Source organism: Candidatus Acididesulfobacter guangdongensis, from assembly GCA_004195045.1.
Taxonomy (GTDB): domain Bacteria; phylum SZUA-79; class SZUA-79; order Acidulodesulfobacterales; family Acidulodesulfobacteraceae; genus Acididesulfobacter; species Acididesulfobacter guangdongensis.
Window position 1 is genome coordinate 1 of record SGBC01000004.1, and the last position, 115343, is coordinate 115343.

At 32.4% G+C, this 115343-nt stretch carries 93 protein-coding genes, 5 tRNA genes, 2 rRNA genes and 2 pseudogenes (1 of these 102 running past the window's edge); 72 read left to right on the forward strand and 30 right to left on the reverse strand.

Going from position 1 to position 115343, the window contains the following annotated elements; all coding sequences use genetic code 11:
* The 3 genes and pseudogenes from EVJ46_08575 (at position 1) to EVJ46_08585 (ending at position 986) form a co-directional block, all read left to right on the forward strand.
* Positions 1-142 (forward strand): annotated as a pseudogene (locus tag EVJ46_08575) (flagellar motor protein MotB).
* A 3-nt stretch (positions 143-145) separates the two neighbouring features.
* Positions 146-250: pseudogene (locus EVJ46_08580) on the forward strand (peptidoglycan endopeptidase).
* 454 nt (positions 251-704) lie between these two features.
* The gene (locus EVJ46_08585; GenBank protein ID RZD15582.1) at positions 705-986 is read left to right on the forward strand and encodes a hypothetical protein; all 282 of its coding nucleotides are present in this window, start codon (positions 705-707) and stop codon (positions 984-986) included.
* 9 nt (positions 987-995) lie between these two features.
* On the opposite strand, the gene EVJ46_08590 is transcribed toward EVJ46_08585, so the two are convergent.
* The 5 genes from EVJ46_08590 to EVJ46_08610 all read right to left on the reverse strand — a co-directional run bounded on the left by EVJ46_08590 (position 996) and on the right by EVJ46_08610 (position 5021).
* Entirely contained in the window at positions 996-2003 is a 1008-nt protein-coding gene (locus tag EVJ46_08590) for a site-specific integrase (protein ID RZD15583.1), read from the reverse strand.
* 477 nt (positions 2004-2480) lie between these two features.
* Positions 2481-2768: a hypothetical protein gene (locus EVJ46_08595; protein ID RZD15584.1), complete on the reverse strand. Its 288-nt coding sequence runs from the start codon at positions 2766-2768 to the stop codon at positions 2481-2483.
* Between the two features lie 93 nt (positions 2769-2861).
* Positions 2862-3521, reverse strand: coding sequence for a hypothetical protein (locus tag EVJ46_08600; protein RZD15585.1), 660 nt, complete (start codon positions 3519-3521; stop codon positions 2862-2864).
* Positions 3522-3779: 258 nt separating this feature from the next.
* Positions 3780-4823 (reverse strand): site-specific integrase, encoded by a 1044-nt coding sequence (locus EVJ46_08605; GenBank protein RZD15586.1) that lies wholly within the window; start codon positions 4821-4823, stop codon positions 3780-3782.
* Positions 4824-4944: 121 nt separating this feature from the next.
* Positions 4945-5021 (reverse strand) — tRNA-Met (locus EVJ46_08610).
* Positions 5022-5380: 359 nt separating this feature from the next.
* Between EVJ46_08610 and EVJ46_08615 the strand changes: the two genes are divergently transcribed.
* The 5 genes from EVJ46_08615 to namA all read left to right on the forward strand — a co-directional run bounded on the left by EVJ46_08615 (position 5381) and on the right by namA (position 11354).
* A complete protein-coding gene (locus EVJ46_08615) occupies positions 5381-6664 on the forward strand; it encodes a peptidoglycan endopeptidase (GenBank protein RZD15587.1) in 1284 nt (427 codons plus the stop codon).
* Between the two features lie 64 nt (positions 6665-6728).
* The gene (gene lgt / locus EVJ46_08620; protein ID RZD15588.1) at positions 6729-7598 is read left to right on the forward strand and encodes a prolipoprotein diacylglyceryl transferase; all 870 of its coding nucleotides are present in this window, start codon (positions 6729-6731) and stop codon (positions 7596-7598) included.
* A 239-nt stretch (positions 7599-7837) separates the two neighbouring features.
* Positions 7838-8812: a hypothetical protein gene (locus EVJ46_08625; protein RZD15589.1), complete on the forward strand. Its 975-nt coding sequence runs from the start codon at positions 7838-7840 to the stop codon at positions 8810-8812.
* A 323-nt stretch (positions 8813-9135) separates the two neighbouring features.
* On the forward strand, positions 9136-10146 hold the full coding sequence (gene otsB / locus EVJ46_08630) for a trehalose-phosphatase (GenBank protein ID RZD15590.1): 1011 nt from the start codon (positions 9136-9138) through the stop codon (positions 10144-10146).
* Positions 10147-10289: 143 nt separating this feature from the next.
* Entirely contained in the window at positions 10290-11354 is a 1065-nt protein-coding gene (namA, locus tag EVJ46_08635; protein ID RZD15591.1) for an NADPH dehydrogenase NamA, read from the forward strand.
* Between the two features lie 162 nt (positions 11355-11516).
* Here the strand turns inward: namA and EVJ46_08640 are convergent.
* A tRNA-Leu gene (locus EVJ46_08640) sits at positions 11517-11603 on the reverse strand.
* Positions 11604-11997: 394 nt separating this feature from the next.
* Here EVJ46_08640 and EVJ46_08645 point away from each other — a divergent pair.
* Positions 11998-12621, forward strand: a complete 624-nt coding sequence (locus EVJ46_08645) for a hypothetical protein (protein ID RZD15592.1) — start codon at positions 11998-12000, stop codon at positions 12619-12621.
* Positions 12622-12837: 216 nt separating this feature from the next.
* On the opposite strand, the gene EVJ46_08650 is transcribed toward EVJ46_08645, so the two are convergent.
* The 4 genes from EVJ46_08650 to EVJ46_08665 form a co-directional block, all read right to left on the reverse strand.
* Positions 12838-13770, reverse strand: a complete 933-nt coding sequence (locus EVJ46_08650) for an L-lactate dehydrogenase (protein ID RZD15593.1) — start codon at positions 13768-13770, stop codon at positions 12838-12840.
* A 91-nt stretch (positions 13771-13861) separates the two neighbouring features.
* Complete coding sequence (locus EVJ46_08655; protein ID RZD15594.1) at positions 13862-14479, reverse strand: cob(I)yrinic acid a,c-diamide adenosyltransferase; 618 nt, start codon at positions 14477-14479, stop codon at positions 13862-13864.
* 151 nt (positions 14480-14630) lie between these two features.
* On the reverse strand, positions 14631-16766 hold the full coding sequence (locus EVJ46_08660) for a DUF3857 domain-containing protein (GenBank protein RZD15595.1): 2136 nt from the start codon (positions 16764-16766) through the stop codon (positions 14631-14633).
* 86 nt (positions 16767-16852) lie between these two features.
* Positions 16853-16939 (reverse strand) — tRNA-Leu (locus tag EVJ46_08665).
* A gap of 216 nt (positions 16940-17155) precedes the next feature.
* Here EVJ46_08665 and rnr point away from each other — a divergent pair.
* The 5 genes from rnr (at position 17156) to EVJ46_08690 (ending at position 25092) form a co-directional block, all read left to right on the forward strand.
* The gene (gene rnr, locus EVJ46_08670) at positions 17156-19525 is read left to right on the forward strand and encodes a ribonuclease R (GenBank protein ID RZD15596.1); all 2370 of its coding nucleotides are present in this window, start codon (positions 17156-17158) and stop codon (positions 19523-19525) included.
* On the forward strand, positions 19525-21213 hold the full coding sequence (locus EVJ46_08675; GenBank protein ID RZD15597.1) for a hypothetical protein: 1689 nt from the start codon (positions 19525-19527) through the stop codon (positions 21211-21213). The genes rnr and EVJ46_08675 overlap by 1 nt, the downstream gene beginning before the upstream one ends.
* 54 nt (positions 21214-21267) lie before the next feature.
* On the forward strand, positions 21268-22209 hold the full coding sequence (locus EVJ46_08680; protein ID RZD15598.1) for a bifunctional riboflavin kinase/FAD synthetase: 942 nt from the start codon (positions 21268-21270) through the stop codon (positions 22207-22209).
* 128 nt (positions 22210-22337) lie between these two features.
* Positions 22338-23582, forward strand: a complete 1245-nt coding sequence (locus tag EVJ46_08685) for a hypothetical protein (GenBank protein RZD15599.1) — start codon at positions 22338-22340, stop codon at positions 23580-23582.
* Positions 23583-23661: 79 nt separating this feature from the next.
* A complete protein-coding gene (locus tag EVJ46_08690) occupies positions 23662-25092 on the forward strand; it encodes a sigma-54-dependent Fis family transcriptional regulator (protein ID RZD15600.1) in 1431 nt (476 codons plus the stop codon).
* A gap of 83 nt (positions 25093-25175) precedes the next feature.
* On the opposite strand, the gene EVJ46_08695 is transcribed toward EVJ46_08690, so the two are convergent.
* The 5 genes from EVJ46_08695 to xseB form a co-directional block, all read right to left on the reverse strand.
* Entirely contained in the window at positions 25176-26852 is a 1677-nt protein-coding gene (locus EVJ46_08695) for a hypothetical protein (protein RZD15601.1), read from the reverse strand.
* Positions 26853-26854: 2 nt separating this feature from the next.
* Positions 26855-27631 carry a TlyA family RNA methyltransferase gene (locus EVJ46_08700; protein ID RZD15602.1) on the reverse strand — a complete coding sequence of 259 codons (777 nt, stop codon included), beginning with the start codon at positions 27629-27631 and terminating at the stop codon, positions 26855-26857.
* A gap of 89 nt (positions 27632-27720) precedes the next feature.
* Positions 27721-29667, reverse strand: a complete 1947-nt coding sequence (gene dxs / locus EVJ46_08705) for a 1-deoxy-D-xylulose-5-phosphate synthase (GenBank protein RZD15603.1) — start codon at positions 29665-29667, stop codon at positions 27721-27723.
* A 52-nt stretch (positions 29668-29719) separates the two neighbouring features.
* The gene (locus EVJ46_08710; protein ID RZD15604.1) at positions 29720-30685 is read right to left on the reverse strand and encodes a polyprenyl synthetase family protein; all 966 of its coding nucleotides are present in this window, start codon (positions 30683-30685) and stop codon (positions 29720-29722) included.
* A gap of 146 nt (positions 30686-30831) precedes the next feature.
* Complete coding sequence (gene xseB, locus EVJ46_08715) at positions 30832-31122, reverse strand: exodeoxyribonuclease VII small subunit (GenBank protein RZD15605.1); 291 nt, start codon at positions 31120-31122, stop codon at positions 30832-30834.
* A 449-nt stretch (positions 31123-31571) separates the two neighbouring features.
* Here xseB and EVJ46_08720 point away from each other — a divergent pair, with 449 nt between their 5' ends.
* The 24 genes from EVJ46_08720 (at position 31572) to xseA (ending at position 62391) form a co-directional block, all read left to right on the forward strand.
* Positions 31572-31904: a hypothetical protein gene (locus EVJ46_08720; protein ID RZD15606.1), complete on the forward strand. Its 333-nt coding sequence runs from the start codon at positions 31572-31574 to the stop codon at positions 31902-31904.
* A gap of 4 nt (positions 31905-31908) precedes the next feature.
* Positions 31909-32853, forward strand: coding sequence for a DUF4388 domain-containing protein (locus tag EVJ46_08725; GenBank protein RZD15607.1), 945 nt, complete (start codon positions 31909-31911; stop codon positions 32851-32853).
* Positions 32854-32858: 5 nt separating this feature from the next.
* Complete coding sequence (gene aroE / locus EVJ46_08730; GenBank protein RZD15608.1) at positions 32859-33752, forward strand: shikimate dehydrogenase; 894 nt, start codon at positions 32859-32861, stop codon at positions 33750-33752.
* Positions 33753-33887: 135 nt separating this feature from the next.
* On the forward strand, positions 33888-35714 hold the full coding sequence (gene pilB, locus EVJ46_08735; protein RZD15609.1) for a type IV-A pilus assembly ATPase PilB: 1827 nt from the start codon (positions 33888-33890) through the stop codon (positions 35712-35714).
* A gap of 178 nt (positions 35715-35892) precedes the next feature.
* A complete protein-coding gene (locus EVJ46_08740; GenBank protein ID RZD15610.1) occupies positions 35893-37110 on the forward strand; it encodes a type IV pilus twitching motility protein PilT in 1218 nt (405 codons plus the stop codon).
* Between the two features lie 121 nt (positions 37111-37231).
* On the forward strand, positions 37232-38458 hold the full coding sequence (locus EVJ46_08745) for a type II secretion system F family protein (GenBank protein RZD15611.1): 1227 nt from the start codon (positions 37232-37234) through the stop codon (positions 38456-38458).
* 40 nt (positions 38459-38498) lie between these two features.
* Positions 38499-40340 carry a hypothetical protein gene (locus EVJ46_08750; protein RZD15612.1) on the forward strand — a complete coding sequence of 614 codons (1842 nt, stop codon included), beginning with the start codon at positions 38499-38501 and terminating at the stop codon, positions 40338-40340.
* Complete coding sequence (locus EVJ46_08755; GenBank protein RZD15613.1) at positions 40321-41817, forward strand: sigma-54-dependent Fis family transcriptional regulator; 1497 nt, start codon at positions 40321-40323, stop codon at positions 41815-41817. The genes EVJ46_08750 and EVJ46_08755 overlap by 20 nt, the downstream gene beginning before the upstream one ends.
* Complete coding sequence (truA, locus tag EVJ46_08760; GenBank protein RZD15614.1) at positions 41814-42599, forward strand: tRNA pseudouridine(38-40) synthase TruA; 786 nt, start codon at positions 41814-41816, stop codon at positions 42597-42599. The genes EVJ46_08755 and truA overlap by 4 nt, the downstream gene beginning before the upstream one ends.
* A gap of 91 nt (positions 42600-42690) precedes the next feature.
* Positions 42691-43239 (forward strand): ribosome maturation factor RimP, encoded by a 549-nt coding sequence (locus tag EVJ46_08765; protein RZD15615.1) that lies wholly within the window; start codon positions 42691-42693, stop codon positions 43237-43239.
* Positions 43240-43281: 42 nt separating this feature from the next.
* On the forward strand, positions 43282-44577 hold the full coding sequence (gene nusA / locus EVJ46_08770) for a transcription termination/antitermination protein NusA (GenBank protein ID RZD15616.1): 1296 nt from the start codon (positions 43282-43284) through the stop codon (positions 44575-44577).
* A gap of 3 nt (positions 44578-44580) precedes the next feature.
* Entirely contained in the window at positions 44581-47076 is a 2496-nt protein-coding gene (locus EVJ46_08775) for a translation initiation factor IF-2 (protein RZD15617.1), read from the forward strand.
* Positions 47073-47480: a 30S ribosome-binding factor RbfA gene (gene rbfA, locus EVJ46_08780; GenBank protein RZD15618.1), complete on the forward strand. Its 408-nt coding sequence runs from the start codon at positions 47073-47075 to the stop codon at positions 47478-47480. The genes EVJ46_08775 and rbfA overlap by 4 nt, the downstream gene beginning before the upstream one ends.
* A gap of 49 nt (positions 47481-47529) precedes the next feature.
* Entirely contained in the window at positions 47530-48612 is a 1083-nt protein-coding gene (locus tag EVJ46_08785; GenBank protein RZD15619.1) for a bifunctional oligoribonuclease/PAP phosphatase NrnA, read from the forward strand.
* Complete coding sequence (truB, locus tag EVJ46_08790) at positions 48587-49315, forward strand: tRNA pseudouridine(55) synthase TruB (protein ID RZD15620.1); 729 nt, start codon at positions 48587-48589, stop codon at positions 49313-49315. Before EVJ46_08785 ends, truB begins: the two co-directional genes overlap by 26 nt.
* A 117-nt stretch (positions 49316-49432) precedes the next feature.
* Positions 49433-49702, forward strand: coding sequence for a 30S ribosomal protein S15 (locus EVJ46_08795; protein RZD15621.1), 270 nt, complete (start codon positions 49433-49435; stop codon positions 49700-49702).
* A 77-nt stretch (positions 49703-49779) separates the two neighbouring features.
* A complete protein-coding gene (gene pnp, locus EVJ46_08800) occupies positions 49780-51861 on the forward strand; it encodes a polyribonucleotide nucleotidyltransferase (GenBank protein RZD15622.1) in 2082 nt (693 codons plus the stop codon).
* Between the two features lie 14 nt (positions 51862-51875).
* Positions 51876-53174, forward strand: coding sequence for an insulinase family protein (locus EVJ46_08805; protein RZD15623.1), 1299 nt, complete (start codon positions 51876-51878; stop codon positions 53172-53174).
* Positions 53175-53233: 59 nt separating this feature from the next.
* The gene (locus EVJ46_08810) at positions 53234-53800 is read left to right on the forward strand and encodes a hypothetical protein (GenBank protein RZD15624.1); all 567 of its coding nucleotides are present in this window, start codon (positions 53234-53236) and stop codon (positions 53798-53800) included.
* A 328-nt stretch (positions 53801-54128) separates the two neighbouring features.
* On the forward strand, positions 54129-54743 hold the full coding sequence (locus EVJ46_08815; GenBank protein RZD15625.1) for a TetR/AcrR family transcriptional regulator: 615 nt from the start codon (positions 54129-54131) through the stop codon (positions 54741-54743).
* 10 nt (positions 54744-54753) lie between these two features.
* Positions 54754-55974 (forward strand): efflux RND transporter periplasmic adaptor subunit, encoded by a 1221-nt coding sequence (locus EVJ46_08820; protein RZD15626.1) that lies wholly within the window; start codon positions 54754-54756, stop codon positions 55972-55974.
* A 37-nt stretch (positions 55975-56011) separates the two neighbouring features.
* The gene (locus EVJ46_08825; GenBank protein RZD15627.1) at positions 56012-59074 is read left to right on the forward strand and encodes an efflux RND transporter permease subunit; all 3063 of its coding nucleotides are present in this window, start codon (positions 56012-56014) and stop codon (positions 59072-59074) included.
* A 172-nt stretch (positions 59075-59246) separates the two neighbouring features.
* Complete coding sequence (locus tag EVJ46_08830) at positions 59247-60782, forward strand: DHA2 family efflux MFS transporter permease subunit (protein RZD15628.1); 1536 nt, start codon at positions 59247-59249, stop codon at positions 60780-60782.
* Positions 60783-60855: 73 nt separating this feature from the next.
* The gene (gene xseA / locus EVJ46_08835) at positions 60856-62391 is read left to right on the forward strand and encodes an exodeoxyribonuclease VII large subunit (protein RZD15629.1); all 1536 of its coding nucleotides are present in this window, start codon (positions 60856-60858) and stop codon (positions 62389-62391) included.
* Between the two features lie 41 nt (positions 62392-62432).
* Here the strand turns inward: xseA and EVJ46_08840 are convergent, their stop codons facing one another.
* The 9 genes from EVJ46_08840 to EVJ46_08880 all read right to left on the reverse strand — a co-directional run bounded on the left by EVJ46_08840 (position 62433) and on the right by EVJ46_08880 (position 71954).
* Entirely contained in the window at positions 62433-63602 is a 1170-nt protein-coding gene (locus tag EVJ46_08840; protein RZD15630.1) for an ABC transporter ATP-binding protein, read from the reverse strand.
* Positions 63603-63749: 147 nt separating this feature from the next.
* Positions 63750-64571, reverse strand: a complete 822-nt coding sequence (locus EVJ46_08845; GenBank protein ID RZD15631.1) for an ABC transporter permease subunit — start codon at positions 64569-64571, stop codon at positions 63750-63752.
* A gap of 236 nt (positions 64572-64807) precedes the next feature.
* Positions 64808-65614, reverse strand: coding sequence for a molybdate ABC transporter substrate-binding protein (gene modA / locus EVJ46_08850; protein ID RZD15632.1), 807 nt, complete (start codon positions 65612-65614; stop codon positions 64808-64810).
* 288 nt (positions 65615-65902) lie between these two features.
* Positions 65903-67225 (reverse strand): hypothetical protein, encoded by a 1323-nt coding sequence (locus EVJ46_08855; protein ID RZD15633.1) that lies wholly within the window; start codon positions 67223-67225, stop codon positions 65903-65905.
* Between the two features lie 301 nt (positions 67226-67526).
* Entirely contained in the window at positions 67527-68633 is a 1107-nt protein-coding gene (gene mltG / locus EVJ46_08860; protein ID RZD15634.1) for an endolytic transglycosylase MltG, read from the reverse strand.
* A 130-nt stretch (positions 68634-68763) separates the two neighbouring features.
* Positions 68764-69222, reverse strand: a complete 459-nt coding sequence (gene ruvX / locus EVJ46_08865; protein ID RZD15635.1) for a Holliday junction resolvase RuvX — start codon at positions 69220-69222, stop codon at positions 68764-68766.
* Positions 69222-70253, reverse strand: coding sequence for a biotin synthase BioB (gene bioB, locus EVJ46_08870; protein ID RZD15636.1), 1032 nt, complete (start codon positions 70251-70253; stop codon positions 69222-69224). The genes ruvX and bioB overlap by 1 nt, the downstream gene beginning before the upstream one ends.
* Before the next feature lie 296 nt (positions 70254-70549).
* A complete protein-coding gene (locus EVJ46_08875; GenBank protein RZD15637.1) occupies positions 70550-70930 on the reverse strand; it encodes a hypothetical protein in 381 nt (126 codons plus the stop codon).
* 118 nt (positions 70931-71048) lie between these two features.
* Complete coding sequence (locus tag EVJ46_08880; protein RZD15638.1) at positions 71049-71954, reverse strand: J domain-containing protein; 906 nt, start codon at positions 71952-71954, stop codon at positions 71049-71051.
* A 187-nt stretch (positions 71955-72141) separates the two neighbouring features.
* On the opposite strand from EVJ46_08880, the gene EVJ46_08885 reads away from it, so the two are divergent.
* From EVJ46_08885 to EVJ46_08895, 3 genes are read left to right on the forward strand one after another with little or no spacing between them, the layout of a single operon-like run.
* Entirely contained in the window at positions 72142-72627 is a 486-nt protein-coding gene (locus EVJ46_08885) for a dTDP-4-dehydrorhamnose 3,5-epimerase (GenBank protein ID RZD15639.1), read from the forward strand.
* A 30-nt stretch (positions 72628-72657) separates the two neighbouring features.
* On the forward strand, positions 72658-73824 hold the full coding sequence (locus EVJ46_08890; protein RZD15640.1) for a pyridoxal phosphate-dependent aminotransferase family protein: 1167 nt from the start codon (positions 72658-72660) through the stop codon (positions 73822-73824).
* A 52-nt stretch (positions 73825-73876) separates the two neighbouring features.
* On the forward strand, positions 73877-74911 hold the full coding sequence (locus EVJ46_08895; GenBank protein ID RZD15641.1) for a methyltransferase domain-containing protein: 1035 nt from the start codon (positions 73877-73879) through the stop codon (positions 74909-74911).
* 209 nt (positions 74912-75120) lie between these two features.
* On the opposite strand, the gene EVJ46_08900 is transcribed toward EVJ46_08895, so the two are convergent.
* On the reverse strand, positions 75121-75681 hold the full coding sequence (locus EVJ46_08900) for a hypothetical protein (protein RZD15642.1): 561 nt from the start codon (positions 75679-75681) through the stop codon (positions 75121-75123).
* A gap of 167 nt (positions 75682-75848) precedes the next feature.
* Between EVJ46_08900 and EVJ46_08905 the strand changes: the two genes are divergently transcribed.
* Positions 75849-76898 carry a radical SAM protein gene (locus EVJ46_08905; protein ID RZD15643.1) on the forward strand — a complete coding sequence of 350 codons (1050 nt, stop codon included), beginning with the start codon at positions 75849-75851 and terminating at the stop codon, positions 76896-76898.
* 113 nt (positions 76899-77011) lie between these two features.
* Complete coding sequence (locus EVJ46_08910) at positions 77012-77290, forward strand: PqqD family protein (protein RZD15644.1); 279 nt, start codon at positions 77012-77014, stop codon at positions 77288-77290.
* 596 nt (positions 77291-77886) lie between these two features.
* Here EVJ46_08910 and EVJ46_08915 read toward each other — a convergent pair.
* Positions 77887-78669: a glutamine amidotransferase gene (locus EVJ46_08915; GenBank protein RZD15645.1), complete on the reverse strand. Its 783-nt coding sequence runs from the start codon at positions 78667-78669 to the stop codon at positions 77887-77889.
* A gap of 429 nt (positions 78670-79098) precedes the next feature.
* On the opposite strand from EVJ46_08915, the gene EVJ46_08920 reads away from it, so the two are divergent.
* Entirely contained in the window at positions 79099-79515 is a 417-nt protein-coding gene (locus EVJ46_08920) for a hypothetical protein (GenBank protein ID RZD15646.1), read from the forward strand.
* 36 nt (positions 79516-79551) lie between these two features.
* On the opposite strand, the gene queF is transcribed toward EVJ46_08920, so the two are convergent.
* The gene (queF, locus tag EVJ46_08925; GenBank protein RZD15647.1) at positions 79552-80001 is read right to left on the reverse strand and encodes an NADPH-dependent 7-cyano-7-deazaguanine reductase QueF; all 450 of its coding nucleotides are present in this window, start codon (positions 79999-80001) and stop codon (positions 79552-79554) included.
* 407 nt (positions 80002-80408) lie between these two features.
* Between queF and EVJ46_08930 the strand changes: the two genes are divergently transcribed.
* From EVJ46_08930 to selD, 11 genes are all read left to right on the forward strand, one after another.
* Entirely contained in the window at positions 80409-81329 is a 921-nt protein-coding gene (locus EVJ46_08930; GenBank protein RZD15648.1) for a glutamate racemase, read from the forward strand.
* 101 nt (positions 81330-81430) lie between these two features.
* Positions 81431-83896, forward strand: coding sequence for a 5-methyltetrahydrofolate--homocysteine methyltransferase (locus EVJ46_08935; GenBank protein ID RZD15649.1), 2466 nt, complete (start codon positions 81431-81433; stop codon positions 83894-83896).
* Between the two features lie 154 nt (positions 83897-84050).
* On the forward strand, positions 84051-85622 hold the full coding sequence (locus EVJ46_08940) for a DUF1727 domain-containing protein (GenBank protein RZD15650.1): 1572 nt from the start codon (positions 84051-84053) through the stop codon (positions 85620-85622).
* A 288-nt stretch (positions 85623-85910) separates the two neighbouring features.
* The gene (locus EVJ46_08945) at positions 85911-86273 is read left to right on the forward strand and encodes a hypothetical protein (GenBank protein RZD15651.1); all 363 of its coding nucleotides are present in this window, start codon (positions 85911-85913) and stop codon (positions 86271-86273) included.
* Between the two features lie 155 nt (positions 86274-86428).
* Complete coding sequence (gene recO, locus EVJ46_08950; GenBank protein RZD15652.1) at positions 86429-87193, forward strand: DNA repair protein RecO; 765 nt, start codon at positions 86429-86431, stop codon at positions 87191-87193.
* A 20-nt stretch (positions 87194-87213) separates the two neighbouring features.
* Entirely contained in the window at positions 87214-88656 is a 1443-nt protein-coding gene (locus EVJ46_08955) for an L-seryl-tRNA(Sec) selenium transferase (protein ID RZD15653.1), read from the forward strand.
* A gap of 137 nt (positions 88657-88793) precedes the next feature.
* Positions 88794-89390, forward strand: a complete 597-nt coding sequence (locus EVJ46_08960; protein RZD15654.1) for an HNH endonuclease — start codon at positions 88794-88796, stop codon at positions 89388-89390.
* 23 nt (positions 89391-89413) lie between these two features.
* Positions 89414-90193, forward strand: coding sequence for an ABC transporter permease (locus EVJ46_08965; protein RZD15655.1), 780 nt, complete (start codon positions 89414-89416; stop codon positions 90191-90193).
* Between the two features lie 220 nt (positions 90194-90413).
* A complete protein-coding gene (locus EVJ46_08970) occupies positions 90414-91157 on the forward strand; it encodes an ATP-binding cassette domain-containing protein (GenBank protein RZD15656.1) in 744 nt (247 codons plus the stop codon).
* A 179-nt stretch (positions 91158-91336) separates the two neighbouring features.
* Entirely contained in the window at positions 91337-92917 is a 1581-nt protein-coding gene (locus tag EVJ46_08975; GenBank protein RZD15657.1) for an MCE family protein, read from the forward strand.
* A 91-nt stretch (positions 92918-93008) separates the two neighbouring features.
* Positions 93009-94001, forward strand: coding sequence for a selenide, water dikinase SelD (gene selD, locus EVJ46_08980; protein ID RZD15658.1), 993 nt, complete (start codon positions 93009-93011; stop codon positions 93999-94001).
* Between the two features lie 142 nt (positions 94002-94143).
* Here selD and EVJ46_08985 read toward each other — a convergent pair whose 3' ends face one another.
* From EVJ46_08985 to rlmN, 3 genes are read right to left on the reverse strand one after another with little or no spacing between them, the layout of a single operon-like run.
* A complete protein-coding gene (locus EVJ46_08985) occupies positions 94144-95043 on the reverse strand; it encodes a diguanylate cyclase (protein ID RZD15659.1) in 900 nt (299 codons plus the stop codon).
* Between the two features lie 9 nt (positions 95044-95052).
* Positions 95053-96438, reverse strand: a complete 1386-nt coding sequence (locus EVJ46_08990) for a DUF4445 domain-containing protein (protein ID RZD15660.1) — start codon at positions 96436-96438, stop codon at positions 95053-95055.
* Between the two features lie 54 nt (positions 96439-96492).
* Entirely contained in the window at positions 96493-97572 is a 1080-nt protein-coding gene (gene rlmN, locus EVJ46_08995; GenBank protein RZD15661.1) for a 23S rRNA (adenine(2503)-C(2))-methyltransferase RlmN, read from the reverse strand.
* A gap of 356 nt (positions 97573-97928) precedes the next feature.
* Between rlmN and EVJ46_09000 the strand changes: the two genes are divergently transcribed.
* The 17 genes from EVJ46_09000 to EVJ46_09080 all read left to right on the forward strand — a co-directional run.
* Complete coding sequence (locus EVJ46_09000; protein ID RZD15662.1) at positions 97929-98660, forward strand: hypothetical protein; 732 nt, start codon at positions 97929-97931, stop codon at positions 98658-98660.
* A gap of 83 nt (positions 98661-98743) precedes the next feature.
* On the forward strand, positions 98744-99403 hold the full coding sequence (locus EVJ46_09005) for a lytic transglycosylase (protein ID RZD15663.1): 660 nt from the start codon (positions 98744-98746) through the stop codon (positions 99401-99403).
* Between the two features lie 14 nt (positions 99404-99417).
* Positions 99418-99975, forward strand: coding sequence for a CDP-diacylglycerol--glycerol-3-phosphate 3-phosphatidyltransferase (gene pgsA, locus EVJ46_09010; GenBank protein RZD15664.1), 558 nt, complete (start codon positions 99418-99420; stop codon positions 99973-99975).
* Between the two features lie 204 nt (positions 99976-100179).
* On the forward strand, positions 100180-101505 hold the full coding sequence (locus EVJ46_09015) for a hypothetical protein (GenBank protein ID RZD15665.1): 1326 nt from the start codon (positions 100180-100182) through the stop codon (positions 101503-101505).
* A gap of 99 nt (positions 101506-101604) precedes the next feature.
* Positions 101605-102768 carry a hypothetical protein gene (locus EVJ46_09020; GenBank protein ID RZD15666.1) on the forward strand — a complete coding sequence of 388 codons (1164 nt, stop codon included), beginning with the start codon at positions 101605-101607 and terminating at the stop codon, positions 102766-102768.
* On the forward strand, positions 102765-104285 hold the full coding sequence (locus tag EVJ46_09025) for an FMN-binding glutamate synthase family protein (GenBank protein ID RZD15667.1): 1521 nt from the start codon (positions 102765-102767) through the stop codon (positions 104283-104285). Before EVJ46_09020 ends, EVJ46_09025 begins: the two co-directional genes overlap by 4 nt.
* A gap of 102 nt (positions 104286-104387) precedes the next feature.
* Positions 104388-105128, forward strand: a complete 741-nt coding sequence (locus tag EVJ46_09030; GenBank protein RZD15821.1) for a hypothetical protein — start codon at positions 104388-104390, stop codon at positions 105126-105128.
* Positions 105129-105309: 181 nt separating this feature from the next.
* Positions 105310-105537: a hypothetical protein gene (locus tag EVJ46_09035; GenBank protein ID RZD15668.1), complete on the forward strand. Its 228-nt coding sequence runs from the start codon at positions 105310-105312 to the stop codon at positions 105535-105537.
* Positions 105538-105562: 25 nt separating this feature from the next.
* Positions 105563-105847: a cell division protein ZapA gene (locus EVJ46_09040; GenBank protein ID RZD15669.1), complete on the forward strand. Its 285-nt coding sequence runs from the start codon at positions 105563-105565 to the stop codon at positions 105845-105847.
* Positions 105848-106529: 682 nt separating this feature from the next.
* Complete coding sequence (locus EVJ46_09045) at positions 106530-107108, forward strand: 5-formyltetrahydrofolate cyclo-ligase (GenBank protein RZD15670.1); 579 nt, start codon at positions 106530-106532, stop codon at positions 107106-107108.
* Positions 107109-107225: 117 nt separating this feature from the next.
* On the forward strand, positions 107226-108779 hold the full coding sequence (rny, locus tag EVJ46_09050) for a ribonuclease Y (GenBank protein ID RZD15671.1): 1554 nt from the start codon (positions 107226-107228) through the stop codon (positions 108777-108779).
* A 191-nt stretch (positions 108780-108970) separates the two neighbouring features.
* Positions 108971-109762, forward strand: coding sequence for a TIGR00282 family metallophosphoesterase (locus EVJ46_09055; GenBank protein ID RZD15672.1), 792 nt, complete (start codon positions 108971-108973; stop codon positions 109760-109762).
* Between the two features lie 107 nt (positions 109763-109869).
* Positions 109870-111348, forward strand: coding sequence for a tyrosine--tRNA ligase (locus EVJ46_09060; protein ID RZD15673.1), 1479 nt, complete (start codon positions 109870-109872; stop codon positions 111346-111348).
* A 262-nt stretch (positions 111349-111610) separates the two neighbouring features.
* Positions 111611-113163, forward strand: a 16S ribosomal RNA gene (locus EVJ46_09065).
* Between the two features lie 65 nt (positions 113164-113228).
* Positions 113229-113305, forward strand: a tRNA-Ile gene (locus tag EVJ46_09070).
* A 24-nt stretch (positions 113306-113329) separates the two neighbouring features.
* Positions 113330-113405, forward strand: a tRNA-Ala gene (locus EVJ46_09075).
* Positions 113406-113493: 88 nt separating this feature from the next.
* A 23S ribosomal RNA gene (locus EVJ46_09080) occupies positions 113494-115343 on the forward strand; it runs 1169 nt beyond the window's last position.
* The 16S and 23S rRNA genes sit together here with 2 tRNA genes alongside, the layout of an rRNA operon.

Sequence of the window (115343 nt, forward strand, 5' to 3'; positions counted from 1 at the left end):
AGGTGCTCCATTACTATTATATCCGGCACCGCCAGGATATCCACCATTACCACCACCACCGTTACCACCACCACCATAGCCACCATAGCCACCACCATAGTAGTAGCCGAATGTGTAGCTAGTGCTGTTATCGCCATTACTGTAGCCACCACCGCCACCACCAACTGAACTGCCGCCACCACCACCAGGAGCCATTATAACGCCACCACTAGATACAACAGCACTTGAGCCGCCACCACCGCCGCCTAATACACCACTCCAACCGCCAGAATATCCGCCGTTACCGCCACTGCTGTAGCCCCAACCGCCAGAATATCCGCCGTTACCGCCAGAATATCCGCCGTTACCGCCTACATATACATTTAAAATTTCGCCAGGAGAAACATTCAATAATTGATCAGATAATTCGCCACCATAGCCGCCGTCACAGCCGTTGCCACCAGCTAAAGTCACTCCTACAACAGTAACACCTGAAGGAACAGTCCATTGATAAAAACCAGGACTTAACCAAGTTTGTGTATATTTCGCAGCCGGTGTTGCTCCATTATCCGGTATAACCATCGGCGGGGCGCTCGGTACCGGCGCCGCATAAGCCACATACTCAAGCCCCCCGCCCTGGCTTCCTATGCCTATATTGATTTTTAATTTATTAAATGATAAATTCAAATAATATAATATTAACTTATACTTATAAGGAGGTCTTAATGCTTAAAAAATCGTTACTGTCTTTAGCGGTTGTTTTATTTTTATCCTCATTATTTATTCCTGGAGCATTCGCATTTACCAGGCGGAATTGTATGCCTAACGGTAAATTAAATGTAAATTGTGCGAATCTTATGAACTTCTCTCAACTTGAAAAACTTAAAGTAGAACTTTACCAGAAACAAAAAAATAATCCAACATTACAAAACAAAAAGAACTTAACAGAAATAAGATTGATTATTTCAAAAAAGTTTCCTAAATATTACAATAAGGAACATTATTAATAATCATTCTTACCCCCACACCTCATCTACCGCTTTTTTAAGCGTATATGGCGCTAAGTGGGCGTAGCGCATAGTCATCTGGGGCGTCCTGTGTCCTAATAGCTCGCCGGTTATATATAAGGACGTCCCGCTCATGACCATCTTCGAAGCGAAGACGTGGCGTAAGTCGTGTACCCTTAAACCATTTAGTCCCGCCCGCTTGCAAGCGGTCTTAAACGACTCCCTGAAATTGCTTAATTTCTTTCCCCGGTAACTAAATACGTAAACGTATTCCCGATTTATTTCTTCTAAAATCCTTTTTAAAGCTCTTGATACCGGAATATATCTGTCATATTTGGTTTTCGTCCCTTTAATAGCTATTACATCGTTCTTTAAATCAACGTCGTCCCATTTAAGGTTTAAGGCTTCGCCCTTCCGGCAGCCGGTATAAATTAGAAAAGTTATTAAGTCCCGGGTTAATTTATTCGTAGCTCCATTAATGAGCTTCTCTATATCGGAATCGGATAGGGTTTTTAACCTGGACAGCTCATTTAATTTTTTTATGCCGGAAGTCGCATTCTTTTCTATATATCCCCTGCGTACAGCAAAGTTTAACAGATTAGATAAAACCGCAAGTTCTATATTGGCCGTCCGGAAGGATATCTCTTGCTCTCTTTTCCCTGTGTTCGAAGACCTCTCTAAAATCTCTTTTTTTCTGAAGGATAAATATTTTTCTATCATGACGGAATCAATTTCGCTTACCTGAATGTCTTTGAAGAACTTAAAGACGTGCTTTAAAGCATTCTTTTTCCTTTCGACCGTCGCAGTAGATAATAGCGCGCTCGAAGAGGACAGGTATTCTTCCCAGAGTTCTTTAAGGTTGATAAGTTTTTGAGATGATTTTGCGGGCGTGGCCGACTTTATGAGTTGTTCAACGAGTATTGCGGTATTTTCATCTGCCGTGCCGCATGAGCCGGAATAATGAATTCCGTTTACTTCAAATGAATAACAATAGTTTTCTCCTTCTTTGATTAGCATAAAATTTCTCCTTTTTAAGATATTTTTATATAAATTAAATATCTTTTTTTCCGGAAAAATTTTACAGGTTTTGTGAAATTAATTTCGAGGAACCGCTAAAAATGAAAAGACGTTCTTTTAAAAATCAATTATTTAATCGAATTGCTTAATTTTTAGACGGTTTGATATAATATAGAAATGTTGTATAATTAATATAATAATATTAATTATGGAGGTAAAAATGGATGCTATTATTGAAATTTTAGAAAAATATCGTAAAATATTTCTAAAGTTAAAAAAAAAATAAAAACCACTCTTCTTTTGATAAATTCAAAAAAAAATTAATCAATGAACTTAAAAGTAAGAATAACAAATCATACTTGTCAGATGAGATAAATAAATTTATAAGTGATATAGAAAGTGCAGATGATTTTTATATGATACTTGGATTAATCGATAGTTTAAAATCATTTATTTATAATCAAGAACATATTATAATTACTCCCCAAAAACTGGACTCACTCTAAGGTGTGAACAATTTTTCCCTATCATATCAGAAAGATTGCGGGCAATATACATAGCCAAAGAGTTTCCTTTGTCCTTACCCTTTCCGCCTACCGGCATGTCTATAGCCTCGAAATCTTTCGGATATTTTTCTTTGAAAAGTATGGCTAGCTGATATATAGTCAGGAAAGAACGGCCAAAAGGATGGTCCGCTTTATCTTTTCTGTCTTTTCTGTAAGGCTTAGATTCGTCGACTAAAATTTCCCTAACTTTACTTTCCATTTTTAAATCGATCCAAAAATTTGCTTCACTCTTACCCATTTTACTCTCATCGATTAATAATTTGTTATCCGCCGATATGAAACGGCGAGATATTCAAGGGCTTGCAAAATAACATATAAACAAATCCCTAAACGGATTATATTTTTTTTTAATTCCAAAAAATTTACCGTTTATCAAATTATACATACTCCCGTTTTTATTTTTTTTATCCAATATAAAGATAAATAAAGCATATTCTAAATTACCTACATCTGCAACTTCTTTTTCAATTTCGATAAGTTTCTCTACGTCGTATTCTATCTTTTTAATAAAATTGCCGTCTCTTTCTCCATTGGACCTGCGTAGTTTAATTTCTATAATAGCGTTAAATTTATTAAAAGCGAATCCCTTACTAGGCAGTTTCATAATTTTATCCTGAGTCCTTAAGTCCGCGGTTTCAATAATTACGATATCCGACCTGTATTTTAATTTTCCTTCGTTCCCATACCATCTGACTTCCGTATGCAGCGGTATAGATTGAGAATTATCTTGCGTCGGGCTTACGCGATTAAACGAATGATTGCGCATAAATTCGTTGAACAAAAAACATCTGGCATCGCTTTCTGTAAGATATTTATCTGGATATTCTTCAAAATCTGATCCTACAGCCGTTATCGAATGCATAACGTCTATTATAATGTCTTTTGTATTTTTTTCTAAATTATCGTTTAACGATGTACGCCATTCATATCCCGTTCTAATATTTTTCATCATATACATATTTTACCTCGCTTATAAAAAATAAATTTTTATTTTATTATCGGTCGCCGTTTTATGACAATATTTTTAAAATAAATAAATATAGAGTATTTATATTGAGTCCTTATTCTACGTCGGTTTCTGATGTTTCAGAAGTTTTTATAAATTCTTTTAGAACATGCCGTCAAACGTTCCCCGACGTAATACCATAAAGAAATATGTTACGAATTCTATGTCTGCGTATTCGATTTTTTCATTATAAGTATAAAACGATTAATCTTCTTTATCGTCCTTATTCCAGACATCGTCAACGGCCTTGCGTAAAGTGCTTGGGACTAAATGGCTATACCGCTTTGTCATCTGCGTCGTACGGTGTCCCAGGAGCTCCCCCGTAATAAATAGCGACGTTCCGTTCATTACCATTTTGCTTGCGAAGACGTGCCTTAAATCGTGAATGTGCATATCCTTTAATCCGGCATTTTTACACGCCGTATGAAAAGAACGCTTAAAATCGGTCAATTTTGCTCCGTTTCGGTTAAATACGTATAAAACGTCTTGGACTTTTTCAATGCGGCTCAAAAGCTCTTTTAAGGGCTTTGATATCGGAATATACCTGTCATACTTCGTCTTAGTCCCTTTAATGGCTATGACGTCGTTCTGCATGTCCACGTCGTCCCATTTTAAGTTAAGAGCCTCGCCCTTCCGGCAACCGGTGTAAATTAGAAAAGTGATTAAATCCCTTGTAAGTTTGTTCGTAGCTCCGGCGATGAGCTTATCGATATCGGAGTCGGATAGGGTTTTAAGGCGGGATAGTTCGTTAAGTTTTTTAATGCCGGCAGCGGGGTTTTTGTCAAGGTAGCCATTTAAGATACAAAAAGAAAAGAAGTTGCGCAAGATTTGCAATTCGTGATTAATTTCTTTAAAAGATATATCCTGCTCTCTTTTTTCTAAATTCTTCGGCATAGCTAAGATTTCTTTTTTTCTTTTAAGTTGATAATTTTTTAAATCAAGCTGCGTAATATCTTTTATATTTTTTTCATAAAAGAAAATAAAATGCTTGCTTCGCGACAGATTAGATTTCAAAGTAGATTTAGCTACATTTAAAGATTTGACGTATTCTTCCCAGGCTTCTTTAAACCTTTTTTCTACTTTGTATTTCTGCGGGATATTGAATTTATTCCGTATCGTGTCCGCCTGGAGAGCTGCCGCTATTTCCTGCGCAAGTTTTTTGTCTTTAGTCTTAGTTGACATCTGATAACGCTTATTATCGACTTCAAACTCAGTCCAATATATATTTCCGCGCTTATAAATTCTCATAAAAAAGTGTAGGGATTTTTGTAGGTAAAATTTTCATATTTTTGCATAATTTTACCTATTTTTTGCATTTTTGTCAAATGTAGCAAATTGATGTGAAAGGCTTTAATTCAGTAGTTTTGAATGGTTGCGGGAGTAGGATTTGAACCTACGACCTTTGGGTTATGAGCCCAACGAGCTACCGGACTGCTCCATCCCGCTGTATAATTGCATTCGGTTGATTTATAATCATAACACTAATTCAGCATTGTTGTCAACACTAATTTTATTTTAAATTGATTATTTTCATCTTTTTGTTATTTCATATTAAAAATTTTACATAAAAACTTGACAACATTTGTTTGGTTGTAGTAATATACATAAAAATATGTCCTTGTTTCGTTTAGATATAATTTAATACTATTATTAAATTAATTATATTTTGATACGTTCTATAGCTATGCCGCGATATTTATTTAGTCGTTTTATTAATCTGCGCTGTTTAAAATATTCGTGGATAGAAATATAGCATTAAAACAAAATTTATAAATTTATAAATTTAAATTGAGAGGTTTTCGTATATGGTCTATGAAATTAAAAATAAATTTATAATTTTAATTAGTTTTATAATATTTTTAGTTTTCTTTATATTATATTTTAGTCCGAACAATGCCTCTGCCGATGTTGTTTACATTACCGTTCAGCAGGGTTACACGTTAAGCCAGATTGCTTCCAAATACAATACGTCGGTTTCATCTATAATGTCCGAAAACGGTTTATCCAATTACAATATATATCCGGGTCAGAAATTAAAAATAGTTTCCGGCGGTTCTTATGCTCCCCAGCCGCCAGCGGTTACATACGGTCATTATACCGTCCAGTTCGGAGATACTCTTTCTTTAATAGCTCAAAAATATGATACATCCGTAAGCGAATTAAGAAGATTGAATCATCTTTATTCCAATGTAATAAGGCAGGGCGCTGTTTTAACGGTACCTATCGTTCATAATAGCGTTTCCGTTGCCGATGTTGTTTACATTACCGTTCAGCAGGGTTACACGTTAAGCCAGATTGCTTCCAAATACAATACGTCGGTTTCATCTATAATGTCCGAAAACGGTTTATCCAATTACAATATATATCCGGGTCAGAAATTAAAAATAGTTTCCGGCGGTTCTTATGCTCCCCAGCCGCCAGCGGTTACATACGGTCATTATACCGTCCAGTTCGGAGATACTCTTTCTTTAATAGCTCAAAAATATGATACATCCGTAAGCGAATTAAGAAGATTGAATCATCTTTATTCCAATGTAATAAGGCAGGGCGCTGTTTTAACGGTACCTGAAAGTTATAAAGTCGCATATAACAATAAAATTAATCAAGATAGGGGTTATAGCAGTAATTACGGCAATAAAAAAACGGTTTCTTTTAAAGTAATAGACAAAAATGTTTGCAATAATTCCGATAGCAGACTTAATAGCTATAAAAATAATGATTATTTAGGAAAAAAAATAGTTAAAATAGCATTTAAATATAAAGGAGTTCCGTACGTTTGGGGAGGAACCACGCGCAGCGGTATGGACTGTTCAGGGTTCGTCCAGCATGTTTTTAAAAAGTTAGATATAAACCTTCCAAGAACTGCTCTAGAACAGTCGAGAGTCGGAAAATATATTCCAAAAAATAAATTAAAACCGGGCATGCTGTTATTTTTCAGAACGTATGCTCCGTATATTTCGCATGTTGGCATATATATAGGACACGGCAAATTTATTCAGGAGAATTCCGGCGTAGGGAAGGTCACGGTAAATAGTCTATCAAACGAATATTTTGCAAGAACGTACGCTTTTGCTAAAGTTGTTAAATAAAATGAAATGCGCTTTATTTATTTTTCTTGATATATGTAAAATTTAAACGAGGATTTCTAAAATTATGTTTAATTTTAATAACTGGTATGCTCCAAACCCTATTGTAAAAATAGGTCCTCTTCCTGTTCACTGGTATGGCGTGCTAATAGGGATAGGATTTATTGTAGGTATAGCTATAGCATATTATCGTGCAAAATCATGGGGAGAAGACCCTGAAAATATTATTAATATTATGGTTTTTGCTATCCCGCTGTCTATTATTTTTGCGCGTTTATATTATGTCGTTTTTGCATGGGGTTATTACGCTAAAAATCCTATATCCGTATTATACATATGGGACGGAGGACTGGCGATATACGGCGGAGAAATAGGCGGTTTAATAGCTCTTTTTATTTATACTAAAGTTAAAAAACTGAATGTATGGCTTTACATAGACACATTTGCGCCAAGTCTGCTTTTAGGGCAGGCAATAGGGCGATGGGGCAATTTCATTGACCAGCAGGCTTTTGGATATCCTGTAAAGTGGGGATTGCCTATTGCAAAAGCGTTACGCCCTGTAAATGCTTATGCTCCGAAAGACTTTAAAAAATCTCTTATTTTCGGTCTCTGGGGTTATCCTTTTCAGCCGTCATTCCCAACAAACCTGACTATGTACCGTTATTTTGAACCTTCATTTTTTTACGAGTCAGTGCCGGATTTTTTCGGTTTTATTTTCCTGATGTGGTTATCACGCAAAAAACCGAAAGTAGCAGGTAAGATATTGATAGGATACCTGATATGGTACGGCACCACAAGATTTTTTACGGAAGGAACTAGGATAGACAGTCTATGGCTTGGAAATACAATGAGAATTTCACAAATAGTAAGTATGTTTGCGGTTATAGGGGCTGTTGCAGTCGTTATTTATCGTCATTATCATTATAAAAACGTGTAGTTTTAAATGGCTATTATAGTCATTATAAACTAATTTTATAACTTGGTTTATTCCACTTATTCTTCCTCTATTGTTATGTTATTTTTTTATTTTGGTATTTCCTGTGTATATTGCGTATGTTGTGTAATATTGTGTGCTATTGCTTGTATAGCATTCTTAGGTATGCTCTTTAAAAATAATTTTTTAACTGGTTATTAATCATATATAAAACACAATACTAAAGCAAGTAATAATAGACCTTGGAAACCAATAATAGTATCTATAAAATAGAATATTTATGTGCCGGCGTTATTTTTTCTATGATGCCGATTAACGTATATTATAGTTATGAATGTGATGCTGTTAATCCCACTATTGTATGGAATATAGAATTTAATAATGAAATATATTTATTAAATAATGAATCATTCGGAGGACAATCTGCCGATAATAGAGAAAGGATTTATACTAAAAACATTCGCGGTTCTTTATGCTCCGAAGGGGATGAATATTTAATTTATAATAAAGCGGGGATACCTATTGAGTTTGAATACAATGGAAAAATTTATAAATTAAAGATAGACGCTGCAACAAGAAATAAAATTATTGCAATAACAAATAATATTTATAATCAATATAAAAATGTTGAAAATATTGCGGCTGAAAGTGTAGCAAAAGGTAAAATAGAAATATTGGTAAGCAGACTTTCTAACCGGAGATATACCGTCCTGAATTTAATTTTAAAAGAAGAAGATTTGTTATTTGACATTGAAGGTGTAGAATATTTTTTAACTGAACATGAAAAATTAATAAATTTTGCAATAAAGAAAATATTTGAAAATCATTTAGCCATTATTAAAGATTCAGATAAATTTTATGATTATATTTTTGCGAATTACAATAGATTAGAAAAAGCCGGATTTAATTTTTACAACATTTTATTGGCATTAATCAATTATACGCTTCAATATGATATTTTCGACGACGAAAATTATATTATTGATTATCTCGGATTCAGGATTAAGTATTTTAATGAGTTAGAAAGCAAATTAAATTCTGATTATAAATCGGAGATTCCTTGCTGTATTTCTGTTTACGATAAAGAAGAAAATATGTATGAAAATGGCGTAAAGCTCCGCGAAATATCTATTTCCCTGCAATATTTGATATATGTATTTAATTTAATAAATAATATCAAATTTCTCTGTCTAATAGACATACCAACCCCAAATTAAGCCGCATCTTATATCTTTAATCCTGCAATAGAAAGTTATCTGCTCGGAAAAGGTGTCAGATTAATTTTTTTGCAAATATTTTCTTTGTTAATTGAACTACCTCATATGCAAAAAAATAAAATCTGACACCTTTTTCTATAATACTATAAATACATATCTGCTGAACTTTTTGGCGCAGCAGATAAATTAAGGTATATTGTATATAATATTATGGCTAATTATGTGTTACAATATAAAAATAAACAACAATAGCATTTAATGGTTAGTTAATAGCTAATTATGTGCTATAATATAAAATGATTTATAATTATTAATGGTAACATATGATTAATATATTAGATAATTTCAAAAATGTAGGACAGGAAATAAAAAATTTTAAACCAGATATATTAGTTTTTTGCATTGACTTTGACGGAACTTTAACTAAGATTTACAAGAGTCCCTTTGATGCAGTGTTAGAAAATAATTATAAAAAGATTATTGAACGTATAATAAATATTGAAAATGTATTTTTTTGTATAGTTACCGGAAGAGAGATATCCGATATCATCAAAATAATATCCATAGACAATAATATTATATATTCCGGCAATCATGGTTTTGAGATAAAAAGTTTTTATAAAAGAATTAGATTGGACTTCATATATGACGGTTTAAAAAATTATCTGCCTGTTTTAAAAGATATCTTTAATAAAGTAAGTCAAATTCCGATAAAAAATTTAATTATTGAAAATAAGAAATATTCAATAAGTCTGCATTACCGTATATTGCCGCACGAAGATATTAAACTTTTAAAAGATGCTGTAGCATCCGTTATGGATTCAAATATAGATTATAAGCGTATGTTTGAATTAAAAAAGGGAAAGAAAATTATAGAAATAAGACCAAAAATTCAATGGAATAAAGGAAAGGCATGCGATTTTATTGTCAAAGGGTTAATAGCGGAGCTGAGTTGCAATTTAACTTATAATTCACATAAACTGTCAAATAAACAATTAGATACTAATATCAATAACAATGTTAGTTCTGACAATAATGCGAATACCGAAAGTAAAAACGGAATAAAAAATATTTTGAAAATTTGCATGGGTGATGATTTAACTGATGAAACCATGTTTGATAAAGGAGATAAATATTCATTCGAGTTTAATCCAAATTTAGGAGTAAACTCAGATTTAGAGTTAAATTCAAATTCAGATTTAAAAAAAATTAATGTAAAGTCTATAAATTGTATTATAGGAGAAAAAAAATCAGCCGCGGACTATTACATACACAATTTTAGACAAACTTACAAAGTACTTGAAAATGTAGCTGATTGTTTTGTTAAGCTATAAAACATTTGCATAGTTATGATAGTTATATTATGTGTAGTTTTATGTATTTATAGTTATATATATAGTTATATATTTTATTATGATAAGTATAATAAAATAGCTGTTAGAATAATTGAATTATAATTATAATAGGAGAATCAACCATGAGTAAACTTTTTAAGCCCATAACGTTTAAAAATCTAACTATTAAAAATAGAGTAATGATGGCACCGATGTGTATGTATTCGGCTAAAGACGGTGTTGTATCCGATTTTCATATGGCGCATCTCGGCGCTAGAGCAGTCGGGGGTGTAGGCCTAATTATGGTCGAAGCGACCGGCGTTAGCCCTGAAGGCAGAATAAGTCCTTATGATGCCGGCATCTGGGATGAGAAGCATGTTAAAGCATTTAAACCAATAGTTAGTTTTTGTCAAAATTTTGGCGCTGCAATGGGTATTCAGCTAGCGCATGCAGGCAGAAAGGCTTCAACGGATGCACCATGGCTTGGCGAAAAAGCCTTATCCCCCAAGAATGGCGGATGGCAAACGCTTGCTCCAAGTGCTATCCCGTTTAATGATGAGTCGCCCATTCCAAAGGAAATGGATTTTAATGACATAAAAAAAGTAATTAACGATTTTACGAATGCAGCAAAAAACGCAAATGATGCGGGATTTGATGTTATTGAAGTTCATGCTGCGCACGGTTATCTTATTAATGAATTTTTATCTCCGGAATCCAATAAAAGAACCGATTTATACGGAGGCTCGATTGAAGGAAGAGCAAGACTGCTGCTAGAAATAATATCAAATATTAAAACTGTCTGGCCCGAAAATAAACCGATTTTTGTAAGAATTTCTACTATTGATTGGATTGAAGGCGGTGTTCAGCTGGAAGATTCGGTTAATCTTGCAGATATGCTTAAAAAAGTCGGCGTATCTTTAATTGATTGCTCTTCCGGCGGCATATCCCCTTATGCTAAAATGAATATATATCATGGATATCAGATAAAATTTGCAGAGGAAATAAAAAAACAGGCATGCATTCCTGTTTCCGCCGTTGGTCTAATTACAAAGCCGGAGTTTGCGGATTATCTTGTTACTTCAGATTTAGTTGATATGGTTGCATTAGGAAGAGAACTTTTAAGAAATCCATATTGGACATTGAACGCTGCGTACAAGTTAGGCGTCGATATTGAATGGCCGAATCAGTATAAAAGAGCAAAATTATAATAAAATCAGCAAGTATTGTTATGTGCGTGTGCAATCCACATATGTATAGATATCATTGATTTAAAAATAGCGGGAGAATGGCATTAAAAATAGTATAAATAATATATATTTACTTAAAAAGATAAATAATAAAATATTATCAGGAGAGCTTTATAAAATACGTGGTGCCGAAGGGGGGAATCGAACCCCCATGGGATTGCTCCCGCCGGATTTTGAGTCCGGTGCGTCTACCAATTCCACCACTTCGGCATTTAATCTATAATTTGGCTCGATTATTAATTTTACAATATAAACAGATTTTATTCAATAAAAATTAAGTAAAAATTCAATAAAAATTAAATATATTTATTTTATAAAATTATAATAATATTATTTGCATTTTATATTGCATTGTATTATATTTTAATTTATATTATTATAATAAATATAACAACGGTGGTTAAATGTGTTGCGTGCTGCCTGTCACTTTTGTTTTGCCGTGCTTAATAATTTCAAAAAATTCGGTAAAACAGTCTATCAAGAGTCTGATAAGCGATTATGCAAGTTAAATATTTATTCACCAAATATTTTAATACAAATAATTAAACAATTATTATATATAACTGCACATTTATAATGTACCATAGATTATAATTATAATACGATGAATGATTTTAAAAGTATTAAAATGGACGATTTTCATAAGATTATTGACGATACTTACGATTTTGACGACTCAGATTTATTCGATAAAAATAGTTCATTTGGCAAAATAGGCAGCGGCGGAGGCAAAATAAAAAATAAAAATCATAATAAATTATTAATATTAGCGTATCTTTTTGTTTTAATTATAATATGGTCTGCCTTTTTTATGAATTATGTTTCGTATAGCAATAAAATCTCTCAATACAGCAAGGAGTCGTCTATAATAAGCAGCAGCATCAATAAAAATTCGGCTCTGTTAGAAAAACTAAAAAACAATCTGAATTTTTTTAGAAATATTAAAAATAGTCAGGTTAATATAGCAAATCTTCTATATAACATTTCAATTCATAAATTCTCTGCCGGAAAATTAACATCGGTGCTTATTAAGAGCGGAAAAGTATATTTAAAATTTATAGTTTATAAAAATAATTTTCTAAACAGTCTGAATAATTTGATGGGTTACAAGGTCTATTTAAATATGAATAGAAATAAAATTTTTACCGGAAGATTTAAAATAGTTTCTTTAGTTAAGACCGGCAAAGATAAGTTTAAGGCTTTGCTTACAAGCAATAATAATAAATGATAATAAAATATTATAAAGATAATAAAAGAAATAATAAAATCAAAGGTAAACTGATTTAAAAAATAATAAAAAAAGCAATTATAATAATAACTTACTATAATTGCTCAAAGTTTGAAATGCTTGTCTGTTGATTATTCTATTTTTTTTATTCTATTCTACTATATCTATCAATCAGTCTATCACTATCACAATCTATCTTTTTTGTTCAACAAAGCTTTATTCAATAAAGCCTTCTTTTCTTAAATCATCAATCGCATTCTTTATTACGCCGGCCGATTGTTTCAGACCTTTAATTTCTTCTTCCGTCAATTCAGGTTTAATAATTGTTTCTATCCCGTCTTTTGATAGAATAGCCGGTACGCCTGTATATATGCCGTTTATGCCGTAATAATCTTCAAGATATACGGAAAGAGGCATAATTTGGCGCCTGTCTTTAACCATTGATTCGATAATTTCAGCCATAACTACTGCAGGTGCGAATATCGTGCCGCCCTTTAATGCAATAACTTCTGCGGCGCATGTTCTCGAATATTCGGCTATCTCCTTAAGTTTTTCCAAGTTGTAACCGGGTAAGTCTCTTAACGGAATACTGTTGACGCTGGCGAGAGAAAAAATAGGGGTCATACTGTCCCCATGTTCTCCGAGAAACATTATGTCAACATCTTCAGGACTAAGATCGAAATAAGAACCGACTGCCGAGCGAAGTCTGGTAGTATCTAACATTGTACCCATTCCAAAAACTTTTTTTCTTTCAAATCCTGAAGTTTTATAGGCAACATAAGTCATTATATCAACAGGGTTAGATACTACAAACAGAATACAATTTTTATTATATTTTATAATATTTTCTACAATTTGTTTCAATATATGGACATTTTTTTTGTTTAAATCAAGTCTTGATTCACCGGGTTTCCTTGGTATTCCGGCAGTTATAACGATTATATCGGCATCTTTTACGGATTCATAATCTGCAGTTTTCACCCTTGTATAACCGGTCAGCGAAATTCCGTGAGATATATCAAGCATTTCTCCTTTAGATAAGTCTTTATTAATATCTATAAGAGTAACTTCTCTGACGATATCTTTCAGTGTTAATGTGTAAGCAAGTGTAGCTCCTAATCTGCCCGCGCCTATAATACTAACTTTCATTAATAAACCCCCTTTTATTTTTTTGGTATAATTATATATTATCGGTAATTTTAAATCAAGCTGCTTTTACTTTTTGCTTCTTGCCCTGTTTTTACTTTTCTATTCCGATTCTGGAAGGAATATTTCTATCATAATAATGTTTTATTTCTTTCATTTCAGTCACCAGGTCGGCTGCGTCTATGATTTCTTGAGAAGCATATCTTCCCGTCAATATAAGCTCAATATCCTTTCTTTTATTTTTTATCAGGTTGATAATTTCATCTGTTTTTATAATTCCCATATGAACTGCAACATTAATTTCATCTAATACTAATATATGAATATCATTTGACTGTGTTGCTATTTCATATGCTAAGTTAAAACCGTTTCTGTTTAATTCTAAATCTTTTTCCGGAATTTTGTTTTTGTTTATAAAATAAGGATTTCCAAATTGATATATTTTAAAAAAAGGTTCGAGGCGCTCCTGAATTTTAAATTCACCTGTATATGACCCTCCTTTGAGAAACTGTATAATAACAGACTTAAGGTTGTGCCCGCTGGCTCTTATCGCCTGTCCTACCGCAGCAGTAGTTTTGCCTTTTCCGTTTCCGGTATAAACCTGTACCAAACCCAATTCAAATTTGGAAACAGAAATACCTTTAAACCAGTTGTTGTGGACAGATAAATCTTTATCAGAATTGCAGCCGTCCTTTTTTATATTTTCATCCATATAATAAATAGTTAGGTTTTACAAAAAAATAATAGAAACATTATAAATATAAATAATTCTCTCTATAAAAAATATAGAAACATTATAAATATAACTAATTCATTATAAATATAAATAATTTATTTTACAAAAAAATTTATAGAAACATTAATTATTTTTTAGCTATAAGTATCTGATCTGATAAATATTTAATTGTTTTATTAAATAATTTTCTTGCCGCAGGATAATCTTGTTGCGATATTTTATATCCGTTAACATTAAAAATACTGTGAAAAAAAATGTGATTATTTTTTACTATATAACCTGCAGAAAATGAGCCTATTTTATTATAATAGTTAATATGCGCAGGTTCAAAAGACAGCCTATAGCCTGAGGGTATATTTAATTTAATAAGATTGCGCTCTGAAAAATTATATCCTAATTTTAATGGATATTTTCTGTGTCTCAGAATAGAAATTTTAGATAATATTGTCCTAATCCTGATAGGAAGTCTGACAAGAAAAAATTTTTTATTTTCAGCAGTGTATTTTCTTGCTTTAAATGAGATATTCTCTATAAAATATTTGTCCATGCTGTTCGCATTTTTTATAGAATATTTAAGCAGTACAGCTTTTGGAGTTATAGAGTTAATATTTTTCAATATTTTGCTTAATTTTTTTCTTTTAGATATTGAGGTAAAAACATATCTTTTATACATATCATATGCGCCCGTATAAGTTGCATTTATCTTTGAAATCAGCGTACCGTTCTTATTTATTGAAGCATTTTCCTTAAGTATTATGCTGTTATAGGCAGGAGGGAATATAGGCGTTTTTGCAACGAGCCCTCTATTGTGCATTACTATAAGAACATTTCTCCCCTGGTCCATGTTAGGCAGGTCTCCAAATGTAGTAACGTTAGAAGTCGTATCTGCGAAGAGGAAAGAGCTGCCGTCTACTTTTACGATAGGAGAAAAGTGCATACCATAATGCTTATTACCGTGTTTAGTGTTATATGTATTTGCAAGTATAAATTTATTAAGCATTTTATTGATATTGCCGTTAACTTTTATTGCCGTTATTTCGTGGTCAAATACAAATGGAGTAGGCAGTGCTGGATTCATATCAGGGATCATAACCGTCGGAATTAAAACAGGATAGGCTTTTACTCCTATCGAACGCAGCATAGACATAAATAGGGTTGCATGGTCTTTACAGTCGCCAAGCCTATTTTTGAATATTTTATTAACATTGCTGGGTTTATATCCGTCAATTCCAAATTCGTAACCTACATATCTGATTTTCTTTGCTACAAAATTATAGATAGCTTTTATTTTGTAAGATTCGCTTTTTTTTGAATATGTTATTTTTTTAATGAAATTTTTAAGATTTTTATCCGGCATTATCTGGTCTTTTGTAAGCGTCGAGTACCATTTTGCAACATCGTTCCATGTTTTAACCGATGAAATCATGACATGCGGAACTATAAACGATTCTCCGGGTCCGAAATTTTCAGGGGTTATTTTTTTTCTGTTCGTTAATGTCCATTTTAAGATAATTTCTTTATTTGTTTTTTTTATTTGAGGTTTAGCATGCATTTCGTATTCTGCATATTTATAATACATATTGGCAGGGATTGAAAGCCTGTAAACAGATTTTTTTACAGGTGATAAACCGCCGAAATAGTCTTCTGTAAAAAAATTATCTTTCATGTAAGGCTTTACGGTAATTGTTTTGTATTTGTAATTTATTACGGAATTTTTCACAAGCTCCGGAAGCTGAATAGTTTTTAGCAATTGGTTTGAAAACATCGGGTCATTCATATTAAACGGAGCCGTTACTGTTTTTAAGTTTTTTAAATTAATATCTATTATTTTGCCGTTCGGTTTTATTATTTTAATAAAATAAATTTTTAATTTTTGATTTTTAAGAGAAAATGGAAAACTTAGTTCCGAATATTTTTCTATTCCTTTTTTTGTTATAACTTTAATTTTTTCATGCTGAATAAGTATATCCCTAAATTTAGGAGTTATTCTTTCGCTTGTGTCATCCAGCAAAGTTATTGAAGAAGAAGGAATTTTAATATTTTTTGGTTTAATTTTAGCCGTTTGATAAGAAAACGCTTTTTGGGGCAAGAATAAATTGAAAAATATTAATGTCGATGAGATGAAAACAAATAGCAATAAAATAAACAAGTTAGTTGCGCTATCGCTTTTGTAATTTACACCGTAAATTATTTTCTTTTTACTAGTTGATTGTTTTTTATCTTTTTTGCAGTATTTTTTATAAAAAGATATATCGTATTTCATATTGCTCCATTATTTCCATTATTAATTATTAAATTATTATTGATTGATTAATATTTTTTAAATCGGTCGTAATTATTTTGTAATTATGGTGCCGGAAGGGGGAATCGAACCCCCACAAGAGAAATCTTACACGGCCCTGAACCGTGCGCGTCTACCAGTTCCGCCATTCCGGCAGTTTTTGCAATAATTTATAATAAAATTGAAAGGTTATTCTATCACTTTATTCTTTTAATTGCAGCTAAATTTTATTATACTATGGTTATTATAACTAAATTAAACATAATTTGGAATAATTATTTATAAATATTTTAATTATGGTAAAATAAATTGTATTCCGATGTTTTTATTATAATCCAAATAAATAAGTATAATAAATATAAAAAGTATTCATGAAAAAAAATTTTATTAAAAAAAGCAAAGACGTATCTGAAGATATATCTAAAGAAGAGATTTTTGCTATATTTACGGAAGAACAATCCGTACCCTTGTCCATTTTAGATATTAAACACAAGTTCAATATCGGTTCACCCGGAAAACTTAAGAAAATTAAAGAAATTTTAGATTTAATGGTAAAGGACGGCGATATCTTATTTACTAAAGGGGAAAAATATGCATTAGCTAAAAGACTTCATCTGATTGAAGGTGAAGTAGTTTCAAAAAAAGATAATTTTTCATTTGTACGAAACAGCGCCGGCGGACCTGACATTTATGTTAAAAATTCTGATTTATCCGGAGCATTACCGAAAGATATCGTTTTACTGAGGGTAATTCCCGACAGTCCGCATTATTTAAAGAATGTTTCAAAATCAAATAAGAAAATCAGAGGCAGCGTCGTCAGGATTATAAAAAGACAATTAGAAAGTTTTATGGCAACGGTAAAATTGGATAAACATATAGCCTCCTTGACTCCGGTTTCGTCTAATTTTACCGATATATTTTATTCAGATTTGCATGGATTTAAGGACAGAAAATTGCTTAAAGACGGAATTATCGTCAAAGCTAAGCTGCTTGCACCGGAAGATTTTTCATCCAGAGCCGCATCGGTGGAAAAAATATTGGGAGATATTGACGGCAGCGGTATAGAAGAAGAAATTGTGATTAATAAATATAATCTGTACAAAGATTTTGACGAAGAAACATTAAGAGAATCCGATGCAATTCCTGAAAATTTTGAAGAAAGCGGTTTTTACGATAAGGAAAACAAATCTAAGCGGGTAGATTTGACGAACCTTCCTTTTATTACTATAGACGGAGAAGATGCCAAAGATTTTGACGATGCCGTTTATGTTGAATTAACCAACAAAAAAAAAGATAAAACGGCAGGCAGATACAAATTATATGTTGCGATAGCCGATGTTTCTTATTTTGTTAAATGCGGAAGCAAAATTGACGCTGAAGCTTATAAAAGAGGTAATTCTACCTATTTTCCTGGAATAGTTTATCCGATGCTTCCGGAGAAACTGTCAAATAATTTATGCAGCCTTCTTCCTAAAACGAAGAGATTCGTCATGGTTTGCGAAATGCTTATAGACGGACACGGCAAATTGCTTGAAAAAAAAGCATACGAGGGCATTATAAAAACGTACGACAGATTAACTTATAATGAAGTTTTTGAATTCATTTCAGGTTTAAACAATAAAACAGATATACGGGATGAAATTTATTTAAAACTTAATCCTATCAAAGATATGCTTAAACAGATGATTGAATTGTCAGATATTTTAAGAATTAAAAGATTTAAAGAAGGAAGTCTTAATTTTGACCCTGTATCAAGCAAAATCATTATTGATGAATCCGGAAATGTACAAAAAATAGTTCAGGATGAAAGAAATTTTGCAAATGATTTAATTGAAGACTTTATGATAACGGCTAACTGCGCAGTATCCGAATTAATTGAAAGCAGGAAAGCGCCTTCACTGTATAGAGTTCATCAAAAACCTGACGAAGAAAAGATAAATGAATTTTTAAAAACTATAAAACCGTTCGGTTTTAATTTTTCTTTGAAATCCCTCGATTCCGGCAAGGATTATCAGGAAATGCTTGATTCCTTAAAAGGCAAGCCCATATCCCCTTTTCTTGAACAGGCATTTTTAAAATCGATGAAAATAGCGGTATATTCTAATGTAAATATTCATCATTTTGGATTAGCTCTTGCATCATACACACATTTCACATCGCCGATACGCCGATACGCCGATTTGATTATTCATAGAATTTTAAAAATTGTTTTATATTCTGAAGCGGACGGCAGCATCAAAAACAGCGCTCATCCATGGTTTAATAATGAATATCTTAAGTCCGCAGGGAGTTTTATATCGCAGAGAGAAAGATTTTCAACCGAAGCCGAAAGGGAGTATGTGGAATTTAAAAAAATGCAATTCTTAAAAAAAAATATTGCGGAAACATATAGCGGCTATATTACAAGTGTGACTAATTTTGGCTTTTTTGTACAGATTATAGGGTATTTTATCACAGGTTTTGTCCACGTATCTACAATAGGCGATGATTATTATGAATACAATTATAATACTAAAATCTTGAGAGGAAAGCATTCAGGCAAAATATTTAAAATTGGCGATGAAGTTGAGGTCGGCATATATTCTATTGACCTTCTAAAAAGAGAAATAGATTTGAGGCTTACGGAAAACAGCTTATTCAAAAAAGCCGTCAAAATAAAAAAAAATAACAGAACGAAACAGAATAAAACAGAACAAAATAAAACAGCGCGCAGCAGAAAACAAAAACAAAAACAAAAATAATGAAAATCATAGAGTTTTTTAAGTTTTTTAAAGCCGTAAAAAGAATTAGGGAAGTTTCTTTCATTTTTATTAAACACGGATTTTATCAATTTGTTATCTCTATCGGTCTTTCAAGATACTTCATTTTTAAAAAATATTTAAAAAAAACATATTATATTTCAGGTGCGGAAGAAGCGCCTCCGGAAGTGAGACTGAGAGTTACGCTAGAAGAATTGGGTCCGACTTTTATAAAATTGGGGCAGATGGCTTCTCAGGAAATTTCTATATTGCCGGCTCAGTATATAAATGAGCTTAAAAAACTGCAGGACAATGTCAGATTAACTTATGCCAAAAATTTTCAGATTAAAGAAATTATAAAAAGCGGCCTAGGTAAAAATATTGAAGATATTTTTCTTGAATTTGACGAACTTCCTATCGCTTCAGCGTCTATCGCTCAAGTGCATAAAGCAGTTCTTAAAGACGGAACTAAAGTAGCCGTTAAAATCAAAAAACCCAATGCATCCAAAGTAATAAGAGAAGACTTAGACGTTCTTTATTTTATAGTGAAAATAGTTAGAGAACCTGCGAGAGAACTTTTCCATATAAACAATATTGATGAATTATACGATGAATTTTCTAAAAATATTAAAGCAGAATTAAATTTTCTGCAGGAAGCGGGATACACCGATAAAATCAGAAAGGCAAATATTAATACTGAAGCAGTCGTTATACCGAAAATATTCTGGGAATATTCGACTGATTCCATTTTAGTGGAGGAGTTTATAGAAGGTATTAAAATTTCAGACAAAAATGAGCTGCTGAAAAAAGGATATAATTTAAAAAAAATTCTTGATATTTTTTTAGAATATTTTTTTAATCAGATTTTTCTAATAGGTTTTTTTAATGCAGACCCGCATCCAGGCAATATTTTTGTGCTCAACGAATCGGAAATAGGGGTTATAGACCACGGATTAGTCGGCAATTTGACAAAAAATACAAGACAGAAAGCTCTTAAGTATTTAATCGATTTTTTAAAAGAAGATTATGACGGAGCCGCTAATGATTTCATAGAGATTTGTTTAGCCGAATTAAGCGAAAAAGAAGAACAGGATTTTAAGCATGATTTAATGGAATTTATAGACAGCGTGTCTGTTAAACCTTTCAGAGATATATACAGTTCAGAATTATTATTAGAAACTTTAAAAATTGCAAAAAAACACAATATTACGGTTCCTTCCGAATTAAATCTGTTGTTTAAGGCCCTTTTATCCATAGAATCAATTGCTAAGATATTAGACCCTTCGTTTACATTTAATAAGCTGAATTTTTATGATTTTGCGGAAAGCAAAGTTTCCGGAAAAGAAAAAGTTAAATTTATTAAAGAATCGTTTTTCAGCAAGTTAAAAAGCTACGGAGATTTTATTGCAGATTTTCCTAAAAAAGCCGAAAAAATATTACGCAAAATGTCAGAAGATAATTTTTCGATAGAATTTATACATAAAGGTCTTGACGGTCTTATCGACGGGATTGAAAAAGCCAGCAAACGGCTTATGATTGGACTTTTGCTTTCCGCTTTAATAATTTCATCGGCAATATTAATGTTTTTAGGGAGCAGACCGGCAATGGGATGGATGGAAACAATGGGCACTGCAGGCTGGATTTTAGGAATGCTGTATCTGTTCGTATTACTGATAAAAGGATTAAAATAAAAAAAATATATAATAAATCAATATTATAACTATAGATAGGAATATTATTTTATTATGAAGGTATTTAATATTAATGAGTTAGATTACGATTTCGACAATTCTGTTTTGACTATCGGAAGTTTTGACGGAATACATTTGGGTCATGCCAAATTAATTGAACTTACTAAAGAATCCGCTGAAAAATTAAACTCAAAATCCGTAGTGCTTACCTTTCATCCCCATCCGATGAAAGCATTAAAGCCTGAAAAAAAAATACATTTGATTACTACTTTTGAAAAAAAAGTTGAATTAATAGCAAAATTAGGCATTGACTATTTAGTATATATTCCTTTTAGCAGAGAATTTGCAAAAATGCCGCCTGAAACTTTTATCAGAGAAATTATATATAAAAAGTTTAAACCTTTGAAAATAATTATAGGACACGATTTTGGTTTTGGAAATGCTAAAGCGGGTGACATTGCTCTTCTCAACAAATATTCTAAAGAATTTTGTTTCAAAGTTCATGTAGTAGACCCTGTAAAAATTGGAGACAATATTGTTTCAAGTACTTTAATCAGACAGCTGATACTTCAGGGGGAAATTTCAAAAGTCAAAGCATATCTTGGAAGATATTATTCTGTACACGGAAAAGTTGTTAAAGGCAGCGGAAGGGGGAAATTTTTGGGTATTCCTACTGCAAATATTATTCCAGAAGAAGAGTTGTTTCCGAAAGACGGAGTATATGCTTCATTTGTCAAAATTAACGGTTCGGACTATAAAGCTATTACTAATATCGGTTCAAATCCTACTTTTAATGATGATTCAAGAAGAATAGAATCCCTTATATTCAATTTTGACAGCGATATTTATGATAACGATATTGAAGTTTATTTTGTAGAGAGGTTAAGAGATGAAATTAAATTTAATTCAGTCAGCGATTTACAGGAAAAAATAAAAGAAGATATTAAATTTACGGAATATATATTTAAATCTCAGAAGCAGGAGGCTGTTATTTAAAAATTGTTTAAAAACAATTTTTAGTCAGAAAACTTTATTTTTAATAAAAATTGTACTATAATTACAAGAGTAGCGTTTTAATAATTAAATAATTAAACGACACTGTAAATTATAATCGGGTTAGGACTATGTTTAATATAAAATTAAAACATGATAAATTTTCTGTTAAAAATTTTTTTGTTAAAAATTTTTTTGTTAAAAATTTTATTGTCAAAGACAAGCTGTTATCAGCAGGCAGTTATATACGCAGTTATATAGCCGGCGCCATAAATTTTTTATCAAGGAAAAGAAATTTTAAATTATCGGTGCTTAGCGTCTTAACTTTTAGCCTCTTGCTGATTATCGGCTTTCTTTCATATTCGGCTTATTTAATTTTTAATTTTGCCGGTAATCAAAAAAATTCACTATATTCGTTAAAGCAGTCATCCGTTATATATTACAATAGCGGCGGTAAGTTCATCGGCGGATTTCATCCGTATATTTCAGGCGGTTTTCAGCATAGCGTTTTTTTTACTTTTGTTATGATTGCAGCGGGGTTGTCTTTTATTATAGTATCCTTAATGTTTTTATATTTTTACAAGTTAATAATCAGGCATGACGATTTGGAACTGAGTTTAAGTTCTATTGAAAAAAATGCACTTGAAGTGCCGGCTCTTATATTTCATGAAATTAAAAATAGTGTAAATGCATTATCTATTAATTCTAAATTATTAAATTATAAACTAAATACTTTAGCATTTAATACAGATAAACATATTGAAAACAATAATAGTGCAGCCGATAATTTTAAGAACAGCTTTAAAGAAAGTTCGGAAACAAAGTCTGCATTCATTAAAATTGGAAGTATGATTGAATCTGAAACCGATAAAATAAATTTAACGATGGATAATATAATAAAATTTTCTAAGTCTTTTAAACCGGATTTTGACCATGATGTATCTTTAGATGCTCTTATTCTTGAATGTGTTAACGATATTGATTCAAATTATCTTAATAACATTGTTAAGATCAACTTAAATATAGATAAGAATATCACTGTGAAAATGGACAGAAATCTTATGAAACAGGTTTTTTTAAATTTGATATCAAACGCAATTCATTCTTATAATGGCAAACAAGGTTCCGTGAATGTATATACATCGTATTATTTTTCTAAAGCAATTATTATAATTGAAGATAATGGGACAGGAATCAGTAAAAATAATTTAAAAAAAGTCTTCGAACCTTTTTTTACTACAAGAGAGAACGGAATAGGTTTAGGTCTTGCATTTGTCAAGAAAGTTCTTGATTCGCATGGTTTCGGTATAAGTATCGAATCCGAACAGGGTAAGGGAACTAAAGTGTCTATTGTTTTAGGCTGCGTTATTAATTAATCCGTTTCCGCCGTTCCTTTTATTATTTCAAATTATATTTTAATATTAAATATTAATAAATAAAGTTTTTTATATAAAATTGAATATATTTATAGTTGAAGACAACGAAGCAGCACTTTTTGCGCTTTCGAATTATCTTAGAGAAGAAGGACATGAAGTTATTGAAGCCAAAGATTTTAAATCCGCATCTAAGATTTTAAACGATGCTAAAAAAATTAATTTTATAGACGTAATAATAACCGACCTTAAACTGCCCGACGGTTCCGGCATTGAAATCCTCAGAACAGTAAAATCAAAAAATTATGATATAGATGTATTGATTACAACAGGTTTCAGTTCTGTCAAAACTGCCGTAGAGGCAATTAAATCAGGAGCTTATGATTACATAACAAAGCCTATTAATCTAGAAGAATTAGATATTATATTAAAAAGAATTGTTTCTAAACGCAGCTTGTTAAGCGAAATAAATGAACTTAAAATAAGGCTTGAAGACAAATTTAGTTTCGGCAATTTAATTACAAAGTCAAAAAAAATGATAGAAATTATAAATACCGCTATTGCCGTGTCTAATACGCATTCTACCGTATTAATAGAAGGCGAATCAGGAACAGGAAAAGAACTGCTTGCAAACATTATAGTTAATAATAGCGACAGAAAAAACAAACCATTTATTAAATTAAACTGCGCAGCTCTTTCTGAAACTATTCTTGAAAGCGAGCTTTTTGGACACGAAAAAGGGTCGTTTACAGGCGCAGATTCTCTTCATAAAGGCAGATTTGAAGTTTCAGACGGTGGAACAATTTTTTTAGATGAAATCGGGGAAATTCCTCTCAAGACGCAGGCCAAAATTTTAAGAGTTCTTCAGGAAAAAGAATTTGAGCGCGTCGGCGGGAATAAAACAATAAAAGTAGATGTAAGAATAATAGCCGCGTCCCAGGATATAGCCGATAAGGTAAAAAAAGGCGAGTTCAGGCAGGATTTATATTATAGATTAAATGTAATAAATTTAAAAATCATTCCTCTTCGCGAAAGGAAAGAAGATATACCTTTGCTTGTTAATAAATTTATAGAAGATTTTTCTAAAGAGATGGGTAAAAATATTAAAGGTGTAGACGAAAAAGTTTTAAATATTTTGTTAGATTATAATTATCCTGGAAATATAAGAGAACTTAAAAATATTATTGAATTTATGGTTGCAGTTTCTGCTGCAGATGCAGAAACTGTTGTCAGCGGCACTATTTTGCCGGCTTATTTAAAAGATTTAAAATATAGCGGCAATTTATCTAAAGATGAACAGGATGAAAAAAATGTCCATAATAATATAAACGACGGAGAAGAAAATTATATAAAAATTCCGTTAAATATCCGTCTTGAAGACGCAGAAAATTTAATTATATATAAAACTCTAATGCAAAATTCAAATGATAAGGTAAAAACGGCAAAAGTCCTAAATATAGGGCTTAAGACATTATATAGAAAGCTGGAAACTATTAAAAACTTAAATATTTAAATTATTATAAATAATAATTATAATTGCAAAGTCAATGACGGCTCTGCAATGTGATGCAGCAGTATGTACGCATTTTACCTAATTTATTTCTTTGTTTGATTTCTGAACTTGACAGCCTCTTTTAAGTATTTTAATGTCAGCGGTGATTTTTTTGTCTTTTCCGATAATTCTAAGTACTTTTCGGCTTTATCGTAATTCTTCAGCATTAAATAGTCTAATCCCGTGTGTCTCAATACTGTGCTTGAATTTTTTAATTTTTTTAAAGCGCGTTTAAAATAAAGCAGCGCTTTATTATATTTTTTTAATCTTAAATAAACAAACCCAAGACTATCAGAGATATAAGGAGAATCAGGTTCTATCGACAGCGCCTTTTTAACTAATTTTTCTGCTTCAGTTATATTTTTCTTATGCACTGCGAGATAATATCCTTTAAAATTGAGCGCATCTGCATCAGTCGGGTCTATAGCCAGCACTTTATCTATTATTTTTATTGATTTTTTATTATTATGTAAAAAATGATAGTCGGAGGCTAATTGATAAAGCAACGATGTATTTTCAGGAAAATATTTTAATCCTTTATGCAGAATATTTTCAGCTTTTTTATATTGTTTGATTTCTTCTAAAGAAATTGCCGAAAAATAATATACTTTTAATTTTTTTTTTAATTTTTTATTATGTATTAGTTTATTGATTATATCATTTATTTTTGCATTATTTGTAGAATTTTTGTTTTTTTTATTAAGCGTTAAATATATTTCAATTTCCTGAAGCCTTGAGTTAATATAATGATGACCATATTTTATTGATTTAAGGTATTTTATGCTTTTTTTAAAATTATTTTGAAAATAATAAGAAGCGCCTATAAAAAAGTATGCATTATTTCTTATATTAATTTCTTTGCCTGTTTTTAATCTTGAAGTTGGCATTGAATGCAGCAGCCTAAAAAAATATTTTCTGCCTGCTCCATAATTTTTAACGGCATAATTTATAAGACCTGATTGATATAATGCAAAATTACTCAAAGGATTATATCTTAAATATTTTTTAAGAATGTTTAGTGCTGAGCGTTCTTTTCCCGTTATCGTATAAATTGCGGTTAATTGAAAATAACCTTCTTTAAAATAGGGGTTTAATTTGATAACTTCTTTCAGATTTTTTATTGCTTTTGCGGATTTATTTTCTAATATATAAATTTTTGACAATTCATAATAAGAATCTATATCAGTCGGATAGTATAATTTGAGCAGATTTAAATATGCAGCGGCTGCCGTAAAATGTTTCTCGAATTTATAAATGTCGGCAATCAGCAATAATGCCTGCTTATCAGATGGGTGCTTTTTTAAAATGAAATTCAGGATGTCTAAAGATTTTTTAATTTTGTTTCCGCTTAAATATATTTTGGTTTTTAAGATGTAGCAGTTAGTTTTATATTTTCCGGAAGCTGTTTTGATTGATTTATTTATGTAATAGATAGCTTTTGTAAAATTTTTATTTTTTAAATATAATCTGGAAAGTTCATAGTATCCGGCAGCGCTGCGGGATTTTTTCAGCGCGCTTTTCAGGTTATATAGAGATTTGCCATAGTTTCCGTAATTTTCGTAAATGAAACCTTTTATAACTTTTTGTATGTCTGATGAACTATAAGCATTTGAAGGCGATGCAAAGGCTGCTAAAACGGAAAATATCAATAATGCATTAGCAAGCAATATTAAAGTTAAAAATAGATGCGAATGATTCATTATTGTAATTTTTTTGTTCATAGTTATAATAGTCCGCCTGTCATTTTTACAAGATGGATGAAAAATTCCGTATTCCCTTTTTTTCCCTTTATGCACGATTTTTTTACTCCTAAACTTCTAAGTCCTATTGTTTTTGAAAATTCTATAATGCCGGATATTATGCTTTCGTAGATTGTTTCATCTTTAATAATGCCTTTTTTAAGAAATTTTTTATTTCCGGTTTCAAATTGAGGCTTTATTAATGCTAGAATTAGACCTTCGTCTTTTAAAAATTTTACTGTATGCGGCAGTACTTTTTCTAATGATATGAAAGATGCATCTATTACGCAAATATCTATTTTTTCTTTTATTTTGTCAACCCCTATATCTTTTATGTTTGTTTTTTCATAGTTTATTATATTTTCATTATTTCTTAGATTATAATCCAACTGTCCGTATCCGACATCTACGCAATAAACCAATCTGCAGCCGTTTTTCAGCAGACAGTCGGTGAATCCGCCGGTAGAAGCTCCAATATCTAAAGCGCAATAGCCGCCGACGTTTATTTTGAAGTCAGTTAAAGCCCCTTTTAGTTTGACCCCTCCTCTTGATACATATGGATTAGCCGGCTCAAGAACTTTAATATCGCTTGCAATATTTGTCGGTGTGCCGGGTTTAACGCATATTTTGCCGTTTACTAAGACTTTACCTTCGATTATCAAAGAAGAGGCTTTGCTTCTGGATAATGTTTGTCCCGCAATATTTTTTTCAGCTAACAGGATGTCTAATCTTATTTTTTCCACTTTTTGCTTGTACAATATTGAATATCAATACGCTGTAATAAATTAAACCAAGTTTCCTGACGGCAGGTTTTTATAAAATAAATGAATCTGCGATGATTATTCGCCGATTATGCTGAAAATCCGATATTTATTATTTTATTCTTGTCAAAGAAGAATTCATTTATAATTACTTTAAAACCGTCTTCTGAAAATCCGGACAGAGAAAGTAATTCTTTTCTTGAGCCGTGTTCAATAAAATTATTGCCCAAAGAAACGATTTTATATTTAAAATTCAATACATCATTTGATAAATTATCGGATTCAGATAATAATGTGATAATTTTTGACCCGAAACCTGAGAATTCAACATTTTCTTCAACTGTCATTATTTTTTTTGCGTATTTTATTTTATTTATAAGGTTATCTGATATAGGTGAAGCGAATCTGGCATTAATAAGACCTATAGGTTTTACAAGCTCGTTATTTTTATTATTATTATTAATTTCGTCCAATATTTTCTCAAGCATAGCGGTTTGTACTCCTATGCTTACGATAATGTATTCAAAGTGAGTAATCAAAGTTTCAAATTCACCTTCTTTAATTACGGCTATGTCATCAGTTTCCGGCAGTTCAAAATAAAGCATTTCGCTTTTAGGATATCTTATCGCAACAGGTTTATTGTAAGAAAGGGAGCTTTTAAGCATTTTTATAAGTTCGTCGGAATCTTTAGGGCACATTATAACTAAATTAGGGATGTAGCCTAAGTACGATAAATCAAATATACCTTGATGGGTAGCGCCGTCTTCTCCGGCGATGCCGGCTCTGTCTATGCAAAAAACAACCGGCAGATTCTGCAGGCATACATCGTGAATTATCTGGTCGAGAGACCTCTGAAGAAATGTGGAATAAATAAAGAAAAAAGGTCTGAGCCCGTTTGCAGCGGCTCCGGCAGAAAATGTAACTGCATGTTCTTCCTGTATCCCGACATCAAAAAATCTGTCGGGATATATTTTAGCAAAATTAGAAAGACCTGTTCCTTCAGTCATAGCAGCGGTTATAGCTATGATATTTTCATTATTTTTAGCTAATTTAACCAAAAAATTGCTCGCAACCTCCCCAAGCGTTATATTTCCGGTTTTTTTGAGCATTATTCCCGTATTTTTATCAAATGCCGAAATACCGTGAAATAATGACGGGTTTTTTTCGGAAGGTCCATAACCTTTGCCTTTCTGGGTAACTATATGAAGCAGAATAGGTTTTTTTATTTTTTTAATATTTTCAAATGCACTAAGCAAATATTCTATATTATGCCCATCTATTGGTCCTATATATGTAAAACCGAGTTCTTCAAATATAATTCCAGGACCAATCATGTTTTTAAACAATTCTTCAGTTTTAGAAGCCAGTTTTGCAAATTGTAAACCTAATAGAGGTATAGACTTTAAAAATTTTTCCGTTTCGTTTCTAAATTTTATGTAAATCTCTCCGGTTAAAATTTTATTAAGATAATTTGAAAAAGCCCCTACGCTTTTTGATATTGACATTTCATTGTCGTTAAGTATTACTATGATGTCTTTTTTCATTGCGCCGGCGTGATTAAGACCCTCTAGCGCCAGTCCGTTAGAAATTGAGGCATCGCCTATTACGGCAATAATTCGTCCGTTGCCGTTTTTTTTTATTATATCATCGGCAACAGCCATTCCTAAGGCTGCAGATATAGAAGTGCCGGCATGACCCGTTCCAAAAAAATCATATTTGCTTTCGTTTATGGACGGGAAACCTGATAAACCGCCTAACTTTCTAATAGAATGGAATTTATCACGTCTCCCTGTAAGCAGTTTATATGCATAAGATTGATGCCCTACATCCCAGATAACTTTATCATTTTTTTCTATATCAAATGATTTTAATATAGCAATAGTCAGTTCAACTACGCCCAGACTTGAAGCAAGATGTCCGCCGTTTGTCGAGCATACTGAAATAATTTCTTTGCGGAGCTCTTTGGCTAATAGGTTAAGGTCTTCAGAATTTATTTTTTTAATATCGTTAATGTCATTTATATTATCTAATATCATTTTTTTTATTTTCTTATAAGGTATTATTATATATTATACATATTATTAATTTTTAGTTTACCCGTTTTGTTAAATAATACGAAAAATCTTTCAGCAAATTAAAATTTATATTTGTTTTGTCAAGACAGGAAATCCCTTTTTCCGTATATTCCTCTACTAATTTTTTGGTTTCTTCAATGCCTATAATTGATGCGATATTTGATTTATTATTATTTTTATCAATCCCTACGGTCTTTCCTGTAATTTGACTGCTGCCTATTACATCAAGTAAGTCGTCTAACGCTTGAAAGGCAAGTCCTAAATAAGTTCCGTAATTTTTCAGAGCTGCTACCAGAGCATCATCCGCTCCTCCAAGGATTCCGCCCATAGCGCAGGCGGCTTTTATAAGGGCTGCAGTTTTTTTATCGTGTATTTCCGTCAGTATGCTGTTATCGATTGGAATACCTGAATTTGTTATGTCTAGAAACTGTCCTCCCACTAAACCTCCTGCGCCTGATAAAAAAGACAGTTCCTGAATTATTTTCAATATAGTATCGCATTTAAAATATTTTATATATTCGTTGTCGGAAATAATTATAAAAGCTTCCGAAAGCAATGCGTCTCCTGCAAGAATTGCTGCAGCTTCGCCAAAAACTATATGGTTTGTGGGTTTTCCCCTTCTTAAATTATCGTTGTCCATTGCAGGCAAATCGTCGTGTATAAGAGAATATGAATGTATAAGTTCTATTGAGCATGCAAACGGAAGCAATTGAGCTTTATTTTTAAAACCCAAGCATTCTGCGGTTATAAGCAAAAAAATAGGACGAATTCTCTTGCCTCCTAAGGAGACGGTATAATACATCGCATCGTTTATTGAAAAATCGGTAGAGATTTTTTTATCATTTCCAGAAATTTTGGCTAAGCTATTTTTTTTTGATAAATAGCTGCTGTCATTATTATAATTTTTCTGAAAATACGCATATAAGAAATTATTAATAATTTCTTTGTTTTGTTCTATGTAATCTTCTATTAAATACATATAAAGTTAAATTTTAATTTTAAGTTTAAGATTTAGTTTGCAAAACTCATTATTATTAATTATTATTAACTGCAACGCTGCCTGTAATAGTTTTTGCATTTTTAGACCTTTGTCAGACTTCTTTGAGTATCAGACTTCTTTGAGTATCAGACTTCTTTAGTGTTGTCATTATCAGCTATATTTTCTACCGTATCTATATTGTCTAAAGGTTTTGTTTTTATGCCGCCATTTTTATCGGACATTAATTCTTCAACTTTTTTTTCGGCAGCATCTAATTTATTAATACAATATTTAGAATATATAACCCCTTCCTCGTAAATTTTAAGCGATTCCTCAAGACCCAAATCGCCTTTTTCAAGATTAGCAACATTTTCTTCGAGTTTTTTCAAAGCTTCTTCAAAGCTTAATTTGTTTAAATCTTTAATGTTTATATTCATAATTCTTTAATTATAATCTATTATTTATTAAATTAAAAGCGGGAAATTATACCTTAATCCTGCAATAGAAAATATTTATGCATTTCTTTGCTCGGTTAAGCAACGGAAAAGGTGTCAGACACCTTTTCCTGGTAGATAACTTTCTATTGCAGGATTAAAATTGTAATTTTAAATTTTCATATAAACTGCACTGACGCAATTAAAAGCAGTGAATCACAATTTCATATTTATCGTATAATGCAAATTTATAAACAGACTGTATATAAAAAAGACAAAAATTAAATAATAATTTATTGCATAAAATTTTAGATGTAATATAATATATATAAAAATATAATAAATAATAATTAACTATATAATAAATATACAATTTATTTATTGACTATTTGTGTATTTATGTATAAATTATAATAAATAATTTAACGTTATGTCATTGGAGGATTTAAGAGGTGGGATCATTAACTTTATTAAATTTTAAAAATCTGTTTTACATTTTTATATTATTTGGGGCTTTAATAATGCTTATCAATATGGTTATAGCTTCTTCTCTTAAAAAAAGGATTCCAGGAGGTTTTGTAGGAAAATGGCTTGCTATTATGTTCGTCTTTATGCTGTTTTTTTTCATAGCCGAAGCCGGAAGTTTCTTTTTTATTTCATATTTGACCAATATGGATCTGGCATATTTTCTTATTTCTTTAGTTCTATTTTTCGGTTCTATATTTGTAGCTATAGTTAACAGATTTATTTTTCACTTAATTAAAGAATTAGAGGTTCGAAAATAATATTATGGATGTTAAAGGAAATATAACAAATCTAGAACTCTTTGATGTATTAAAATTTTTAGATATATCAAAAAAGACCGGTGTTTTAAATCTTCGTTTTGATAATTTTGCGGCTAAACTTTTCCTGAAAGACGGCTTGTTAAATTTTCTGTCTATTTCGGAAAATTCTATTCTTGAAAAATTTATAATGAAATATTTGGATATCAGTAAAGAAGATTATTTTCAAATGCTTGAAAAGTACAGAACTTATTATAAAACTACGGCAGGATTTGACATATATTTTTTTAAACTTGGCGTTGTTCCGAAAGATAAAGAAAATGATTTTATTTCTAACTATATACTTGAAACCATAAACTATATTCTGTTTTTATCTAACGGCGAATTTTCTTTTGACGAGAAGCCTCTTCCGGAAGTTATAAATTTCGCATCTCCTATCAATCTTCTTCCGGTTCTGGTAGAAACAAAAAAAAGAAGGGACGAACTCGCCGTAATTTCTAAAGTTATACCTTCAAAGCAATATGTTCCTTCCGTTGTTACAAACAGGACCGGAAATTCAAGACCGTTAAGTCTTTCGCCTGCAATATGGAATGTTTTATCCCTTATTGACGGAAAAAGAACGGTTAATCAGATTATTGCTCTTTCCATTGAGAATGATTTTTTTATTATAAAAACATTATATAATCTTCTGCAAAGCGGATATATTCGCCTTGAGCCGCCTCAGAGCGCTAAGGCTGCCAATGTTGACATTGTAGATTCTATTAAAAAAATATTAAATGAACAATTAGGAAAAAAAGCAGATAAAATTCCTGTAGATTTCAGTCATGTCAGCACCGACAAGCAGTCTCTCACTAAACTTGTTAATGAAATAGAAAGATATGTGTACATGTTTATTGACGATAAAAAAGCGGCTAAAATAGATTATCTTCTCAAGCAGCTGCTGACGGTCTAAATTTTATGGATGTTATTATTTCCGAAAATCTTAAAGATAAATATGTCTGTCCTTTAGTTTTAGGCATATTCGGACACAATATATCTTATTCCGTTTCTCCTCTCATTCATAATAAACTGGGGAATATTTTAAAATTAAATCTTTGCTATAAAAAATTTGATATCGGTCCTGATTGCTTTACGGAGGCATTTAACGGCTTCAAGACTCTTAAATTGGACGGCGCCAATATTACAAAACCTTATAAAATAGAGGTTGTAAAATATTTAGATAAATTGAGTCGGGAAGCAGAAATGATAGGAGCCGTAAATACCGTAAAATTGGAGAATAATATTTATAAGGGTTATAATACCGATAGCTGCGGTTTTATAAAAAGCGTTAAATATGAATTCAATTTTAATATAAATAATGCAAAAATTGTAATTATCGGAGCCGGCGGCGCTGCGAAAGCTGTTTTATATTCCGTGCTGAAAGAAGGTGCTTCAAACATATATGTAATAAACAGAAACCAAGAAAAAGCAGCTCAATTAGTTGAAACGGCGGCTAAATGGAGTGAATATAATAATTGGCTCAATATTCAATCGTTATCGTATTCCGATTTTCTTTCCGGTAAAATTAAAGACGCCTTTTATGACTGCAATTTAATTATAAATACCGCGACCCCGTCTGAAGAATCAGCCGGAACAATATTGTCGCTGCCTTTCAGTAAATTAAACAAAAATGCCTATGCGATAGATATTTCATACAATCCTCCTGAAACCCCGTTTATGTCAATTATGAAAGAAAATAAAATTAAAACCGCAAATGGATTTTCAATGCTTATTTTTCAAGCCATCGAGAGTTTTTATATATGGACGGGCAAAAAACCTGCTTTTGATTTTACCGTTAATGCTGTAAAATAAAATTAAATAGAATTGCCGGCTAAATTAACTTTTTTTATGCCGATAAAATTTTTATACAACAGACTGCATAATATATGGTAATATTATAAATTAGCTTATAACTTAATAATATATTAATATTTTATTGTTATCATTATGGAATCTCAAAAACTCGGCGAAATTTTAGTAAAACACGGCAGTGTAAAAAAAGACGATATAAATAATGCTTTATTAATACAGGAAAAGATAAGAAATGGAATAAAAAAAGGCCAACAATTACAGGATGCTAAACTTGGAGAAATACTTGTTAAGAATAATATTGTTACCGCAAATCAGTTAGAACTGGCGCTTGAAGAACAGGGAAAAACAGGAGGCAGTATCGGTAGGCAGCTTTCAAAGCTAGGTTTCGTTAAAGATTCCGAACTTGTTTCGTTTTTATCAAAAGAGTTCGGCGCGGCTACCGTTAATCTTCTTTCCTCGGCAATACCGTCCGATGTTATCAAATTAATTCCGCCGGATACTGCGTTAAAATATCATGTGGTTCCGTATAAAAGACAGGGCAATACTTTATATCTGGCAGTTTCTGATCCTACAAAGGTCACTGTGCTTGAGGATATTAAATTTTATACCGGACTTAATGTTGAAGTGGTACTTGCGGCGGAATCAGAAATAAATCAGGCGCTATCGACCTATTATAATGCTTCAAGTATTTTGACTGAGCATAAAGACTATATTGATTCTATTTCTATTGAGGACACTAACGAAGAAATTGATATTTCAGAATTACAAAGGTCTTCTTCCGAAAAACCTATAATCCAATTTGTTAATAAAGTTATATCAGATGGAATTAGAAGAGGCGCAAGCGATTTGCATTTTGAACCATATGAAAATAATATACGCGTGAGATTCAGAATAGACGGAAAACTTAATGAAATCATGACAGTTCCGGGACAGCTGAAAAATGCTATAAGTTCAAGAATTAAAATTATGTCTCAAATGGACATAGCCGAAAGAAGAATGCCTCAGGACGGCAGAATAAAAGTCAGGGTAGAAAGTAAAGAAGTTGATATAAGGGTATCGTGCCTTCCCATATTGTACGGAGAAAAGATAGTTATGAGAATATTAGATAAGTCTTCTCTTCAGCTTGATATGAAAAAATTAGGATTTTCCGATAATCAGCTTAATGATTTTCAAGATGCTATTCATAAACCATACGGGATGATTTTAGTTACGGGACCGACCGGTTCAGGAAAAACAACCACTCTTTATAGCGCTCTGAGCGATTTAAATAAAAAAACCGTTAATATTTCTACGGCGGAAGACCCTGTAGAATATAATATTTACGGTATTAATCAGGTACAGATTAATGAAGATATAGGTTTGACGTTTGCTCAGGCGCTGCGTTCTTTTTTAAGACAGGACCCTGATATAATAATGGTAGGTGAGATAAGAGATTTAGAAACTGCGGAAATCGCTATAAAGGCTGCTTTAACAGGTCATTTAGTTCTTTCAACTATTCATACCAATAATGCTGCGTCTACGATTTCCCGATTGATCAATGTAGGCGTTGAACCGTTTCTTGTGGCATCAAGCCTTAATCTCGTAATAGCGCAAAGACTCATAAGAAAATTATGCACAGAATGTAAAGAACCATATATACCCGATGACAGGATGCTTCAAGGTTTCGGCTTTGAAGACGGCATAATAAAACGTAACGTATTGTATAAAGCTAAAGGATGTTCTGCCTGTATGAACACGGGATATAAGGGCAGGATTGCAATATATGAAGTGCTTACGGTAACCGATGACATTAAAGATTTAATTTATAAGAATGCAAATGAATTTGAAATTGAAAATATAGCCGTTAAAAACCATGGAATGATTACTTTAAGCGAATCGGCAAAAGAAAAATTTATCTCGGGCATAACCTCTATGGAAGAAATATTGCAATATCTTAAAACAAGTAATAATATAATTATATGACATAATAATATAATATGATAACATAATCGTATAATTGTATGATATGATAACATTTGATATTATTTATTTCATTTGAGATTTCTTATTAGTTTATTTGCTTGTACGAGTTGTACGGTATGATACTATTTTATTTTAATTTAATTTTAAATTTTTTATTAATTTATTAAAGGATAAGAAAATGTCATCAATAGCAGATTTATTAAAAACTACCGTAGATATGGGCGCTTCAGATTTGCATATAGCGGCGGGTTCGCCTCCCGTAATAAGACTGAGAGGTTCTCTTGCTCCCCTTAATTTTCCGTCGTTATCTCCTTCCGATACTCAAGGTCTTTGCTATAGCGTCATAACGGACGCGCAGAAGAAAAGATTTGAGGAGACGCACGAACTTGATTTTTCATTTTCACAGAAAGGAGTATCGCGTTTCAGAGGCAACCTATATTTTGACAGAGGGTCGATTGCAGGCGCATTCAGGGTTATTCCTCACGCTATACCTTCAATAGACGCTTTAGGTTTGCCTCCAATAATAAAAGAAATTATAAAATCTCCGAGAGGTCTAATATTAGTAACCGGTCCGACCGGTTCCGGCAAAACTACTTCTCTGGCAGCTATGATAGATTCTATAAATGCAACGAGACACGAACATATCATTACTATTGAAGACCCTATAGAATATATTTTTCAGCATAAATCATGTTTGGTCAATCAGAGAGAAGTGGGTCAGGATTCGTATAGCTTTGTAGAAAGTTTAAGACATATTTTAAGGGAAGACCCAGATGTAGTTCTGATAGGCGAAATACGGGATATGGAAACAATGGAAGCGGCATTGACTATAGCTGAAACAGGACATTTAACTTTTGGGACCCTGCATACTAATTCTGCCGTGCAGACTATTTCCAGAATTATAGACATATTTCCATCAGACCAGCAGTCGCAGGTCAGGTCGTCATTATCGCTATCCTTAGTGGGTGTTATGTCTCAAACCCTTATTCCTAAAATAGATAATCTTGGCAGAATTTTGGCTGCCGAAGTTATGATACCTAATGCCGCTATAAGAAATTTAATCAGAGAAAATAAAATTCATCAAATATATTCTCAACTTCAGCTCGGACAAGAAAAATACGGTATGCAAACTTTGAATCAGGCGCTTGCTTCGTTGGTGAACAACAGAATAATAAGCGAAACGGAAGCATATTCGCGCTCTTCGGACGTGGATGAATTAAAACAGAATATTAATTCCGGTTTGATATCTAAGGGCGGTTCCTTAAATAATAATATTTCTTCGAATGTCAATAATAACGCAGGAACAAAAGGAACGCAGCAGCAAAATCAAAACGGCAGTTCTTTTAACAAAACTAACGACGGATTGTTTTCCGGGATTGATTTTGACAAATTATAGAGCAGTTGCATTTACGAATCATCGGACAGGTGTCGATATTAATATTTGATTGATTATATAATTATAATATGTTATTATATAATATAAGTATATCATAAAATTATAAAGGGGTGGTAATTATATGCCTATTTATCAATGGAAGGGCAGAAAGAAAACAGGAGAATATATCACAGGTCAGATTGACGCAACAAGTCCGGAAATTGTCATCGATGAGCTTCATAAAAACAATATTTATCCTATTAATGTTGATAAAAAAAGCGAATTCCTGAGTATGCAGCTTACTGCTTCAAAGGAGATAAGTTCTAAAACCAAAATTAACGATGATGACCTGATAGTATTTACAAGACAGTTTTCTTCATTAGTGGATTCGGGAGTTCCTATTTTGCAGGGTCTCTCTATAATGATAGAACAGCAAAAGAATAAAAATTTAAAAGGCATCTTATCTAAAATTAAAGAAAATATAGAAAGCGGAGGAAGTTTATCAGACAGTTTCAGAAAATTTCCGCGTGTATTTAACGATTTATATATAAATCTTGTTGACGCAGGAGAAAAAGGAGGCGTTTTAGATAAAGTTTTCAGACGGTTATCCGTATATTTCGAAAAAACTCTTAAACTTAAAAGAAAAGTGAAGGGTGCAATGATATATCCTACAATAGTTCTGTCAGTTGCATTCGGAGTTATAGTTATCTTATTAACATTTGTCATACCTGTATTCGCAAACCTTTTTGCAAGCGTAGGCGCAAAATTGCCGGCCCTTACTCAGGAGGTAATTAATTTCAGCGATTTCGTTAAATCGTATATATTATATATAATTATCGCCATCGGTGTAATAATTTTTTTAGTCAAATCATATTATAAAAAAGAAAACGGAAGACGAAATATAGACCGTTTGATACTTAAGATACCTCTGGTGGGGCTCTTATTAAAAAAAGTTTCCATCGCAAGATTTTCCAGAACCCTTTCGACAATGATTGAAAGCGGCGTTCCGATTTTATCGGCATTAGGTATAGTGTCTAAAATAAGCGGAAATAAAATTATAGAAGAATCTTTAATTAAAGCAAAAGAAGATGTGGCATCCGGAGCCCCGCTTTCTGCCGCGATTAATAAAACAGGACTATTTCCTCCTCTTGTAATTCAGATGATAATGGTTGGAGAAAAAACAGGAAACCTCGATGCAATGTTGGCTAAAGTTGCCGACTACTACGACGAAGAAGTAGACAATGCTGTAACTAATCTGACTTCAATGATGGAACCTGCTCTTATAGTTTTTCTCGGGATTGTAGTAGGCGTTTTGGTTGTAGCTATGTATTTGCCTATATTTAATCTCGGAAATGCAATCAAAGGATGATTTTTGCATCTTATTATTATATCTGTATCATACCTAACATATGGCAAATAAAAGCCTGAAAAGAAATTTTCATATTGAAGGCAGTAACATTTATGAAAAGCTGAAATTTGTCATAGTATTCAGATTTACTGCAATTTCATTAGCGGTTTTAATTTACCTGCTCATATTAATTAATCACGGTTCGGATCTATTTTTTTATACTGAATACGAAATTTTTATTTTTTTAGTTATCATAGTTTTCCTCACTGTTCTATATTCATTTATAAATTATTATATTAAAAAAAGGAATAAAGAAAAATATTTTGCTTTGTTTGGACTAATGCAGATTATTTTTGATTTTATTTTGATATCCGTTTTTGTAATTTTAAACGGAGGATTGGAAAGCAATCTGATTTTCTTATATTATCTATTAGTTTTAATAGCAGGATTTATTTTTTTAGGTGCCGGTATTATTTTTTTTACGGTGGCTTCTTCTTTAATTATCGGTTTTATTGCCGACTTGCAGTTTTATTTCAATGTACCTGGACATTACTATTATTTGTATGAGCCTGACAAACTGCTATTTGCGCTCAGTTTAAATATTTTAGGTTTATTGATATTCGGCTGGATTTTATATAAATTTTCCAATAATATAAAATATTTAAGTAATAAAGTGATAGAAATAGACGAGGTAATGAAAAATGCGGCAATATTTAACAAAGAACTTATAAATAGTTTTACGCAGGGCGTTATTGTTTTAAACGATAAAAATAATATCGTATTTATAAATAAATCAGGAATGGATTTAATAGGTTCGGATGTATTTAATGACTCTATTGTCGGCAAAGCAGGCAGTTTTTATCATTTTAATTTAAAAATAGATGGCATATTCAAAGACTTTCCGCTAAATATTTTTGATGAAGAGAAAGTCGGCGCTATCCGTTTTGAAGTTAAACACAATGGGAAAATTATAGGTTTTGCCTATTCTGAATTTAAAGACAATAAAAATCCGGGACGGCGTATTTTGCTTTTTAAAGATATATCATATATAAAAGAATTAGAACTTGACTCAAAAATAAATGAAGGATTAATTGCTACCGGAAAATTAGCAGGCTGGCTTGCGCATGAAATAAGAAATCCATTGTCTGCAATTAATACTTCTATTGATATTCTAAATTCTGATAATATAAGTTGTAACATAATAGATGCCGGAGACAATAATGCTGATTTCAGCAAATTGACAGGGATAATAAAAACAGAAACTATAAGATTAGAGTCTTTAGTCAAAGATTTTCTCGGTTTTGTCAATAGTAAAACCGCAGCGTTTAATACAAACGCAATAGGCAGTTCAGTTAATTTTGAACACTTTAATCTTCATGATTTTTCTGAATATATAATTTCCCAATTTAAGTCATCGGAAGATTATGATATAACAAACAGAATAGACAATAGAATTGATATGTATTTTGAAAAATACCGCCTGCATCAAATATTTGTGAATATAATTGAAAATGCTGCCGCTTCGGTTAAATCAAGACATAAAAATAATTTAAGCAATAATACAAAAGGTAAAATAAGAATAAGCGCCATGAAAATTTCAGGAAAGTTTTCGGCGGGACAGGACGAACATAGCGAAAGCGAACGGGAGAACAGCAAACAGAAGGCAGCCGGCGATTTCTTAATCATGAAATTTTACGATAACGGAGAAGGCATAGACGAAGATGTTATTAAAAATATATTTAAACCGCTGTTTACCACAAAAAAAAACGGCACGGGCCTTGGACTTTCAATAGTAAAATCAATAATCGATAATTTTAGCGGAAACATCAGTATAAAAAGCAAAAAAAATAAAGGTACGTTAATTAATATTGCATTACCATTATATGAGCATAAAAAACGGTAAAAAAATTCTTATAATAGACGACGAAAAATCTGTTTTAGATTCTTTGGAAATACTTTTAAAATATGAGGGTTATGAAATAACGGCTTTATTGTCTGCAAGAGAAGCGTTAAAACTTATTGCCGATAATACAGATAGCACATTTAATTTAATTATATCTGATATTTCGATGCCTGATATAAGCGGCATAGATTTTCTTTGTCAGTTTAAAGACCTTTATCTTAAAAATATAAATTATTCTTATACGGCTCATCTATTGCCTGTCATACTTATGACGGCGTATTCCGATGTGAAAACAGCCGTAAATGCTTTAAAAGAAGGGGCGTTCGATTATCTCATAAAGCCTTTTGATACCGATGAATTTAAGATAACCGTTAAAAAAGCGGTAGAATATTTTTCCGTATATGACGAACTTAATAATCTAAAAAATAAATTAGTAGATAATGACAGATTAAGGGGAAATATAGTTGGGGATTCGGCGGCAATATCTAAAATTATAACCGAAGTAAATATTTTCGCAAAAAGTTTTTCCACAATGCTTATTACAGGTGAATCTGGAACCGGAAAAGAACTTGCGGCAAAACTTGCTCACGATATATATTTCAATAAGCGCTCCGACGGCAAACATGGAGGCGAATTTGTTCCGGTCAATCTATCCGCGATTCCTGAAAATCTTATTGAAAGCGAACTTTTTGGTTACACTAAAGGTGCGTTTACCGGTGCAAATTATGATAAAAAAGGCATTTTGGAATATGCAGATAAAGGTACGCTGTTTCTTGACGAGATAGGCGATTTGCCGATGTCTGTTCAGGTGAAACTGCTAAGGGTTCTGCAGGAAAAAACCTTTAGAAAAATAGGCTCAAATAAAGAATATTCTTTAGATATAAGATTTATTGCCGCAACTAATAAAGATTTAAACGAATTAATAAGACGAGGCGAATTCAGAGAAGATTTATTCTTCAGGCTTAATGCCATTCATATTGAAATGCCTCCCTTAAGAAAGCATAAAGAAGATATTCCCTTACTAGTTTCATATTTTATCGGCAATTATTCAAAAAAACTTAATAAAAATATTGCATTTATTAACCAGAATGCAGTTTCTATTTTAGCAGATTATGATTATCCGGGAAACATTCGCGAATTGGAAAATCTAATAGAAAGAGCATGTATATATTGCAGAACGGAAGAAATAACGGAAAATTGCCTTCCTGACAGTATAAAAAAAAAATCAAATAATATTATTTCAAAAATTAATGAAACAACTTATGAAGATATTTTAAAAAAAATTATTTTTGTATTTAATGAAATTAATGCTAAAAATAAAATAAGTTTAGAAAAATTTATAGATGATATTGAAAAAAATATAATAATTGATAGAATGGAAAATAAAAAACAATCTAAAAAACTGTTGGCAAAAGAACTTGGATTATCCGCAAGGTCTTTAAGATATATAGTTTCTAAAATTGCAGACAGAGGATGATTAATTATCTTATAACATTGGAGTATGACGGGTCAAATTATCACGGCTGGCAAATCCAGAATAATTATTCTGCAGAAAATAACAATGTAGAATTAAAAACAATATCCGGAGAAATTTTGAAAGCAATTAAAAAAATAACCGGAACAGACACTGAACTGTTTGTTTCAGGCAGGACAGACGCCGGGGTTCACGCATTAAATCAGGTGGCTAATTTCAAATTGCCTTTTTTACTTAATTTGGAAAAATTAAAATCAAGTTTAAACGGGGTGCTGCCGTATAACGATATCTCCGTTAAAAGTATTGAACTTGTTCATAATTCCTTTCACGCAACTTTTGATACCGTATCAAAAACATATCTTTATAAATTAAATAACGGATTTAGAAGCGCGCTCTTGTCAAAACATTCATGGTATATTAAAGATAATCTTAATTTTAGTTTAATGAATCAGGCTTCTAATATGTTTGTCGGAAACTATAACTTTATAAATTTTGCAAAATCTGATAAGAGAAAGTGTATCGAAGATTATTTCAGAAGAATAACCGAAATTAATATTCAAAAAAAAAATTACGGATTTGACATTTATATAACCGGAGACGGTTTTTTAAGACATATGGTAAGAAGAATTGTCGGAGCTATAGTTCTTTGCGGGTTAGGCAAAATTAATATCGAACGTATAAATTATCTGCTTAATGCGGGTAAAACGGCTGCTAATATTACTAAGGCTCCTCCGGAAGGTCTTTTTTTATATTCAATTAAATATAAACATAAATTTTTTTGTTGATATTTATCATTTATTTATTTATAATTAGTAAATAAAGTTAACCATTACTAAAGTTTTATCTAAAAGTGGGTTTATCCCGCTTTTTTTATTTATGCATGATGATTTATTGAAAAAAATTGACGAACTTGCGGAAGATATTGCAAAATATTATGGCTGCTATATTGTCGGGTCTTTATTTGTTTCTTCTCTAAAAAATAGAGGGGTTGCTTTGAGAATCTATGCCGATGCGGAAGGCGGAATAAGCATATCTCAGCTTACCGATATATCCAAAGAATTAAGCATGGTTTTAGATATTAAAGAATTAATTGATTTCAAATATAATCTGGAAGTGTCTTCCCCGGGTATAGACAGAGTAATTTTTAAAATAAAAGATTATATAAGATTCAAAAATAAACGCGCTAAAATATCTTTAAACGAAAAAATTAGCGGAAGATTAAATTTTATAGGAAAAATTATTGATGTGTCAGATTTAATAAGCCAAACGGGTGAAAAAATATCGTTAGATTCGTTTAACGCAGACTTAAACAACGCCGGTTCGAATATTATAAATGCGAATATAAAAATATACGATGAAATAGACGATAAAAATTACGTTATATCTTTTTCAAAAATAAAAAAGGCAAATTTAATAGCAGAATAAAAATTTTAATTTTATATTTTATATAAGTTAAGGAGTTTAATTGTGGCGCAACTTAATACAGAGCATCTTTCTTTAGTTATAGATCAGGTCTCTAAAGATAAAAATATTGACAGGTCTTTAGTTATAGAAGCTGTTGAGCAGGCTATACTTGCAATTGCACGCAGAAACATCGGAAGCGGCTATGATTTAGAAGCTCATTATACTGAAGAAACAGGAGAAATCGAAGTTTTTATGTTTAAAGAGGTAGCCGAAGAAGTTAAAAACGACAAAACGGAAATTACACTTGAGGATGCTATTGAATACGATGCCGACAGTCATATCGGAGACAGTCTCGGTCTTAAAGTAGAAAAAAATATTTACGGAAGAATTGAAGCTCAGGTTGCCAAACAAATTATATTTCAAAAAATAAAAGAAGTCGAACATAAAAATATATTTGATGAATTTAATCTCAGAAAAGGCGAAATTGTAAACGGTCTTGTAAGAAAAGTCGAAAAATCAATGATAATTGTAGATCTCGGCAAAACAGAAGCTGTTTTACCTAAACAGGATCAAATATTTAGTGAAGTATATAAATCTCATGACAGAATAAGAGCAGTATTATCGGATATCAAAATGGAAAAAGGAGGTCCGAAGCTTATTCTTTCCAGAGCGTCGGATGAATTTTTAATAAAACTTTTTGAATCTGAAATTCCTGAAATTTATGATGGGATAGTGAAGATAGTCAAGGTTGCAAGAGCTCCCGGTTTCAGATCTAAAGTTGCGGTTTACAGCAACAGCAGAGATGTTGACCCCATAGGTGCGTGCGTTGGAATTAAAGGTTTCAGAATACAAAACATTATCAATGAGTTAAGAGGAGAAAAAATAGATATAATTGAATATTCCGATAATCCTGCTAAGTTGGCTTCAAATGCTTTAAGCCCTGCCGAACCGTCAAAGGTTTCGCTAAATAGCCAGGCTAAGGTTATCACCGTAATCGTCCCCGACGATCAGTTATCGCTTGCGATAGGAAGGCAAGGACAAAATGTGAGGCTTACGTCAAAATTAACGGACTATAAAATAGATGTTGTTTCCGAATCTAAGTCTGCTAAGAAAGATATAGAAGGGTACAAAATGCTCATGGATATTCCGGGTATGGGGGATATTATAGCAAGGTCGCTTTATCAGAGCGGTTATTCTACCGCTGAAATTATAGCAGGCGCAGATTCTGAAAAGTTGGCGAATGATTTATCCGTCGATATTAAAAAAGCGGATAAAATTATTCAATCGGCTCAGGATTTACTTAATCGTCTGCAATCAGATTTAGAACTTAAAGAACGGATAAACAGGGAAATTAACTAAACTATGGCAGATAATAACGAAGTAATAAATGAAAGCAATGTTCAAGATTCCTTAAAAACTGAAGAAAGAAGAGTTTCTAAGGGAGTTATCAGGAGAAGACTGAGCAAAGTTGAATTAACCGGCGATGATAATTCTAAAAATGATAACTCTAAAGATATAAGCGAAGAACATCTGACATCTGATATGTCGGCAGGATCGTTATCTTCCCAATCTCAAGCAGAAGTTTCTCCTGATAATACGCAAAGCAAAGAAAACCCAGTTCATGATTTAAATAATCATGAATTTGTTCAAAACAAATTAAATAAAAATGAAGAAATAGGTGCGTTAAATATAAATATAAAGGCAGAAGGAGAGCAGAGCGGATTAGCAGACCTGAATGCTAAAAATAACAAATTCGGAACTGCGGGAAGCACTGAAAATTTGCAAAAGGAAAATAAAGATAATTCAGTGTCAAATGCGAACTTAAAAACAGAAAAGCCTGCCGTTTTACCATTGAATGCAGTTAAGGGTTTAGTCAATGGTTTAAAGGATGCTGCGGAATTAAATACACCTGAAAATAAATCATTAAAGAAAAATACCGTAAAAAAACAGAATGTAGTTAAACCTAAAAAAAATGAAAAAATAATAGATCTAATTGAAGAAAAAGAATATGTAGCTCCAAGAAAACCCAGAAAAAGATTTAAGGCATATAAAGATTTTAATAAACATAACGAATATAATTCAACGTTAATAACAGAAAAAAAACAATCTAAAAAAGTAATTAAAATAAGCAATGGAATAACCGTCAACGAACTTTCTCAGGCAATAGGCGTTAAAGCTTCCGAAGTTATCAAAAAGCTTCTGGATGTCGATATTATAGCTACAATTAATCAGATCATAGATATAGATGCAGCTTCGCTTATAACTTCCGAATATGGATATACGGTTGAAAATGTCAGTTTTGATGAAGTCGTAGCGCTTGAGGAATCTCCTGATGCCGAAGAGTCCTTGGTTCCGAGAGCTCCGGTAGTAACAGTTATGGGTCATGTTGACCATGGTAAGACTTCTTTGTTGGATGCCATAAGAAAAACAAATGTTACGACCAATGAAGCAGGCGGTATTACTCAGCATATCGGCGCGTATAACGTGAAAGTGGACGATTCGATGGTTGTTTTCCTTGATACTCCCGGACATGAAGCTTTTACCGAAATGCGGGCTAGAGGAGCAGGTATCACGGATATAGTAATTCTTGTAGTAGCCGCTGATGACGGTGTTATGCCTCAGACTATCGAAGCTATTAATCATGCTAAAGCAGCTAATGTTCCTATAATAGTTGCAATAAATAAAATAGATAAACCCGGAGCTAATCCGGAAAAAATTAAAAACAGTTTAATGGAATACGGTTTAGTATCTGAAGAATTAGGCGGTTCTACTTTGTTTTCGTCAGTATCGGCAAAAACAGGACAGGGATTAAAAGAACTTCTTGAACTTATTATACTTCAGGCGGAAATATTAGAGTTAAAAGCTAATCCTAATAAACCGGCAAGAGGAACGGTAATAGAAGCGTCTCTCGATAAAGGAAGAGGTCCTGTTGCAACCGTGCTTGTTCAGAGCGGCACATTGCATATTAACGATAGCGCTGTATGCGGTTTATATTTTGTCAAAGTAAGAGCAATGATGGACTATAACGGTAACAAATTAGAAAAAGCAGGTCCTTCTACTCCGGTGGAAATATTCGGATTAGAAGGCGTTCCCTCAGCCGGCGACAGTTTTATAGTTTTAAAAGACGAAAAAGAAGCTAAAAAAATAAGCATGGAAAGACAGCTGAAACGGAGAGAAAGCGAATACAGATCATCAAGCAAAATGACGCTTGAGAATCTATATTCTAAAATAAAAGCAGGCGATGTGAAAGAACTTAAATTAATTGTCAAGAGTGATGTGTTTGGCTCCATGGAAGCTCTTATCCAATCGTTCAATAAGCTTTCTACAGATAAAGTTAAGGTTGTGATAATTCATAGCGGCGCTTCAGCTATTACGGAATCAGATATTATGCTTGCAAAAGCAACGGGTTCTATCGTTATAGCTTTTAATGTGCGTCCTGAGCCTAAAGCTCTTACTTTAAGCGAAACTGAGAATATAGAGATAAGATATTACAATATTATTTATGATGCGGTAAAAGATATTAAAGATGCAATGGAAGGTCTTCTCGCACCTATAGAGAAAGAGATTGTGGTCGGAAAAGCGGAGGTAAGAAGCGTATTTAATGTTCCCAAAATAGGTGCTGTTGCCGGATGTATGGTAACATCCGGGGTTGTCAAAAGAGCGGCAGGAGCCAGGCTTTTGAGAGATAATGTTATAATATACAGCGGACATATCGATTCTTTAAAGAGATTTAAAGATGATGTTAAAGAGGTGCAGTCAAATTTTGAATGCGGTATATCCCTTGAAAATTTTAATGATATTAAAATTAATGATGTTATAGAAATTTATGAAATTGAATATATAAAACAAACATTATGATAGAAAGGAATAAAAGGGTTGCAGAATTGATTGCCCGCGAAGTTTCATTAGTATTAGAATTTAAAATTAACGATGACAGGCTTAAAAATGTTACAATTTTAAGGGCTGAGATATCGAAAGATCTTAGGTATTGTAAAATTTTTTTTAGTGTTATTGCTATAAAAAACGGAAATATTTATGATATGCAAGATAGTACATATTCTGATTATATAGAAAAGGAAGTAAAAAAGGTAATGAGCGGATTTAAAAGTTCAAAACATTTTATTAAAAAAGAAGTTTTTTCTAAAGTCTTGCTAAGATTAATACCGGATTTAAGTTTTGAATATGATCCTGGTATTGAACAATCATCGAGGATTCTTAAAATAATAAACGATAATAAGAAAATCACGGACGATAATTTGTAATATAATTTTTTTTATAATAATTATTATAATAAAAGGACAAAAAATATAAATGTATAGGCTAAACAATGCCGGAAGTTTTTCAGACAGCGCAGATGAAATATTTCATTTAATAGAGACGTCTAAAAAAATACTTGTTGCAACGCATGAAAATCCTGAAGGCGATGCGATAAGCTCTGCTATAGCTGTAGGGATGTTTTTAAAATCTTTAGATAAAGAAATATATCTTTACGATAAAGACCCGATACCCTTAAATCTAAGGTTTTTGCCGTGGGCAAAGGAATTTTCTCAGAAACTTCCGGCGGAACCCATAGATTTACTCATTGTAGTAGATTGCGGCGAGATTCAAAGAGTCGGCGACGGTTATGAAAACATGTTGACGATTAACAGAATAATTAACATTGACCACCACTTTACGAATAATAATTTTGGGCATGCTAATTTTGTTATTCCGGATGCAAGTTCTACAGGGGAGGTACTATTCTACCTTTTTGCGGCATACGGTGCTAAAGAAAACAAAATAGAATATAAAATCGGCGAAGAATTACCGTACAAAGCTGAAGAAAGACACAGAGTGCTGTCTAAAATAAATAAAGATATGGCAATATGTCTTTATGCGTCGATATTAACGGATACCGGTTCATTTAGATACGCTTCTGCTACAAAAAACGCTTTTTATATCGCTTCTGTCCTGAATCAATATGATATAGCTCCGGCTAAAATCGCCGAAGAAATATATGAAACAAAACCTCTGGAACAGTATAAGTTGTTATCAAAAAGTTTAGCTACGCTCGAATTAGTTCAAGACGGAAAAATTGCATCTATGATTGGTTCTAAACAAATGCTTAATGAAATATTTCAAGATAATGAAAATCAGCAGAAAGGCTTGGCTTTATTTGAAAACTTTGTTAATTATCCAAGGTCTATTAACGGCGTTGAAATTGCTATTTTTTTTAAAGAAGTTTCTTTTAATGAATACAGATTGAGTTTTAGAGCAAAAAGCTATGCGGATGTTTCTAAAGTTGCAGAAAAATATGGCGGCGGAGGTCATAAATTTGCGGCAGGATGCAAGGCAAGCGGAGATTTAAATAATCTTAAAAAGGATATATATGAATACTGCAGAAAAGTTCTCTAGATCAGGGCTTTTAATAATAGATAAACCGGCAGATATTACATCTTTCGGGGTAGATAATTTTATAAAAAAAACATTGAATTGTAAAAAAGTAGGTCATGCAGGCACTATTGATCCGTTCGCCACAGGAGTTTTGCCTATTTTAATAAATAATGCTACAAAATTGCAAGACAAGTTTCTTGATATGCCAAAATCATACGAAGGAACATTTGAATGCGGGAAGTTTACCGATACGCTTGATGCGTCAGGTAAAATAATTATAGAAAAAGAAATTTCCGGTGACGATGTTGTTGGAATTTCAAACTATCTGCGGAATTTAAAGGGAGATATTATTCAAAAAGCTCCGTTATACAGTGCTAAAAAATATAAGGGCATAGCCTTCTATAAATATGCAAGAAAGAATAAAAGCAATGAATTGCCGGATGAAATTATTAATAAAACATCAACGGTTCATATATATGAATTTGAAATCAAATCTGTTGAAGGATTGTTTATTAATTTTAGCTGCAGGGTTTCTAAGGGCACATATATAAGAGCTTTTGCGCAAGATATTCTAGATAATTTTAATTTACCGATTAACCTTATTTCTCTCAGAAGAACAAATGCAGGCGGATACGATATTTCAGATGCAATATCTTTTAAAGACCTTGAAAAAGGCAAAGATTTTATTGTAAGTAATCTGATTAATATAGATTCAAATCATTAGTTCTTATTTTTGCGATTCTATATTTACTGCGTTACTCAGTACAATTGTATATTAGGATTTATTTATTAAAAAAAATTAACATATAATATTAAACTATTTTTTGGAGGAATTTATTAAATGGCTATATCAAAAGAGGAAAAACAGTCAATAATCGGAAAATTTAAACAGCATGATTCCGATTCAGGTTCTGTTGAGGTACAGGTTGCGTTATTAACTTACCGCATAAATTTATTATCTGAACATTTTAAGAAGTTTGCTAAAGACCATCACTCAAGAAGAGGACTCTTAAAAATGGTTTCGAGAAGAAGGCATCTTCTTGATTATATTAAAGGAAAAGATGAAGCTAGATATAAATCTTTAATAGAATCTCTTGAGCTTAGAAAATGATTTTAAATTAATTTAACTATATTGCTGTTAAGTTTTTTTATATTCGGCAATAAAAGAGATGAGGATTAAATATTACGATGATAAATAATTATATTGTTGAAAGCTTTGATTTAGACGGGAAAAAAATTACTATTGAAGCAGGAAGATTAGCTAAGCAGGCTAGCGGCAGCGCATTAGTCACTATCGGAAAGACTAAAGTGCTTGTTACTACCTGTGTAAATAAAAATATTAAAGAAGGTATAGATTTTATGCCTCTGACAGTAAATTATGTCGAGAAATTCTATTCCGCAGGCAGAATACCGGGAGGTTTTTTTAAAAGAGAAGGAAGGGCTACAGAAAAAGAAGTTCTTACTTCAAGATTTTTAGACCGTCCTATAAGACCGCTTTTTCCCGAAAATTATTTTTTGGATACTCAGGTTATTGCAACCGTTGTATCGATGGATGAGGAAAATGACCCGGATATGGCAGCTATGCTCGGTGTTTCATTTTCGCTTATATCTTCAGAGATTCCTTTCAATGGTCCTACCGCAGGTGTAAGAGTAGGAAGGATAAACGGAGAATTTATTGTTAACCCGACCTATCAGGAAATTGAAAAAAGCGATACGCACCTGGTAATAGCAGGTTCAAGCGATGCAATAACGATGGTGGAAGGAAGTTTTGACGAATTAGACGAAGAAGTGCTTCTTTCGGCAATAAATTTTGGACATAATAAAATTAAAGAGTTGGCGGCATTTCAAAAATCTATTATCGATAAATTGGATATAAAGAAAATAGAAATTCCTTTACAGGATAAACCTGAAGAAATTATAGAAAAAATTAGAGAAAATGTATACGATGAATTAAAAAAATGTATATTGATAACCTCTAAACAGGAAAGGAATGAAGCTGTATCATCTCTTAGAGAAAAAACTAAAACATTATTCAGCGAAATTTATCCGGATAATGAAAATATAATATATGCTGTATTTGAAGATATTCAGAAAGATATATTAAGAAATTTAATTTTAGACGAAGGCAAAAGAATAGACGGCAGGGGTTTAAAAGATATAAGACCGATAACCTGTTCCATAGATGAAATTCCAATGGCTCACGGTTCTGCGGTTTTCACTCGCGGAGAAACTCAAGCTTTAGTGGTGACGACATTAGGGACAAAATTTGACGAACAGATTGTGGATGCCCCTGAAAAAGAATCGTCTAAAAGATTTATGATACATTATAATTTTCCTCCGTTTTCTGTCGGAGAAGTCGCTCCGTTAAGAGGTCCCGGCAGGCGTGAAATAGGGCACGGTTCTCTCGGCGAAAAAGCACTGAGATATGTTATTCCTTCTAAGGACGAATTTCCTTATACCATAAGGATTGTTTCCGAAATTCTTGAATCAAACGGTTCTTCATCTCAGGCAACAATTTGCGGGGCTACTTTGTCTCTTATGGACGCAGGAGTGCCTATTAAATCACCTATAGCCGGTATTGCAATGGGACTTATAAAAGAAAATGAAAAAGTTGCAATATTAACTGATATTTTAGGCGACGAAGATCATCTCGGAGATATGGATTTTAAAGTTGCAGGAACAAGAAACGGTGTTACGGCTCTTCAAATGGATATAAAGATTGCCGGCGTAACCGACGATATATTGCGCAATGCTTTGGCTCAAGCGAAAGAAGGACGTATTACTATTCTTGATATTATGCTTAAAACGATTAACGAACCTAAGAAAGAACTTGCTTCCAACGCTCCCCAAATCATAACAATCAGGGTTAAACCAGACAAAGTCAGAGAAATTATTGGACAGGGCGGCAAGGTTATTAAAGGGATAATTGAAAAAAGCGGAGCGAAGATAGATATTGATGATACCGGAAAAGTAAATATATATTCATCCGATAAAAATTCTTTAGATATTGCCGTTGCGATGATAAGCGACATTACTCAGGAAGCCGAGATAGGAAAAATATATTACGGAAAGGTCAGAAAAATAATGGATTTTGGCGCTTTTGTCGAAATATTTCCTGGAACGGACGGTCTTGTTCATATATCTCAACTTGACGAAAAACGGGTTGAAAACGTATCCGATTTTCTAAAAGAAGGCGATGAAGTGAAGGTTAAGGTTATAGATATTGATAAAGCAGGTAAAATTAAACTTTCCATAAAAGCGGCTTTATAACAGGTGCAAAAAATATGAGACAGGTTTATAAAGATATTTTAGAATCAGGCGCAACTGTTATAACTGAAAGGAAATCTTATTTTGATTCTATTTCTATCGGTTTTTGGGTAAAAACAGGCAGTTCAAATGAACCTTCCGATATCAACGGCATATCGCATTTTATAGAGCATATGCTTTTTAAAGGAACAAAAAAACGTTCATATTTAGATATTGATAAAGAAATTGATATTATGGGAGGAGCGTTAAATGCTTTTACCGGAAACGAATTAACCTGTTTTTATACAAAAGTCTTGGCAAAAAACTATGAAAGAGCTATTGATTTGCTTACGGATATAATGTTTAATTCGTTGTTTTCCGCAAGCGAAATTGAAAAGGAAAAATCTGTCGTGCTCCAAGAGATCATGGGCGCTCAGGACGATCCGTACGATTATGTTCATGACCTTTTTCATGAAGACTTTTACGGTAATTCTTTTTACGGAAATCCTATACTGGGAAATGCTGAAACGGTGCAGAGTTTTGACAAAGATAAGATTATTAAATATTTTAATGAATATTATGTCCCTCAAAACATTATAGTATCCGTTGCCGGAAATATAGACCATAGTAAAGTGGTAGCCTCTATAGATTCGTTTATAAAAAAGTTTTATAAAGAAAATAATCAAAATAAATTTAATAATAGCGGATTGAAAAGCGGCAAAAACCATGATAGTTTAAATACTTTGAATAGCGTAAATAAAAAAATACCTAAAAATTACGGTGAATTTTTTCATAGCAAAGATTTAGAGCAGATTCATTTTATACTCGGATTCGACGGTATTAAGAAAACAGACAAAGAATATTATGTCATGGAAATTTTAAATACAGTTCTCGGCGGTTCCGTCAGCTCACGGTTATTTCAAGAGGTGAGAGAAAAAAAAGGTTTGGCATATTCTATTTATTCCAGCAGCGTTTTTCACAGGACAGACGGCTATGTATTAATATATGCGGGGGTTGCAAAAGACAAATTTAAGACGGCAAAAGACGTTATTTTAAATATTGTTAATGAGTTGTCAGAAAACAAGATTAGTGCAGATGACATATCGAATGCAAAAAAACATGTATCGGACAGTTTTTTGCTTGGATTAGAATCGTCCAGCAATTTAATGACCCGGAATGCTTTAAATGAAATATACTATAGCAAATATATTTCAAAAAGTCAGGTATTAAAAAAAATAGAAGCCGTAAATGATGACTCAATATTTAATTTGACCAATAAAATATTTTCAGATAGAAATAAAGTATTGGTAACTGTTCTCGGTAAAGAGCATAGCTGATTTTATTATTATAAAACATTATAAAAACAAAGAAATTATTTTATGTATATTATACTATTATGAGTCAGGAAGATGTTCATTATCCAAAATCTTACGATATAACTTATAGAATCGGCTATGGTGTGGGATTTGCAGGAATTTTAATATTTGTTGCCGCCTATTTTTTCAGCAGTTCCGATTATATATTGCTGGGGCTTTCAATATTTGAAGCAGGGACGCTGCTTTCGGGAATATTTCTTCTTGTGTGGAGAAAAGAAGTTAAGATTTTTATTCTTTCATGTATTATTACAGGAATACTGCTTGGCGCTATTTCTTTTTATTTTATTAATTTTAATGATTTATTTAAAGATATCTTAATCATAATTTCAATCGGATTTGTACTTGCGGGCTTAGGCGGTTTATACGGTAAAGAAGCGCATTGTTTCCATTTTTATGAAGGATGGATTTTATTGTGGTCATTTCCAATATTAATTCTGTTGAATATTATTGCTTATGCCGCAAATATTCAATTTTTCCCCTTCGTGCATACCATTTTTAGTATATTATATTTGATTATTGCGGTACTTGCTTTTTCATTTTTAATTAAAAAAATAAAACAGCCGCTCATGCAGTATTGCAAAAATTAATATAAAATATTATTGTCCATATACAAATCTATATATAAATATAAATAGATATAAACTATATAAAATAGATATATAAAATATTATAAATTATACATATACCTTAATCCTGCAATAGAAAATATTTATGCATTTCTTTGCTCGGTTAAGCAAAAAATTTATTGACTTATGACTATAAAGTCATTACAATATTATAGTATCGGGCTATTTTTATAAATATGCTTTAATGGACGTAAAAAGCTGTAAAGCTATATGTAAAAAAAAGCATACTTTTTAACAAATTATTTATAAAAGCATTAGACATAATAAAAATTAAGGAATGGCAGCATAAATGACTGAAGAAGAAACAGGAAAAATAAATAAATTCGATTGTATTTTAGCGTCTGCAAGAAAACTTATTGAACAAGAAGGTTTTTCTAATTTTACTATGGATAAGCTGGCTAGTAATGCAGGGGTTGCGAAAGGCACTATTTATCTTTATTTTAAAGACAAAAACGATGTGCTTGAAAATGTTTTAAAAAGCGGCTTTCAAATTATGTTTAGCAGGATGACTGATAAAGTAGAAAAAAAAGAAACCCCTGAAGAAAAAATTAAAACTTTAATATATGAAAACCTTTTATATATTGGCGAAAATAAATACTTTTTCAAAACAGTTTTTTTAGACGAGATGCACGTCGTATTTTTAAAAAAAACTTCTCAGGAATCTTATAATTTGAGAAGAAGAAAATATGCAGTATTTATTTCTGAGATAATTATTAAAGGCATAGACGAAGGTATTTTTAAAAATCTATTAGACCCTTTAAAGGCTGGTTTTTACCTCATTTCCCTTATTAAAACTAATGCTATATATAATTTTAGAAATAATAAGGCTGAATTTAACGAAGATTTAATTAAATCGGAAGCAGCTGAAATATTTGATATTTTTATTGACGGAATCAAAAATTAATTAAAGGATTATGAAAATGAAAAATAAAATTATAAATTTTTTAGAATACAAAAATATTATCGGTACTAATGAGAGATATAATCAAGGTTCTAAATTAAATAGAAACAATGACCAAAATTTGGCTTCGGTGCGTAAAATATATAAAAAAAAAATTAAGTATATTTCAGCAGCTTCTTTGCTTCTGTTGTTTATTCTGATTTCTGTTTTTACTTTAAGCGCATGTTCAAGTAAAAAGATAGCGGTTAAGCATAATATGCTTGTGACGGTAAAACACGTTAAAACCATGAATGCGCATGTATATATTACTTCACCGGGATATTTCATACCTTATAAAACAGCAGATGTTTCTTCCAGAACTGCAGGTCAGATAGTAAAAATTTATGCGCATGACGGAAATTCAGTTCATGCCGGAGAAGTTTTGGCGGTTATAGACAGAACAAAAGCTCGTTATACGCTGAAGGCTCAGGAGGCTTTAATAAATAAAGACAAGGCAAATCTTTCACTCGCGCTGACCACTTTAAAACGAGATAAAATGCTATACCGAAAGGAACTTTTAACACCTTTAGAATACGATGCCGCAATTTCAAACTATAAAATAGCGTTTTCGGTACTTAATTCCGCTAAATCAGTTCTAGGGTTTGACGCGAAGAATTATAGGGATACTTTAATAAAATCATTAATTAGCGGCGTAGTTTATAAAAGGGATATTAACATTGGAGATTATGTTGCCGTAAATAAAGTTGCTTATGAAATTGTTTCCCTTAAACCGCTTGAATTAGAATTTCATATTCCTCAGAGCCAGATTCCTCAGATTAAAATTGGACAGACTGTATCTGCAGAGGTAAAGGGTTTTCCGAATAAAATGTTTAAGGGCAAAATATATTTCATAAGCCCTCAGCTTAATCCTCAGACCAGAATGATAAGAGTAAAGGCATTATTTAAAAACAATAAATTAATCCTCAGACCGCAATTGTTTGCCAATGTCTATGTTGAGGTTAAAACAATTCGGGACGGTTTTTTTGTACCTGAAGCAGCTTTGAGAACAGGTTTAACCGGAAATTTTGTTTTTATATATAAAAATGGCAAGGCTTATCTGAAAAAGGTAAAAACCGGTATAACAAAGAACGGATATATACAAATTATCAAAGGTATAACTAAAAATGATTTTGTAGTAGTCAAAGGTTCAAATCTTGTACGGAACGGACAGACTGTCTCTGTTGCCGCTAAATAATGATTCAGATAAATAAAATTTAAATAAATTCATTATTATGAAAATTTCTGATATATCTATTAAAAGACCTGTATTTGCCGTAATGATGGTAAGTATTTTTGTTGTTCTCGGCATTTTTGGGTACTTTACCCTTGCAGTAGATTTATATCCTAATATTCAATTTCCTATCGTAAACATAACGACAACTTTGCCAGGCGCAAGTCCCAAAGAAATGGAGCTTGATGTTACCAAGAAAATTGAAGATGCCGTAAATTCCGTTTCAGGCATAAAACATATCATGTCCACCAGCAGCGTTGGACAGTCTACCGTGACGGTTGAATTTCATTTAAACAGAAATATAGACCACAGATACGAAGTGGTAACAGCCGACGTAGATGCTATTCTGGATACGCTGCCTAAAAATATTAATACGCCTGTAATTAAAAAATTAAATGTAAATTCTTCACCTATTTTATGGATTACCCTCAGCGGAAACCGCTCAAAAAGATTTTTGACATTTTATGCCGAAAAGGTTCTGGAGCGCAAATTTGAAAGATTATCCGGTGTAGGACAGGTTATAGTCAGCGGCGCAAGAAACAGAAGAATGGAATTTTATATCAATAATAATAAACTTATAAGTCATAACCTTGGCGTAAATCAAGTAATAAGTGCTATAGAATCTCAAAGCGTTGCAATGCCGACCGGTAATTTAAAAACTAATACCAAAACATATTTTACATATTTAAAAGGCAGACTTCACAGTTCAAAAGCTTTTAACAATATGATAATAAACAGCGTGGGCGGTGTTCCGGTAAAATTTTCTCAGATAGGACTTGCAAAAAATTATGAAGCTCCGGCTACTTCTATAACTACTTTCGACGGAAAACCGGCAGTGGGGTTAGGTATAACCATTAAAACACATGCGAATGCCGTAAAAGTAGCAGACGAATCGATTAGTTATTTGAATGAAATAAAATATTCGTTCCCTCCCGGCGTCCATGCTTCAATTGCGTATAACAGCGCAACGTATATTAAAAGGTCTATATCTTCTGTAGAATTTGATATTGTATGGGGCGCTATTCTTACGGTTCTAATCGTATTTTTTTTCTTGAAAGATATAAGGACTACATTGATTGCGGCTACTTCGCTTCCTGCCGCCGTCATTTCTACTTTCGGATTTATGCATATGATGGGTTTTGCTTTAAACAATATGACTATGCTGGGTCTGTCTCTTTCCGTAGGACTTTTAATAGACGATGCTATAGTTGTCATTGAAAATATATTCAGGCATGTGGAAAACGGCGAAGAACGGGTTGCCGCTTCCATGAATTCGATGAGCGAAATAGGCATCGCTATTTTAGCAACGACTCTGTCCATTGTTGCCGTATTTGTCCCGGTTGCTTTTATGCCGGGTATGATAGGTAAATTCTTCTATGAATTTGGTTTAACGGTTGCTTTTGCCGTTCTTGTTTCATTATTCGTGTCTTTTACCCTTACGCCTATGCTCGCGTCAAAATTTGTAGTTCACAAAAAGAAACACGGAGCGCTTTTTACAGTTCTTGAGAACATGATGCGCAGGGTTACAGCTATATACAAAAATATGATAGGATGGAGTTTAAATCACCGGTTAATTGTGGTATTAGCCGCAATTTTAATATTTGTGGGCTCTCTGTATATGACTAAATATATAGGCAAAGAGATGATGCCGCCGTCTAATTCAGGGAATTTTCTTGTATATTTTCAAGCGCCTGAAGGAACAAGCGTCAGGGTTATGAAAAAATATTCTGCAAAACTTTACAAGGTTGTCGAAAAAACTCCTTTCCTTAAAAGTATTTTTATGGCAACAGGTTTTGGCGCGAACGGTTCAAGGTATAAAGGAATGTTCTTTGTTGCTATTAAAAGTAATAGAAATCTAAATCAGCAGCAGGTAATGGGAATATTACGAAAAAAAATAGCCGTAGTGCCCGGCGTTATTACTCAGGTAATGGATATGCCGACGGTTGGCGGCGCTTCTCAAAATGTTGCGCCTCTGCAAGTTATAATTATGGGTCCAAGCTTGAGCAGGATAACGGCTTATTCTGAACAATTAATGCATAAACTAAGAAAAACTCCCGGACTTATAGACGTAACTTCAAATATGCAATTTCATCAGCCCGAGCTTTTGATACATGTTAAAAGAAATATAGCCGGTTCTCTTGGTGTGAGCGTTGCTTCTATAGGAGAAACTATAGATGCCTTAGTAGGCGGTGATATAAATATTTTTAAAAATTACAACTTTGTTTATGAAAATCACATATATAATCAGCAGATAAGATTATTCAGAAACGAAAGAAATAAACCCGGAGATATTAAAAATATATATGTTTCTAATAATGCCGGTAAACTTGTACCTTTAAGAGACCTTATAACCATAAAAAAAACGATAGGTCCTCAGGTAATAAACAGAAGGGATTTAGAAAATGCCGTCACTGTTTATGCTAATATGGCAAACCATGTACCGTTGGGGTTCGGAATAAAGAAAGCGACTGAATATCTTAGCAGAATAATTCCTAAAAAATCTTTATATACCTACGAATTTTCAGGCATGGCTTCTAAGATGAAGCAATCTTTCGCTTCTATGGGCGGAGCGCTGCTGCTTGCTTTAATAATTGTTTATATGATACTGGCATCTTTGTTTGACAGTTTTGTCGATCCTTTAGTTATTATGCTTTCCGTTCCATTAGCGTTAGTCGGCGCGATAGGAGCTTTGTTTTTAGCGCATAGAAACTTAAGCGTTATTGCGCTTATAGGAATAATACTGCTGCTCGGTCTTGTCGTAAAAAATGCTATATTATTAGTAGATTATACAATTATTTTAATTAAAGAACGCAATTACAAAAGAAATGATGCAATAATTGAAGCAGGAAGCGTCAGACTGCGTCCTATTTTAATGACCACAATGGCTATGGTTTTCGGTATGCTGCCTATAGCTCTCGGCACAGGAGTAGGCGCTTCTTCAAGAGCTCCTATGGGCATAGATGTTATAGGCGGACTTTTAACCTCCATGTTTCTGACATTGATAGTCGTACCTGTTGTTTACTCTCTTGTTGATGATTTAAAGAAAAAAGCAAGACGAAAATAAATAATCAAATAATCTTTAAAAAATTTTTAAATTTTATCCCATCCTTCTTTAGGCGACAGCCTTAAATCTGTCACCTAAAATTTAAAGAGTTGCCCGCAATACAATAATAGAGTTACAACAGGCGGGAGTAATGCACACAGCTAAGGTAAATTATTTTGTAATCTAAATTAAAATGGTTGACGCATCTCATAAAAATTATAAATGGATAATTCTTGCCTTAGTTGTAGTGTCCTCGTTCATGGCTATTCTTGACGTGAATATTGTTACAGTGGGAATGCCTAAAATTATGTCTCATTTCGGCGTTGACATAACTGACGTTGAATGGGTTATGATTGCCTACACTATAACCTATTCTATCGTTATTTTGCCTATGAGTTTTATTAGGAGAAAGTATGGAATAAAATATCCTTTTATGTTTTCAATACTGCTCTTTACGATAGGTTCCGCGTTATGCGGGATTTCTCCTTCGTTTACAGATTTAATTATTTTTCGTATAATTCAGGCAATTGGCGGCGCAGGGCTTACCCCTACAGGGTTAAATCTTATAGCTGAAGTTTTCCCGCCTTCGGAAAGAGGGGAGGCAATGGGCATATGGTCAATAGGCGCAATGGTAGCGCCTGCAATAGGTCCTTTTCTCGGAGGCTATCTCGTAGATTATGTAAATTGGAGATGGATTTTTTATGTAAATGTTCCTATCGGCATTCTTGCATTGTCAGGCACAGCTATTATTTTAGCATATGATAGACCTTTAATAGCATATAGCAAAAAATTTGATTATGTCGGTTTTGCTTTTATTTCTTTATGTCTAGGACTATTGTTATACGCTTTAAACGAAGGTCAGACATTCGGCTGGCATTCTCCTGTAATAATACAGTCTGAACTTATAAGCGGAATTACCTTTGTCTGTTTTCTTATAAATGAAATTTTTGTAACGACTCCGTTAATAAATTTAGAAATTTTTTCAAATTATAATTTTATTATATCTACTTTAGTAAATATGGTTAGAGCTATAGGTATTTTTGGGGCGATGTTTATTCTTCCGCTTTTTCTTGAAAATATTCTCGGCTATAATGCGATGCGCGCAGGTATATTAATGGCTCCCACCGCTATTTCGGTTGCTTTTGTTTCTTTTTTTTCAGGGAGAATAACGGACAGGATAGGTCCAAGATATCCTTTGGTAATTGGATTGCTAATTGTGGCGTATTCTATGTTTTTATTTAATAATCTATCGCTGAATACAAGTATGTATGCCATAATTATTAATCAAGTAATCAGAGGCATAGGAATAGGTCTGCTCAACGCGCCGGTTATGAGTGCTGCGTTAAATTCAGTTAAAAAAGAACTTATTCCTGAGGCTTCAAGCCTTATACCTGCAACATTGCAGATAGGGGCTTCTTTCGGGATTGCTTTCATAGGGAATGAATTGGCAATAAGACAGGTTTATCACTTGAATCAATATGCAAGAGATGTCGATTATAATTCCCCTATTTATCATAATATGGTTAATTTTTTGCAGAGCGATATTATAAATAAGGCTCCGTCCTATTTAAGATTTGGAATAGCATTTCCTTCAAACAAATTAGCTTTTTTCGATTATTTAATTCAGATGCTTTCTTCTATATCTTCTTACGGCGATGCGTTCGCAATTTTAGGATATATTACATTAGGCGGAGCTTTAATAGCTGTTTTTATCAAAAATAAGGTATAATTATAATTTATAATATGCATAAATATATAATTAAAACTGGTTCAATACGCTACTAACGCAATATGCTGTCAAAATGAATGAATATACTAATACTATGATTGAAAATATTGATAGCGGTAAAATAATTTATTCCGTTTCTGAATTGACACTTTTAATTAAAGAAACAGTAGAAACTAAATTTTATTCAATATGGATTAAAGGTGAAATTTCAGGATTTAAGAGCAGTTATGCTTCCGGCTATTATTTCGATTTGAAAGATAGCAAAGCAAAAATATCATCTATAATTTTTAAATATGATATTCAAAGGTTAAACTTTAAAATTAAAGAAGGGATGTCCGTTATTGCGTTCGGAAGAATTAATCTGTACGAACCGAGAGGGACATACAGTTTTATTATATCCGATATTGAACCGGAAGGGTACGGTAAACTCGCATTAGCTTATGAGCAATTAAAAGAAAAGCTGCAGAATGAGGGTCTTTTTGATAAAGAACATAAGAGAAATATCCCTTTTCTTCCTTATACTATAGGAATAGTCACATCTAAAAGCGGTGCCGTGCTGCATGATATTGTCAAAATTATAAGAAGGAGATTTGATAATATTCATCTGGTATTTGCAAACGCTTCCGTTCAGGGAATCAATAGTTCAGCCGAGATAGCAAACGCTATAAAATTACTGAACCAATACAGTAAAAATGAACATAAAATAGATATTTTAATAGTAGGCAGAGGCGGCGGTTCATTGGAAGATTTATGGTCTTTTAATGAAGAAAAAACTGCATATGCTATTTATAATTCAGATATTCCGGTTATCAGCGCAGTCGGACATGAAACTGATTTTACTATTGCAGATTTTGTAGCAGACGTGAGAGCTTCTACGCCTTCTAATGCAGCTGAGATTGCAGTTCCCGTAAAAATAGATTTGCTAAGCGCAATAAAAAAATTCAACGAAAGATTAAAATCGGCAGCCTTAAACATAATCAAAAATAAAAACAATACTATAAAATATTTGCATAGCAGGCAATACAATAAAAATCCGAAAAAAATAATTGAAGAGAAGTTTATATTAATCGACGACGTTATAAATGACCTGTTTAATGCAGAAAAAATAATTATAAATAATTATAAACTTAAGGTAAATTCGCTGAATAAAAGACTCGAACTCAGACATCCGGCTCATATTTTAAAAGATAAATATTTAAGATTTAAAGAAATGCAAACTCGGTTTAAATTGCGTCATCCTTATAAAATTATCAAAGATTATAAAATTATAATTGAAAAAAGTAATAAAATATTAAATGACGCTATGTTTAGAAAAATATTCTATTTTAAGTCCATTGCCGGCGGCACGGATTTAAATAATGATAAAGCGATAAAAAATAGAATACTTACCGATAGAAACAGTTTGCGATTGTCGTATAATACATTGCAGTCAATAAGCCCTTATTCTGTTCTAAAGAGAGGCTACAGCATAGCTCTCAGCGAAACTGATAAAATTATTTCTTCAATTACGGATGTAAATATAAATGACAAGATTAAAATAATAATGAACGATGGTCTAATTAATTCAACAGTTATAAGTAAAGATAGTAAAATAAATAAAATTAGCTGATTGTTAACATAGTTAACAATAATAAAACAATAATAAATATCTTATTTCAATCTTGCATGTTTCTTTTTTATTATGTGTATTGCAGATTTTTTAAGAGAAATCGATACTGATTTGCCTACTGATAAATTCATTATTTCATAGGCATGAAACGGCAGTAAAACTTTAAATTGAATATTATCAGCCAGATTTTCGGAAGTATCTATTAAAATATCCATCATACGCGAGGTAAAAACCGCAGACGTTATTTTTCCTCTGAAATGATTTTCTTTCACAGCTTTCGAAGGCGTTCTGTCTTCTCTCAGAATTATTATATCTTCAGGTCTTATAACAAAATATACATTTTCATTTTCTTCAAATTCCTGCTGATAGTAGCTTTCGATATATTGCTCATTATTTAAGCCGTTATTTTTAAAATAAATCATTATATTATTATTTTCTTTATCTATCGCGGCGATTTTTCCTTCAAATATATTTTCCGTGCCGAGCAGATAAGCAGTGTCCATTGTTGACGGTTTTTTTAGAATATCTTTTGGATTTCCTGAATCCTGTATATGTCCGTTATTTAAAATAAACATAGTGTCTGAAAGATTCATAACGTCTTCAATGTCATGAGTTACTAAAAGTATTGTTATTTTAAGTTCTTTTTGAATATGTTTAATTAAACTTCTTACTTTTGTTTTAGAGATAATATCTAAATTAGAAAATGGTTCATCCATAAGAATAATTTCAGGGTTTGTAACAATAGCTCGGGCTAAACTGATTCTCTGTGATTGTCCCATGCTTATTTCATTGGGATACCTTTTTTCCAATCCTGATATGCCTAAAATATCCATAATATTTAAAACTGTTCTTTTAATTGATGTTTCGTTATGTTTGCTTGAAAACAATTTTTCAATGTTTTTATTTAATTTTAGCCCGAAAGCAATATTGTTCATTATATTCATATTCGGAAATAAAAGCGGTTCGTCCATTACAAGAGAGATAGAACGTTCGTAGGGTTCCATTTTATTAATATTATTTCCTTTTAAAAGAATATCGCCGGAATCTTGCTTTATTAAACCGCAAATTATAGACAGGAGGGTGCTTTTCCCCTCCCCGGAATAGCCGAATATTGAAGATATTTCGCCTTTTTTAATAGTCAAGGTTATATCTTTGAGTATTTTTTTATTCTTAAACGATTTGTTTATATTTTTAATTTCTAAAAAATTCATTGAGTTATATTTTGAGTTTTATTAATTATGTTCAATATTTATTGAATATAGATATATAAAATAAAATAAAATAAGAAATATATAAATAAAAATAAATTTAAAGCTGCGATTTTTCTATATTCATCATCATTATTATTATATTCTATATTATTTTGTACGCTTTGCCCTATAATAAAAAAACTTAAAAATACCGAGAGATATAAAAGATATGAGCATTAATACGGCAGAAATCGCAATTGCCGCAGGATAATTTCCGTAGCTGGTTTTAACAAAAACTTCAATAGGCGCTGTTTCAGTCAGGTTTGGAATAACTCCGGAGACCATCTGTGTGGCGGCGTATTCGCCCATAGAGCGCGACCAGCTCATCGCTGCCCCTGCCAATAAACCGTTTAATGAAAGAGGAAGTATTATTTTATATAATATTTCAAAAGACGAAGCCCCTAATGTTTTGCTTAAATTAATCATTTTTCTGTTTATCGAATCAAATGATTCCTTTAAAATATTAACGAAAAAAGGAAATGAAATTATAAGCTGAACAAGTATTATACCTTGCGGAGTAAAAACAAATTTTATTCCGTGAGATATAAAAAATTTACCTATCGGATTCAGCGGACCCATTGTAATTAATACTGCGAAGCCAATCACAAGAGGGGATGTCGTGAGAGGAAGGGTGCTTATTAAATCCAGCAAAAATGAAATCTTATTTTTTTTAAAAGATAATATATAGCTTAATGGTATCCCTATTATTAGATTTATTAAGACTACCGCAGATGATATTTTAAAACTTAAAAAAATAGCATTCCAAAGATGAGCGTTTGATATTTCCGACAAAAATAATTTCAACGATGTTTGAAAAAATATTCCTGCTAAAAGCAAAGATAAGCCTATAAAAAAAGCAAAGCCTATAAAAAAAACTATAATGTCAAACGTTTTATTATTTCTTATGAATAATTTTTTGAAATTTTGCATTTAATAATTTAAATATAATACATCGAAATTGTTTTTAATTTAACTTTGTGTTTTTTAAAGAAGATTTTATATTTTAAAAATAAAAGATATAAAAGAAAGAGTAAAAATAAAAAAAATAGCTACCGCACTATAATCATGTGCAGGATATGTTTGGATAAAATATTGCCTGCTCATCAATAATGCGATAGTTATTATATAATATGAATTTTTAAATATCTAATATTTTTTTTATTATCTTATTGTACCGGTGTAAAACCCCAATGTTTCAGTATTTTTTTTCCTCTATGCGAAAATAAAAGTTGCTCAAACTCTTTATCTAATATTTTATGTTTTGATTGATTAAGTATTGATACCGTAAATTTTGCGCGTGTATTATATTTCGGCTTAATTTTTATGATATTTATTTTAGCGCCCGTTTTTTTAAGTTCCAGCAGCTGAGAGGTATATAGAATTCCTAAATCAGTATTTCCGGAAGCTAAAATAGGCATAACAAGAGCAGCGTCCAATAGATGGTCTGCATGTCCTGTTATTATTCTGAAAGCGCCGGGATATTTTTTATTAATTTTTCTGAACATCGCCCATGTATAATCTCCTGCAGGGTCGCTGTGAGGGCTGGATGTTGTCAGCGACACATTTTTATCCATTAATTTCTGAATCAGATTAGATGCTGTAACATGAGCAGGATTGCTTATGGGTGTTGCAGCAGCAAGATAGTCGTAAGCAAAAACTTTATATGAATTTAAAAAACCTTTTTTTTCTAACTGCCGTTGAAATTTTCCGTTTGCCGACAGAAACATATCGGCAGGAGCGCCTTCTTCAATATCCCCCTTTAATACGCCTGCCCCAAGGAAGTTATAATATATAATAACTCCGGGATGTTCTTCTTTAAAAATCTTTCCTATTTCCATTATAGGTTTAGGAAGAGCATCTGCCGCAAGTATTCTTAAAGTTGCTGCTTCAGCTTTGGCGTTGTTTAAATTAAACGAAATAAATGCAAATAAAAACAAAAGTAACGCAAATGTAAAAAGCTTTTTTTTGTTCATTTTTTTACCTCTTTTTAATTAATGTTTGTTTAGTTAATGTTCTATCTAGCAGCCTGCAAGCCTGTTTGTCTGTCCCTGTCTTCTGTTATTCTATCTATATACTTATTAATTAATAAATTAGTTAGTTAGTTAGTGTATCCATTTATATTTATTTTCTGCTGTACTGCATTATTAATTATTTGATTTTAGTTTATATAATTATATATAGTTTTATACATAATTATAATAATAAATTATATGCTGCCGACATACAGTTATTTAAATATAATTCAATATATTGATTTTTTATCAAAAAGTTCTTATGAGCATAAAATTAATAGTGTTCTGTACACTTTTTCCATCGCCGAAAACCCTGTGATTTGTAATTTGATTTTCAAGTTCAACCCTAAATTGAGCATGCTTAAAAATATTCATAGCGGGTCTGAAACCAAGCGTAAGCGTAGAATCAAAATAATTAAACGCTTCCCCCGGTATGCTCACGGACTCCCACATACCGTTCGGATCCCATACCCTTACTTCCCTTACGGTTTGTGAAAATCTGCCTATTTTTGATAAATCATAATGATGTATATAAAAGGCAAGCCCTGAAAAGTGTGATCTGCCGTATGTTGAATTTGATGTAGGAATTAGAGCTGTGTTGGGCGATACGGCATTATTTATATTGATATTATTATTTTGAACAATAGATTTATTAATTCCTCCGTTAATTCCCATTTCATAATCCAGAACAAAATCTAAACAATGTAATGTTTTATATTCAGCATCCATATAATTATAAAAATATTTATTTAAATTATCAGGTATTATATTATTATTATATATGAGAAAATTTTCCGCTCCGTAAACCATGCCCTCATGAAAATTTATTATCTTTAATGGTTTATATGAAATATAAAATTCATAAGTGGGATAGCTGTTTATCGGCAGCATTGACTGATAAACATAAGAAACCTGAAAAAATGTTTTTAATTTTTTAGGAATAATAGGATAACTGAGCGCTATTCCGGTGAGTGAGCCCGGTTCCACAGAGTCGATAATAGAATATGTATTTTCCCAGTTTTTTGACAAATTGTGCGATTCAAAGCCTATTGGCGAATTATGCATGCCTATATCGACTTTTAGACCGTTTCCGACGGGTATGCCGAATGATACATACAGATTTCTGAAACCGTAAAGAGGTCTTTTATATGCCGGTTCCATATAATACGAAAGATTCCCCATGTATGATTCAGGATGCTGAATACTTTCGCCTGTATCTAATGTAGCCGTAAAACCTACGCCAAAATTATTTCTTCCGTCCGAAAACGGATTTTTAGATAATGTTATATCTAATTCGTTTATTGTGAAACCGTTAGCTTTAAAATCATCGTTATAATTTCCGTTATAATTTCCATGAGGATATTCTGGAGCAGCAATGGGGTCTGCAAAATTATATGTATAAGATGTAGCAAATACACCTGAGAGTTTAATTTGCGATAAAAAATTATTTTTTTTGCTGTATGAAGATGCATAAGTTATGCGAGGTATATTAAATAATACAACAGACATAATTTGCATAACTGCAAAGAGAACAATTAAAAATTTTAAAGAGTTCAGTCGTTCCTTTTTCATTTTGATTTCACCGTTAATTTTGTTTATTAATTTTGAATTTTAGAGACTGTAAGTAAAATTTTCTGATAAGACTTACTATTTAACTTATTTTAAAAATTTTTATTCTTTCTTTTTTTTTGCAATTTCAAGTAATTTGTTCTCGATAGCTGCTCGTTCATCGTTATATCTTTAATGATATAACGGTATAATAAAAAAAATATAAATTTGCCATCAGAGATGTTGAGATATAATTATAAAAAATAGACCGCAATAATTATTGTTAGGACTATTATGATATAACGAAAAATAAAAGTCAATAAAATTATTTTAAATATCTGTTGACGTTATTATTTTGAGTAGTTAGCGATTTGGCAAATATCGTTTTACCTTTTTTTGTTGCGATGAAATATAAATAATTTGTCTTCAACGGATGCATTGCAGCCATTATTGCCGCAATATTCGGATTTGCGATTGGCGCCGGAGGAAGTCCGTAATTTAAATAAGTGTTATACGGAGATTTTGTTTTTATATATTTCACGTTCATGCGATAGCAAAATTTGATAAATCCGGCTGTTTTCTTTTTTGCTCCCTTGGAATATTTATTATTTTTATTATTAAGCTCCGTCTTGTTTAGATATTTATTAGATTTTTTTTCATAATTTTTAAACATATTTAAATCTTCCGCATATATATTCGTAGGATCGCTTTCTAAAGGCATATTTATATCCAATCTATTATGAAACACTGAAGATACCGTTTTCATGTCTTTACCGCCGTTTGTCTCTTTGATAATCAGCGAAGCTATAGTTAAATCTTTATAGGATATTTTTAAATTTTTAGTTTTTAATTTAAATTCATTAAACATTTTTTTTAAAATATTTTTAGGCGTCGAGTTGATTTTAAAAATATAGGTATCCGGATATAAATATCCTTCCGCGCTTTTTTTATCGATGCCAATACTCAATAAGACATTTTCATTAAAACTTGCTTTGATGAATCTGATTTCTTTTACTATATGTTTTTTATTCAGAAGCATTGCAATTTGAAAAATATTCATACCCGGAACAATCGTTATTTTTGCAGTAGCAATTTTCCCGTTGACAAATTTATAATAAATCGAAGCGGGGGATTCATTCATGGAAACATAATATGTACCGGATTCTATATATCTTGAATAACCGGTTATGAAACCTATAAAATAAAACAGATATGGATTAGATATAATATGCCTTTTATATAATTTAAAAGAGACAGTTTTTAATGAGTAGCCTTTTTTTATTCGAAATAAAGCGGTTTTGTGTTTAATATAAGATTGCGGGGTGAAGGCGTAAAATAAAAGATACAAAATTAAAAAAAGCGGGACAAAATAAATAAAATTTTTTTTTATTTTATTTATTTTTTTGGATGTTTGATAATTAAAATAGCACATGTCGGATACTGAAATAAACCATTTAGTTTCGTTTTATTTTTTTGATGTAATTGTATTGTGCAATAAATTTCTAAATTTATATTCCGGATGCTACAATAGCTATCTATTTGTTCGGATATACTTTTATTATTCAAATATCTATATTATTTATACCATTATTTATGCCGTCCAAATATGCTTGAAGGACAAATGAAGCAGCTATGGAATCAATAGCCTGTTTTCTTTTTTTTCTATTCACGTCTTTGTCTATTAAACTTCTTCTTGCTTGGGCAGTTGAAAATCTTTCATCGTAAGTAATTATAGGAATGTCTTTGATTGGCAGGTTTTCAATAGTTTTTTTGAATTCACTTATGAATTTTTCAGTTTCAATAGAAAGCGATGACTGCTGTCCGCTGAGACCGACAGGCATTCCGACAACCACTGCCGATACATTTTCGGCAACAATAATATCTTTTAGTTCAGCGGCTGATTTTTCAAGGTTTTCATTTATTATAAACTTGCGCGGAAATGCGACAGCGCCTCTATCATCGCTTAAAGCTACGCCAATTCGTTTAAGTCCGTAATCAATACATATAGCTTTTTTATTCATTATGATGCTTCAAATCCAAGGTCGTTTATTAACTCAACATCTAATTCAGTATTTCTTCCGGAAGTTACTAAGTAATTTCCCAGAAGAAATCCGTTAGCTCCAGCCATTAAGGCGAATGGCTGTAATTGCCGTAAATTTAATTCCCTGCCTCCTTGCGCAAGTATGTTCTTTGACGGATTAATCAGGCGAAAGATAGAAATAGTCTTGAGACATTCCATAGGTGTTAAGTCGCGATTATTTTCCAACGCTGTCCCTTTAATTGGATTTAAAAAATTAATAGGAATATTGTCAACATCAAGCTCCTTTAACTGTCTTGCCATTTTAATTCTGTCAAGACGAGATTCGCCCATACCTATTATAACGCCGGAGCATACTTTAAGTTTGGCATCTTTTGCTTTGTTTATTGTTTCAATATTATTTTTGTAAGAGTGTGTCGTACAGATATTGCCGAAGAAATCTTTACTGGTTTCAATGTTGTGATGAAAAATTTCCAATCCGTGAAATTTTAAATATTCCAAGTCGCCTTTTTCCATTAATCCCAAAGATGCGCATGCAGTGATTCCTATATCATCTTTAATAGTCTTAATAGCTTCGGCTATAATGGAAAGTTCTTTTTTGTCGCTTACCGACGTTCCGCTTGTGACTATGGAAAATTCATTTGCTCCGTTTTCTTTAGCGGTTCTGGCAGCATTAACTAATTCTTTTACCGGAAGAAGTTTATTTATTTTTTTATTAATTTTAGGTATTTTTGAAGATTGTCCGCAGAAAGCGCAGTCTTCTGAGCATAAACCCGTTTTTGCGCTGACGATTGAACAAAAATTAATTTTGTTGCCTGTCCATTTTTCTTTAAGTTCCAGCGCAATAGAGAAAACAGCCAGCATCTCAGATTTGCTGCAATCATAAATAGACAAAAGAATATCGTCTGGAATTTCTTTATTTTCGGAGATATAATTTCTTAATGTATCAGCTAAACCTTTATTGGCGGAAGATTGTTCTGAAACTTTAAAAATGTCATCAGTTTTCAAATTCATGATTTTCACCTAATTTACAGTAAGACAAGCCTCTCAATCTATTTATTGACTAATTAAATTAACAACTAATTTATTAAAATTAATTAATGAACTAAATAGCTAATTAAATAACTTGATTGATTAACTAACTTAATTAACTGGTACTTATTAACTAACCCAACAAATAATAGTATTTGTGATGCAATCTTATTTTTTTATTTAAAACCGTATACCTAACTAACGTAACAAATAAGTCACTTGCAATATTTTATGAAATTATTCGGATTAGCAAGAAATTGCCGCTTTTAACACACAAATTAAAAATCAAAAAAACCGAAATTTTTCAAATTGTCAAGCATTTCTTCAATATCATTTGATTTTTTCAGCGAATCTGCAATAATTTTAAGCTTATCCTGATAAGTTATAACTTTCTCTCTCATAGTTAATATGACGGATATACCTTCATTATTAATAGCAAGGTCGTTTTTTAGATGAGAAATAGTTTGAAGTTTATTGAGGCTTGATAAATCCATAGACAAATAATCGTTTTCTTTGTTTATAGAAATTAAGCCCTCATCAATAAAAAAGCAAACAGCGCTCCTGCTCAAACAAAATGTAGTACAAATGTTAGACAAGCTTGTAAATTTATAAATATCATTTGAACAGCTGTCTGATGAATAATTTTTTTGTATTTTCATTTTAGAGTCAGACTTATTTGTCAAAATATACGTCCATGATTTATCTTATATTCTATAAAAAGATATAGAGAAAATATAATTATTGTTCTGAATAATTTAACTAATTTTATTTAATAACTTAATAACCTTCTTTGGCTAATTCATTAAAATATTTTTTGGCGTTATCAGATATATTAGACGGCAATTCCACCTGAATATTTACTATTTCATCTCCGTAAATTTTTCCTTTAATATCAGGAGCGCCTTTTTTAGGAATCCTGAACTTAGCGCCATTTTGCGTTCCGGGAGGCACAGTAAGCATTATCTTTCCGTCAATAGTCGGAACTTCAACCTTTGCTCCAAGAACGGCTTCTGTCAATTTTATTTTTTTAGTTACATAAATATCGTTGCCCTTTCTTTCAAAAACGTTATCGCTCATAACGCCGATTTCAATATATAAATCACCGTTTTTTCCCCCGTTTATTCCAGCAGAACCTTTGCCTTGGATTCTGATTTTTCCGCCGTTGGCTATACCGGCAGGTATTTTTACTTTTATTTTTTCGTTATTAAAATCAATTATTTTTTCGATTCCGCTTACGCTTTCTTGAACGGAAATATTAAGTTTAGCCTGAATATCCTGACCGGTTTGAGGACCTCTTTGTTTAGATGACCTATTGAATAGATCTGAGAAAATATCTTCAAAATTAAACTCTCCTCCTCCGGCATTAAAATTATAGTTTTGCTGCCCTCCGCCCATATTGCCGCTGTAATAATATTGATTTTGTCCTTGAGATGCAGACCCGCCGCCTCCATTTTTATAATTGAAGTAATTGCTGCCAAGGTCATCATATTCCTTCCGCTTTTTTTCATCTTTAAGGATATCGTATGCTTCTTGAAGTTCTTTAAATTTATTTTCAGCTGTTTTATCGTTGGGATTTACATCGGGATGATATTTTCTGGCTAATTTCCTATATGCCTTTTTTATATCATCCGCAGAAGCTTTTTTGTCTATGCCTAAAATTTTATAATAATCTTTTGTTTCCATATATTATATTTATACCAAAATTTTAAAATCTATTCAATATTTTATTTAAAAAATATAACTTTAATATTCTTTTTTTTAATCGTTTATATTATAATTTATTTTACAGATAATTAAATTGAATCTTTTCATATTATTTTTTTATACAATTTAACAATATTACAAGAATTATAAAATATGGAGCGTAAAATTGGAAAATTTAAATTTTAAAATTGGAAAAATTGACGGTATAGCCGTGTTGCCTGTTGCAAAAAATATAGATGAAAGAGGATGGCTTGCCGAACTTTACAGAACAGATGAACTTGATGAAAGTATATTTCCTAAGATGGCTTACGTTTCATTGACAAATCAGGGGGTCAGAAGAGGTCCTCACGAACATAAAACGCAGACAGACTATTTTTGTTTTATCGGACCGTCAAATTTCAAAATAATTTTATGGGATAACAGGAAAAGTTCAAAAACATATATGAATAAAACCGTTTTATTTTTTGGAGAAGATAAACCGGCCTCCGTCATTGTTCCGCCTGGAGTAGTCCATGCTTACAAGAATATAGGCATAACAGCCGGAATAGTCATTAACGCAGCTAATGTGCTGTATGCCGGATATAAAAAGCAGGAACCTGTCGATGAGATAAGATATGAGAATGATGCTGAAACGATTTTTAAATTTGATTGATAAAAATATTTTTTAACATATGCCTAATATATGCTTATTAGAGAACTTATTTCAAATGAAATAGAAAACATTAAGCTGAAAGGTTTTTATAGACAGCTCAATGAAAATAAAAACAATAATGCGATTATTAACTTATCGTCCAATGATTATCTTGGATTGGCTTATAATGCGGAAATAAAAAGAGCTGCAAAACAAATAATTTCTGCATATCCTCTGTCTAGCGCGTCGTCTCCTTTAATGTACGGCTATTTTATGCCGCATATTGATTTGGAAAACAAATTATGCAGCTTCAAAGGAGGATATGAAAGATGTATTCTTTACCCGTCAGGCTATCAGGCAAATATGGGAGTAATCTCCGCTTTATCGGGAATATCGCTCAGTAAAACCTTTATAGCGTTTGATGAATTATCCCATGCGTCAATTGTTGACGGCGTATTGTGTTCAAAAGCAAAATTCAGAAGATTTAGGCATAATGATTCTGAGCATCTTGATAAAATATTAAAAAAATATAGTTCCTATGAAATAAAAATCGTTATAACAGAAGGCGTATTCAGTATGGATGGCGATATTGCCGATCTGCCGGATATTATAAATGTATCAAAAGATAATAACGCAATTACGATTCTTGACGATGCCCACGCTACCGGAACTATAGGGTCGCTTGGCGGAGGCAGCTGCAATTTTTACAGCGACAACGGCGTAAAACTGAAACCGGATGTTATGGTCGGTACGCTTGGTAAAGCTCTTGCTTCTGAGGGAGCTTTTGTTCTTTCTGATAATTTAATTATTGACTATTTAATAAATAAAAGCAGACCGTATATTTTTTCTACGGCAATATCTCCTGTTGCTGCAGGTATCGCGCTGCAGGCGTTAAATATTATTGAAAATAAACCTGAATTAGTTATTAAATTACAGATGATGTCTCAAAATATCAGGATTGTTTTAAAAAATAGCGGATTAAATATTCTGAATTCAAATACGCATATAATACCCATATTGATAGGCGATGAAATAAAGGCTGCAGAAATAGAAAAGACATTCATTAATAAAGGTATACTTCTAAAAGCGGTTAAATATCCTACTGTTGCCAAAGGCAGCGCCAGGTTGCGTTTAAGTGTAAATGCTGGGCTTAGCGATGCCGATGTCAAATACGTTTTAGATAATCTAACAGGATTGATTAAACAAATAGGTCATTAAATTTTGTTAAATATTAGTTAATTAATGTGGCAGCTGCTGCATATATGCATATATGATAAATAAAAATAAAATCAATAAAATAGATAAAAACAAAGTTAAAAAAAATTTTTCAAATTCTCATCAATATGATAATGCAATATCGTATCATAGCATCACCCTTGAAATGATTGCGGACGACATATTATCTTTTTTTATATCGCGGCATAGTGCAGTATTTATTAATAATGACGGCTGGTTAAATAGATTAAACATTCTTGATGCAGGCTGCGGAACGTGCAACGGACTTTTGCATATTAAAAACAAAATAAATAATAACAATATAAAGAATTTTGATTTTATCTATCTGGGGGTTGACATAGCATTAGGAGCATTAAAAAGAGGGCAGTCAAAAGTTAAAGCCGATGAAACTGGCGGTGCTTATTTGTGTTGCGCTGATTGTGAAGAAATGCCGGTAAAGAATAAAATAATGAATGTTGTTTTTTCTAATATGGTTTTGCACTGGCTAAATAAACCTTTACATTTTATTAAATCAGTTAAAAACAGTTTAAACTTAGATAGTGAAAATTTATTTATCTGCTCATTTCTTTCCGAAGGTACGTTAAAAGAACTTAATCTGTGCTATGATAAATATAAATATTCGGGCGGCAATACTGCGAAAAATGTTGCCCTCCATAAATTCCCCGATGCCTGTTATATTAAAGAGCTATTAATTTCCGAAGGTTTTGTCGTAGAAGAATTTAAAATTGTAGAACATAAAGAATATGCGAAAACAGCTTTTGAATTATTTAAGAGGATAAATCTTATAGGAGCTAAAAATTCTACAAATAATTTTATTATAAAAGATGATTTAAATAAAACTAAACCTGAAATAAAAAACACAGAATTATGTAAAAATAACGCAAGCGTAAATAATCAGCCTGCATCTATTGGCGATCATGCCGATAATATTAGAAGCGAGCCTATTTTTTCACGATATTCAATCCTTAAAAAAGTTCTGAAAGATTATGAAAATACATACACTGCAGATGGGGATAATGTTTACGCCTCTTATTATTTAACTTATATAAGAGCAAAACTTGCAGATTAAACTTTTATTGTAAAAACTTTTATTATAATAGACGTTAAATAAAACCTGCTAATTACGATAATTTGACCTGAAGGTTTGGGATTAAACTTTTATTGCATTTTATTGGAATAGATGTTAAAAAAATCCCCGATAGCTTACATGCGTTATAACTGCATATAAGTTATCGGGGATTTTATTATTATTTACTTCTTTTTTTATTTTAAAATAATTTATTTTGAAGCAGGTACGAAATGGTCTCTTCTGTTTATAGCATAACAAACTCTCGTATGAGCTCTGCATATTGGTTTTTCTTTACCAAAGCTAATTGTTTTAAGTCTGTTTGCGCTTATGCCAAGGTCTTCTAAATAAGCCTTAGCAGCATTTGCTCTTCTCCAACCGAGCGCTAAGTTATAACTCTCTGAACCTCTTCTATCGCAGTTGCCCTGAATCTGAATGGCAGTATCGCGATGATATTTTAAATATATCGCATCTTTTTTCAAAATCATTTTGTCTAACGGAGTAAGAATGGATTTGTTAAACGCAAAATGAATGTTATTGCCGTTAGAGGCAATATTGTAAGATGCAAGCCATGGATACTTTCTTAAATAAGAGTTGACTTTTTGAGAAACGACAGGTTGTGTCGGCTGCTGAATAGCTACTGCCGGTTTCTTTGCAGGCGGCAAGGCGCTTGAAGATGTTTTAGTCACTTTTGGAGCGCAGCCGGAAAGAACGGCAGATACTCCGAATACTAGTCCAAGAATAGACAAGCCTATCTTTGTTTTTTTGTTCATGTTACTCTCTCCTTAAAAAATAAAATTAAATAAATTTTGTTTAAATAAAAAAATATAAAATCATCTTTTTTCATTATACAATTTATATATATATCATTATTTAAAAAAAAATCAATATATTTTTTATAGACGGTTGAATTATTTTTTTTATGAGATAAACTTTAATTATGGATAGTTATGCCGATAATAAAAAAAATGAATTTTATATTCAGTGGCATTTTATGGACAGCTGTAATCTAAGATGTATTCATTGCTATCAGAATGATTATCTATTTAAAGAGCCCGACTTAAATAACTTAAATATTATTTTTCGCAAACTTGATGATGCTTTGGCAAAATGGAAAATGAACGGTTTTGTTTCATTGACGGGAGGAGAACCGTTCCTGAGTCCTTCATCTTTATTTTATGTGGCTGAATTAATAGAAAATTCGCCAAATTTTCAAAATGTTGCCATATTATCAAACGGTACGTTAATAGGCGAAAATATTATTAAAGAAATTAAAAGGTTTAAAAAAATTACGGAGATTCAAATATCTATAGACGGACCTAATGCTCAAATACATGAATCCATAAGAGGAAAGGGTACGTTTTTGAAAACGGTTGAAACTGTTAAAAAATTAGTCGGTGCAGGATTAAAAACTTCTATCATGTTTACGGTGCATAAAAAAAATATGGATTATGCCGAGGATATGCTGTATTTAGCTAAAGAGCTTAAAGTAAATGCCTTAACTGTTGAAAGAATGACAACAATGAATGAAGAAGAAAAAAAAGAATTTTTTATAAATCCTTATGATTTAGAAAGAATTTATAAAAACATATATGAAAAATCTAAAGTAATATTTGCAGAATCTGCGACAAGACTTATAACTTCCAGACCGTTATGGAATCTGGTAGATGAAAATGCAGGCGGATTTTGCCCGGTAGGGCTTTCTTCGGTCTGCATTCTGCATGACGGTACCGTGCTTCCCTGCAGAAGGCTATATTTGCCGCTGGGAAATATTATTGAAGAAGGTCTCTTTAAAATATGGTATGGTTCAAAAATTTTATGGGATATGAGAAATAAGAAAAATATTTCGGATAATAGCGGCGCTCATACGCAATCTGCATGTTCGGATATTAATTGTTCCCATTTTAAAAGATGCGGAGGATGCAAGGCGATAAGCTATTATTATCATGGAAATATACACGAAAAAGATCCTCAATGCTGGCTCAGCTGATTTTATAAAACAATACAGTTAATGAGTACATTAATGCCGGTTTAACTGATTTTATAAAAAAATACGGTTATACGGTTAGTCGGTACAATTAATTAAGGGATGGTTCGCTGATTATGAATGTTAAATATAAACTTTTACCTCAATATATTCTGCATAATGACGGAACGGACAAGTATATGCTATTTGATACGCAGACAGGCGGCATATACAAATTAAATGCCGTATCATTTAATATTTTGTCCCTTTGCAGCGGTGAATACACAAGCGATGAAATAAAAGATGAGATCTTAAAAATGTTTGATGTTGACTTAGATGTTTTAACTGAAGATTTTAATGATATTATTACAAAATTTCTAAATGAAAATATAATTTCTTGCCCAACTTCACCATGATTATCAGCAGCATATTGTACTATAATTTATGGGGCAATAAAAATGCCTGTGAAGACTACAAAATAAAAAATAAAATGTAATAATATTAATGTGTTGTAATATAATTTTAGAATAACAAAAGTGGTGAAGTTGGGCTAAAACTCCTAAAAAAATGTTTTTTTGGGATTAATGAATTTTTTTATAATTTTTCTTAAAATAACGTCAGTTAAAATTAAGGAGGTGAAAAAACATGAAAACCAATTACGAAAAGCCGATTTTGGAAAATCTGGATGCCGAAGAATTTTATTCAACTTTGATGGAAAACTATGGAATTAACGATTCGTGCTATTCTTGAAAATCCTGCAAGTGAAATGTGCAGTTGGCACATAAGAATTAAGCGCCTTATTCTTGAAATATTAAAAAAATATAAAAAGAAAAAGGCGCTTATTTTATTTATTTTTTTTAATTTTCATTGATTATACTGTATTGATTTGAAATATTGCGTAATTATTGCAGCAATAGTTTAGTTGAAGTTTTATGCATATTAAAATATAAAATACTTATATTATCTTATCTTATCTTATCTTATCTTATCTTATCTTATCTTATCTTATCTTTTATATTGTTTTGCCGATTATTTTTTGTAAATCTTTTATATCTTTTCTTGCATTAATTTCAAAATTATTATCAATATTGATATTATTTTTTGCAGTTATATCATCAAGCCCGATTTTATATTTATTTTTAACGGCTGTGTCTATAAGCATATCGCAAAAAATAAAATTTTTCGGCAAAATACTTCCATGCATATATGTACCGTAGAAATTATTTGCGACAGCCCCCTCGCTTTTATCTGCGCCGTTGTTGCCGTATCCAGCCAACACTTTTCCGAAACTCTGCTGCGATTCAGATAAGTACGTTCTCCCCCCGTGATTTTCAAATCCTACAATTATAATATCGCCGAAAATAGAGGCTATATTTCCTGTTAATCGGGGTTTTTCCGGTTCAGCTATTGTATGTCCGCTAAAAATAGAAATGCCTTCTATTATTTTATTATCTGCAGCTTTGTAGTAATTTAGCAGAAGCTGATAGCCACCGCAAATTGAAAGCATTATTTTGCCTGCATCTTTAGCATCTTTAAGCTCATTTTTCTTGTTAATTGTTAAATCTTTATAAATCAAAGCCTGTTCGGAATCCTGCCCTCCGCCGATAAACATAATGTCCGTTTTGTTTATGTCTATTTTTTCGCCTATAGTAGACGATTTAATGTCAACGTTTATTCCATAAAGTGAGGCTCTGTACTTAAAATATAGAATATTTCCTCTATCCCCGTATATATTCATAATCTCAGGATAAAGGTCAACGGCTTTCAATTTTAGCTTCAGCGAATTATTATTCATTTTTGTGTAGATAGAATTTAGTGAAATTAGATAAAAAGCAAAGCCTGAATTTAGTTTAATTCATCATTAAATAATTGCCCGTTATTTTTTGATATTGTTTTATTAGTTTGTTTATCTGTTTAATAAGTTATGACATTGTGATAAAATTGTACCGACTGTTGCGCTATAATTAATTTTATTTTATTAATAAACTAAGATTGCGTCTATTGTAACATAATTTAATGCTTTAAATTAAAATTGCATTGATTATACCATAATTCGATGCTTTAGCTTAAATAGATTAAATTGTTTATTGCATAATATAACTTAAATATACATTATAAGTTATAAATATAAAAAATATAAATAAAATATAAATATCGCACCTGCTTTCAGATATAACTTAAATAAAATAATAAAATAAAAATAATTAAAAAAGGAAAAATTATTATGAAGCTGATACACACCGCTATAAAAACCGTAAATTTAGACAAATCTTTAGCCTTCTATACCGATATATTAAATATGCATATTAAAGAAAAAAAATATATTGAAGCGCATAAAGTAACGCTGGTTTTTTTACAAGATGATGCATCAAATTTTGAAATAGAACTTATTTTTGAAGCAGATGCTGAAAATGAAAAAACAGAAAATGTAAATTATGGGCACACAAATGGCGCCGATTGCAGTTTTGCCCATTTTGCTTTTATGACAGATAATATAGACAGAGATTTTATCGCCATGAAAGAAAAAGGAGCCGTATTTATGCGCGAACCATTTTATTCGCTTGATAAAAGTATGAAATTAGCATTTATTAAAGATCCTGACGATAATACGATAGAATTGATACAATATTTTAAATTATAAAAATAAAAATGACTTTCATTTTTTTATTTTTTATTTCTATACCTGAGTGCCGCGATTGACGCTATTGTATTTAACTTTGACTATTGTATCAAGTCCGCCCCTTGATTCAAATTTTGCTTCAATTTCCATATATTGAGGTTTCAATAAGTCAGTCAAATCATTTAATATTCGGTTTACGGCATGCTCCTGAAGTATTCCGATGTTCCGAAAAGACAGCAGATAATATTTTAACGACTTCATTTCAACGAGACTGTCATTCGGAATATATTTTATATTAAGTTCTGCCGTATCAGGAAGTCCGCTCCAGGGACAGACTGAAGTAAATTCTTTTGTTCCGATATTCACTTCTGTTCCGCTTTGAGGATAATCGAAAGGGATTGTTTCTAAAACTTTTACGTCTATACCGGCTTCAGTTTTAATATCAAATCTTTTTTCTTTGTATTTGTTATCGTCATAGTGATTGTACTGCTCATATAAATCAGACATAATATTATAATCTCCTTAAAATAAAATGACCGGAAAATAAAATAGCCGGCAGGCATTATTTATTAGACAACAGGGTGTTAACGCATCAGCTAAGTAAGGCAGCAGACGTATAATCAATTATTTATTATAATTTATTGATTGTAATTATTATATCTCGTGCATATAATTCGTTTTTTTTGTTTGATAATATGCAATTTTTCATTTAAGATATGTATATGATATATATCAAACAAAAAGAAAAACAAACAAACAAATCATTATTATATTGCGAGATAATCAATAATCAAATAATCAGTAATAAATAATATAGCATAAAAAAATCAGTTTTAAAATTATTAAATTATTTAATAAATTAAATATTAAACTAAAGATAAATATAATTATAAAATAAATACGTAAAATATATAATGTCAACTGATAATAGCCGACCGATAGGTATTTTTGATTCCGGATTGGGCGGTCTGACCGTATTCAAAGAAATACGGCAATTGCTTAGATATGAAAATCTTATATATTTCGGTGATACGGCAAGAGTACCTTACGGAAACAAATCGAAAGAAACAATTTTAAGATATTCCAAAGAAATAACAAAATTTTTACTAAAAAATGATGTAAAACTTATTGTCGTTGCCTGCAATACCGTATCAAGTTTAGCTCTTGATGAATTAAAAAAAGAATTCGGCATACCTATTTTTGGCGTGATAGAGCCGGGCGCCAGATGCGCTTATAAAAAATTAATTGAAAGAAGCCGCAGTGAGAATAAAGGAACTGCAACTGAAAAAAAAATCTTAAGCGATGCAGCAGCCGATTTGTCCGATACGGCAACTATAGCAGTTATCGGAACATCTGCAACAATAGGGAGCAAGGCTTATTCCAACGCAATAAACAGATTAAATAATTATAATAACGGCGAAGGCGCAAACATAAATGTTAAGATAATAGAAAAAGCCTGTCCTTTATTAGTCCCGCTTGTAGAAGAAGGTTGGATTAATTCCGATATTACACGCGATGTAATAAAATATTATTTGCAGCCTGTAATTGAAAGCAATCCGTTTTCTATCGTTCTTGGTTGCACCCATTATCCGATGTTAAAAAAAATTATCTCAGAAATTGCGGATAACAGCACAGAAATTATTGATTCAGGAAAAGAAGTCGCTATAGAAGTAAAAAATTTTTTACTTAGAAATAAAATGTTAAATGGCAAGGCTGATAGACCTTATGAAAAATATTATGTCAGCGACGATCCTGAAAAATTTAAATTGCTGGGAAGCAATTTTATCGGCAGCAATATAACGGAGCATATCGAAGTTGTAATTGATTTTCTTTAAATAACATTTTATATAATAACATTTAATATTTAATATAATTTACATGAAAAAATTAAAAAAATAAATGAAAAAAGGCATACATTAAAAAAGGTTCAAAAACTATGATAAAAAATTTTAGAAAAGAATTGCAAAAAAGATTAATTATGTCCGATGGCGCATTGGGCACTGTTTTACAGCTTCAAGGTCTTCTGCCTAAAGGTTTATTGCCTGAAAGTTTTAATATAACCGATAAAATTGAGCATATTATAGCTGTTCATAAAAGCTATGCGGAGGCTGGAAGCGAAATATTAGTGGCAAACACTTTTGGGGCAAATAGAATAAAACTCGCAGAATACGGTCTGGAAAACAAATTATATGAAATTAATTATAATGCCGTAAAAGCAGCGCAAAAAGCCTCCGAAGGCAAATGTCTTATAGCTATGTCTTTAGCTCCTACCGGAAAATTTATTTATCCGGTCGGTGAATTAACATTCAAGGAAAGCGTTGAATTATATAAAGAACAGATAAAAGCCGGTCTCGATGCCGATGTTGATTTATTTCAGCTTGAAACTATGATAGATCTGCAGGAGGTCAGAGCGGCAATAATAGCCGTTAAAGAATTAAGCGACAAACCGGTAATAGCGATGATGACATTTGATAATACATACAGAACTATTCTTGGCACCACCCCCGAAGTTTTCGCCGTTACCGCCGACAGTCTGGGTGTCGATGTTATCGGAGCAAATTGTTCCGTCGGACCAGAAGATATTTATGAAATTTTAAAAAAAATGGCTGCCGTTACCGATATTCCTCTCATTTCTAAGCCTAATGCAGGCATACCTTCTTTAATAAACGGAAAAACCATATTTCCAGGCAAGCCGGATGATTTTTCCAAAATAATAGAAGAACTTGCATTAATAGGAGTCAGGGTTGTATCAGCCTGCTGCGGTAGCAATAGCTCGTTTATCAGAGCTATGTCGGACGAAGTAAAGATAATAAACAGCGGCGGATTACCCGAAAAAGGTATAAAAAGAGAACCGGGGCTTTTTGTAACTTCCAGAACATCAGTTATAGGATTAGGCTCTAATCATCCGCCTGTCATGATAGGGGAAAGAATAAATCCTACGGGAAAAAAAGATTTTATAGAAGAGTTAAAAAACGGCAAAACTAATTATATTAGAAAAACTGCTAAAATTCAAATCGATGACGGCGCATCCATGCTTGATATTAATGTCGGCGTTCCCGGTACTGACGAAATTGAACTGATGAAAAAAGCAATCTTGGCTGCTTCTAATGTTGTGCAGAGCCCCTTAGTTATAGATTCTTCCAATCCTGATGCCGTAGAAGAGGCTCTCATGCTATATCCTGGTAAAGCATTGATTAATTCTATAAGCGGCGAAGAAAAAAAGTTAACTAAATTAATGCCTCTTATTAAAAAATACGGCGCTGCCGTTATAGTTCTTGCTTTAGACGACGGCGGCATTCCCGAAACATCGGATGAGAGAATCAAAACTGCGTATAAAGTTTATTACAAACTAACGGATTTTGGCATTAAATCGTATGATGTTATGATCGATTTTTTAACCCTTCCGATAAGCGCCGGACAAGATAAGGCGCTGATAACATTAGACGCGATTAAAAAAAATAAAACTATTCTGAATCTTCCTACCGTTCTGGGCGTCAGTAATATATCTTTCGGTTTGCCGAAAAGAACCCATATTAATGCAGCTTTTTTAACGATGTGTTTTTCGGAAGGATTGAGCGCCGCTATAGTAAATCCAGAAGACGAACTGCTAACAGGCAGTTTTTATGCGGTAAAAGTTTTAATAGCCAAAGATTATCTTGCAAAGGCTTATATAAATCATTTTTCGGAAAAAGCAAACAGTTATAATAACGAAAAAAATTTAAACACGTCAGAAAAATCTAAAAATGCAGATGATAAAAGCAATATCTTAAGTCCGGGCGAAAAATTGTACAGCGCTGTTTTAAACGGAGAAAAAGAAGGCGTTGTTTCTATTGTGGAAAATTTGCTGTCCGAGGGTATAGCACCTTTAGAAATAGGCAATAAATATTTAATACCTGCACTTGAAGAAGTTGGAAAGCTTTTTGATAAAAATATATATTTTTTGCCGCAGGTTATGGAAAGCGCAGAGGTTATGAAGATTGCTTTTGCCAGAATTAAGAGAGATTTGCCGAAAAACATAAACGATGCTGAAACCGTAAAAATTTTAATGGCGACCGTTGAAGGAGATGTTCACGATATCGGCAAAAATATTGTCGCAACGCTTTTAGAAAATAACGGTTTTGAGGTTATCGACCTTGGCAGAAATGTAAAGACCGAAAAAATAGTTGAAGAGGCAATAAAAAACAAAGTCGATTTTGTAGGGCTATCGGCTTTGATGACGACTACCGTCGGTGAAATGGAAAATGTTATAAAAGAATTGAAAAAAAACGGTATAAATGTTTTTTCAATGGTCGGCGGAGCCGTAGTAAACGAAGATTATGCAAAGTCTATAAATGCTGATATTTATGCAAAAAATGCTATGGAAGCTGTTGAAAAAATTAAACAATTAATAAATAAAAAATGACAATTTCACAAGGGCTGTAAAATTTTTTAAAGGAAATTTGATTATTGAAACCTGAATATCTAACAAAATAGAAAGGTTAATCAAATTGCACAATTTTTAATCAGCAGGTAAGTTGTTAAAATATTAGAGTAATTCTTAAGTTATTGAAATTATTATGTATTTAAATATAAAAAATAAAATTGAAATCATTCTGTATAAATTTTTTAAACTGATTTTAGTTGCAGTTTTCAAAAGAAACGGGGATGTATTACCGATTTATTTGCTAAAAAAATTAGATAAAAATTTAATTGATAATTTTGCAAGAGATATAAATGCTATAAATATTCCGGTAATATTTGTCACAGGAACTAACGGAAAAACTACAACCGCCAATTTAATAGCTTCAGGTTTAAATAAAGCCGGTATGAAAGTTTGTTCAAACATCAACGGAGCAAATATGACAAACGGCATTTTCGGGTCTATTATTGAGCGATATTCATTTAATGGCAAATTTAATGCGGATATTATGGTAATTGAAACAGACGAGAAGGTTTTTCCATATATTATTTCAAAAATAAATCCGGATCTTGTAGTAATTACTAATTTTTATAGAGACCAGTTAGACAGATACGGAGAAGTAAATACTACAATGCTCAGTATTAAAAAATCAATACAGTCTTTAAAAACTTATCCTGTTTTAATTTTGCCTTCCAATGAACCTCTCGCGTCTTTTGTGGGATTTAATACTAAAAATAAAAAGTTTTATTTTAACGTTAAATCAGAGAAAAAAGAATTTAATAATGATTACAACAACAATAATAATGACAATAACAACGGTAAAAGCAATAATGACAAATTAAATACATTAAATGCTTTAGGTAGCGATTTAGATGACCATAACTTATGTAAACGCGAAAAAGAAAATAGCAATATCGCTTTAACCGATGCAATCTCCTGCCCTCAATGCGGAAATATATTGTCCGCTTATTTTAACGTTCATTATACTATGATAAATTATTGCTGTAATTATTGCGGATATAAAAACGCTGCTGCTGATGTAGAGGCAGAATCGTCCGGCGATGATTATATAACTTTTAATTTTAAAAATATGGAAGAATTTAATTCTAAGGTAAAAAGCAAAGGATTCTATTTTAAGCCTTCAATACAGGGTTATTATAACATATTAAACTATATGGCAGCCTTTCTGGTGCTAAAATTTTATTGCATAGACGACGAGATAATAAAAAAAACATTTGAAAATTATTCCACAAAATTTGGCAGGTCTTTTAAGAAAATAGTTCAAGGAATAGAGTGCAGCATAGATTTAGTAAAAAATCCATCAGGATTCAACAATGTATTAGAAAAGATATTTGAAAAAGATGATTGCATTAATGCTTTATTTGCTTTTTCCGACAGAGATGCGGACGGCAGGGATATTTCATGGATTTGGGACGTAAATTTTGAAAAATATATTAATAAATTTAATAATATTGCAATTACGGGGCTTAGACCGTACGATATGGCTATAAGGCTTAAAACTGCCGGAATAGATATAAAGAAAATAAAAGTAAATCATAATGTTAAAAAAGCGTTTAACGGAATTATAAATGACAGATATAATTACGGCAATGCCGTAGACGGCAGCTATAACTGCTGTAATTACAGCAATAATAAAAAAAAATTAAATAAACTCTATATATTTTCAACTTATACAGAACTTTCAAATTTAGAAAAAATTATTGTATAATTAAATTGCCGTTATAACGATACTGTCGCCGAATAATGTAATTTTTCGTTGCCCATTTTTAATTTTAGTGATAAACTTTTCGTTATAAGCCGCTTTGGTTATAATTCGCTTTGATTATATGTGCAGCCTGTATTTGTTTAACATTTTTGCTGCGCAATAATTTTAAATGTTGCTGCGCTATCGCTTTTTTAACGTCGTATTTTGTTAAACGTCTTTACTATAGAATATCCTTAGTGTGTTCTTTAAATTTTTAACGGTAATAATAATTTAAGGCTATATATAAATATCATGAATCCATACTATTATATGATTTTTGCCGTTATCTTTTCATCGTTTGGCCAGCTTTTGCAAAAAATAGGCTCGGGTAAAGTAAAAGAGGAACATTTAAAAATAGGTTTTAAATCTGTCCTTATATTTTTTAATCCCTTTATTTTCAGTGCGCTGGTCATCCTTTTTTTCGCCACATTATTTTATCTTCTGGCATTATCCAAACTTCCGCTGTCTATTGCATACCCGCTCTTATCAAGCGGTTATATTTTTGTGCTGTTGCTTTCAAAATTTTTTTTGAAAGAAAAAGTTGGAATCAGAAGATGGCTTGGGGTTTTTGTTATTATTACGGGGATATGCGTTGTTTTTTTTTCAGGCAGGTAAAATAAATAATAAAATAATAAAAGAGTTGCAGACACTAAAGCAATAAAAAAAATATAAAATAAAAATAAATGATACTTGTATAGAATAGGTTGTATAATCATATTTATTTAAAAAATAATTTAATTTAAATATTTACAATTCGGAAGATAATTTTAATGAACGTGTTATCGTCAAAATCTTTTATTGTTTCCATAAAAAAAATGAATGAAGCAGACTTATTAATAGTCTATGTTACCGAAGATTATGGAAAAATCGTCTGTTTTGCCAATAATGCAAGAAAAAGCAAAAAGAGGTTTCTTGGAAAACTTGAACCCGCTATGCTGACAAGTATAAAATTTTATGAAAAAGCGGGAATGTCGCTGGCAATACTTTATGAAGTAGATTCTGTCGAAGAATATAAAAATATCAGAAAAAATATAAATGCCTACATGTCTATATCAAAACTTCTGGAAATTACAAAAGCGCTTGTTCCTGAAAAAGACAAAAATATAATGATTTTTAATTTGCTAAGGGACGTATATATTAGTTTGAATGACGCGGTCGGAAACGATTGCACGGAAGATATCATCTTAAAGCATGAGCTTTATTTTATTTCTAATTTTTTAAAGTATATCGGCATATTTCCCAATTTTACGACATGCACATTATGTTCGCAGAAAAATGCAGATAATTATTTTACTTTCAGCATAGCAAAAGGCGGAGCAGTCTGCGGCAATTGCGCCAAAACGGTAAAAACAATAAATTTGCCTGTAAGCGCCGTAAAAATTATTAATCTCATGGCAAATTCCAGTACTTCGATAATTTCAAAATTAAATGCCAAAGACTATGTCCTGAGAGACTGCATTAACTTTTTAGAAAATATTTTATCCTCTTATGCAGGAAATTCATTTAAATCTTTCAATCTTAATAAAAAATATTAATTTAAATTAGTTTATAAATTATGGATAGCTTAAACAAATATTTAAGAAAATTTCCGAAAATTCAATTAATTTTGCAGGATGAAGGTGTCAAAAAATTAATAGACAAATATTCTTATAATGCCGTAAAAGATAAATTAGAAGAAATATTGTCAGAAGAAAAAGAGAAAATAAAAATAAAAATAAATTTTAAAGATGATGCAGTACTTGAAGACAATATTTTTAAAATAGAGCGCTTCGCATTTTTGCTGAATGATTATTTTAATAACTTTTCATTCAGTCTTAAAAGGGTTATTAACGGAACGGGCGTAGTTGTTCATACCAATCTTGGCAGGTCTATCTTGCCGAAAGCGGCAGTTGAAAATGTGTTTAAAATATCTTCTTCATATTCAAATCTTGAATTCAATCTTGAAGAAGGAATGAGGGGTAAAAGATATTCCCATGTGGAAACATTGCTTAACAGAATTTTAAACTGTGAAGCGGCTATTGTAGTTAATAATAATGCTGCTGCCGTGTTTATGGCGTTAAATACTTTTGCCGCAGGAATCAAAAAAGAAGTTATAGTTTCGAGAGGCGAGCTTGTTGAAATAGGCGGTTCGTTTAGAATTCCGGATATAATGAAAGCGTCAGGAGCGCAGCTTATCGAAGTCGGAACTACAAATAAAACTAAAATTAATGATTACGAATCAGAAATAAACGAAAATACGGCGCTGCTGCTTAAAGTTCATCACAGCAATTTTAAAATGACGGGATTTGTTCACGAGGTAAATTCTAAAGAGCTTGTAGAAACAGGAGAAAAATACAATATTCCTGTTATGGAAGATCTCGGTTCAGGAAGTTTTATCAAATTTGAAAAATTCGGTCTTCCAAAAGAGCCTACCGCTCAGGAAGTTATTAACGCAGGGATTGATATAGTAACATTCAGCGGAGACAAACTTCTTGGCGGACCGCAGGCAGGTATTATTGCAGGCAAAAAAGAGTATGTTGATTTAATTGCAAAAAACCCGTTAAACAGGGCTTTCAGGATTGACAAAATGACTCTGGCGGCGCTTGAAGCAGTCTTGTTTGAATATTTAGATATAAATAACGCTATCAAGAACATTCCGACCCTCCGCCTGCTTTCACAAAATATTTTAGAAATAAAAAAAAGAGGGTTAAAACTTTTAAATAAGGTTAAAAAGCTTGAAAGCACCTATAAAATCATGTATACTTTTAACATTATAGAAGATTTCAGTATTGTAGGAGGCGGAGCAATGCCTGATTACGAAATGAAAACATATTGCCTGTCCGTTACTCATAAATTTTTTGCGGCGGAAAAATTAAGCGAAATATTCAGAGGTTTACAAATACCTGTTGTCGGTAAAATCAAAGACGGTAAATTCCTGATCGATTTAAGGACTGTTTTAGATGACGATATAAACGATATAATCGGAAATTTCATAAAAGTTTCTCAGATGTCAAATTAATTAAATAGAAAAATAAAAAGACATATTTGAACGACGCTTACTTATATATTAATATTATATATATAAAATAATTTAATATTGTGGTATTATAATAATATCATCGCTTTTAATTTATAATATAATATGCGGGTTTGCTTATGCTATCTTCCAGTGTATTAGTTCTAAATAAATCCTTTTTGCCGGTTCACGTAACTTCTCTTAAGAGGGCTTTTATACTTTTATATCAAGGAGCTGCTAAGGCTGTTGATGAAAATTACCGCACATTCACTTTTGATTCATGGAAAGATATTTCTGTTACAGACGGCGCTCAATCAGTAGGTCTCGTGGATAGGTTCATTAGAGTGCCGAGGGTAATTCTTCTTACAGGGTATGATAAAGTACCTAAAAGATATATTAAATTTTCGAGAGCAAATATATTTTTCAGGGATAAAAATAAATGCCAGTACTGCGGAAAAGAATTTAAAAAAAACGATTTAAATTTAGACCATGTAATTCCCAGAACGTACGGCGGAATATCTTCATGGGAAAATGTCGTATGCAGCTGCATTAAATGCAATAGAATTAAGGGCGGCAGAACGCCGGAAGAAGCGGGAATGAATTTAATACGGAAGCCTAGAAAACCGGAATGGTCTCCTTATTATCATATATCTTTGACAAATATATTATATAAAGAATGGATGCCGTTTCTTAATATTGTTGATAGCGCCTACTGGCACGTAGAACTTGAAGAGTAAATTATAAAAATATATAAAAACATATGGATTTTATATTGCGTTATTTTGAAAGAATAGGACTGTTTGTTTTATATATAATAAATGAATTAGGTTCTCTAATTATATATTTGTGGAACTGCACTCTGTCTATTCTCCGGTATTCCGTGAATCTCGACAACCTTTTTGACCAGATGTCTTTTATAGGAATAGGTTCATTTTATATTGTCGGATTGACGGGTCTTTTTACGGGCATGGTTTTAGCTCTTCAGTCATATTACGCAGCTAGGATTGTGGGCGTAACTTACATGATTGGTCCCACTATTGCCCTTGCAATGACCAGAGAGTTAGGACCTGTCTTAACCGCATTAATGATTACGGCCAGATGCGGGTCATCCATGGCTTCGGAAATAGGCACTATGAAAATTTCGGAACAGGTAGATGCCCTTGAGGTAATGGCGGTAGACCCTTTTTATTTTCTTTCAGTTCCGAGGATCATCGCTTCTATGATAATGCTTCCTATAATGTCTATCGTAACCTCGCTTATAGGAATATTTGGAGGATACGTAGTTTATAAATTTTTTCTTGGATTAAACGGCACGGTATTTGTCGATATGATATACAAATATATTAATCTCAGCGATATTTATAACGGTTTAATAAAGGCAGTTTTTTTTGGAATTATACTTGCTACTATAAGTACTTTCAAAGGTTTTGAAGCATCCGGGGGTTCTAAAGGCGTAGGGAGAGTGACGACGCAGGCGGTTGTACTGAGTTCAATTTATATTCTTTTTGCTGATTACATACTGACTTCAATATTATTTTAATATTGTTTTTAGATTATAGACCTCAATTATATATGATATTTATTATACGATATATATTATAAAATTATTTATATGATTTATATAATTCATTAAATTAAATTAAATTAAATTAACTTAAATTAAGTAAAATAAAATAAAGTTAAGTTAAAACTAAACTAAACTAAATTAAATTAATAAATGAATTAATGTCGGAATTCTATTGTATTTTGGATTTATGTAAATGATAATTCTTGAGAATATAAATAAATCTTTTAAAAACGTTAAGGTTCTGAATAATCTCAATATAAGTTTTGAAGATAAGAAAATTACCGTTGTAATAGGCAGAAGCGGGGAAGGCAAAAGTGTTATGCTGAAGCATATAGTAGGGCTCTTAAGACCTGATTCAGGCAGAGTTCTATTCAACGATATTGATCTAAATACCATAAATAAGAAAGAGCTGAATGAATTAAGAAAAAAATTTGGAATGGTATTTCAGGACGGAGCATTGTTTGATTCAATTAATATTTTTGAAAATGTAGCATTTCCTTTAAGGCAGCATCTGAAATTATCCGAAGGAGATATTATAAAAAAAGTGATGTCCGGTTTAAATGATGTCGGTTTAAGCGGGATTGAATCAAAAATGCCGGCAGAATTGTCCGGCGGTATGAGAAAAAGGGTGGCAGTCGCAAGAGCCATGATATTAGAGCCCGAAACAGTTCTTTTTGACGAACCTACTACCGGACTTGACCCTATAATGTCGGATGTAATAAATAATCTCATAATTTCAACGCAGAAACACTTTAAATATACAGGCATTATTATAAGTCATGATATCGAAGGAGCTTATAAAACAGCTGATACTATTGCAATGTTATATGAAGGTGCTATAATTGAAAAAGGTGATGCCGAAAAATTTAAGACATCGGATAATCCGGTTGTAAGACAATTTGTAACAGGAAGCATGAATGGTCCGATAGTTATATGATTTGCATCGTTATATGTTCTTATATGCAGCATATTATTTTAAGCAAAAATTGAGTATGTTTGTATTAAGTTTCAGTATATACGATGTAATTTTGTTTAGTTTATAGCAAAATGTGTCAAAAATAACCGATATCGAATAAATTGAATCTTTTTTTTATTATTTTTTACTAATGATATATCATGAAACTAAATAAAGAAACTAAAGTTGGTCTTTTTACCGTCGCAATTCTGATAATACTTGTTTTCTTTTCTATGAAAGTCGGTAAGATTAACCTTTTCAAACCCCCTACATATATTATTTCCGCGTATTTTGCGTCTGCAAACGGCATAAGCACCGGAACTAACGTTGAAATGGCAGGAATAAAAGTTGGAACGGTCAAAAAGATTAAACTCGAAAACGGTCAGGCGCGTGTTTATATGGAAATAAATTCCAAATATAAAATTTATCCTGATTATACCGCTTCGATAAGGTCTATGAGTTTATTGGGAGAGAGCTATATATCTATTGCTCCTGCTAATACTATACAGGCTTTATCGTCAAAACCGGTGCCTGAAAATGAAATAATTAAAAGCTATAAATCGCCTGAAAATATGTCTTCCTTGATTTTAAAATTTGCAAAAACTGCTGATAATCTTGATGCCGTTACAAAATCGCTGAAAAAATCAATCGGCACTAAAACGGGCGAACATAAAATAAAAGCAATATTGGCTAATATTGCAGAACTTTCAGATAATTTAAACAGATTAGTATATTTAAATCAGAAGAACTTTAATGTGATAATGACTAATTTTGCCGGTTTTTCCCGCAATATTAATGGATTAACCGTCGAAAACGACAGGGCGTTGACAAAAACAATTCATAATTTTAAGGCAATATCCGATAATTTAAGACAGGAGCTTCCTTCTATCACCGATAACATCAAAATTGTGTCGGCAAATTTAAGCGATATTTTAACTAAAAATAAGTCTAATATCAATAGAAGCCTGCTGCATATCAGGAAAGACACAAAACAGCTTCAATTGTCTTTAAATCAAATATACGGTATATCGTCAAAGATAAATAAAGGCAGAGGAACTTTAGGCAAACTTGTAAATAGAAGCTCCGTATATAATAATCTTAACGGTTCGCTTAAAGGCATTAATAATTTAGTAGGGGGTTTTAATAGTTTTAAGGTTGGAATGAATATAAATTCTCAATATTTAGACCGTTCAAACGGTTCGGTCACAGAAGTCAATGTGAGACTTCAGCCTTCTCCTGGTCATTATTATGTTCTCGGTGTAGATTCGACGCCTGTCAATTACGGCAATTCATACGGAGAAACCCAGACTACAACATATACTACCAATAATCCGCCGTCGGGTGAGTTTTATCCTTCAAGCGTCACAACAAACACCACTCAATATTCAAATTCTAATAGTCTTAAATTTAATGCAGAAATTGCGAAAAATTTTTATAACTGGACTTTTTTGGCGGGACTTATGTATTCAACCGGAGGAGTCGGCGTTAACTACTATATTCCATATACAAATAGAAATTTAAAATTATACGCAAGAGCATTCGGATTCAATTCTAATAACGGCTCTGCAGAAGCATACGTTAATGCAGGCGTGAGTTATACATTTTTACGTCATCTTTTTGTAGATACGGGGTATGATGATATTTTTAGTAAAAACAACAATAGGTCGCTATTCGTAGGCGGCGGTATCAAATTTACCGATAAAGATTTAGAATATTTACTAGCCGGCAGCAAGATGCCGTAATAAATATATGACAAACAAAAAATATAAATTAACCTCTATGACATCTGCTCACGGCTGAGGGTGCAAATTAGGTCCGGAGGACCTATCTTCAATAATTGATAAATTGCCTGTTCTGCCTAATGACAATGTTCTTGTAGGTTTTGATTACAAAGACGATGCCGGTATATACAAAATATCGGATGACAGGTGTCTTATTCAGACCGTAGATTTTTTTACGCCTGTAGTGGATGAGCCTTACGCTTTTGGACAAATAGCCGCGGCTAATGCTTTATCTGATGTTTACGCTATGGGAGGACAGCCTATAACTGTTTTAAACATTGCATGCTTTCCTATAGCAAATGTCGAAAAAGATGTTTTTAGAGAAATATTGCTTGGAGGATTAGATAAAATAAATGAATCCGGCGCAGCGCTCCTCGGCGGACATTCTATTGACGATAAAGAGCTGAAATATGGTCTTAGCGTTACAGGTATGTGCGGAATAGATGAGATATATTCCAATAAAGGGGCTGAGTCCGGCGATATTTTATATCTTTCCAAAAAATTAGGAACGGGGTTTATAGTCAGCGCGTTATGCACCGATTTGTTAAAACAGTCTGTTTTAGATGAAGCTGTTTGTTCTATGACTAAATTAAATAAAACAGCATCAGAATTGGTTATTTCTTTAAAAAAGGCGGTGCATGCCATGACCGATATTACAGGATTCGGTCTTGTAGGGCATACGTCTGAAATGATGATAGCCGGCGGTGTTTCTTGCGAATTAAATCTTGAAAACCTTCCTTTAATCAGCGGAAGTTTAGAATTAATACAGAAAGGAATTAATCCCGCAGGCACCAAACGGAATAGAAAATTCTTTTCTCAATATGTAAATATTGAAGAAAATGTTGATGAAAATCTTGTCTGGGCTGCTTTTGGCGCTGAAACATCGGGCGGACTTTTAATCTGCGTATCCAGCGAACAAGCTGCCGTTCTTGAAAATTTATTTAAAAATGCCGGAGAACCGCTATACAGGGTTGGAAAAATATTAAATAAAGTATTAGATATAAAAGATAAAGATAATGTAAATACTATTAATTTAGTCAGATAATATTACGTACTTTAATCCTGCAATAGAAAGTTATCTACTCGGAAAAGGTGTCAGATTAATTTTTTTTGCAAATATTTTCTTTGTTGATTGAACTGCTCTATATGCAAAAAAATAAAATCTGACACCTTTTCCTATAAGTTTTCTAAAATTTTTTAAAACTGAATGTTTTGTTTTTCTCAAATTCTAATTTTGCTTCGTCTATAAGAAGATTCCAATTTTTAAAATGTCTTTTAATATCAAATTCGGAAATTCCGTAATATAGCACAGGCTGCAGCGGTCCGTTAAATTTTACCGCTTCCGATATTGATTTTTTTATTTTTTCGAATTTTGTTAATGCAACATCTAAACCGGTATGGGTTAATATTGCATAAAAATCATTAAAATTAAATTTGAACAGATAATCTGTTTTTCTGAACTTCTGATTTAAAAACATTCCATAGTATCTAATCAGTTTATTAAGTTTTTCCTGTCCATAAGACTGTCCGATTAATACTAAATTTTCAAAACTGAAACATACTACGGAAAAAGTCACGCCGTACCGTTTGCATCTTTCAGCTTCTTTTTCTGCGATTTCATCAAACTGTTCTTTTAGCAAGAAACCGGTTAATTCGTCATATGCTTTGCAGTTATTCATTTCAGATAATTTAATAATGTTTTCAGCTATTTTTGTCATATCAAAAAAAATAACTAATGTGCCGTTAAATAATCCAAAATTATTAAAAAGCGTTATGGTTTCAATTTGAAAGTATTTTTTTTGAGGAATTTTATTGACCGATATTGTATTAATAATTTTATTGATTGACAGCAAACCGGATGTATTAAGTTTTTTTATTTCTTCAGGCAATTCTTCATTAAAAGATATGCAAATGTCGTCATTAGTCGAAAGTCTAAGCGCTTTAGCCTGTTCGTTCATATAAATTATGTCGCCTTTTATATCTTTAACTGCCAGCGGTTTATTATATGACGAAAATACTTTGACGAAATTTAAGCCCGGAAAAAATTCTGTATTTAATCTTTCGTCTTCAAATATTTTTATCTGCATATTATTATATTATTCCCATAATAAATTTTTAATAAATAATTTTTCAAAAAGTTTGCTTCCAGACAGCGGAAAGTTTTTTGAAATTGCTGTAATTTTTGATATATCCAGTGTCCTTACTGAATTAGCAGTAATTAAATATTTTTTACATCCTTCGAGGGAACTGTCGAAAATATAATTTATTTTTTTATTTTTGAAAGGAAAAATATCTATAATATCTATATTTTCATTTTTGATATAATTACCGAAAGAACCCGATATATAAACATCGAAGTCATCTTCAACATCGATTTTATATTTATTTAGCAGTATTTCAGCCGCAGATTTTACGGCAGATTTAGCAAATTGAAACTGCCTGACGTCATCTTGATAAAATCTGATATCTGTTTTGCTGTTTCTGTAGATAACGACTTCATTTTCTACATTATCTACTCCGCTGTTTACTACCGAATAGCTTTCTGAATCAATAAGTTCTTGAGGCATAATTCTGCCGTTTTTATCTATGATTTTTTCACGGAGCAAGGAAGCCATTAAATCAATTATGCCGCTTCCGCAAATTCCTTCCGGAATTTTAGAGCCGTTAATCGTCTCGAAATTAAACAGACCGTTTTTCAGTTCAATAGAAGAAATAGCAGAACCTTGCGCCAGCATTCCGTGTTTTATATTTCCTCCTTCAAAGGCAGGTCCGGCAGGCGCCGATGTTGTAAAAATTTTATTTTTGTTACCTATTGCTATTTCTACATTTGTTCCAAAATCCGCTATGAAAGCGGGTCTGTCTCTATTTGTCAGATCTAAATAATAAATAGATGATACCGTATCGCCTCCGACAAATCCGTCTAAAATAGGAAAAATGAATAAATCGCTGTCTAATGTACCTTTGTTTTTGCCATTGCTAAGATTAGTTTTGCCAAAACAATCGGATGAAATATTGATTGCTGCGTCTGAATGGTTTGAATCCGTGGTTAAGTTCTCAGTGCCTATATCTATATATAGAGACAAACCTATTTCATTTGTTTTTTTTGGGAACGATATGTCGAAAGAAGGTCTGTAAGGCGGTTTTGCGAGATCAGATAAAGGTTCTCCGCAAAAAGCTAATTCCATCGCAGTATTGCCCGCAAGGGCAATTTCAGTTATATCTTCCGGGTAAATACATAGTTCTTTTATAAAATAATTTAAAAGATTGCCAATTGTTAAGAAAGCTTTTTCCTGCAATTTTTTAACGGATTGTTTGTCAAGACCGTTCTGTATCCGTTTTACGGAATCTAATCCAAAGTCTGGATACTGAAGATTGGTAGAACTTTTCTCCAGAATTACGTTATTGGTTTTTTTGTCTATTAAAGCAGCCGCGATTGTTGTAGTTCCCAAATCTATCGCTGCGGAATATTTTTTTGATGACATATATAATATAATACCTATTTGTTTTAAAAATCATATTATAATATATTGTAAATATTATAGCAAATTAACTTTTAACTGCCCGCACCCGCCGTAAATACTTTGAGCCTTAGAATGTCTTATCGTTACTATAAATCCGGCTTTCATCAGTTTATCCTGAAAATTATTATAGGCAGTTTCGCTTGTTCTTTCGTAATTATTTTTTGTCGGCGTGCCGCAGGAAGTTTTTGCGAGGTCTGTATTTTCAATATCAAATTTATTAAACGGAATTAGATTAAATTTGACATTTTGCGGAAAAAATAATTTTATCAGTTCTTTTGCATTATTTATTGAATCATTAAAATCTTTTAATAAAACATATTCTAAGGTTATTTTATTGTGCCCGAAGTATTTCCCGCTGCTTATAAACTTTGCAATGTCTTCTATGGGATATTTTTTATTAATAGGCATAATCTGGCTTCTTGAATAATTATTTGAAGCGTTTAGAGATATGGCAATTTTATATTTTAAATCTTTAATCTCGATTAGTTTATCTATTATGCCGCATGTTGAAATTGTAATCTTTCTTCGCGCTACCCCTATAAAGTTAGGATCTGAAATAATTTCAAGAGCTTTTTTTACTTCAGACAGATTATCTAAAGGTTCGCCCATACCCATAAATACTATATTAGTAATTTTAGTTTTGCATTCGTTTTCTATCAGTAAAATTTGAGAGATTATCTCTCCTGAAGTTAAATTTCTTTGAAAACCGGAGTTGCCGGTGCTGCAAAAATCGCATAGCATTTTACATCCTGCCTGAGATGAAACGCATAATGTTTTTCTTTTGCCGTAATCAATGAATACTGATTCGATGGCAGAACCGTCGTTAAGTTTTATAAGATATTTTATTGAATAATTGCCGTCGGCTGCGTCTTCTCTAAAATTAGCTGTAATCTCCGGCATTGTAAAATTAAAATGATAGTCGAGGCTCGCTCTCAGAGTTTTTGAAATGTTTGTCATATTATTAAAATCATAGACTTTAGCACTGTAAATCCATTTCATAATTTGGAACGCATTAAATTTTTTTGCAGAATTTTTTATGCAAAAAGCTTCTAATTCTTCTAATGAAAGGCAAAAAATAGAATTTTTATTAGTCATAAAAATTATTATTGTTATCCGGATTTAAAATTTTTGAATTATTTTATTTGTTTAGTTTATTTTAATATTATATAATTTATATGCGAAACAACACAACTTATATTATTACCTTAATTCTGCAATGGAAAATATTTATGCAGTTCTTTGCTAGGTTAAGCAAAAGATAACTTTCTATTGCAGGATTAAGGTATTATTGAAAATTCGCGAATAATTTTTTATAATAAACAGATAAATATAGCAAAAATATTTATTAGCGTTACATTGCATATTACAATAACTATAATATTTATAATAAATAATACTCAATAATAATATATATCATAAAGAAATACAATAAATTAAAGAGCATAAATATCATGGATATGACAAATTCTAATTTAGGAACGGATATTTACAATGAAAGCATTTCAATAATAAATTCATTGCTTGCGGATAATGAATTTTTTAATAATAATTATTCTGAATTTGAAAAAAACATAATAAAAAGAATGATACACGCTTCAAGCGATATTGCTTATTCGAAGACTGTTTCTTTTACTAAAAATTCAATTGCCGACTCCGTTAATTTTATAAAACAGCAATCCGGCTCAGATAAATCTATAAAAATAGTTTGCGACAGCAAGATGACAAGAGCCGGAATAAGCAGCACCGTTAATAAAAAAGTTATTACGGAGACTAATTGCTATATAGATTTAAGCAGCAAAGAATTAAATGAAAAATTTGATAATTTAATGTCGATTTATAATTTACAATCGGAATTTTGCAATACGGCTGATTTTCATGCAATTACAAAATCGGCTTATTCTATAAGAATTGCCGTTATTGAAAATTTACCGGATTTCATAATCATCGGAAATGCCCCTACGGCTTTATTGGAAACGATGAAGACATGTAAAATATTATTTAAATCTCTCGGCTATAAGCCGAAGCTTATAATAGGTATGCCTGTGGGATTTGTCGGCGCAGACGAATCTAAAAGAATTCTTATGAAAGATGCTTTTTTTTCGTCCGTAAGCAATGCCGGAAATTTGGGCGGCAGCGCAGTAGCTGCTGCAGCTATGAACGCCATTTTAAAAGAAAGCATTTAGACTAAATTAGCAAGAAAAGTTTATATTGTTAATAATCCTGCTATAAACGTCATTTTAAAAGAAAGCATTAATGGTAAAAATTTATGAAAATTTCTTATAATAAATTATTCAACGAAATAAAGCGACTTAAAACTGCAAATACCGATGCTGCCGCTATTGCGGGTGTTTTTGCGGCTGCGTTGCTGATTTCAATGATAGTATTGCAACTTATTTATCTAAATAATGCAGAAGCAAATATTTATATGAGGCGGGGAAAAAACGGAACCGTATATTTTTCTAACGTACCGGTTTCAAACGGCTATAAGGTTTTTATGCGCACAGCGTCTAAATATAAAAATAAGTCATATAAGATATTAAAATATAGAAAATTGATTCAAAAAGCTGCAAAGAGGTATGGTGTAAACAGCCGCCTCATCTCGGCAGTTGTGAGGGCGGAATCCGGATATAAAAAATCTGCTGTATCCGATAAAGGTGCTGAAGGACTTATGCAGCTTATGCCGGCAACTCAAAGAATGCTAAATGTGTCCAACCCTTTCAATCCGGCACAGAATATTTTTGCGGGAACAAAGTACTTAAAGAGCCTTCTTGTCAAATATAACGGAAATATGTCCTTGGCTCTTGCAGCGTACAATGCAGGCAAAAATGCGGTTAAGCAATACGGAGGAATACCGCCGTACTCACAGACGCAGAATTATGTCAAAGAGGTTGTGGATTATTATAACAGGTATAAAAAAAATAAGTAAAATTGGGTAAAATAATGAATAAAAATAATAATATTTATAATTTGCCCAACATTTTGACTATGGGCAGGATATTAATCGTGCCGATTATTTTTGTATTGCTGTTTTTCAATAATGAGATTTATGAATTATATGCCGCTTTGCTTTTTATTCTGGCTATGGGAACAGATTTTATAGATGGATATATTGCAAGGAAAAGAAATATTATTACGACTTTCGGTATTTTTCTCGACCCTATTGCAGATAAAATATTGGTTGTTACTATACTTATTATGCTTATACCTTTGCATAGAATTCCGGCATGGATGGTCGCCGTAATAATAATAAGGGAAATATTTGTTACAGGCTTAAGAGCAATTGCAGGCGAAAAGGGATTGGTCATACCTGCCGGCAAAATCGGCAAATGGAAAACGACCTTTCAAATGTTTGGCATCTTATTTTTGCTTGTATACTATTCACATTTTCATATCAATTTTGGAGTTGTAGGATACTGGTTAATTTTATTAAGCATATTATTATCTGTTTATTCCTTCTATAAATATTTTAAGAACGTATCGGGTGTTATTTTAACTTAAAATTATTCACATGTAATAATGCAATAATACGATTGATAATGAAAGTCATCATATGCAGGTTAGTTTTATATATTTGAGCTTTGTATAATTTTTATTTGTTAATTTTGTATGTTAAAATATAACAAAATATATTATAATATAATGACTATAAATCATAATGCCAATTTAATTAACTGAGATAACTGAAAATAATTATATAAAACCATGAGTAAAGAAAATGTTTTTTTTTGGGGATGCACTATTCAGGCAAAATTTCCTTTTATGGAGAAAGCTACGCGTTTAGTATTAGATAAATTAGAAATTAAATATAAAGACATAGATTCTTTTACATGCTGTCCTGAAAAATCCTTAGTCAAAAATATAGATGAAACCTTATTTGATTTGACGGCTATCAGAAATATCGCTCTTGCAGAAAATGAAAATGTCAATATTTTATCTGTTTGCACAGGATGCTATTCCAATCTTAAACAGGCAAGAGCAAAAGTTATATCTGACCCCGATTATCAGAAAGATATTAATAAAAAACTTGATAAAATAGGTTTAAATTTTTCAGGTTCGTCTTCCGTCTCCCATTTAATAGAGTATCTTCATGATGAGGTCGGCGTTAATAGAATTAAAGCTAATGTAAAATATCCCCTAAGAGGTTTGAAAATTGCAATTCATTACGGATGCCATCTTGTCAGACCTTCCCATGTTATCAATTTTGACAGTCCGTTCGATCCTGTAAAATACGATAATATTTTAAAAGCGCTTGGAGCGACTGTAGTAAATTACAATAATAAAATGATGTGCTGCGGTCAGTCTTTAGACAGAGTAGATGAACACGACAAGGCTTTAGTTATGACAAGAATTAAAATGGACGCTATCAAAGAAGCATCGGTTGATGCCCTGACGACCGTATGCCCGTCTTGCTTTACTCAATTTGATACGAATCAATTTATGCTTATAAAAGAGGGTTCAAAATACGATATTCCGGTTATAACATTGGAAGAACTCATGTGCCTTGCCTTTGGCATAGAAGGTACCGAAGAACTTATTGCAATGCATAAAGTAAAAGCAAAAAAATTTATTGATAAATTTAATTTATCAAAGATATTTAAAGACTATTCGCTAATGTTCGATAAAGAGTCTTTGGTCAGGTGCTACAATTGCCAAGCTTGCAGAAATGATTGTCCTATGTCGCTGAATTTTGCGTCCTATGACCCTCCGCTAATAATTAAAATGATATTAGACAATGATGTTGAACGCGCTATGTGTTCCAAGATTGTCTGGGAATGTTTAGAGTGCCATACGTGTTCCGAATTATGTCCGCAAAATTATAGCTGGGAAACCGTTCTGACTACTTTAAAAAATATTGCCATAAAAAATCAGGTAAATCCGCCTACGGTAAAAAAAGCGGAAGAATTATTTTTTAAAACGTTAAGACTCGGCGATCCTCAAGAAGGAGCAAGAAAAAAATTAGGGCTTCCCCCTGTTAAAAAAAATATTGCCGAGGATTTTAAAAAAATTTTAGACGAAAACATTTTATAGACATTGTATAAAACGCATATATATGCTAACATATGTATATAATTAAAATTAAATATAATTATTATATTTTATTCAAATAATTGTTTCGAGGATAAAAAATTGCTTAGATTAAAAAATAATTTTTCAATAGAGCATGATACAGCAGGGTGCGGCTTATGCGGCATTATAAATATAAAAAAAATAAGAACTAACGGTGAAGATATTAAGAAAGCGATAGCTCTTGAACACGACAGAGGAAACGGTCTCGGCGGCGGATTTGCAGTTTACGGCTGCTATCCGGAATATTCAGAGCTTTATGCTTTTCATGTTATGTACGATGACCTTGCCGCTAAGGAAACTGTCGAAGAGTATTTTAAAAATAATTTCATAATTGAAAAACAGGAACCCATTCCGATTTTTAAGACTTCTAAAATCAATGACCATCCTATCCTTCACAGATATTTTATGAAACCTAAAAGCGACCGCGAAGATAGACTTTTCAGTGAACTGAAAGATGATGATTTTGTAGTCAAAAGTGTTATGCTTATCAATTCTGATTACGACGGAGCTTATGTATTCTCAAGCGGAAAAAATATGGGAGCGTTCAAAGGCGTCGGATATCCTGAAGATATAGCCGATTTTTATATGCTTGATAATGTAGAAGGATATATGTGGACGGCTCATAACAGATTTCCTACCAATACTCCGGGGTGGTGGGGCGGAGCGCATCCATTTACGCTGCTGGATTGGTCAATTGTTCATAACGGCGAAATATCTTCTTACGGTATTAACAAAAGATATCTTGAAATGTTTAAATACAATTTGGCTTTGAAAACCGATACGGAAGTTATAGCATATATTTTAGATTTGCTTATCAGAAAACATGGACTTCCAGTAGAGATGGCAATGAATGTTTTAGCCGCCCCTTTTTATCAGACAATTGACAAAATGGAGCCTGAACAAAAAGAACTGTATACTGCATTGAGACAGATATACGGCAGTGCGCTTCTTAACGGACCTTTTGCCATAATATTCGGTTATCCTGACGGAATGGTCGCATTAAACGACAGAATAAAATTAAGACCGCTTGTTGCAGGAACTAAAGGTGATTTTACATATATAGCTTCAGAGGAATCGTCGATCCGTGAAATTTGTTCTTCTCCTGATGTTGTATGGTCTCCTAAAGCAGGCGAACCTATTATAATAAAAACTGTAAAAACCAATGTAAAAACCGCTATAAATACTGAAAATATATCTCAAAAACAAAGGTTGATTATTTCATGACAAAATCATCGTTTACAAATGTACAATCTGAATATTTAGCTGTTATAGATCACGCAAAATGCATAAGATGCAAAAGATGTATTCAAAATTGCGGATGGGGAACATATAGTTTCGGCGGAGATAAAATTATAGCAGACCATTCCAAGTGTGTTGCATGCGGAAGGTGCTATACTTATTGTCCAGAGGGAGCTATATCGATACTGAAAAATCCGACCGTTATGCGTGAAAATGGAAATTGGCAGGACTATCATATTAAAAATATATGGAGACAATCTGAGTCTGGAGGAATTGCCATATCTGGAATGGGAACTCCATTAAAATACAAAAAGTATTTTGACCATATTTTATTAGATGCCTGTCAAGTTACAAATCCTCCGATAGATCCGCTGCGCGAGCCTATGGAACTTAAAACTTTTTTAGGCAAAAAGCCTTCTAAGATAGAATTGGATTTTAACGAAAACGGTCAACCTGTTTTAAAAAATAAAATGCCTCCTCAAATAGAACTGGCAACCCCTTTTATATTTGCTCCCATGTCTTACGGTTCTATATCTTTGAACGCTCAAAAAGCTATGGCGTTAGCTGCGAGAGCGTTAGGAATAGTTATGAATATTGGAGAAGGCGGACTACACGACGAGCTGGTTCCTTTTGGTAAAAATATCATTGTTCAGGTTGCTTCAGGAAGATTTGGCGTTAATAGAGATTATTTAAACAGCGGTGTGGCTGTTGAAATAAAAATAGGTCAGGGTGCAAAACCGGGCATAGGCGGTCATCTGCCTGGGGAAAAGATAGGGGCGGATATATCAAGAACAAGAATGATACCTGCAGGCACAGACGCAATATCCCCTGCCCCGCATCATGACATTTATTCTATAGAAGATTTAAGGCAGCTGATTTATGCTATAAAAGAGGCTATTAATTATGAAAAGCCTGTCTCGGTTAAAGTCGCTGCGGTTCATAATATTGCTGCTATCGTTAGCGGTGTCGTACGCGCCGGAGCAGATATAGTTTATATTGACGGATTTACCGGCGGAACCGGAGCAGCACCGACAATAGTCAGAGATAATGTAGGCATACCTATAGAAATTGCTCTTGCTCAGGTAGACCAGAGATTACGGGAAGAAGGAATAAGAAATGAGGCTTCTTTGATAGCGGCGGGAAGTATCAGGTCAAGCGCGGATGCCGTAAAAGCCATAGCACTGGGCGCGGATGCCGTTGCAATAGGAACCGCTGCCCTTATTACAATGGGATGCCATGTTTGCGGGAAATGTCATACAGGGAACTGCAGCTGGGGGATAACAACTCAAAGACCGGAATTAACAAGAAGGCTTGACCCTGAAGAATATGGAGAAAAACTTTATAATTTGATAAATGCATGGAGCCATGAAATGAAAGAAGTTCTTGGAGCTATGGGTGTAAATTCCATTGAAAGTTTAAGAGGTTCTAAAGAGAGACTTAGAGGAATTGAATTGACTGATTCAGAACTAAAAGCCCTGGGCATTAAACATGCAGGTATGTGAAAAAACTATAATTGTATAATATTTAACATTTTTGAATAATTCGGTGATTAGATGACTACGGACGGCAATACAAAAACAGGCAGTGTGATTGCGGGCGGTACTATTGTAATAGACGCGAAAGATATGCATTACAAAGAATTAAATAAAATCATCAGAGAAAGTATTTTATCCGGGGTTAAGAATGTTTTTCTTGAAAATATAAATGGTCAGTACTATATAGGAGACGGTATTAAAGGAGACGATATTACCATTACGGTTAATGGAGTTCCGGGAAATGATCTAGGCGTATTTATGGATGGACCTTCAATTATTGTCAATAATAATGTTCAGGATAATATCGGCAACACTATGAACGCGGGCAAAATAACGGTAAACGGAGATGCGGGAGATGTGATAGGATATGGTATGAGAGGCGGAAGGATTTATATCAGGGGCAATGCCGGCTATCGTATAGGTATTCATATGAAAGGCTATAATGAACAAATTCCGGTTATAATTATAGGCGGAAAAGTAGGCAGTTTTTTTGGCGAATATATGGCAGGCGGGGTAATGGTTCTTTTAGGGCTTGATAATTCTGAAGAGTCTGTTGGAGAATATTTTGGAGTCGGCATGCACGGAGGCGCCATTTATCTGAAACAAAAAATAGATTTTTCAAAATACTCAAAAGAAGTGGAATTTTTAGAAGCAAATGACAGTGATATGTCCTTTTTAAAAAAATATTTATTAGAATATGCTAAAGATTTTAATTTGCAGCTTGAAGATTTAATCAGAGGTCCTTTTTATAAAATAGTTCCGTCAAGCGCTAGACCGTATGCTCATTTATATACTTCTGCGGCTTTTTAATATTGTTGGTTAATAATTTTGTTTTAAATTATAACTTTATATGATAACATCTACATATAGCAGTGATGAAGACTAAGAAAGTTGATTTTATAATTTAATTCGGCTAAGAAAAAAAATAAATTAAAAATAACGCAAATTTAAAATATTGTATATGAATAATTTATTTACAGGATTGCAAAAAATGGATATTAAAAATTTAAATTTAATTGAAGAAAAAATTGTCCTTTTAAAAGATGCATTTGAAAAAATAAAAAATGAACGCGATAGATTATTAACGGAGGTAAAAATCAAAGATGAGGAAATTAATCAGCTAAATAATAAAATAAATGAAATTGAGACAGACAATGATATAGCTATAAAAAAAATTGATGATATTATATACAATTTGGAAAATATTAATTTAAACTAGTTTTATAGTTTTTTATAAATAACATATGAACGATGCTGTTGAACTCAAAATACTAAATCAAAAATATTTAATAAATAGCGATAAACCTAAGAAATATTTAGAAGAGCTTGCTGCGTATGTAAATAATAAAGCAGATGAGGTTTCTAAAAAGACTAAATCTGTCGATTCTTTAAATATCGCTGTTTTGACGGCTCTCAATATCGCCGACGATTATCTCTCTACACAATTGGAAACTAACACAGAAAGTACAAGAGTGTTAGAAAAAGTAAACAATATTTATAAATATATTGCAAACTCGTCTAACGGCTAAATTATTAAAATACGGTAAAGTAAAATTTAAATCAAAAAAATATATAGTAAAGTTTTATAGTATTTGAAATAATTTATTTAATATATATTATATACGTTAAATGTTTCGACAGTTTTGAATAGCAGTGTGAATAAGGCGGCTTTGCAGCTTGCTTTAACTAGTTTATCTTAATAAATATATATACATATGTTATTTTAACCCTGCGGTGTTCGATTAGATTATTAAAATTGACCCAACAGTTGGATAGAATGGGATCGTCCCTAATTCTCTCGATAGAAGCAAATTTAATTATTTGATTCTTAACGATGATTATTATATGATTACCACCTTATTTAAATAGGTCCAATTTTATCGTCTGTTCGGCACATGCGGGGGATTTTGTTAAGTCCTTTTATACGCATTATCCTTTTTTCTGTTATTCCTTTACAAAAATCATCAATTGAAATTTAGAAAGACGCCGTTTTGCTGCCTTAAGGTTTTCTGTATTTGACAGATTTTTACGCTGTATAGTTCTGTTTAATTTCTATCATGTGCGCTTTAAGTATAATTATAATTATAATTATAATTATAATTAAATAAATAATTAGAAAATTGATTTTAAGATAAATAAAATTTAAAACGCCTAAATAAAATAATTCGTATTAATTTAGTTAAAATTATATTTGATATATTTTCATTCATTATGTATTCTAAAATTGCCGTAAGGAAGGAGATGTTAAATAAAAGATTGAACTTAAAGAATGAAGAAATTATCTATTGCAGCAATATAGTTTCTGATTATATTCAATCTTTTATAAAGCAAAGGGCTGTTAAATCAGTTGCTTTTTATATGAGCATAAAAAATGAAGTGAAAATCGAATTTGCCGTTGATAAAGCCAAATATGAAAATATAAAGATAAATTTACCGTATTGTAAAAAAGATTCCGATATTTGTTTTTATAAATTTAAAGATACGGAGACCCTTGTTAAAGATAATTACGGAATATTGTCCCCAAGATGCAATAAAGAAACTGATATTAACAGTATCGATGCTTTTTTTGTCCCAGGTCTCGCATTTGACAGGACAGGCAACAGAATAGGCTATGGAAAAGGATGTTACGATAAAGTTTTGGCTGATTCTAAAAAAAATTCTATTTTTGTAGGCGTATGCTACAATTTTCAAATTTATAATAAAAATGAAATTGAAATTACACAAAATGATATTAAAATGCATTATTTGATATGCGAAAAAGGGGTTATTAATTGTTCCGACAATATTTAAGGATGTAAAAAATATTATAAAAGTATTATTATTATTATTATGTTTAATTATGTAAATTATTTAATTTTTTAAACTAGATTGCTACTTTCAATGAAATAATAAGGAGAAAATAATATAATGGCAGAAGTTATTATAATTATAATTAGTTCGATAATTTTTTTTATAGGCGGATTTTTTGTAAATAAAACAATTGAAAATATTTCGTTAAAAAAAGGTCAGCTCAGAGCGAAAGATATTATTATTGATGCAGAAAAAAAAGCAGAAGAAATAAAAAAGGATGCTTTATTAAATACTAAAGCCGAAATTATAAAATTAAAAGAAGCCGCAGATGAAGATATTAAACAAAAAAATCAAGAATTAATAAGGTTAGAAAAAAGAATTGCCGCAAAAGAAGACAATTTGGATAAGAGAATCGATATTATTGAAAAAAAAGAGATAGATATTTTACGAAGAGAAAAAGTTTTAATACAAACAGAAAAATCTATTTCTGACAAAGAAAAGAAGATTGAATCCGTTTTTCATGAAAAAACTTTGGAACTTGAAAGAATATCAGGTTTGACGGCGACTGAGGCTAAAAATGAATTAATTAATTCAATTATTGAGGAAGCAAAGCATGAAGCTGCTAAATCAGTTAGAAAAATAGAAGATGAAACTAAAGAAATCAGTGATAAAAAAGCTAAAGAAATTATAGCGACGGCAATTCAAAGATATGCGGGAGATTATGTTGTTGAAAAGACTATATCTTCCGTTCCGCTTCCGAGCGATGATATTAAAGGAAGAATAATAGGCAGGGAAGGTCGCAATATCAGAGCGCTAGAAGCGGCAACAGGTGTTGATTTTATAATAGACGAAACACCGGAAGCTGTTGTTCTTTCATCATTTAATCCGGTAAAAAGGGAAATTGCAAGATTGTCGCTCGAAAAATTAATAGCCGACGGAAGAATACATCCTGCAAGAATTGAAGAAGTTGTTGCGAAGGTTGAAGAAGAACTTAATATGGCTATGAAAGAAGCCGGGGAGCAGGCTACATTTGATGTAGGAGTTCATGGTATTCATCCTGAAATATTAAAATTGCTTGGCAGGTTAAAATACAGAACAAGTTATTCTCAGAACGTCTATAATCATTCTATTGAAGTAGCTTTTTTATGCGGAATAATGGCTTCCGAGCTTGGAGTAAATGTTAAACAGGCAAAAAGAGCAGGATTACTGCACGATATAGGAAAAGCTGTTGACCATGAGGTAGAGGGCTCTCATGCAATAATAGGCGCTGAAATTGCAAAAAAATACGGAGAATCCCCAAAGGTTGTTCATGCAATAGCAGCTCATCATTACGATGAAGAGCCAAACAGTGTTATAGCAATTTTAGTTTCTGCCGCCGATGCATTAAGCGCTGCGAGACCAGGCGTCAGAAAAGAAATGTTTGAAACATACGTCAAAAGACTCGAAAATTTAGAAGCTATTTCAAACTCTTTTGAAGGTGTTGCAAAAAGCTACGTTATTCAGGCTGGCAGAGAAGTCAGAGTTATCGTTCAAAGCCAGAATGTTTCCGATGACGATTCAGTCATGCTTGCTAAAGATATAGCTAAAAAAATAGAGTCAAATCTGCAATATCCCGGACAGATAAAAGTATCGGTTATAAGAGAGACAAGGGCAACGGAATTTGCCAAATAACTATCGATAATTCAAATAACTATTGATAATTATTGATAAAAAAGTTTCCTGTTAAACTTTATTTTTGTTATTTATATTGTCACTGGCAGCGCAACGATAATTTCCTTTATAATTATATTATATTATATGTTGTATGATATATATAAATAATTTACTTTATATATTATATATTTACTTACTTTATATTTTAAATGCGTATAGAAAAAATATTATTTATAGGCGATATTATAGGAAAACCGGGTAGAATTGGCGTGCAGAATTCATTAAACCGTTTAATTGAACGCTATCAGCCGGATTTTATTATTGCAAACGGTGAAAATGCCGCACACGGTATGGGTATCAGTCCTAAAATAGCACAATTTTTATTAAGTTTAGGAATAGACGTAATTACTTCAGGAAATCATATCTGGGATCAGAAACAGATAATAGAATATCTGCCGACAGAAAGAAGACTGCTCAGACCTGCTAATTATCCCGCAGGAGTGCCAGGCGCCGGATACGGAATATTTTCATCAAAAACAGGCAATAGAATATGCGTAATAAATCTTGAAGGCAGGGTGTTTATGAAAGAATTGATAGATTCGCCTTTTGTTGCCGCTAAAACTATAATTGAAGAAATTAAAGATAAATCAGACGCTATAATAATTGATTTCCACGCAGAGGCGACATCAGAAAAAGAAGCGCTCGGTTTTTATCTGGACGGCGAAATCTCTGCATTGATAGGCACTCATACCCATGTGCAAACTAACGATAATATAATTTTGCCAAAAGGTACTGCATATATAAGCGACGCAGGAATGGTCGGTTCAAGATATTCTATTCTCGGCACTCAAAAAGATATAGCGGTGAATAAATATTTAACAAATATGCCTGCCAAGTTTGTACCGGAAGAAAATAATATTATGTTGAATGGAGTTTTTATAACGTTGGACGCCGATACTAAATTGAGTAAATCTATAGAAAAAATAAATATTGATATATAATAGATAAATTTATATTATATCTGCTATTAGAATTAAAATTTATTAATTTAAATTCATAAAGATACATATTAAATAAATTTAAAAGATACATATTAAATTAAATAAAAATGGATAAAGGCAAAAAAAATATAGATTCATTAATTATTGAACAGCTCGAAGCGTTTAAACGCGGTTCTGTCGAACTTATTAAAGAAGAAGAGCTTTATGAAAAAATAAAATTATCTATATTAAACAATATTCCCCTTAAAATAAAAGCAGGTTTTGACCCTACTTCTCCGGATATTCACCTTGGACACACTGTTTTATTAAATAAATTAAAGACATTTCAGGATTACGGACATGAAGTTTTTTTTATTATCGGTGATTTTACTGCGATGATAGGCGATCCTACAGGAAAATCGGAAACAAGAAAACCGCTTTCTAAAGAAACAGTTATCGAAAATTCTAAAACATATAAAGAACAGGCGTTTAAAATATTAAATAAAAATAAGACCAAAATATTATTTAACAGCTGGTGGCTGTCAAATATAAAATTAGAAGAATTTATTAAAATTTCGTCAAATTATACCGTCGCAAGAATGCTTGAAAAAGACGATTTCGAGAAAAGATTTGCGGAAAATAGACCTATAGCAGTACATGAATTTATATATCCGCTGCTGCAGGCGTATGATTCAGTATTTATAAACGCAGATTTGGAATTAGGCGGTAATGACCAGAAGTTTAATCTCGTTGTCGGAAGAGAGCTGATGAAAAGTTTTAAACTTTCCCCCCAGGTAATATTAACTATGCCTTTATTAGAGGGACTTGACGGAATTAATAAAATGAGCAAATCATTAGGCAATACTATAGGAATATTTGATGAGCCCAATGATATGTTTGGCAAAATCATGTCTATATCAGATGAAATGATGATGAAATATTATGAATTATTAAGCGCTATGTCGTTGAACGAAATAGAGAAATTAAAAAAGGATATGAAAAACGGTTTTAACCCATTATTCGCAAAAAAGAATTTAGCTTCGGAAATGGTTGAACGGTTTTACGACACAGAAACTGCAAAAAAGGCTTCAATGTATTTCGAAGAAGCTCATCAAAAAAGGGTAAATCCCGAAGATATAGAAACAATAACTGTCGATATTAAACAATGCGTCGTTAGAACAGGAACGGATGTTAATTTTGAAGAAAAAGTGTTAAGCGGAAATAAAAATCTGCATATAAATTTAATATCCCTGTTGACGCATATACATGCTGCACCATCTAACGGTGAGGCTAAAAGATTGATAAAACAGGGAGCTGTTAAGATAAGGATAGATAATTTAAATAAACAGAACTATGAAATTAAGAAAGATACAGAAATTATTTCTCAGAATTCGTTTAACAATAAAGCACAAGATAATATATATATAAATACAGACCGCACAAAAAAAAATAACGAAAAAGATGAATCAGGAAATCAGAGAACGCCTGAAGGAAATGAAATTGAAATCAGAGCAAATTCAGACGTTTTGAAACTGCCTGATTTTATTAACGAATTTGTAATTAAAGTAGGGAAGAAAAAAATATTCAAAATAACGATAAATTGTTAAAAAAAACTTAAAAAAACCCTTGACATAATCTTTTCCTTATACTATACTTATAAAACACTTCGAAACATGGCAGTTCAAAAAACGGTTCAAACCGCAATTGAAAGTAAGTTAAAAGCACCAAACAGCCATTCGTAAGATCGGTCTTTGAAAACTAAACAGCATACAAAAATGCAATAAAATTAAAAAATGTCAAATGTAAGATGCGCTTAATGTCTTTGAATAATATTCAAATCATTAAGTACTCTTGTCAATAAACGTTTTGTTTTTGAGAGTTTGATTCTGGCTCAGAACAAACGCTGGCGGCGTGCCTAACACATGCAAGTCGTACGTGAAAGTCCCGCAAGGGACGAGTAAAGTGGCGACCGGGTGAGTAATACATAGGTAACCTACTTATAAGTTGGGAATAACAGTTCGAAAGGACTGCTAATACCGAATAATATATCACGGCATAAGCCGTGATATCAAAGATGGCCTCTTTACAATGCTATCGCTTATAAATGGGCTTATGAACCATTAGCTAGTTGGTAGGGTAATGGCCTACCAAGGCAATGATGGTTAGCTGGTCTGAGAGGATGATCAGCCACACTGGAACTGAAACACGGTCCAGACTCCTACGGGAGGCAGCAGTGGGGAATATTGCGCAATGGGGGAAACCCTGACGCAGCAACGCCGCGTGAGCGATGAAGGCCTTCGGGTTGTAAAGCTCTGTCAGATGGGAAGAAACCCCGTTACTCTAATACAGTAGCGGACTGACGGTACCATCAAAGGAAGCACCGGCTAACTCCGTGCCAGCAGCCGCGGTAATACGGAGGGTGCAAGCGTTGTTCGGAATTACTGGGCGTAAAGGGCGCGTAGGCGGTATAATAAGTTAGGTGTGAAATCTTCGGGCTTAACCCGGAAAGTGCACTTAAAACTGTTATACTAGAGTTCGGGAGGGGAAAGCGGAATTCCTAGTGTAGAGGTGAAATTTGTAGATATTAGGAAGAACACCGGTGGCGAAGGCGGCTTTCTGGAACGATACTGACGCTGAGGCGCGAAAGCGTGGGGAGCAAACAGGATTAGATACCCTGGTAGTCCACGCTGTAAACGATGAACACTAAGTATAGGAAGATTATTCTTTCTGTGCTCAAGCTAACGCGTTAAGTGTTCCGCCTGGGGAGTACGGTCGCAAGATTAAAACTCAAAGAAATTGACGGGGGCCCGCACAAGCGGTGGAGCATGTGGTTTAATTCGACGCAACGCGAAGAACCTTACCTGGGTTTGACATCCTCTGACAATTATAGAAATATAACTTTTTCAGCAATGAAACAGAGAGACAGGTGCTGCATGGCTGTCGTCAGCTCGTGTCGTGAGATGTTGGGTTAAGTCCCGCAACGAGCGCAACCCTTATCTTTAGTTGCCATCATTCAGTTGGGCACTCTAGAGAAACTGCCGGTGATAAATCGGATGAAGGTGGGGATGACGTCAAGTCCTCATGGCCTTTATATCCAGGGCTACACACGTGCTACAATGGTTTGGACAAAGAGACGCAAGTTTGCGAAAACAAGCAAATCTCATAAACCAAATCTCAGTTCGGATTGAAGTCTGCAACTCGACTTCATGAAGTCGGAATCGCTAGTAATCGCAGATCAGCATGCTGCGGTGAATACGTTCCCGGGCCTTGTACACACCGCCCGTCACACCACGAAAGTCTGCAATGCTAGAAATCGTGAAGCTAACTCGCAAGAGAGGCTAACGCTTAAGGTGTTGCCGGTAATTGGGGTGAAGTCGTAACAAGGTAGCTGTAGGGGAACCTGCGGCTGGATCACCTCCTTTTAAGGGAGTATAAAAAAATCTACGTGTCTGCTGTTTAGTTTTGAAATACTGGTCGGTAGGCTTATGGGCCTATAGCTCAGGTGGTTAGAGCACACGCCTGATAAGCGTGAGGTCTCTGGTTCGAGTCCAGATAGGCCCACCAATAGCTTAAGGCGTGTAAAGAATCGGGGGTGTAGCTCAGATGGCAGAGCGCCTGCTTTGCATGCAGGAAGTCATCGGTTCGATTCCGTTCACCTCCACCAGTTTAAAAGTGTTATTGTTCTTTGAAAATTGAACGTCTAATTAAGCAATTAAGAATTAGGATCAAGGCGAATTTTAAAGTTGTGTAACATAAGATTAAGTTACTAAGGGCTTATGGTGGATGCCTTGGTATCCGGAAGCGATGAAAGACGCGGTTAGCTGCGATAAGCGTTGGGGAGCTGCCAAACAAGTTATGAGCCAACGATTTCTGAATGGGGAAACCCGTCATGATGAACTTATGACATCTATTACTGAATACATAGGTAATAGAAGCGAACGAGGGGAACTGAAACATCTAAGTACCCTCAGGAATAGAAAACAATAGTGATTTCCTGAGTAGTGGCGAGCGAAAGGGAAACAGCCTAAACCAGATATAATTATAGTCTGCATGCGTTTTATATCTGGGGTAGTGGGATGCTTGTAGGAATCGTGCAGAGATTCCGAAAGAGTTACAAAATTAATTTATAGCTGAATATTCTGGAAAGTATAATCACAGAGGGTGACAATCCCGTAAGCGAAATGAATTAATCTCTTTTAAGTATTCCCGAGTACCGCGGAACACGTGAAATTTTGCGGGAATTATGGAGGATCATCTCCGAAGGCTAAATATTACCGGATGACCGATAGTGAACTAGTACCGTGAGGGAAAGGTGAAAAGCACCCCGAGAGGGGAGTGAAATAGTATCTGAAACCATTTGCCTACAATCAGTAGAAGCTCTATGTACATCAGCAATGATGGACAGAGTGACTGCGTGCCTTTTGCATAATGAGTCAGCGAGTTATTTTGTATAGCAAGGTTAAGCCGTTAATGGTGGAGCCGTAGCGAAAGCGAGTCTTAATAGGGCGATTTAGTTATACGAAATAGACCCGAAGCCAGGTGATCTACCCATGGCCAGGGTGAAGCAAGAGTAAAATCTTGTGGAGGCCCGAACACACTAACGTTGAAAAGTTAGGTGATGAGCTGTGGATAGGGGTGAAAGGCCAATCAAACCTGGAGATAGCTGGTTCTCCTCGAAATATATTTAGGTATAGCCTCGTAAATTAGTAACCGGGGGTAGAGCACTGGATGAGCTAGGGGTCTTACCGGACTACCAAACTCAATCAAACTCCGAATACCGGTTATGCAATTACGGGAGTCAGACTGTAGGAGATAACTTCTATGGTCAAAAGGGTAACAACCCAGATCGCCAGCTAAGGTCCCAAAATATGTGCTAAGTGGAAAAGGATGTGGAAACGCATTGACAACCAGGAGGTTGGCTTAGAAGCAGCCATCCTTAAAAGAAAGCGTAATAGCTCACTGGTCAAGTGAGTCCGCGCCTAAAATGTATCGGGGCTAAGCACATTACCGAAGCTGCGACTGTGTATTAATTTACACGGGGTAGAGGAGCGTTCCGACAACCGCTGAAGGTAGACCGAAAGGACTGCTGGAGGAATCGGAAGTGCGTATGCTGACATAAGTAGCGAGAAAATATGTGAAAAACATATTCGCCGTAAGTCTAAGGTTTCCTGAGCAAGGTTAATCCTCTCAGGGTTAGTCGATCCCTAAGTCGAGGCCGAAAGGCGTAGATAATGGAAAACGGGTTAATATTCCCGTACTGCAACTTTAACGCTATCAGCGAAGGGGGGACGCAGTAGGATAGATCGTCCGGCTGACGGAATAGCCGGTTTAAGCAGGTAGGATTGTACTTTGGAAAATCCGGGTACTTTAAGTCCGAGATGCGAATACGAAAGGCGAAAGTCTTACAAAGCGATTGATTCCACACTGCCAAGAAAATCCTCGTAGCGAGTTAAAGATGTAATCGTACCGCAAACCGACACAGGTAGACTGGGAGAGTATCCTAAGGCGCTTGAGATAACTCTGGTTAAGGAACTCGGCAAATTGACACCGTAACTTCGGGATAAGGTGTACCTGTTAATGTGAATGATTTACTCAGTAAGCA

Bases quoted from the DNA above. Each gene is read 5' to 3' on its own strand.
- EVJ46_08585 (RZD15582.1), top strand. From the start codon at position 705: ATGCTTAAAAAATCGTTACTGTCTTTAGCGGTTGTTTTATTTTTATCC.
- EVJ46_08590 (RZD15583.1), bottom strand. From the start codon at position 2,003: ATGCTAATCAAAGAAGGAGAAAACTATTGTTATTCATTTGAAGTAAAC.
- EVJ46_08595 (RZD15584.1), bottom strand. From the start codon at position 2,768: ATGGAAAGTAAAGTTAGGGAAATTTTAGTCGACGAATCTAAGCCTTAC.
- EVJ46_08600 (RZD15585.1), bottom strand. From the start codon at position 3,521: ATGATGAAAAATATTAGAACGGGATATGAATGGCGTACATCGTTAAAC.
- EVJ46_08605 (RZD15586.1), bottom strand. From the start codon at position 4,823: ATGAGAATTTATAAGCGCGGAAATATATATTGGACTGAGTTTGAAGTC.
- EVJ46_08615 (RZD15587.1), top strand. From the start codon at position 5,381: ATGGTCTATGAAATTAAAAATAAATTTATAATTTTAATTAGTTTTATA.
- lgt (RZD15588.1), top strand. From the start codon at position 6,729: ATGTTTAATTTTAATAACTGGTATGCTCCAAACCCTATTGTAAAAATA.
- otsB (RZD15590.1), top strand. From the start codon at position 9,136: ATGATTAATATATTAGATAATTTCAAAAATGTAGGACAGGAAATAAAA.
- namA (RZD15591.1), top strand. From the start codon at position 10,290: ATGAGTAAACTTTTTAAGCCCATAACGTTTAAAAATCTAACTATTAAA.
- EVJ46_08645 (RZD15592.1), top strand. From the start codon at position 11,998: ATGAATGATTTTAAAAGTATTAAAATGGACGATTTTCATAAGATTATT.
- EVJ46_08650 (RZD15593.1), bottom strand. From the start codon at position 13,770: ATGAAAGTTAGTATTATAGGCGCGGGCAGATTAGGAGCTACACTTGCT.
- EVJ46_08655 (RZD15594.1), bottom strand. From the start codon at position 14,479: ATGGATGAAAATATAAAAAAGGACGGCTGCAATTCTGATAAAGATTTA.
- EVJ46_08660 (RZD15595.1), bottom strand. From the start codon at position 16,766: ATGAAATACGATATATCTTTTTATAAAAAATACTGCAAAAAAGATAAA.
- rnr (RZD15596.1), top strand. From the start codon at position 17,156: ATGAAAAAAAATTTTATTAAAAAAAGCAAAGACGTATCTGAAGATATA.
- EVJ46_08675 (RZD15597.1), top strand. From the start codon at position 19,525: ATGAAAATCATAGAGTTTTTTAAGTTTTTTAAAGCCGTAAAAAGAATT.
- EVJ46_08680 (RZD15598.1), top strand. From the start codon at position 21,268: ATGAAGGTATTTAATATTAATGAGTTAGATTACGATTTCGACAATTCT.
- EVJ46_08685 (RZD15599.1), top strand. From the start codon at position 22,338: ATGTTTAATATAAAATTAAAACATGATAAATTTTCTGTTAAAAATTTT.
- EVJ46_08695 (RZD15601.1), bottom strand. From the start codon at position 26,852: ATGAACAAAAAAATTACAATAATGAATCATTCGCATCTATTTTTAACT.
- dxs (RZD15603.1), bottom strand. From the start codon at position 29,667: ATGATATTAGATAATATAAATGACATTAACGATATTAAAAAAATAAAT.
- EVJ46_08710 (RZD15604.1), bottom strand. From the start codon at position 30,685: ATGTATTTAATAGAAGATTACATAGAACAAAACAAAGAAATTATTAAT.
- xseB (RZD15605.1), bottom strand. From the start codon at position 31,122: ATGAATATAAACATTAAAGATTTAAACAAATTAAGCTTTGAAGAAGCT.
- EVJ46_08725 (RZD15607.1), top strand. From the start codon at position 31,909: ATGGATGTTAAAGGAAATATAACAAATCTAGAACTCTTTGATGTATTA.
- aroE (RZD15608.1), top strand. From the start codon at position 32,859: ATGGATGTTATTATTTCCGAAAATCTTAAAGATAAATATGTCTGTCCT.
- pilB (RZD15609.1), top strand. From the start codon at position 33,888: ATGGAATCTCAAAAACTCGGCGAAATTTTAGTAAAACACGGCAGTGTA.
- EVJ46_08740 (RZD15610.1), top strand. From the start codon at position 35,893: ATGTCATCAATAGCAGATTTATTAAAAACTACCGTAGATATGGGCGCT.
- EVJ46_08745 (RZD15611.1), top strand. From the start codon at position 37,232: ATGCCTATTTATCAATGGAAGGGCAGAAAGAAAACAGGAGAATATATC.
- EVJ46_08750 (RZD15612.1), top strand. From the start codon at position 38,499: ATGGCAAATAAAAGCCTGAAAAGAAATTTTCATATTGAAGGCAGTAAC.
- EVJ46_08755 (RZD15613.1), top strand. From the start codon at position 40,321: ATGAGCATAAAAAACGGTAAAAAAATTCTTATAATAGACGACGAAAAA.
- truA (RZD15614.1), top strand. From the start codon at position 41,814: ATGATTAATTATCTTATAACATTGGAGTATGACGGGTCAAATTATCAC.
- EVJ46_08765 (RZD15615.1), top strand. From the start codon at position 42,691: ATGCATGATGATTTATTGAAAAAAATTGACGAACTTGCGGAAGATATT.
- EVJ46_08775 (RZD15617.1), top strand. From the start codon at position 44,581: ATGGCAGATAATAACGAAGTAATAAATGAAAGCAATGTTCAAGATTCC.
- rbfA (RZD15618.1), top strand. From the start codon at position 47,073: ATGATAGAAAGGAATAAAAGGGTTGCAGAATTGATTGCCCGCGAAGTT.
- EVJ46_08785 (RZD15619.1), top strand. From the start codon at position 47,530: ATGTATAGGCTAAACAATGCCGGAAGTTTTTCAGACAGCGCAGATGAA.
- truB (RZD15620.1), top strand. From the start codon at position 48,587: ATGAATACTGCAGAAAAGTTCTCTAGATCAGGGCTTTTAATAATAGAT.
- EVJ46_08795 (RZD15621.1), top strand. From the start codon at position 49,433: ATGGCTATATCAAAAGAGGAAAAACAGTCAATAATCGGAAAATTTAAA.
- pnp (RZD15622.1), top strand. From the start codon at position 49,780: ATGATAAATAATTATATTGTTGAAAGCTTTGATTTAGACGGGAAAAAA.
- EVJ46_08805 (RZD15623.1), top strand. From the start codon at position 51,876: ATGAGACAGGTTTATAAAGATATTTTAGAATCAGGCGCAACTGTTATA.
- EVJ46_08810 (RZD15624.1), top strand. From the start codon at position 53,234: ATGAGTCAGGAAGATGTTCATTATCCAAAATCTTACGATATAACTTAT.
- EVJ46_08815 (RZD15625.1), top strand. From the start codon at position 54,129: ATGACTGAAGAAGAAACAGGAAAAATAAATAAATTCGATTGTATTTTA.
- EVJ46_08820 (RZD15626.1), top strand. From the start codon at position 54,754: ATGAAAATGAAAAATAAAATTATAAATTTTTTAGAATACAAAAATATT.
- EVJ46_08825 (RZD15627.1), top strand. From the start codon at position 56,012: ATGAAAATTTCTGATATATCTATTAAAAGACCTGTATTTGCCGTAATG.
- EVJ46_08830 (RZD15628.1), top strand. From the start codon at position 59,247: ATGGTTGACGCATCTCATAAAAATTATAAATGGATAATTCTTGCCTTA.
- xseA (RZD15629.1), top strand. From the start codon at position 60,856: ATGAATGAATATACTAATACTATGATTGAAAATATTGATAGCGGTAAA.
- EVJ46_08840 (RZD15630.1), bottom strand. From the start codon at position 63,602: ATGAATTTTTTAGAAATTAAAAATATAAACAAATCGTTTAAGAATAAA.
- EVJ46_08845 (RZD15631.1), bottom strand. From the start codon at position 64,571: ATGCAAAATTTCAAAAAATTATTCATAAGAAATAATAAAACGTTTGAC.
- modA (RZD15632.1), bottom strand. From the start codon at position 65,614: ATGAACAAAAAAAAGCTTTTTACATTTGCGTTACTTTTGTTTTTATTT.
- EVJ46_08855 (RZD15633.1), bottom strand. From the start codon at position 67,225: ATGAAAAAGGAACGACTGAACTCTTTAAAATTTTTAATTGTTCTCTTT.
- mltG (RZD15634.1), bottom strand. From the start codon at position 68,633: ATGTGCTATTTTAATTATCAAACATCCAAAAAAATAAATAAAATAAAA.
- ruvX (RZD15635.1), bottom strand. From the start codon at position 69,222: ATGAATAAAAAAGCTATATGTATTGATTACGGACTTAAACGAATTGGC.
- bioB (RZD15636.1), bottom strand. From the start codon at position 70,253: ATGAATTTGAAAACTGATGACATTTTTAAAGTTTCAGAACAATCTTCC.
- EVJ46_08875 (RZD15637.1), bottom strand. From the start codon at position 70,930: ATGAAAATACAAAAAAATTATTCATCAGACAGCTGTTCAAATGATATT.
- EVJ46_08880 (RZD15638.1), bottom strand. From the start codon at position 71,954: ATGGAAACAAAAGATTATTATAAAATTTTAGGCATAGACAAAAAAGCT.
- EVJ46_08890 (RZD15640.1), top strand. From the start codon at position 72,658: ATGCTTATTAGAGAACTTATTTCAAATGAAATAGAAAACATTAAGCTG.
- EVJ46_08895 (RZD15641.1), top strand. From the start codon at position 73,877: ATGATAAATAAAAATAAAATCAATAAAATAGATAAAAACAAAGTTAAA.
- EVJ46_08900 (RZD15642.1), bottom strand. From the start codon at position 75,681: ATGAACAAAAAAACAAAGATAGGCTTGTCTATTCTTGGACTAGTATTC.
- EVJ46_08905 (RZD15643.1), top strand. From the start codon at position 75,849: ATGGATAGTTATGCCGATAATAAAAAAAATGAATTTTATATTCAGTGG.
- EVJ46_08910 (RZD15644.1), top strand. From the start codon at position 77,012: ATGAATGTTAAATATAAACTTTTACCTCAATATATTCTGCATAATGAC.
- EVJ46_08915 (RZD15645.1), bottom strand. From the start codon at position 78,669: ATGAATAATAATTCGCTGAAGCTAAAATTGAAAGCCGTTGACCTTTAT.
- EVJ46_08920 (RZD15646.1), top strand. From the start codon at position 79,099: ATGAAGCTGATACACACCGCTATAAAAACCGTAAATTTAGACAAATCT.
- queF (RZD15647.1), bottom strand. From the start codon at position 80,001: ATGTCTGATTTATATGAGCAGTACAATCACTATGACGATAACAAATAC.
- EVJ46_08930 (RZD15648.1), top strand. From the start codon at position 80,409: ATGTCAACTGATAATAGCCGACCGATAGGTATTTTTGATTCCGGATTG.
- EVJ46_08935 (RZD15649.1), top strand. From the start codon at position 81,431: ATGATAAAAAATTTTAGAAAAGAATTGCAAAAAAGATTAATTATGTCC.
- EVJ46_08940 (RZD15650.1), top strand. From the start codon at position 84,051: ATGTATTTAAATATAAAAAATAAAATTGAAATCATTCTGTATAAATTT.
- EVJ46_08945 (RZD15651.1), top strand. From the start codon at position 85,911: ATGAATCCATACTATTATATGATTTTTGCCGTTATCTTTTCATCGTTT.
- recO (RZD15652.1), top strand. From the start codon at position 86,429: ATGAACGTGTTATCGTCAAAATCTTTTATTGTTTCCATAAAAAAAATG.
- EVJ46_08955 (RZD15653.1), top strand. From the start codon at position 87,214: ATGGATAGCTTAAACAAATATTTAAGAAAATTTCCGAAAATTCAATTA.
- EVJ46_08960 (RZD15654.1), top strand. From the start codon at position 88,794: ATGCTATCTTCCAGTGTATTAGTTCTAAATAAATCCTTTTTGCCGGTT.
- EVJ46_08965 (RZD15655.1), top strand. From the start codon at position 89,414: ATGGATTTTATATTGCGTTATTTTGAAAGAATAGGACTGTTTGTTTTA.
- EVJ46_08970 (RZD15656.1), top strand. From the start codon at position 90,414: ATGATAATTCTTGAGAATATAAATAAATCTTTTAAAAACGTTAAGGTT.
- EVJ46_08975 (RZD15657.1), top strand. From the start codon at position 91,337: ATGAAACTAAATAAAGAAACTAAAGTTGGTCTTTTTACCGTCGCAATT.
- EVJ46_08985 (RZD15659.1), bottom strand. From the start codon at position 95,043: ATGCAGATAAAAATATTTGAAGACGAAAGATTAAATACAGAATTTTTT.
- EVJ46_08990 (RZD15660.1), bottom strand. From the start codon at position 96,438: ATGTCATCAAAAAAATATTCCGCAGCGATAGATTTGGGAACTACAACA.
- rlmN (RZD15661.1), bottom strand. From the start codon at position 97,572: ATGACTAATAAAAATTCTATTTTTTGCCTTTCATTAGAAGAATTAGAA.
- EVJ46_09000 (RZD15662.1), top strand. From the start codon at position 97,929: ATGGATATGACAAATTCTAATTTAGGAACGGATATTTACAATGAAAGC.
- EVJ46_09005 (RZD15663.1), top strand. From the start codon at position 98,744: ATGAAAATTTCTTATAATAAATTATTCAACGAAATAAAGCGACTTAAA.
- pgsA (RZD15664.1), top strand. From the start codon at position 99,418: ATGAATAAAAATAATAATATTTATAATTTGCCCAACATTTTGACTATG.
- EVJ46_09015 (RZD15665.1), top strand. From the start codon at position 100,180: ATGAGTAAAGAAAATGTTTTTTTTTGGGGATGCACTATTCAGGCAAAA.
- EVJ46_09025 (RZD15667.1), top strand. From the start codon at position 102,765: ATGACAAAATCATCGTTTACAAATGTACAATCTGAATATTTAGCTGTT.
- EVJ46_09035 (RZD15668.1), top strand. From the start codon at position 105,310: ATGGATATTAAAAATTTAAATTTAATTGAAGAAAAAATTGTCCTTTTA.
- EVJ46_09040 (RZD15669.1), top strand. From the start codon at position 105,563: ATGAACGATGCTGTTGAACTCAAAATACTAAATCAAAAATATTTAATA.
- EVJ46_09045 (RZD15670.1), top strand. From the start codon at position 106,530: ATGTATTCTAAAATTGCCGTAAGGAAGGAGATGTTAAATAAAAGATTG.
- rny (RZD15671.1), top strand. From the start codon at position 107,226: ATGGCAGAAGTTATTATAATTATAATTAGTTCGATAATTTTTTTTATA.
- EVJ46_09055 (RZD15672.1), top strand. From the start codon at position 108,971: ATGCGTATAGAAAAAATATTATTTATAGGCGATATTATAGGAAAACCG.
- EVJ46_09060 (RZD15673.1), top strand. From the start codon at position 109,870: ATGGATAAAGGCAAAAAAAATATAGATTCATTAATTATTGAACAGCTC.